The 107134-nt window shown below is 65.1% G+C and carries 96 protein-coding genes, 2 tRNA genes, 1 pseudogene and 1 riboswitch (1 of these 100 cut by a window edge); of the genes and pseudogenes, 59 read left to right on the top strand and 40 right to left on the bottom strand.

Annotation, left to right across the window (positions count from 1 at the left end; genetic code table 11):
* Positions 1 to 272 precede the first annotated feature (272 nt).
* From NG696_RS20685 to NG696_RS20655, 7 genes and pseudogenes are all read left to right on the top strand, one after another.
* Positions 273 to 1198: pseudogene (locus NG696_RS20685) on the top strand (Tn3 family transposase); the annotation flags it as partial.
* Positions 1199 to 1635: 437 nt separating this feature from the next.
* The gene (locus NG696_RS20680; protein WP_305884352.1) at positions 1636 to 2736 is read left to right on the top strand and encodes an ABC transporter ATP-binding protein; all 1101 of its coding nucleotides are present in this window, start codon (positions 1636 to 1638) and stop codon (positions 2734 to 2736) included.
* The gene (locus tag NG696_RS20675; RefSeq protein ID WP_252576588.1) at positions 2736 to 3446 is read left to right on the top strand and encodes an ABC transporter permease; all 711 of its coding nucleotides are present in this window, start codon (positions 2736 to 2738) and stop codon (positions 3444 to 3446) included. Before NG696_RS20680 ends, NG696_RS20675 begins: the two co-directional genes overlap by 1 nt.
* Entirely contained in the window at positions 3443 to 4189 is a 747-nt protein-coding gene (locus tag NG696_RS20670) for an ABC transporter permease (protein ID WP_252567474.1), read from the top strand. Before NG696_RS20675 ends, NG696_RS20670 begins: the two co-directional genes overlap by 4 nt.
* Entirely contained in the window at positions 4186 to 5139 is a 954-nt protein-coding gene (locus tag NG696_RS20665) for an ABC transporter substrate-binding protein (RefSeq protein ID WP_252576587.1), read from the top strand. Before NG696_RS20670 ends, NG696_RS20665 begins: the two co-directional genes overlap by 4 nt.
* Positions 5140 to 5273: 134 nt before the next feature.
* On the top strand, positions 5274 to 6494 hold the full coding sequence (locus NG696_RS20660) for a pyridoxal phosphate-dependent aminotransferase (RefSeq protein ID WP_058931824.1): 1221 nt from the start codon (positions 5274 to 5276) through the stop codon (positions 6492 to 6494).
* A 49-nt stretch (positions 6495 to 6543) separates the two neighbouring features.
* Positions 6544 to 7398, top strand: a complete 855-nt coding sequence (locus NG696_RS20655; RefSeq protein WP_252567470.1) for a polyphosphate kinase 2 family protein — start codon at positions 6544 to 6546, stop codon at positions 7396 to 7398.
* 55 nt (positions 7399 to 7453) lie between these two features.
* On the opposite strand, the gene NG696_RS20650 is transcribed toward NG696_RS20655, so the two are convergent.
* Entirely contained in the window at positions 7454 to 7672 is a 219-nt protein-coding gene (locus NG696_RS20650; protein ID WP_252576586.1) for an exodeoxyribonuclease VII small subunit, read from the bottom strand.
* Complete coding sequence (xseA, locus tag NG696_RS20645) at positions 7653 to 8978, bottom strand: exodeoxyribonuclease VII large subunit (protein ID WP_252576585.1); 1326 nt, start codon at positions 8976 to 8978, stop codon at positions 7653 to 7655. The genes NG696_RS20650 and xseA overlap by 20 nt, the downstream gene beginning before the upstream one ends.
* Before the next feature lie 221 nt (positions 8979 to 9199).
* Between xseA and NG696_RS20640 the strand changes: the two genes are divergently transcribed.
* Both NG696_RS20640 and NG696_RS20635 read left to right on the top strand, forming a co-directional pair.
* Complete coding sequence (locus NG696_RS20640; RefSeq protein ID WP_252567464.1) at positions 9200 to 10063, top strand: folate/biopterin family MFS transporter; 864 nt, start codon at positions 9200 to 9202, stop codon at positions 10061 to 10063.
* On the top strand, positions 10060 to 11139 hold the full coding sequence (locus NG696_RS20635; RefSeq protein WP_252576584.1) for a 4-hydroxy-3-methylbut-2-enyl diphosphate reductase: 1080 nt from the start codon (positions 10060 to 10062) through the stop codon (positions 11137 to 11139). The genes NG696_RS20640 and NG696_RS20635 overlap by 4 nt, the downstream gene beginning before the upstream one ends.
* Before the next feature lie 16 nt (positions 11140 to 11155).
* Here the strand turns inward: NG696_RS20635 and NG696_RS20630 are convergent, their stop codons facing one another.
* A complete protein-coding gene (locus NG696_RS20630; protein ID WP_252576583.1) occupies positions 11156 to 12364 on the bottom strand; it encodes a DNA recombination protein RmuC in 1209 nt (402 codons plus the stop codon).
* 130 nt (positions 12365 to 12494) lie between these two features.
* On the opposite strand from NG696_RS20630, the gene ychF reads away from it, so the two are divergent.
* Positions 12495 to 13580 carry a redox-regulated ATPase YchF gene (ychF, locus tag NG696_RS20625; protein WP_104062221.1) on the top strand — a complete coding sequence of 362 codons (1086 nt, stop codon included), beginning with the start codon at positions 12495 to 12497 and terminating at the stop codon, positions 13578 to 13580.
* Positions 13581 to 13667: 87 nt separating this feature from the next.
* A complete protein-coding gene (locus tag NG696_RS20620; RefSeq protein ID WP_252576582.1) occupies positions 13668 to 14186 on the top strand; it encodes a DUF1877 family protein in 519 nt (172 codons plus the stop codon).
* A 125-nt stretch (positions 14187 to 14311) separates the two neighbouring features.
* Here the strand turns inward: NG696_RS20620 and NG696_RS20615 are convergent, their stop codons facing one another.
* On the bottom strand, positions 14312 to 15352 hold the full coding sequence (locus NG696_RS20615; RefSeq protein ID WP_252576581.1) for an LLM class flavin-dependent oxidoreductase: 1041 nt from the start codon (positions 15350 to 15352) through the stop codon (positions 14312 to 14314).
* A 167-nt stretch (positions 15353 to 15519) separates the two neighbouring features.
* On the opposite strand from NG696_RS20615, the gene NG696_RS20610 reads away from it, so the two are divergent.
* From NG696_RS20610 to NG696_RS20590, 5 genes are all read left to right on the top strand, one after another.
* A complete protein-coding gene (locus NG696_RS20610; protein WP_252567458.1) occupies positions 15520 to 17283 on the top strand; it encodes an ABC transporter family substrate-binding protein in 1764 nt (587 codons plus the stop codon).
* Positions 17284 to 17561: 278 nt separating this feature from the next.
* Positions 17562 to 19247 carry a peptide ABC transporter substrate-binding protein gene (locus tag NG696_RS20605; protein WP_252576580.1) on the top strand — a complete coding sequence of 562 codons (1686 nt, stop codon included), beginning with the start codon at positions 17562 to 17564 and terminating at the stop codon, positions 19245 to 19247.
* Between the two features lie 126 nt (positions 19248 to 19373).
* Positions 19374 to 20303: an ABC transporter permease gene (locus tag NG696_RS20600; protein WP_252576579.1), complete on the top strand. Its 930-nt coding sequence runs from the start codon at positions 19374 to 19376 to the stop codon at positions 20301 to 20303.
* Positions 20293 to 21237 (top strand): ABC transporter permease, encoded by a 945-nt coding sequence (locus NG696_RS20595; RefSeq protein WP_252576578.1) that lies wholly within the window; start codon positions 20293 to 20295, stop codon positions 21235 to 21237. Before NG696_RS20600 ends, NG696_RS20595 begins: the two co-directional genes overlap by 11 nt.
* 11 nt (positions 21238 to 21248) lie before the next feature.
* Positions 21249 to 22955 carry a dipeptide ABC transporter ATP-binding protein gene (locus tag NG696_RS20590; RefSeq protein ID WP_252576577.1) on the top strand — a complete coding sequence of 569 codons (1707 nt, stop codon included), beginning with the start codon at positions 21249 to 21251 and terminating at the stop codon, positions 22953 to 22955.
* Positions 22956 to 23029: 74 nt separating this feature from the next.
* Here NG696_RS20590 and NG696_RS20585 read toward each other — a convergent pair whose 3' ends face one another.
* A complete protein-coding gene (locus NG696_RS20585; RefSeq protein ID WP_252567447.1) occupies positions 23030 to 23884 on the bottom strand; it encodes an SGNH/GDSL hydrolase family protein in 855 nt (284 codons plus the stop codon).
* A 271-nt stretch (positions 23885 to 24155) separates the two neighbouring features.
* On the opposite strand from NG696_RS20585, the gene typA reads away from it, so the two are divergent.
* On the top strand, positions 24156 to 26084 hold the full coding sequence (typA, locus tag NG696_RS20580) for a translational GTPase TypA (protein ID WP_104062125.1): 1929 nt from the start codon (positions 24156 to 24158) through the stop codon (positions 26082 to 26084).
* Positions 26085 to 26171: 87 nt separating this feature from the next.
* On the opposite strand, the gene NG696_RS20575 is transcribed toward typA, so the two are convergent.
* The gene (locus NG696_RS20575; protein ID WP_248759736.1) at positions 26172 to 26417 is read right to left on the bottom strand and encodes a putative acetyltransferase; all 246 of its coding nucleotides are present in this window, start codon (positions 26415 to 26417) and stop codon (positions 26172 to 26174) included.
* Between the two features lie 134 nt (positions 26418 to 26551).
* Here NG696_RS20575 and fdxA point away from each other — a divergent pair, with 134 nt between their 5' ends.
* The 3 genes from fdxA (at position 26552) to NG696_RS20560 (ending at position 29553) form a co-directional block, all read left to right on the top strand.
* Positions 26552 to 26878 (top strand): ferredoxin, encoded by a 327-nt coding sequence (fdxA, locus tag NG696_RS20570; RefSeq protein WP_252567443.1) that lies wholly within the window; start codon positions 26552 to 26554, stop codon positions 26876 to 26878.
* A 13-nt stretch (positions 26879 to 26891) separates the two neighbouring features.
* Positions 26892 to 28040, top strand: a complete 1149-nt coding sequence (gene dapC, locus NG696_RS20565) for a succinyldiaminopimelate transaminase (RefSeq protein ID WP_256472356.1) — start codon at positions 26892 to 26894, stop codon at positions 28038 to 28040.
* A gap of 229 nt (positions 28041 to 28269) precedes the next feature.
* Complete coding sequence (locus NG696_RS20560; RefSeq protein ID WP_252567441.1) at positions 28270 to 29553, top strand: citrate synthase; 1284 nt, start codon at positions 28270 to 28272, stop codon at positions 29551 to 29553.
* Between the two features lie 140 nt (positions 29554 to 29693).
* Here NG696_RS20560 and galE read toward each other — a convergent pair whose 3' ends face one another.
* Complete coding sequence (gene galE / locus NG696_RS20555) at positions 29694 to 30707, bottom strand: UDP-glucose 4-epimerase GalE (RefSeq protein ID WP_252576576.1); 1014 nt, start codon at positions 30705 to 30707, stop codon at positions 29694 to 29696.
* Positions 30708 to 30771: 64 nt separating this feature from the next.
* Here galE and NG696_RS20550 point away from each other — a divergent pair, with 64 nt between their 5' ends.
* A complete protein-coding gene (locus NG696_RS20550; protein WP_252576575.1) occupies positions 30772 to 31383 on the top strand; it encodes a TetR/AcrR family transcriptional regulator in 612 nt (203 codons plus the stop codon).
* Positions 31384 to 31477: 94 nt separating this feature from the next.
* Entirely contained in the window at positions 31478 to 32089 is a 612-nt protein-coding gene (locus NG696_RS20545) for a hypothetical protein (protein ID WP_252576574.1), read from the top strand.
* 37 nt (positions 32090 to 32126) lie between these two features.
* Here NG696_RS20545 and NG696_RS20540 read toward each other — a convergent pair whose 3' ends face one another.
* Together NG696_RS20540 and dapD are read right to left on the bottom strand one after the other, a co-directional pair.
* On the bottom strand, positions 32127 to 32984 hold the full coding sequence (locus tag NG696_RS20540) for a transglycosylase SLT domain-containing protein (protein ID WP_374211269.1): 858 nt from the start codon (positions 32982 to 32984) through the stop codon (positions 32127 to 32129).
* Positions 32985 to 32991: 7 nt separating this feature from the next.
* A complete protein-coding gene (gene dapD, locus NG696_RS20535; RefSeq protein WP_252576572.1) occupies positions 32992 to 34032 on the bottom strand; it encodes a 2,3,4,5-tetrahydropyridine-2,6-dicarboxylate N-succinyltransferase in 1041 nt (346 codons plus the stop codon).
* A gap of 50 nt (positions 34033 to 34082) precedes the next feature.
* Between dapD and dapE the strand changes: the two genes are divergently transcribed.
* On the top strand, positions 34083 to 35219 hold the full coding sequence (gene dapE / locus NG696_RS20530; protein WP_252576571.1) for a succinyl-diaminopimelate desuccinylase: 1137 nt from the start codon (positions 34083 to 34085) through the stop codon (positions 35217 to 35219).
* 95 nt (positions 35220 to 35314) lie between these two features.
* Here dapE and NG696_RS20525 read toward each other — a convergent pair whose 3' ends face one another.
* The 4 genes from NG696_RS20525 to NG696_RS20510 all read right to left on the bottom strand — a co-directional run bounded on the left by NG696_RS20525 (position 35315) and on the right by NG696_RS20510 (position 38631).
* Positions 35315 to 36172: an amino acid ABC transporter permease gene (locus tag NG696_RS20525; protein WP_252567428.1), complete on the bottom strand. Its 858-nt coding sequence runs from the start codon at positions 36170 to 36172 to the stop codon at positions 35315 to 35317.
* Positions 36169 to 36819 (bottom strand): amino acid ABC transporter permease, encoded by a 651-nt coding sequence (locus NG696_RS20520; RefSeq protein WP_056343998.1) that lies wholly within the window; start codon positions 36817 to 36819, stop codon positions 36169 to 36171. Before NG696_RS20520 ends, NG696_RS20525 begins: the two co-directional genes overlap by 4 nt.
* Positions 36820 to 36914: 95 nt before the next feature.
* Positions 36915 to 37802: a glutamate ABC transporter substrate-binding protein gene (locus NG696_RS20515; RefSeq protein ID WP_252567427.1), complete on the bottom strand. Its 888-nt coding sequence runs from the start codon at positions 37800 to 37802 to the stop codon at positions 36915 to 36917.
* A 73-nt stretch (positions 37803 to 37875) separates the two neighbouring features.
* Complete coding sequence (locus tag NG696_RS20510; protein ID WP_104062136.1) at positions 37876 to 38631, bottom strand: amino acid ABC transporter ATP-binding protein; 756 nt, start codon at positions 38629 to 38631, stop codon at positions 37876 to 37878.
* 117 nt (positions 38632 to 38748) lie between these two features.
* Between NG696_RS20510 and NG696_RS20505 the strand changes: the two genes are divergently transcribed.
* The 4 genes from NG696_RS20505 to NG696_RS20490 all read left to right on the top strand — a co-directional run bounded on the left by NG696_RS20505 (position 38749) and on the right by NG696_RS20490 (position 41599).
* The gene (locus NG696_RS20505; RefSeq protein ID WP_252567425.1) at positions 38749 to 39531 is read left to right on the top strand and encodes an LOG family protein; all 783 of its coding nucleotides are present in this window, start codon (positions 38749 to 38751) and stop codon (positions 39529 to 39531) included.
* 23 nt (positions 39532 to 39554) lie between these two features.
* Entirely contained in the window at positions 39555 to 39959 is a 405-nt protein-coding gene (locus NG696_RS20500) for a DivIVA domain-containing protein (RefSeq protein ID WP_252576570.1), read from the top strand.
* 55 nt (positions 39960 to 40014) lie between these two features.
* The gene (locus tag NG696_RS20495) at positions 40015 to 41196 is read left to right on the top strand and encodes a putative hexosyltransferase (protein WP_252567660.1); all 1182 of its coding nucleotides are present in this window, start codon (positions 40015 to 40017) and stop codon (positions 41194 to 41196) included.
* A 235-nt stretch (positions 41197 to 41431) separates the two neighbouring features.
* Positions 41432 to 41599, top strand: a complete 168-nt coding sequence (locus tag NG696_RS20490; RefSeq protein WP_009357720.1) for a DUF3117 domain-containing protein — start codon at positions 41432 to 41434, stop codon at positions 41597 to 41599.
* 83 nt (positions 41600 to 41682) lie between these two features.
* Here NG696_RS20490 and NG696_RS20485 read toward each other — a convergent pair whose 3' ends face one another.
* Positions 41683 to 42315 carry an O-methyltransferase gene (locus tag NG696_RS20485; protein ID WP_056343985.1) on the bottom strand — a complete coding sequence of 211 codons (633 nt, stop codon included), beginning with the start codon at positions 42313 to 42315 and terminating at the stop codon, positions 41683 to 41685.
* Positions 42316 to 42542: 227 nt separating this feature from the next.
* On the opposite strand from NG696_RS20485, the gene sigE reads away from it, so the two are divergent.
* The 3 genes from sigE to NG696_RS20470 all read left to right on the top strand — a co-directional run bounded on the left by sigE (position 42543) and on the right by NG696_RS20470 (position 44542).
* Positions 42543 to 43160: an RNA polymerase sigma factor SigE gene (gene sigE / locus NG696_RS20480; RefSeq protein WP_252576569.1), complete on the top strand. Its 618-nt coding sequence runs from the start codon at positions 42543 to 42545 to the stop codon at positions 43158 to 43160.
* Between the two features lie 8 nt (positions 43161 to 43168).
* Positions 43169 to 44062: an anti-sigma factor gene (locus NG696_RS20475; RefSeq protein ID WP_252576568.1), complete on the top strand. Its 894-nt coding sequence runs from the start codon at positions 43169 to 43171 to the stop codon at positions 44060 to 44062.
* 69 nt (positions 44063 to 44131) lie between these two features.
* On the top strand, positions 44132 to 44542 hold the full coding sequence (locus NG696_RS20470) for a twin-arginine translocase TatA/TatE family subunit (protein WP_252567417.1): 411 nt from the start codon (positions 44132 to 44134) through the stop codon (positions 44540 to 44542).
* Between the two features lie 31 nt (positions 44543 to 44573).
* Here the strand turns inward: NG696_RS20470 and NG696_RS20465 are convergent, their stop codons facing one another.
* The 3 genes from NG696_RS20465 to NG696_RS20455 are packed head-to-tail and all read right to left on the bottom strand — an operon-like array spanning position 44574 to position 47744.
* On the bottom strand, positions 44574 to 45701 hold the full coding sequence (locus NG696_RS20465; protein ID WP_252567415.1) for an Mrp/NBP35 family ATP-binding protein: 1128 nt from the start codon (positions 45699 to 45701) through the stop codon (positions 44574 to 44576).
* A gap of 11 nt (positions 45702 to 45712) precedes the next feature.
* Positions 45713 to 46468, bottom strand: a complete 756-nt coding sequence (locus NG696_RS20460) for a DUF1003 domain-containing protein (RefSeq protein ID WP_252567413.1) — start codon at positions 46466 to 46468, stop codon at positions 45713 to 45715.
* On the bottom strand, positions 46461 to 47744 hold the full coding sequence (locus NG696_RS20455; RefSeq protein WP_056343970.1) for a magnesium transporter MgtE N-terminal domain-containing protein: 1284 nt from the start codon (positions 47742 to 47744) through the stop codon (positions 46461 to 46463). The genes NG696_RS20460 and NG696_RS20455 overlap by 8 nt, the downstream gene beginning before the upstream one ends.
* A 77-nt stretch (positions 47745 to 47821) precedes the next feature.
* Between NG696_RS20455 and NG696_RS20450 the strand changes: the two genes are divergently transcribed.
* Positions 47822 to 48886, top strand: coding sequence for a YflT domain-containing protein (locus NG696_RS20450; protein WP_252576567.1), 1065 nt, complete (start codon positions 47822 to 47824; stop codon positions 48884 to 48886).
* A 137-nt stretch (positions 48887 to 49023) separates the two neighbouring features.
* Here NG696_RS20450 and NG696_RS20445 read toward each other — a convergent pair whose 3' ends face one another.
* The 4 genes from NG696_RS20445 to NG696_RS20430 all read right to left on the bottom strand — a co-directional run bounded on the left by NG696_RS20445 (position 49024) and on the right by NG696_RS20430 (position 54124).
* The gene (locus NG696_RS20445) at positions 49024 to 49857 is read right to left on the bottom strand and encodes a carbohydrate ABC transporter permease (RefSeq protein ID WP_252567658.1); all 834 of its coding nucleotides are present in this window, start codon (positions 49855 to 49857) and stop codon (positions 49024 to 49026) included.
* Between the two features lie 80 nt (positions 49858 to 49937).
* Positions 49938 to 50924: a carbohydrate ABC transporter permease gene (locus NG696_RS20440; RefSeq protein WP_252567409.1), complete on the bottom strand. Its 987-nt coding sequence runs from the start codon at positions 50922 to 50924 to the stop codon at positions 49938 to 49940.
* A gap of 33 nt (positions 50925 to 50957) precedes the next feature.
* Positions 50958 to 52322 (bottom strand): ABC transporter substrate-binding protein, encoded by a 1365-nt coding sequence (locus tag NG696_RS20435; RefSeq protein WP_252567407.1) that lies wholly within the window; start codon positions 52320 to 52322, stop codon positions 50958 to 50960.
* 203 nt (positions 52323 to 52525) lie between these two features.
* Complete coding sequence (locus NG696_RS20430; RefSeq protein ID WP_252576566.1) at positions 52526 to 54124, bottom strand: aminopeptidase P family protein; 1599 nt, start codon at positions 54122 to 54124, stop codon at positions 52526 to 52528.
* A 71-nt stretch (positions 54125 to 54195) separates the two neighbouring features.
* Between NG696_RS20430 and NG696_RS20425 the strand changes: the two genes are divergently transcribed.
* Positions 54196 to 55044 (top strand): PHP domain-containing protein, encoded by an 849-nt coding sequence (locus tag NG696_RS20425; protein WP_252567403.1) that lies wholly within the window; start codon positions 54196 to 54198, stop codon positions 55042 to 55044.
* Here the strand turns inward: NG696_RS20425 and NG696_RS20420 are convergent, their stop codons facing one another.
* The 4 genes from NG696_RS20420 to thiE all read right to left on the bottom strand — a co-directional run bounded on the left by NG696_RS20420 (position 55045) and on the right by thiE (position 60258).
* Positions 55045 to 55917 carry a DNA-methyltransferase gene (locus NG696_RS20420; protein ID WP_252567401.1) on the bottom strand — a complete coding sequence of 291 codons (873 nt, stop codon included), beginning with the start codon at positions 55915 to 55917 and terminating at the stop codon, positions 55045 to 55047.
* Positions 55918 to 55925: 8 nt separating this feature from the next.
* A complete protein-coding gene (locus NG696_RS20415; RefSeq protein ID WP_252567399.1) occupies positions 55926 to 57620 on the bottom strand; it encodes a DEAD/DEAH box helicase in 1695 nt (564 codons plus the stop codon).
* 291 nt (positions 57621 to 57911) lie between these two features.
* On the bottom strand, positions 57912 to 59417 hold the full coding sequence (locus tag NG696_RS20410; RefSeq protein ID WP_252576565.1) for an RNB domain-containing ribonuclease: 1506 nt from the start codon (positions 59415 to 59417) through the stop codon (positions 57912 to 57914).
* A gap of 64 nt (positions 59418 to 59481) precedes the next feature.
* Positions 59482 to 60258, bottom strand: a complete 777-nt coding sequence (thiE, locus tag NG696_RS20405) for a thiamine phosphate synthase (protein WP_252576564.1) — start codon at positions 60256 to 60258, stop codon at positions 59482 to 59484.
* Positions 60259 to 60285: 27 nt separating this feature from the next.
* A riboswitch (TPP riboswitch) is annotated at positions 60286 to 60406 on the top strand.
* Between thiE and thiO the strand changes: the two genes are divergently transcribed.
* The 4 genes from thiO to NG696_RS20385 all read left to right on the top strand — a co-directional run bounded on the left by thiO (position 60397) and on the right by NG696_RS20385 (position 63192).
* On the top strand, positions 60397 to 61740 hold the full coding sequence (gene thiO / locus NG696_RS20400; protein ID WP_252576563.1) for a glycine oxidase ThiO: 1344 nt from the start codon (positions 60397 to 60399) through the stop codon (positions 61738 to 61740). (Overlaps the previous riboswitch by 10 nt.)
* A complete protein-coding gene (gene thiS / locus NG696_RS20395; RefSeq protein WP_252576562.1) occupies positions 61737 to 61973 on the top strand; it encodes a sulfur carrier protein ThiS in 237 nt (78 codons plus the stop codon). Before thiO ends, thiS begins: the two co-directional genes overlap by 4 nt.
* A 4-nt stretch (positions 61974 to 61977) precedes the next feature.
* Entirely contained in the window at positions 61978 to 62793 is an 816-nt protein-coding gene (locus tag NG696_RS20390) for a thiazole synthase (RefSeq protein ID WP_256472354.1), read from the top strand.
* Between the two features lie 72 nt (positions 62794 to 62865).
* Complete coding sequence (locus NG696_RS20385) at positions 62866 to 63192, top strand: 4a-hydroxytetrahydrobiopterin dehydratase (RefSeq protein WP_252567384.1); 327 nt, start codon at positions 62866 to 62868, stop codon at positions 63190 to 63192.
* A gap of 59 nt (positions 63193 to 63251) precedes the next feature.
* Here NG696_RS20385 and NG696_RS20380 read toward each other — a convergent pair whose 3' ends face one another.
* The 3 genes from NG696_RS20380 to NG696_RS20370 are packed head-to-tail and all read right to left on the bottom strand — an operon-like array spanning position 63252 to position 64549.
* A complete protein-coding gene (locus NG696_RS20380) occupies positions 63252 to 63554 on the bottom strand; it encodes a hypothetical protein (protein WP_252567382.1) in 303 nt (100 codons plus the stop codon).
* 54 nt (positions 63555 to 63608) lie between these two features.
* Positions 63609 to 63833 (bottom strand): DUF3107 domain-containing protein, encoded by a 225-nt coding sequence (locus NG696_RS20375; RefSeq protein ID WP_252567380.1) that lies wholly within the window; start codon positions 63831 to 63833, stop codon positions 63609 to 63611.
* A 50-nt stretch (positions 63834 to 63883) separates the two neighbouring features.
* On the bottom strand, positions 63884 to 64549 hold the full coding sequence (locus NG696_RS20370; protein WP_252576561.1) for a TetR/AcrR family transcriptional regulator: 666 nt from the start codon (positions 64547 to 64549) through the stop codon (positions 63884 to 63886).
* 84 nt (positions 64550 to 64633) lie between these two features.
* Here NG696_RS20370 and moeB point away from each other — a divergent pair, with 84 nt between their 5' ends.
* On the top strand, positions 64634 to 65833 hold the full coding sequence (gene moeB / locus NG696_RS20365; protein WP_252576560.1) for a molybdopterin-synthase adenylyltransferase MoeB: 1200 nt from the start codon (positions 64634 to 64636) through the stop codon (positions 65831 to 65833).
* 9 nt (positions 65834 to 65842) lie between these two features.
* Here moeB and NG696_RS20360 read toward each other — a convergent pair whose 3' ends face one another.
* A complete protein-coding gene (locus tag NG696_RS20360; RefSeq protein ID WP_252576559.1) occupies positions 65843 to 67156 on the bottom strand; it encodes a glutamyl-tRNA reductase in 1314 nt (437 codons plus the stop codon).
* Positions 67157 to 67314: 158 nt separating this feature from the next.
* Here NG696_RS20360 and hemE point away from each other — a divergent pair, with 158 nt between their 5' ends.
* From hemE to hemL, 10 genes are all read left to right on the top strand, one after another.
* Entirely contained in the window at positions 67315 to 68421 is a 1107-nt protein-coding gene (gene hemE, locus NG696_RS20355) for a uroporphyrinogen decarboxylase (protein WP_252567375.1), read from the top strand.
* A 4-nt stretch (positions 68422 to 68425) separates the two neighbouring features.
* Positions 68426 to 69865: a protoporphyrinogen oxidase gene (gene hemG, locus NG696_RS20350; RefSeq protein ID WP_252576558.1), complete on the top strand. Its 1440-nt coding sequence runs from the start codon at positions 68426 to 68428 to the stop codon at positions 69863 to 69865.
* 101 nt (positions 69866 to 69966) lie between these two features.
* Positions 69967 to 70716: a hypothetical protein gene (locus NG696_RS20345; RefSeq protein ID WP_252576557.1), complete on the top strand. Its 750-nt coding sequence runs from the start codon at positions 69967 to 69969 to the stop codon at positions 70714 to 70716.
* A 121-nt stretch (positions 70717 to 70837) separates the two neighbouring features.
* On the top strand, positions 70838 to 71539 hold the full coding sequence (gene hemQ / locus NG696_RS20340) for a hydrogen peroxide-dependent heme synthase (RefSeq protein ID WP_252567369.1): 702 nt from the start codon (positions 70838 to 70840) through the stop codon (positions 71537 to 71539).
* Positions 71536 to 72801, top strand: a complete 1266-nt coding sequence (locus NG696_RS20335; RefSeq protein WP_252567367.1) for a ferrochelatase — start codon at positions 71536 to 71538, stop codon at positions 72799 to 72801. Before hemQ ends, NG696_RS20335 begins: the two co-directional genes overlap by 4 nt.
* Complete coding sequence (gene hemC, locus NG696_RS20330; RefSeq protein ID WP_252567365.1) at positions 72798 to 73781, top strand: hydroxymethylbilane synthase; 984 nt, start codon at positions 72798 to 72800, stop codon at positions 73779 to 73781. Before NG696_RS20335 ends, hemC begins: the two co-directional genes overlap by 4 nt.
* Positions 73768 to 74643, top strand: coding sequence for a uroporphyrinogen-III synthase (locus NG696_RS20325; protein ID WP_252567363.1), 876 nt, complete (start codon positions 73768 to 73770; stop codon positions 74641 to 74643). Before hemC ends, NG696_RS20325 begins: the two co-directional genes overlap by 14 nt.
* Positions 74640 to 75620: a porphobilinogen synthase gene (gene hemB / locus NG696_RS20320; protein ID WP_252567361.1), complete on the top strand. Its 981-nt coding sequence runs from the start codon at positions 74640 to 74642 to the stop codon at positions 75618 to 75620. Before NG696_RS20325 ends, hemB begins: the two co-directional genes overlap by 4 nt.
* A gap of 43 nt (positions 75621 to 75663) precedes the next feature.
* Complete coding sequence (locus NG696_RS20315; RefSeq protein ID WP_252576556.1) at positions 75664 to 76782, top strand: LLM class flavin-dependent oxidoreductase; 1119 nt, start codon at positions 75664 to 75666, stop codon at positions 76780 to 76782.
* Between the two features lie 77 nt (positions 76783 to 76859).
* A complete protein-coding gene (gene hemL / locus NG696_RS20310; protein ID WP_252576555.1) occupies positions 76860 to 78179 on the top strand; it encodes a glutamate-1-semialdehyde 2,1-aminomutase in 1320 nt (439 codons plus the stop codon).
* Positions 78180 to 78304: 125 nt separating this feature from the next.
* Here the strand turns inward: hemL and NG696_RS20305 are convergent, their stop codons facing one another.
* The 4 genes from NG696_RS20305 to NG696_RS20290 all read right to left on the bottom strand — a co-directional run bounded on the left by NG696_RS20305 (position 78305) and on the right by NG696_RS20290 (position 81769).
* Positions 78305 to 79042, bottom strand: a complete 738-nt coding sequence (locus tag NG696_RS20305; RefSeq protein WP_252567354.1) for an amino acid ABC transporter ATP-binding protein — start codon at positions 79040 to 79042, stop codon at positions 78305 to 78307.
* On the bottom strand, positions 79039 to 79803 hold the full coding sequence (locus NG696_RS20300; protein ID WP_056343886.1) for an amino acid ABC transporter permease: 765 nt from the start codon (positions 79801 to 79803) through the stop codon (positions 79039 to 79041). The genes NG696_RS20305 and NG696_RS20300 overlap by 4 nt, the downstream gene beginning before the upstream one ends.
* Positions 79804 to 79820: 17 nt before the next feature.
* Positions 79821 to 80756, bottom strand: coding sequence for an ABC transporter substrate-binding protein (locus NG696_RS20295; protein ID WP_252567352.1), 936 nt, complete (start codon positions 80754 to 80756; stop codon positions 79821 to 79823).
* 305 nt (positions 80757 to 81061) lie between these two features.
* Positions 81062 to 81769, bottom strand: coding sequence for a 3'-5' exonuclease (locus tag NG696_RS20290; protein WP_252567350.1), 708 nt, complete (start codon positions 81767 to 81769; stop codon positions 81062 to 81064).
* Positions 81770 to 81832: 63 nt separating this feature from the next.
* Between NG696_RS20290 and NG696_RS20285 the strand changes: the two genes are divergently transcribed.
* The 3 genes from NG696_RS20285 (at position 81833) to NG696_RS20275 (ending at position 89240) form a co-directional block, all read left to right on the top strand.
* On the top strand, positions 81833 to 82249 hold the full coding sequence (locus NG696_RS20285; protein WP_252567348.1) for an MGMT family protein: 417 nt from the start codon (positions 81833 to 81835) through the stop codon (positions 82247 to 82249).
* Positions 82250 to 82338: 89 nt separating this feature from the next.
* Positions 82339 to 85671, top strand: coding sequence for an ATP-dependent helicase (locus tag NG696_RS20280; RefSeq protein WP_252576609.1), 3333 nt, complete (start codon positions 82339 to 82341; stop codon positions 85669 to 85671).
* Positions 85668 to 89240: an ATP-dependent helicase gene (locus tag NG696_RS20275; protein WP_252576554.1), complete on the top strand. Its 3573-nt coding sequence runs from the start codon at positions 85668 to 85670 to the stop codon at positions 89238 to 89240. Before NG696_RS20280 ends, NG696_RS20275 begins: the two co-directional genes overlap by 4 nt.
* Before the next feature lie 68 nt (positions 89241 to 89308).
* On the opposite strand, the gene NG696_RS20270 is transcribed toward NG696_RS20275, so the two are convergent.
* Positions 89309 to 90553: a macrolide 2'-phosphotransferase gene (locus NG696_RS20270; protein WP_252576553.1), complete on the bottom strand. Its 1245-nt coding sequence runs from the start codon at positions 90551 to 90553 to the stop codon at positions 89309 to 89311.
* Positions 90554 to 90721: 168 nt separating this feature from the next.
* Between NG696_RS20270 and nudC the strand changes: the two genes are divergently transcribed.
* The 4 genes from nudC (at position 90722) to NG696_RS20250 (ending at position 95313) form a co-directional block, all read left to right on the top strand.
* Complete coding sequence (gene nudC, locus NG696_RS20265) at positions 90722 to 91744, top strand: NAD(+) diphosphatase (protein WP_252567342.1); 1023 nt, start codon at positions 90722 to 90724, stop codon at positions 91742 to 91744.
* 71 nt (positions 91745 to 91815) lie between these two features.
* On the top strand, positions 91816 to 93951 hold the full coding sequence (locus NG696_RS20260) for an ATP-dependent DNA helicase UvrD2 (RefSeq protein ID WP_252576552.1): 2136 nt from the start codon (positions 91816 to 91818) through the stop codon (positions 93949 to 93951).
* Positions 93948 to 94559, top strand: coding sequence for a M48 metallopeptidase family protein (locus tag NG696_RS20255; RefSeq protein ID WP_252567338.1), 612 nt, complete (start codon positions 93948 to 93950; stop codon positions 94557 to 94559). Before NG696_RS20260 ends, NG696_RS20255 begins: the two co-directional genes overlap by 4 nt.
* A gap of 130 nt (positions 94560 to 94689) precedes the next feature.
* Entirely contained in the window at positions 94690 to 95313 is a 624-nt protein-coding gene (locus tag NG696_RS20250) for a dihydrofolate reductase family protein (RefSeq protein ID WP_252567336.1), read from the top strand.
* Here the strand turns inward: NG696_RS20250 and NG696_RS20245 are convergent.
* The 3 genes from NG696_RS20245 to NG696_RS20235 are packed head-to-tail and all read right to left on the bottom strand — an operon-like array spanning position 95204 to position 97192.
* Entirely contained in the window at positions 95204 to 95521 is a 318-nt protein-coding gene (locus NG696_RS20245) for a dihydrofolate reductase family protein (protein ID WP_252567334.1), read from the bottom strand. The genes NG696_RS20250 and NG696_RS20245 overlap by 110 nt on opposite strands.
* The gene (locus NG696_RS20240) at positions 95436 to 95711 is read right to left on the bottom strand and encodes a dihydrofolate reductase family protein (RefSeq protein WP_252576551.1); all 276 of its coding nucleotides are present in this window, start codon (positions 95709 to 95711) and stop codon (positions 95436 to 95438) included. The genes NG696_RS20245 and NG696_RS20240 overlap by 86 nt, the downstream gene beginning before the upstream one ends.
* Before the next feature lie 59 nt (positions 95712 to 95770).
* A complete protein-coding gene (locus NG696_RS20235) occupies positions 95771 to 97192 on the bottom strand; it encodes a zinc-dependent metalloprotease (protein WP_252567330.1) in 1422 nt (473 codons plus the stop codon).
* Between the two features lie 131 nt (positions 97193 to 97323).
* Here NG696_RS20235 and NG696_RS20230 point away from each other — a divergent pair, with 131 nt between their 5' ends.
* The 5 genes from NG696_RS20230 (at position 97324) to NG696_RS20210 (ending at position 103160) form a co-directional block, all read left to right on the top strand.
* Complete coding sequence (locus tag NG696_RS20230; RefSeq protein WP_374208680.1) at positions 97324 to 98517, top strand: YlbL family protein; 1194 nt, start codon at positions 97324 to 97326, stop codon at positions 98515 to 98517.
* Between the two features lie 136 nt (positions 98518 to 98653).
* Entirely contained in the window at positions 98654 to 101662 is a 3009-nt protein-coding gene (locus tag NG696_RS20225) for a UPF0182 family membrane protein (protein ID WP_252567328.1), read from the top strand.
* 136 nt (positions 101663 to 101798) lie between these two features.
* Positions 101799 to 101872, top strand: a tRNA-Met gene (locus tag NG696_RS20220).
* Positions 101873 to 102020: 148 nt separating this feature from the next.
* Positions 102021 to 102097 (top strand) — tRNA-Met (locus NG696_RS20215).
* 130 nt (positions 102098 to 102227) lie between these two features.
* A complete protein-coding gene (locus tag NG696_RS20210) occupies positions 102228 to 103160 on the top strand; it encodes a cytochrome b/b6 domain-containing protein (RefSeq protein ID WP_252567326.1) in 933 nt (310 codons plus the stop codon).
* Here NG696_RS20210 and NG696_RS20205 read toward each other — a convergent pair.
* The 3 genes from NG696_RS20205 to NG696_RS20195 all read right to left on the bottom strand — a co-directional run.
* Positions 103150 to 104625, bottom strand: coding sequence for a cryptochrome/photolyase family protein (locus NG696_RS20205; protein ID WP_252567324.1), 1476 nt, complete (start codon positions 104623 to 104625; stop codon positions 103150 to 103152). The genes NG696_RS20210 and NG696_RS20205 overlap by 11 nt on opposite strands.
* A 129-nt stretch (positions 104626 to 104754) precedes the next feature.
* Entirely contained in the window at positions 104755 to 105540 is a 786-nt protein-coding gene (locus NG696_RS20200; RefSeq protein ID WP_248759829.1) for a PspA/IM30 family protein, read from the bottom strand.
* Between the two features lie 110 nt (positions 105541 to 105650).
* Positions 105651 to 107134: the 3' portion of a TPM domain-containing protein gene (locus NG696_RS20195; protein ID WP_252567322.1), read on the bottom strand. The gene runs 547 nt beyond the window's last position; the window shows 1484 of its 2031 coding nt (coding positions 548–2031); its start codon lies beyond the right edge, outside the window; its stop codon occupies positions 105651 to 105653.

Genomic DNA, 107134 nt, shown 5'->3' with positions numbered 1-107134 from the left:
CCCCGGATCATTGATGACTGGGGGACTTAATCATGCCGAGACCGACAGGCCAACAACCCCAATTCTTACTCGTTAAGGGGCTACTAAAAAGGTAACGGGCGGGGACCATCCCGCGGAAAACTGGCGCTAAGCCGTACCCTGTCGCCGAACGGTAACGATCGTTTGCAAGACAATTCAAGGCATATTTAAGAGGTGTCATTTTCAGTACCCGTCTGCACAGCGGGCCGCGCGTTTGCGGGATAGTGCAGGCGAGTGTTGGCACTGGTTTTTCCGGGCAGCGTTTCCGGGCCGGCAGCAAAGCCGAATCTACCAGGCATGTGAACCCCAAGCACGGTGTCGAGCCCGGCCGGCTGATCTACCCGCACGTCTCGGACCAGTACTCGCCCTTCCACAGCAAACTCGTCAACGTTGGTGACCGCGACGCGACCTATGTTTTGGACGGGCTGCTCTATCACGAGTCCGACCTGGCGATCCATGAACTACACCGACACGGCCGGATTCACCGACCATCTCTTCGCCCTCATGCACCTGCTCGGCTACCGGTTCGCACCACGGATCCGCAACATCGGCGACACACCCCTCTACACACCTACCAACGATCCGGGACTCCCGACCCTGGCGCCGCTGATCGGCGGAACGATCAACACGACAACGATTGGCCTGCACTGGGACGAGATCCTACGCCTTGCCACGTCCATCAAAACCGGCACCGTGACCGCGTCCCTGATGATGCGCAAGACTCGGCCCCTACCCCCGCCAGAACGGGCTCGCCCTCGCCCTGCGGGAACTGGGCAGAATGGAACGGACCCTCTTCCTGCTGGACTGGCTCCAGGACCCCGGCCTGCGCCGCAAAGTCAGTGCCGGCCTGAACAAGGGCGAGGCCCGGAACACCCTCGCCCGGGCAGCGTTTTTCAACCGGCTCGGCGACATCCGTGACCGTTCCTTCGAGCAGCAGCGCTACCGCGCCAGCGGGCTGAACCTTCTCACCGCGGCCATCGTTCTCTGGAACACGGTCCACCTCGACCGCACCGTCGCTACCCTGACCAGCAACGGCGGTGACATCGACCCGGACCTCCTGCGGTTCCTCTCACCGCTGGGCTGGGAACACATCAACCTCACCGGCGACTACACCTGGCCGCGCGCCAACCGCATCAAACCCGGCAAATACAGGCCGCCACGACGCTCGGCAAAACCTTAGCGTCGGATATTTCACTTTTTCCCAAGCCACCCCAATACAGACGATTGGCATCGCCATTTCACCGCGGAAGGAAGGGGCTCTCCCCGTAACGACACGAGGGAATGGACAAGGGAATCCCAGCACGCCAAGCCACGCCGGTGGCTACTGCTGTTCAAAAACACTTGCAGCCACTGGTCAAAACCACTGCCGCGCGAACTTGAATTCCAGGGGTTGCCGCTTACAGCCGGGGCAGAGTCAGGCGTAAGCGCAGCACGGCCCGCCGTGATCGAGGACCCATCCGCGGGCGGTTGTCCTACGAATGATTACAGTAGGGATTCTCTTGCCCGGATTGCCTGCTGATCCGGTTACGCTGGCAACGGATTGCGTTACCGTAAATATCAGTGAGCTTATGACCCAACACTGTCCGATGCCGTCCAACAGAACAGGTAAGTCCGGGAATGGACCAAGCCATGATTGAGTTCCAGAGCGTCACCAAGCAGTATCAGGGCGGGCAGCCCGCTGTGGACCAGCTCACCATGTCCATCGACAGGGGCTCCATCACCGTTTTTGTAGGGCCGTCCGGCTGCGGCAAGACCACCTCGCTGCGGATGATCAACCGCATGGTGGAACCGACGTCCGGCGTGATCACCGTGGACGGGCGGGACGTGACCTCGGTTCCTGCCGCGGAGCTGAGACGGTCCATGGGCTACGTCATGCAGTCCTCCGGGCTGATGCCGCACCGTTCCGTGCTGGACAACATCGCCACCGTGCCCCGGCTCAACGGCGTTTCCAAGGCTGAGGCCCGCAAGCGCGCCACGGAACTGCTCGACGTCGTCGGGCTGGCTTCCGCGCTCGGGAAACGGTACCCCTCCCAGCTCTCGGGCGGCCAGCAGCAGCGCGTCGGTGTGGCCCGGGCGCTCGCCGCCGATCCGCCCGTCCTGCTGATGGACGAACCGTTCAGCGCCGTTGACCCCGTGGTGCGTGACGAACTGCAGCAGGAACTCCTGAGGCTGCAGAAGGACCTCGCAAAAACCATCGTTTTCGTCACGCACGATATCGACGAGGCAACCGTTCTCGGCGACAAGGTGGCCGTTTTCGCCGTCGGCGGCCGGCTGGCCCAGTACGCCACCCCTGAGGAAATCCTCCGGGCACCGGCCAATGATTTTGTGGCGTCCTTCGTCGGCCGGGACCGTGGTTTCCGCCACCTCGGGTTCACCACGTCCGACGCCGTGTCCATCCACCCGGTGCCCACGCTCGTGATGAGTGCCGGCCAGTTCGCCGGCGATCCCGCTGGGGTGACCGACTGGCAGCTCGTGGTGGATGCGGACCTGCGCCCGCTGGGCTGGGCGAGGCCGGGGACGGACTCAGAGCTCATCCCGGGCGGGTCACTCTTCCGCCCCGGCGAGACGCTGCGGCGGGCGCTGGACTCGGCCCTTTCGTCCCCGTCCGGCCAAGGTGTGGCGGTGGATGGCGACGGCAAGGTCCTGGGAACCATCAGGGCACAGGAAGTCCTCGGCGTCATTGAGGAAGCCCGCCAGGTCAGGCAGGCTGCGCTCTGATGGAGTGGTTCCTGGCAAACAGCGGCATGGTCATGGGACTGGCGGGCCAGCACCTGGTCCTGGCCCTGATCCCGATGGTCCTGGGGCTGGTTATTTCCATTCCGCTGGCGCAGTTGGCACGGACCCACCCGGCGCTGCGGTCGGTGGTGGTGACCGCCAGTTCCTTGCTGTACACCGTCCCGTCGCTGGCGCTGTTCATCATCCTGCCCTCGATTCTCGCAACCCGGATCCTGGACCCGCTCAACGTCATTGTGGCCCTGACCATCTATGCGGTGGCGCTGCTGGTCCGGGCAGCCCTGGATGCTTTTGACTCCGTGGAGGAGGATCTCCGGCAAGCTGCGATTGCCATGGGGTACAAGCCGTGGCTGCGCTTTGTCCAGATCGACCTGCCTCTCTCCCTTCCGGTGATGTTCGCCGGGCTGCGGGTGGTCTCCGTCAGCAACATCTCCCTGGTTAGCGTCGCGGCACTGCTGGGCGTGGGGAACTTGGGCATGCTGTTTACCGATGGACTGCAACGGAACTTCGTCACGGAAGTGGTGGTGGGAATCATCGCCATCCTGGTGCTCGCGCTGCTGATGGATGCTGTACTGGTCGTCCTGGAAAGGCTGCTGACGCCTTGGACCCGCGCCGCTAAAGCCTCGGGCCCCGCGGCGCCTTCCGCCGCCAGCTACCTGGCCGACGCCAACATCCACACAGGGGCCGCGCCATGAGCAACATTTTTGTTGACACCCTCGCCTGGATAGCCGATCCCCTGCACTGGACTGGCAGTTCCGGCATCCCCGTCCGGCTCCTCGAACATCTTCAGTACAGCGGGCTGGTCCTCGTGATTGCCGCTGCCATCGCGGTCCCGGCAGGGCTCTACATCGGGCACACGGGCCGCGGACGCGTGGTGGCTGTAGCGGTGGCAGGTGCGCTGCGGGCTCTGCCCACGCTGGGCCTGCTGGTCCTCTTCGCGCTCCTGGCGGGAAGCAGCCTCATGCCGCCGGTGTGGGCACTGGTCATCCTGACCGTGCCGCCGCTCCTTGCCGGAACATACGCAGGTATTTCGAGTGTGGACAGGACCGTCGTGGATGCTGCCCGGGCCATGGGCATGACCGAGCTGCAGATCCTGTTCCGGGTTGAGCTGCCCAACGGGCTGCAGGTCATGTTCGGCGGTGTCCGAACCGCCGTGCTGCAGGTCATCGCCACGGTGTCGGTGGTTGCCTACCTGCCCTTGGGCGGGCTGGGCCGCTACCTTTTTGACGGCCTGGCGCTGCAGGACTTCCCGCGGATGCTTGCCGGGTCGCTGCTGATTGCAGGGCTGGCCATCGCTGTTGACCTCATCCTGGCCGCGGTGCAAAGAGCCCTTCTTTCGCCCGGCCTCAAGACCGATCTGCACGGTGGCCAAAAGGCCTCCGCTGATCTCCCAGCTGCCGCGCCTGCGCCAGCTGCTCTTCAAGGAGGTACCCCATGAAAGACAACACCAGGATAATCCTTACCCGCCGGGGACTGGCTGGCATGGCTGCCGGCGTCGGCCTGGCCGTCGCGCTGACGGCTTGCGGCGGGAGTGACCCGTTGGCCACCCCCAGCACCAGCGCCGGAGGCGCCGGCGGCGGCTCGTTGGTGGTCGGCTCGGCTGACTTCCCGGAGAGCCAGATCGTCGCTGAGATCTACGCCGGCGCGCTGACTGCTGCAGGGGTCACGGCAACCACCAAGCCCAACATCGGTGCCCGCGAAATCTACTTCAAAGCGGTCCAGGACGGCTCGGTTGACCTTGTCCCGGATTACTCCGGCAACCTGCTCTCGCATGTGGATCCTGAAGCTGCCGAGGTCTCGGCCGACGACATCTACAAGGCGCTGCCGGGCAAGCTCCCCGAGGGTTTGGCAGTCCTGGAGGCATCCAAGGCCGAGTCCAAGGACGCCATGGTGGTCACCAAGGCCACCGCGGAGAAGTACCAGCTGAAGTCCATTGAGGACCTCGCCAAGGTCTGCAAGGACCTGACCATGGCGGCGCCGGCCACGTTCGAGACCCGCGCCTATGGCTTCCCGGGACTCAAAAAGAACTACGGCTGCGAACTCAAGTCACTGAAGCCCTTCAGCGACGGCGGCGGCAACCTGACCCTGCAGGCACTGCTGACCGACGACGTCCAGGTGGCTGACATCTACACCACCACACCGTCCATCGCGGACAACGACCTGGTGGTCCTGGAGGATCCCAAGAACAACTTCAAGGCCCAGCAGGTCCTGCCTCTGTACAACAAGGCAAAAATGACCGACAAGGCCAAGGACGCGCTCAATGCCGTGTCGAAGATCCTCACCACCGACGACCTGGTCAACCTCAACCGCGCAGTCAGCGGCAGCCAGAAGCAAAATGCCAAAGACGCCGCCGCCACGTGGCTCAAGGACAAGGGCATCGTCAAGTAACACCTGACTCCACAACGCAATCACGACGGCGGCTGCCGGACCCACACGGGCCGGCAGCCGCCGTCGTCCGCTCTCCACACGTCTGTGTCTGAGGTCTCAACGGAAGTACATCCGTCCTATGGCATATTTGATGGATGGCAGAATTCAAGCAGTCCACCAAGCTTCACAACGTCCTATACGACATCCGTGGACCGATCCTTCAGGCCGCCCAGCAGATGGAGGCGGAGGGTCACCGGATCCTCAAACTGAACATCGGAAACCCTGCGCCGTTTGGATTTGAAGCCCCGGACGCGATCCTGGTGGACATGATCCGCCATCTGCCCCATGCCCAGGGTTACAGCGACTCCCGGGGCATCTTCTCGGCCCGGACCGCGGTCTCCCAGTACTACCAGACCCGCGGCATCCAGAACATCCATGTGGACGACATCTACCTGGGCAACGGCGTCAGCGAACTGATTACCATGTCGCTCATGGCGCTGCTCAACGACGGCGACGAGGTGCTGATCCCCACACCGGACTACCCGCTGTGGACCGCTTCCGTTGCCCTGGCGAGCGGGAAGCCCGTGCACTACCTCTGCGATGAGGAATCAGGCTGGCAGCCGGACCTTGAGGATCTTGAAGCCAAGATCACGCCCCGCACCAAGGGCATCGTGGTGATCAACCCCAACAACCCCACGGGCGCGGTCTATCCGGAAGAGACCCTGAAGAAGATCGTGGCGCTGGCCGAGAAGCACGGCCTGATCCTTTTCGCCGATGAAATCTACGAAAAGATCCTGTACGAGGACGCCGTGCACATCAACATGGCCGCGCTGACGGGCGACGACGTCCTTTGCCTCACTTTCAGTGGGCTGTCCAAGGCCTACCGCGTCTGCGGCTACCGTGCCGGCTGGATGGCCATCTCGGGCCCGAAGAAGGATGCCTCCGATTATCTGGAGGGCATCAGCCTCCTGGCCAACATGCGCCTCTGTGCCAACGTACCCGCCCAGCACGCCATCCAGACCGCGCTCGGCGGCTACCAGAGCATCAATGACCTCATCCTCCCCGGCGGGCGGCTGCTGGAACAGCGGAACAAGGCATACGACATGCTCAACGCCATCCCCGGTGTGAGCACGCAGCAGGCCCGTGGCGCGCTGTACCTGTTCCCGCGCCTGGATCCGGAGGTCTTCCACATCCGTGATGACGAGAAATTTGTCCTGGACCTGCTGAAGGAGCAGAAGATCCTGGTGTCACACGGGCGGGCGTTCAACTGGGTCCGGCCCGACCACTTCCGCATGGTCACGTTGCCGAACGTCAAGGACATTGAAGAAGCGATCGGACGCATGGGGGACTTCCTTAGCCGGTACCAAGGGAACTAGCCTGTGGTGACGCGCCTTCCGGCGCGTGGAACCTTGGGAAAGGACCCCGATGGCCGACTTGGTTGAGTTCAAGCAGCACCCGTCCCAAACGCTGAAGGTGGGGAAAGGTTTCTCCCTGGCCGACGCCGACCCTGACGCGACGCCCGGTTACAAGGGCAACAAGGCCGATGGCCAGACAATTCTGGCTGAACTGGACGGCGCGTTGGCGGAACTTCAGGAAAAGCTGTTCGCGGAGTCGCGCTTCGGCGGGAGAAAACGGCTTCTGCTGATCCTGCAGGCCATGGACACCGCGGGCAAGGGCGGAATCGTCAAGCATGTCATGGCCACCATGGATCCGCAGGGCGTCCAGTTCAAGGCTTTCAAGGCACCCACCGAGGAGGAAAAGTCCTATGACTTCCTCTGGCGGATCGAGAAGGAGGTGCCCGGAGCGGGCATGGTGGGCATCTTCGACCGCTCCCACTATGAGGATGTCCTGATCCACCGGGTCCATAATTGGGCGACGCCTGACGAACTTAGGCGCCGCTACCGGGCCATCAATGAGTTCGAGGCACGCCAGACCGAGGCCGGAACCAAAATCATTAAGGTGATGCTCAATATCAGCAAGGATGAACAGAAGACCCGGCTCCTTGCCCGGCTGGACAACCCCGCCAAGCACTGGAAATACAGCAGCGGTGACCTCAAGGAACGGGCGTTCTGGGGCGACTACATGGGCGCCTACCAGGCTGCCTTCGAAGAGACCAACACGGAAGCGGCACCCTGGCATGTGGTTCCGGCCAACAAAAAATGGTACGCCAGGATCGCGGTGCAGCAGTTGGTGCTGGGCGCGCTGTCTGACATGAAGCTGGAATGGCCGGAAGCTGAGTTCGATGTCCCCATCGAACGGGAACTAGTTGAACGGTCCTGACCTGGGGGCGGGTTGTTCCGAGGGGTAGGCCCGCGCGGGCTGGTCAGAGGGTCGGTCAGAGTGGCTGGTCGCGGGCGGCAGCGAGCCGCTTGCGGGCGCCCTCCAGCCACTCTTCGCAGCGCTTTGCCAGGGCTTCGCCGCGTTCCCAGAGTGCCAGGGATTCCTCGAGGCTGGCGCCGCCCGCCTCAAGCTTCGCCACCACCTGCACCAGATGTTCGCGGGCTTCCTCATAGCTCAGTGCTTGGATTTCCGGGTCAGGCTTTGTTTCGGGCATGTGCTTCTCCTTGTTGAAGTTCCCCAGTGGAAGTGGCGCCGAACAGGCCATGGGCCACGCGGATGGACAACGCAGTTCCCGACGGCGCCTCCGACGGGTCTCGGACCACAGCGTGGCCAGCAGCTTCAGTGGTACGGGCCGGCCGGCCGTTGGCCAGTTCGACCACGGCATAGCCGCGGTCCAGCGTCTTTTGTGGTGACAGGGCACGGACCTGGGCCTGCAGGTGAACCAGCTGGTCAGCCGCCCGTACTACGGTTGAACTGACAGCGGCCGATGATCTCCGCAGGAGGCGTTCGATTTCCTCCGCGCGTCCGGTGACCATGGCTTCCGGGGTGGCCAGAACAGGCCGGGAATGGAGTGCGGACAACCGGTCCGATTCCCTGTCCACGAGCCTGCCGATGCTCCTGCGCAGGTGCTCCCGTGCCTGCCGCACGCCCGCCAGTTCCTCGGCAACGTCAGGCACGATCCGCTTGGCCGCATCAGTGGGCGTGGACGCGCGCAGGTCCGCCACGTCGTCGAGAAGGGGACGGTCCGCCTCATGTCCGATGGCGCTGACCACCGGTGTGGCCGTGGCCGCGACAGCCCGGATCAGTTCCTCGCTGTTGAAAGGCAGCAGGTCCTCCAAGGCTCCGCCGCCCCGGGCGATGACAATGACGTCCACGTCGGGGCGGCTGTCCAGTTCCTGCAGGGCGCGGATAATTTGCGAGACCGCGGTGTTGCCCTGGACCGCCACTTCCCGGATCTCGAATTCAACTGCGGGCCAGCGCAGTGCGGCGTTTTGGACGACGTCTTTTTTGGCGTCGGAGTTCCGTCCGGTAATCAGGCCGATACGGTGCGGGAGCAGCGGCAGTGGTTTCTTCCGTGAATCGGCAAACAGCCCCTCGGCGGAGAGGGCCTGGCGCAACCGTTCGATCCGCGCCAGCAGATCGCCAAGCCCTACAGGCCTGATGTCCCGAACCTGCATGTTGAGCCGCCCGGTCTTCAGCCAGAACTCCGGCTTGAGCAAGGCCACCACGCGGGAGCCACGCTCCAGGGGCATGTTCTGTCGGTCTAGAACCTTGGTCCAAACCGACGCCGGCAGGGAAACTTCCGCGTCCACGTCCCGGAGGGTGAGATACGCGTTACCGCCGCGGCGGTTCATTTCGATGACCTGGCCTTCGACCCATGCGGACGGGGTGCGATCGATGTGGGCTTTGAGTTTCTGGGACAACAACTGCAGCGGCCATGGATTGTCCGGGCTGGTCTCAGCGGCCGTGGCAGGCAACGTGGTGGCAGCAGTTCCTGGCAGAGCTGCCGGTTCAGACATGTCCGCTGCCCCGGGAAGCTGTGGGTGGCGGCATGGTGGTCCTTTGTTCGGGAGGTAGCGGTTCGTGCTTGAATGGCGGCCGTCAGTCAAAGGAGTGCTGTCAGTGAACTGGCGGTTGCCATTCAACCTTATCCATAAGCTGTATCACCCGAGACTGACATTCTTTGTCCAGACACCAGCCCTATGATGGCTGTGCTGCCGCCAACCCGTGAGGACCTGTTTTGCGCACCTTCGTTTCAGCCATCGCCGTCGTCGTGGGAGTTCTGCTGTCCGCCCTGGCCGTACCCGCCATCTGGCTTGACCGCAACGTGGTTCAGGAGGATGGCTTTGTGGCCCTGGCCGCTCCCCTGGGGCAGGACGCAGAATTCCAGCAGCGGCTCGCCGCGGCCGCTGTGGGCACCATCGATACAGGGGCCATCCCGGACGCCCTGGCAGGTCTGGTCACGCCAGTGCTTGAGGCGGCTGCCGGTTCACTCACAGCCTTGCCCGGCTACCCGGCGGCCTGGGAGGAAACGTTGCGGAAGAGCCACCGGCTCAGCTTCGCCGCACCCGCATCGGTTCCCGCCGAACCTGACTCCCCGTCGTCGCTTACGTTGGACGTGGCACCTCTGGTGGCGCTGGCGACGGAGGAGCTAGCACGCACCACCGGACTCCCGCTGACTGCGCCGGAGCACACGCTGGTCAACGTCGGAGAGCCTGAGCAGCGCCAAATGGTCGAGAGGGTGTCCGCCTACGCGCCGCTCGGCTACTCCCTTGCCATCGGAGCGGGAATCGCCTTTGCGTTGGCCCTGGTTTCCGCCCGCCGACGCTGGTCAGTGGTTTTCGCTGTGGGACTTGCGGCGCTGGTACTGGCCGGTCTGTGGTCTGCCGGCTCGCAACTCGCGAGGGATGCCGTTGTGGGGGCGGCGAGCGGCAATGGGCTTTCGGATATGTTCAAAGATGCGTTTGTGGAGGCCGCTTCCAGCAGCTTCCAATCCTGGGTAGGTGGTGCAGCGATAACCGGCGGTGTGCTGGTTGCGGCGGCCCTTGTGATCCGGATCGCCTCGCCGGGGCGGCGGCCCCAACCCGGTAGCATGGAGGGATGACTCCCTCAGCTGTGTCCCTCTCGATGCCAACTGTCCCGCGCAGGCGGCGCTCGCCTGAGGACGTAGCCGCCGCGGCTCCGGTGACCGGTCCCAAAAAGGTACTCCTGGCTGCGCCCCGCGGCTATTGCGCCGGTGTGGACCGAGCCGTGATCGCCGTCGAGAAGGCCTTGGAACACTACGGTCCGCCGGTTTACGTCCGGAAGCAGATCGTGCACAACGTCCACGTGGTGAGCTCGCTGGAGGCACAGGGAGCCATCTTCGTCGATGAGACGGATGAGGTCCCGGAAGGCGCCCTGGTGATCTTTTCCGCCCACGGCGTATCCCCGGCCGTCGTCCAGTCAGCCGAAGACCGCGGGCTGCGCACCATTGATGCCACCTGCCCGTTGGTGACGAAGGTTCATAAGGAAGCCGTGAGGTTCGCCAAGGACGACTTCGACATCCTGCTGATCGGCCACGACGGTCACGAAGAGGTTGAAGGGACCGCAGGCGAGGCCCCGGAGCACATCCAGATCATTAACGGTCCCCATGAAGTGGACAAGGTAACCGTCAGGGATCCGGAGAAGGTCATCTGGCTGTCCCAGACCACCCTCAGCGTGGACGAGACCATGGAAACAGTCCGCCTGCTGAAGGATCGATTCCCCACCCTGCAGGATCCGCCCAGCGACGACATCTGCTACGCCACCACCAACCGTCAGGTGGCCATCAAGAAGATCTCCCCCCAGGCTGACCTGGTCATTGTGGTGGGATCGGCCAACTCCTCGAACTCGGTCCGCCTGGTGGAAGTCGCGCTGGAGTACGGTGCCAAGGCCTCCTACCGTGTGGACTTCGCCAACGAAGTGGACGAGGCGTGGTTTCAAGGCGTGGCAACCGTCGGAGTCACCTCCGGGGCTTCTGTGCCGGAGATCCTGGTCACGGACGTCCTGCGCCTGCTGGCCGACTACGGCTATGGCTCCGTGGAAGAAGTTGTCACGGCCGAAGAAGACCTCCTTTTCTCGTTGCCTAAGGAACTCCGCGCAACCCTGAAGGAAGCCGGAGACGTCAGCCGTGCGCTCGGCGGACGCCGGTCCCGCAACTGACCAGCCTCCGGCAACGTCAGGCGGCGGCTTCGTCCTGCTGAAACTCCGGGGCCGCCAGCGTACGCGGCGTGACCTCGAGTGCCGGCGGGGTGAGCAGCCCGGATTCATCCATGGCATTGAGCTTCCGTGCGGTGGGCAGGATCCGCGCTTCCAGGGTGCCGATCAGGGCGTTATACCGGTCCACCGAGGACTTCAGGGACGAACCCAGCTTGCCCACGTTTTCGCCGAGCATTCCCATGCGTTCGTACAGCTGGCGGGCGAGGTCGAACAGTTCCCGCGCGCTGTCCGTCAGCACATCCTGGCGCCACGTGAAAGCCACCGATTTGAGCACTGCGAGCAGCGTACTGGGCGAGGCAAGAACCACATTCCTGGAAAGCGCGTGGTCCAACAGCGTCGCATCGGCCGTCAGGGCGGCGGCCAGGATCGATTCGGCTGGCAGGAAGCAGATCACCAGCTCGGGGGAGTTTCCGGGGATGTCCCAGTACTTCTTGTTGCTGAGCGAGTCCACGTGGGCCCGCAGCGCCTTGGCGTGGGCGGTCAGCAGGGATTGCTGGCTGCCGGGACTCCCGGTTGTACCCGAGTCCTGACGCGCACCCAGCTCCTGGGCCTCCAGGTAAGAGGACAACGGAACCTTTGCGTCCACCACCAGCTGCTTCTGGCCCGGCAGCTGGACGACGAGGTCGGGACGAACCGCTGAGTCGGCCCCGGCACTGTGGACCTGCTCCAGGAAATCCACGTGCTTGAGCATGCCCGATGCCTCAACCACGCGGCGCAATTGAACTTCGCCCCACTGTCCACGAGCACTGTTGGAGCGCAACGCTGACTCGAGGGCGTGCGTGGACCGGATCAGCTGGGCATCGGAAAGCCTGGCCTCCTGAAGTTGTTGCGCCAGCTGGCCGTACTGTTCTAGGCGGTCGCGTTCCAGCAGTGCCACCTGCTGCTGCACCGCGGTCAGCTTTTCCGCCACGGGGGCGAGTGCCCGGAGGACGCTCCCGTCCTGGTTGCGGGACTCGCCGAGTTCCCGGTTCTGCATCGAGAGCAGGCGGCGCTCTGCGTCCGCGGCGGCGAACTGGGCGCTGACCTCGGAAAGCCGCGACGAGACGGCGTCGAAGTCCTCCTCCAGGGCACGACTGTGCCGGCGAAGGGAAAAGTAGGTGGCGGCGGCGCCGGCGACGGCACCCACCAGCAGCATCAACAGGGCAAGAATCAGGGCTAAAGCATCCATATCCACACTGTGGCATGACCCTGTGACAATTTACGGAACCGACATATTCGACCAGGCGTTCCAGCATGTGCCGACACTGCGGGGGACCGCCTGGGGCCCATGCGTCCGGCAACCGGTAGAATCAATGCTCGTGGCTCTTACTATTGGCATCGTCGGACTGCCCAACGTCGGCAAATCAACTCTTTTCAACGCACTGACCCGGAACCAGGTGCTGGCTGCGAACTATCCGTTCGCTACCATCGAACCCAATGTCGGCGTCGTGAACTTGCCGGATCCCCGGCTCCAGCAGCTCGCTGACATCTTTGGCTCGCAGCGCCTCCTGCCCGCTCCGGTGTCCTTCGTGGACATCGCCGGCATCGTGAAGGGTGCATCGGAGGGCGAAGGTCTGGGCAACAAGTTCCTTGCCAACATCCGTGAGGCCGAGGCCATTGCCCAGGTGGTCCGGGTGTTTGATGATCCCGACGTCATCCACGTCGACGGCAAAGTGGATCCGCGCTCGGACATGGAAACCATCAACACCGAGCTGATCCTGGCTGACCTTCAGACCATCGAAAATGCCATTCCCCGGATCGAAAAAGAAGTCAAGATCAAGAAGCGGGAAGCTGCCGAACTGGCAGCCATCAAGGCTGCGCAGGCGGTCCTGGAACGCGGGGACACGGTCTTCTCCTCGATCAAGAGCGACAAGCTGGAGATGGAGTACCTCAAGGAGCTCAGCCTCCTGACCGCGAAGCCGTTCATCTACGTCTTCAATTCCGACGAAGGCATCCTGGGCAGCCCGGAGAAGCAGGACGAGCTGCGGGCCATGGTGGCCCCGGCGGACGCCATCTTCCTGGACGCGAAGCTCGAATCCGACCTTGTGGAGCTGGACGAGGAGGAAGCGCGCGAAATGCTGGAAATGAACGGCCAGGACGAGTCCGGCCTCGACCAACTGGCACGCGTCGGCTTCCACACCCTGGGCCTCCAGACGTACCTCACGGCCGGTCCGAAGGAAACACGCGCCTGGACCATCCACCAGGGCGACACCGCGCCGCAGGCAGCAGGCGTCATCCACAGCGACTTCCAGCGTGGCTTCATCAAGGCTGAAGTGGTTTCCTTCCATGACCTCATCGAGGCCGGTTCCATGGCTGAAGCCAAGTCCCGTGGCAAGGTACGCATCGAAGGCAAAGAGTACGTGATGGCTGACGGCGATGTAGTGGAGTTCCGCTTCAACGTCTGACCCCTTTGCTGCCAAGGAACCACAGGGTTATCCACATACCCGAATGTGGCGGTTACGTGCAGCCCGCAGTCCGGCGATGCTTGGCGAATGGGAATCAGATACTACGCTTACGCATTCGACGGCAACCTGACCGACCAAGCGCTTGCCGATCCTCTCAGCTTTCTCTCCGATGATCCGCTCGCCGATGCATGGGGATTCGAACAGGGTGCCACGATCAGCACCCCGACGTTTGAGCAAGCGGTGCCGAACCGGGACATGCTGTACCTCGACAAAGCATGGCGGCATTTGCAGTGCCTCACTGCACCAGCGGAACCAGACCTGATCACCCGTCGTGCCTATCGGATGTTCGAAGGCGCAGTGGTCATGAACGGCATGGGTTGGGAGCCTTGGGTGCGGACACTGACCCCACCGGAGGTGTTGGCTGTCGCAAGGGACCTGGAAGAGGTCTGCGCCGAGGACGTGGAGTTGCGGCTGCGGGAATCGCATTGCTTCAGTCCGGACGTTGCTGGTGAGGTCGACTATGTCCGGAGCTACCTTCGGCAGGCGCGGACCTTTACGGCGAACCTCGCTGACGAGGGACGCGGCATGGTCTACATGATCGGATGATCCCAGCAATGACCACACCAGATCCGCAAGACAAGACAGACACCCCGGCAATGATCAGCTGATCCCGTCCTGTTCGGAGCAGCTCTATGTAGGACCGCGTGATTCCAGCCGGCAGGCTTGAATCCTTAACCTGCTGACGTCCACCCCAGGGCGGGACCCAATGTCGTGGCGATGTCGGTGAGGATCTGGACGTAGTCCTCTTGATCGAAGCTGAAGGGCAGCGCAAATGCCACTTCGTCGACCTCCTGGAACCCGGCGTGTGCGTACAGCTGTTCGGCAATCTGATCGCTGGTGCCGATAAGATCCTGGGCGAACAGCATCCTCTTCGGCCCCTGCGGCGCCCGGGTGCGGGGAGTTCGTTCGTCGACGTACCGCTGGTACTTTTCCCGCTGTTTCGCTGAAGCCGAATCGGTCGGGATCACCACCAGTCCTTGCGAGACCCGGGCTTGTCCGCGCGATTGGGCGGAATTCGCGGCAGCTTCTCGGTAGGCGCGGATCTGTGATTGCTGGATGTCGGCGAATGACGGTTCTTGGTCTGCCTCGGGGAAGATCACACTGCTGGAGAGCAGGTTGAATCCGTTGGCCCCGGCCCAGATGGCCGATTTCTTGCTTGCCGCACCATACCAAAGTCGTTCACGCAGCCCGGAAGAGTGCGGCTCGACACGGTTGGAGAATTCCTCGACGACGCCCTGCTTGCCGGAAAATTCCCGGACCTGTTCCCCTGCGATCAAACGGGCAAGCCGATCCACGCGTGCGTAGCTGAAGTCCTCCAGCTCGGCGGAATCCGGGTAAAGCTCGTGTTTCACCGTGTCGTAGTTCATTGGTTCACCTACGCTGAGACCCGGGTTGATTCGTCCGCCGGCGAGCAGATCCACGGTGGCCAGGTCCTCGGCCAGGCGCAATGGGTTTTCCCAGCCCATCGGGGTCACGGCGGTGCCAAGCTCGATCCGGGATGTGCGCTGGCTGGCCGCGGCCATGATCGCAATGGGGGAGGAGATTCCGAACTGCAGATGGCGGTGGCGGAGCCAGGCGCTGTCGAATCCAAGCCGCTCGCCCAGTTCGATGACCTGCAGCGTCGATTCGTGCCCTGCGGCTGGATTCGCCGGATCGAACAGGCCAATAGTGAGGAATCCGAGCTTGCGTAGAGGAAGTGGGGAGACAGGCATGGGCTTCCTTCAAGGATCGGTGTGCGTCTGATGCTCATGATAGGCGGACATTGGCCGACGCCCTGAACCGCTAGAATTCAAGGAAAAACAAGGACATTCAACGTCATGCGGGCATTATAGGTATGTTCCGCTTCAACGTCTGATTCCCGACAGGCAAAGGAGACGGCATGCCCCTGATGCGTCTGATTCAGGTCATCACCGGGGCCGTCGCTGCGGCGCTGGTTATCTCGGGGTGCTCCGCTTCGGGGGGAGCGCCTCCGGTGGTGGTTGGTGAGACGAACCGCGGCGGCAGCGTAACCGTGGCCGAGGTGAATGCCTTCACGTCCTTCAACCCGTTCAGTGCCGACGGAAACACGGACATCAACACCAAGATCGGCCACATCACCCATTCCGGGTTCTACTACGTGGATGACACCGAGAAGGTGGTCCGGAACGAGAAATTCGGCCGGATCGAGAAGATCTCCGACAAGCCGCTGAAGGTGAAGTACACCGTCAATGAGGGTGTGAAATGGTCCGACGGCGAAGCCATCGACGTCGGCGACCTCCTCCTGTCCTGGGCCGCCGGCTCGGGCTACTTCGACAACGCTGAACCCCAGGCGGGGACCGGGACTACGTATTTTTCGACTGCAGCTGACAAGAGCGGCCTGGCGGCCACCGCACTTCCGGAGACCGGCAGTGACGGGCGTTCCATCACGCTGGAATACGCCTCGCCATACGCTGATTGGGAAGTGGCGTTCGACGTTGGGCTCCCCGCCCATGTTGTCGCCGCCAAAAGCGGCCTCAATGACGAAAACGACCTCGTGGACCTGATCAAGGACTCTCCCCGGGGCGACACCGCCCGGCCCTCGGTCAACGCCCCGCTGAAGCGGGTCAGCGACTTCTGGAACTCAGGTTTCGACACCAAGACGCTTCCGGATGACCCGGCCATGTACCTTTCCAGCGGCCCCTACATCGTCCGGGACATCGTTCCGGACTCCTCGATCCGGCTGGTCCGGAACAGGGACTATGTCTGGGGCCCGGAGCCCTACCTCGATGACGTCACCGTACGGTTCGCCGGTGCCGCCTCTACCGCCATTGCCGCGCTGAGGAACGGCCAGGCGGACATCATTGCGCCGCAGCCCTCTGCCGGCACCGAAAGCCTCTTCGACGGACTGGTGGAGCAGGGCAATACCGTCCAGCGCTTCAGCCAGTCCGGCTACGACCACCTAGATCTCAACTTTTCGGGACCGTTCGCGGACAAGGATGTCCGGGAAGCGTTTCTGAAGACCGTTCCGCGCCAGGAGATCGTGGATGACGTGGTGGGCGGATTTGTCGCCGACGCGAAACCCCTGGATTCACACGTCTTCCTGCCACCCCATCCGAAGTATCCGGACGCCGTGAAGAGCAACGGTTCGGCCGAATACTCCGACGTGGACATACAAGGCGCGAAGTCGAAACTGCGGAATGCTGCCCCGACGGTCCGCATTCTGTACAACCGGGACAACCCCAACCGCGTGCGGGCCTTCTCCCTGATCCGCGACTCCGCCCGCCTCGCCGGATTCACCGTTGAAGATGCGGGCCTCGGCAGCTCGGACTGGGCGAAAGCGCTCGGCGGCGGCAGCTACGACGCCGCCATCCTCGGTTCCATCGGACCCGGGGTCGGCGTCAGCCGCGTCCCGCAGATCTTTAAAACCGGTGGCGGCAGCAACTTCAACGGATTTTCCGACGGCGACGCAGACAAAGCCATGGAGCAACTGTCCGGCACTACGGACCTTGCAAAGCAGGACGAACTGTTGGCTGACATCGACAAACGCGTGTGGGGAAGCGCCTACGGCCTACCGCTTTACCAGACCACTGGAACCGTGGCTTTCAGCAGCCGCGTGACGGGTATCAAGCCCAGCTCAGGCCCTTTGGGCCTTTGGTGGAATGTGTGGGAGTGGCGCCTGAAATAGGCCCTCCTGGGGGCTTGTCGCCGTTGTGGGAGCCCGCCCCCGTCCTTGATTCGCGGCATCCCCTACCAGCGAGTAACATGTGACTTGCGCAACTTCCGGGTACCGGCTAGTTATTAACGATTAACTGGTTACGGTTTGGCAACGGAGTACCAGTATTTGGACTTTGTGCGGTTAGGCTACTCGTATATGTAGGCCACGTCACAGTGAGAACCTGTGACGGGCCTGTCGGGGAGCAAAAGATTTCCCCTGAATATCTCCCACAACTCATAGGAGGCGGAATGCGTTTTACGCGCACTTCCAAAGCACTCGGCATCGTGGCAATCGCCGCGCTTGCCCTGACCGGTTGCGGCGCTGGAGGCGGCAGCAATGACGGTGCCAGCCAGGCCGCCGGTGATCCCAACAAGGTCATCACCGCGTACAGCAACGAACCACAGAACCCCTTGCTGCCGGCCAACACCGGTGAGGTCTACGGCGGCCGCGTCGTCGAGCTGCTCTTTGAGGGGCTCCGGACCTACGGCCCGGACGGCAAGCCAGTCGAAGCTCTGGCAGAATCCATCGAGTCCAGCGACGCCCAGACCTGGACCATCAAGGTCAAGCCGGGCAAGAAGTTCACGAATGGCGAGGCAATCACCGCCAAGACATTCGTAGACTCCTGGAACTTCGCAGCCAACTCCAAAAATGTGCAGCAGAACGGATTCTTCTTCGAGTCCATCGAAGGATATTCAGATGTCTCGGCAGTTACCACCGAGACCTCGGCCGATGGGACGAAGAAGTCCACACCCGCCCCCACTGCCGAAACCATGTCCGGTCTCACGGCAACTGATGATTCAACGATCACGGTCAAGCTCGCCCAGCCGGAAGCAGACTGGTCGCTGCGCCTCGGTTACTCAGCGTTCTTCCCGCTGCCGTCCGCCGCCCTGGCGGACCCGAAGGCCTTCGGTGAAAACCCGATCGGCAATGGCCCGTACAAGATGGAAAAGACCGGCGCTTGGGTACATGACCAGTCGATCTCACTCGTGAAGAACGCTGACTACAGCGGTCCCCGCGAATCGAAGAACGGCGGCGTGACCTTCAAGTTCTACACCGATCCGGGCCCCGCATACACGGACCTTCAGGCCAACAACCTGGACGTGACCGACGTGCTGCCGTCCAATGCGCTGAAGACGTACACCACCGACTTCCAGGACCGCAACGCCACCAAGGCAGTTGCTTCGAACTCCACGCTGAACATCCCAGGCTACAACCCTAATTTCCAGGGTGAGGCCGGCAAGCTGCGCCGCCAGGCCCTTTCCTACGCCATCAACCGTGAGGAAATCGCCAAGGTCATCTTCAACGGAACCCGCACGCCGGCCAAGGCCTACGCGCCGCCGGTGATCGACGGATTCAAGGAAGGCCTCAAGGGCAGCGAAGTCCTCACGTTCGACGCCGCCAAGGCCAAGGATCTGTGGGCGCAGGCTGAGAAGATCCAGCCGTACGACAACTCCAAGCCCTTGCAGATTGCCTCCAATACCGATGGCGGCAACAAGGAATGGATCGATGCCGTGGCCAACGGCTTCAAGAACAACCTTGGTATTCAGGCCGAGATCCAGCCATTCGCCAAGTTCGCTGAAGTCCTGAACCTGCGCAAGTCCGCGACCCTCCCGGGTCTGACCCGCTCAGGATGGCAGGGTGACTATCCGTCGCTCTACAACTTCCTTGGCCCGGTCTGGGCGACAGGCGCGCCCTCCAACTACGAGAAGTACTCGAACCCCGCGTTCGACAAACTCCTCCAGGAAGGCCTCGCGGCCACGACCACGGACGAGGCCAACGCCAAGTTCAATGCGGCACAGGAAATCCTGTTCGAGGACCTTCCGGGTCTGCCCCTGTGGGACCAGACGAAGCCTATTGTGTGGAGCGAAAATGTTGTGAAGGCCGAAACCGGTTGGAACGGCGGAATCCTCTACTACAACATCACGGCCAAGTAGTCTCCAGGATCTAACTTGCCGCCAGGCGTATGGGGGTCCGGCATAAAGCCGGGCCCCCATTGTCCTGCACGGCAGGAAGGCACAAAATGAAACCCCTCTCTTCGCTCCCCGAAGGCCGGTGATCCAGTGGTCCGCTTTATCCTTCGCAGGCTCCTTCAGGCAATCCCCGTCTTCCTTGGCACCACGCTTTTGGTCTACTACATGGTGTTCGCCCTTCCCGGCGACCCGATTGCGGCGCTGTTCGGTGACCGCCAGCCCCCGCAGGCCGTCATCGATACGCTGCGCAGCCAGTACCACCTGGATGAACCGTTCTGGGTCCAGTACGGACTCTTCCTTCAGAATATTTTCACTTTCAACCTCGGCAACGACTTCACGGGCCAGCCGATCGCGGCCTCCCTTGCGCGGGTCTTTCCAGTGACGGCGATGCTGGCCATCGAGGCGCTGGTTATCCAGACTGTATTCGGCGTGGCCTTCGGTGTCTTTGCCGGTCTGCGTCGCGGTGGCTGGTTTGACTCCACAGTGCTGGTGGCCTCGCTCGTGGTCATCGCTGTTCCCACGTTCGTTCTCGGCTTTGTTTTCCAGTTGGTGTTCGGAGTCCGACTGGGCTGGGCGAAACCGACTGTCGGTGCCAACGCCGACTGGGGCAACCTGCTGCTGCCGGCAGTGGTCCTGGGCCTCGTGTCCTTTGCCTACGTACTGCGCCTGACGCGTGCTTCCGTCAGTGAGAGCATGAACGCAGACTATGTGCGGACTGCTACGGCCAAGGGTCTTTCACGGCCCCGCGTTGTGCTGGCACACATCCTGCGCAACTCCCTGATCCCCGTCGTAACGTTCCTGGGTGCAGACCTTGGCGGTCTGATGGGCGGCGCGATTGTCACGGAAGCCATCTTCAATGTTCCAGGCGTGGGCAACAAGCTCTACCAGGCCACTTTGCGGTCTGAGGGCCCCACCATTGTTTCCATAGTCAGCGTGCTGGTTCTGGTGTTTGTGGTTGCCAACCTGCTCGTTGATCTCCTGTACGCCTGGCTGGACCCGAGGATTCGATATGACCAGTAGAGACACTCATTTTGTTGCGCCCATCGACGAGACGCCGCTGCAGGCAACGGATGCCCTGAAATCGGACCAGGCACCGCTGAGTCTGTGGGCTGATGCCTGGCGCAAGCTTCGCCGTCGACCACTGTTCATCATTTCGTCGCTGTTGATTCTGGCTTTGATCACCATCGCGTTGTTCCCCAGCCTCCTGTCGACGGTGCCGCCTAACGATGACTGCCAACTCGGCAATTCGGAGGCCGGTCCAACCGCCGGGCATCCCTTCGGGTTTACGTTTCAGGGGTGCGACATCTATTCGAGGGTTGTCCACGGAACGCAGGCTTCGCTCTCCGTAGGCGTCCTGTCTGTGCTCTGCGTCGTGCTCATCGGAGTGACGATTGGGGCGATCGCGGGCTATTACGGCGGCTGGGTAGATTCGGTCCTGGCTCGACTCGGTGATATTTTCTTCGCTTTGCCTCTGGTTCTTGGGGCTCTCGTTATCACCCAGTTGCCCTTCTTCCGGGACAACAAGAGCGTCTGGACTGTAGTGGTGATCATTGCCTTGCTGGCGTGGCCGCAAATGGCACGCATCGCGCGCGGCGCGGTCATCGAGGTCCGAAATGCTGATTTCGTGACAGCCGCCCGCGCTCTGGGTGTGTCGAAGGTTGGGGCGCTCCTGCGCCATGTCCTGCCGAACGCTCTGGCGCCGATCATCGTCCTGGCAACCTTGAATTTGGGCATCTTCATTGTTCTGGAGGCCACACTGTCGTACCTGGGCATTGGGTTGCCGCAAAGCATCATGTCCTGGGGCAACGATATTGCCGGCGCTCAGTCGTCCATCCGGACGAAACCGGAAATCATGCTTTATCCCGCGGCAGCCCTGTCCGTTACGGTCCTGAGCTTCATCATGTTGGGTGACGCCGTGCGCGACGCCCTCGACCCGAAGAGCCGGCAGCGATGAGAGACGACAAGATGACAATTCCCGACGTTCACATCGACGAGGCAGGCTATTCAGGAACTAAACCCCTCCTGGAAATCCGAGACCTGGCCATCACGTTCCAGTCCAGCACTGGCGAGGTTAAGGCGGTCCGCAACGCCCACCTGACCATCATGCCCGGGGAAACCGTGGCCATCGTGGGGGAGTCCGGCTCAGGCAAATCCACCACGGCTTTAGCCGCGATCGGCCTCCTGCCGAACAACGGCGCGGTGTCCGGTGGGCAAATCCTTCTTGATGGCGAGGATATCGCCCATGCCACCGAGAAGCGGATGATCGAGCTCCGTGGCAACACGATCGGCATGGTTCCGCAGGACCCGATGTCCAACCTTAATCCGGTTTGGAAGATCGGCTATCAGGTCAAGGAGACCCTTCGCGCGAACGGCCAGCCCAGTGGTCCGGACGACATCGCCAAGGTCCTGGCTCAGGCGGGACTTCCAGACGCCCACCGGCGGGCAAACCAGTACCCGCACGAGTTCTCCGGGGGTATGCGCCAACGGGCACTTATCGCCATCGGGTTGTCCTGCCAGCCGCGGCTCCTGATCGCGGACGAGCCAACCTCGGCACTGGACGTCACGGTCCAGCGGCAGATCCTGGATCATCTGGACACCATGACCACGGAACTGGGCACGGCCGTGCTGCTGATCACCCATGACTTGGGGCTGGCGGCCGAGCGTGCGGACAAGGTTGTGGTGATGTACCGGGGGCAGGTGGTAGAGGCTGGACCTTCGCTGGCGTTGCTCCAGAATCCGCAGCATCCTTACACCAAACGGCTGGTTGAGTCTGCGCCTTCACTGGCCAGCCGCCGGATCCAGGTCGCCAAGGAACAGGGCGTGGAAGCGTCTGATCTTATCGCCCCTGATGCGGAGGCGGCCGCGGCGGACCATGTCCTGGAGATCAGGGACTTGCGCAAGGTCTACAAGCTGCGGCAAGGGCTGGGGAAGTCGACGGATTTCGCAGCCGTGGACGGGGTCAGCTTCGACGTCGCCAGGGGAACCACCACTGCGATTGTGGGGGAGTCCGGCTCCGGCAAGTCCACTGTGGCCAAGATGGTGCTGCAGCTGGAAAAGCCTACGGAGGGGAAGATTCTTTTCGACGGCGTCGACACGTCGCTGCTGAAGCCGTCGGAACTTTTCAAGTTCAGACGGCGGGTGCAGCCCATTTTCCAGGATCCTTACGGCTCGTTGGATCCGATGTACAACATCTTCCGTACCATCGAGGAGCCATTGCGCGTCCACAGGATCGGCGACAAAGCGAGCCGGGAGAAGAAAGTCCGCGAGCTGCTCGACCAGGTGGCTCTGCCGCAGTCAAGCATGCAGCGGTTCCCGAACGAGCTCTCCGGCGGCCAGCGGCAGCGCGTCGCCATTGCGCGTGCCCTGGCCCTGGACCCCGAGGTGATCATCTGCGACGAAGCGGTGTCCGCCCTGGATGTGCTGGTCCAGGCGCAGGTGCTGAACCTGCTCGCGGACCTGCAGGCCAACCTCGGGCTGACCTACCTCTTTATCACCCATGACCTGGCTGTGGTGCGGCAGATTGCCGACCACGTCTGTGTGATGGAAAAGGGCAAGCTGGTGGAGACCGGTTCCACGGACGATGTCTTCGAGTCCCCTCAGCAGGAGTACACCAAAGCGCTGCTCAATGCCATTCCCGGTGCGAAGCTGATGCTTCCGCCCGAAGTGGCCTGATCAGACCGCTGTATCCCGGGCTAAGGATGGAGCCGGTGCCTTCAGGGCGCCGGCTCCATCCTTTAAGAGACTGATCAGTCCGCTGGGGTGGGTGCGGAGGCTGCCACCGGGACTGTGACGCCCAGCGGGGGGCTTTCGAGCCCCAGCTGCCTAAGCCTGGCTTCAAGCAGCCCGCCCAGTGACCTGCGGCCTGCGGCATCCATGTGGACGGCATCTGCCAGGTTCTTCGCGAGGTTGTATTTCGACAGCCAGTCGCCCACGCCCACAAAAGGCATGCCGTGCCGGGCCGCCACCGTGCCCAGCAGCGTGTCCACTTGCGTCCTGCGCCCGCCGCCGTAGTTGGCGCCGCGGGCGAGGGTGCCGATCATGGCCATCCTGGCGCCTGGGTAGCGGTCCTTCAGTGCGTCGATCAGCCGGTCGGCGTTGGCCACGATCTGGGCATCGGTAGCGCCGCGCGCGGCGTCGTTGCCGCCGCCCTGGATGACGATCAGCGCGGGCGTCCCGTACGGCAGCTTCCAGTCACCGCGCTGCAAGGCGTCGATGTAGTTGCCCGTCTTGCCGTTGGACGCCACGAATCCCGTTCCGCCGAGACCGCAGAAGTGGACCTTGTACCCAACGGCGGCAAGGCCAAGACGCGGCCAGCCGTCAGGGGGCTCGGATTGGGAATCGCCGATGAGGAGGGCAGTGTGCCGCATGTCCGGCACCACCACCTCGTCACGGCCGCTGGCCGGGTTGCGGTACACAGAACCGGGAGGCAGGCCGATCGGATCGCCACCGCGGGCCTGGTAGGCACCGGCCGCGGCCGCCTGCGCCGGGGATGGCACGCCGGAACCCGGGCTGGCTTGGGGGGTCTGTCCGCAGCCGCCCAAGAGCGCGGCTACCGCGATTCCGGAGGCGACAAAGCGGGTCAGAGCCGAGGCTTTTCGCATCAGTGGTTCTCCGGGCTTGCTGTCGCTTATCACAGCAATGATGGGGCATCAAGTCACAAAAATCCAGTGAGTTTGGTCACTTCTGAAGCTGTGGCGCGCAGGATTTCCATCCCGGCGGGACTGGGCCGGTCCAAGATTTTTAGGCCAACAATAGGCTCAGCGTTTAGAATGAGGGAAGGAGCCCTGTGTTATTGGGCTAATCCGTCGTGCGTTCCGGTTGGAAATGTCGCGATACAACAGCTGACTTCACCACTGAATCGAGCAATCACGCATGTCTGAAACCACCACCAACACCGCGGTAGCCACTGCATCACGCAGTGACCTCCGCAACGTCGCGATCGTGGCCCACGTTGACCACGGCAAGACCACTCTGGTCGACGCCATGCTCAAGCAGACCAACTCCTTTGCCGAACACAACCACCTCGAAGACCGCGTCATGGACTCTGGTGACCTGGAGCGCGAAAAGGGCATCACCATCCTGGCCAAGAACACCACCGTGGCCTACAACGGACCGTCCTCCAACGGTGAAACCATCACCATCAACGTCATCGACACCCCCGGCCACGCCGACTTCGGCGGCGAAGTAGAGCGCGGCCTGTCCATGGTGGACGGCGTTGTACTCCTCGTTGACGCCTCCGAGGGCCCGCTGCCCCAGACCCGCTTCGTGCTGCGCAAGGCCCTGGCCGCGCACCTGCCGGTGATCCTCCTCGTCAACAAGACCGACCGCCCCGACGCCCGCATCGAGGAAGTTGTCCACGAGTCGATGGACCTCCTCCTGGGCCTCGCCTCGGACCTCGCCGACGAAGTTCCGGACCTGGACCTGGACAAGATCCTTGAAGTTCCGGTTGTCTACGCAGCAGCGAGGGTGGGCCGCGCGTCCCTGGACCAGCCCGCCGATGGCTCCGCTCCGGACAACGAGGACCTTGAGCCGCTGTTCAAGACCATCATCGAGCACATCCCGGCCCCGACGTACAACCCGAACGGTGTCCTCCAGGCACACGTGACCAACCTGGACGCCTCCCCGTTCCTGGGCCGCCTCGCGTTGCTGCGCATCTACAACGGCACCCTGCGCAAGGGCCAGACCGTTGCCTGGGCCCGCGCCAACGGAGAGCTCAAGAACGTCAAGATCACCGAACTGCTGGCCACCAAGGCGCTGGACCGTGTTCCCACCGAGTCTGCAGGTCCGGGCGAAATCGTCGCCGTTGCCGGTATCGAGGAAATCACCATTGGTGAGACCCTGACTGATGTTGACAACCCGCAGCCGCTGCCGCTGATCACCGTGGACGATCCCGCGATCTCCATGACCATCGGTATCAACACCTCGCCGCTGGCCGGCCGGGTCAAGGGTGCGAAGGTCACGGCCCGCCAGGTCAAGGACCGCCTGGACAAGGAACTGATCGGTAACGTCTCCATCAAGGTTCTTCCCACCGAGCGTCCCGACGCCTGGGAAGTCCAGGGCCGTGGCGAGCTGGCGCTGGCCATCCTGGTTGAGCAGATGCGACGTGAAGGCTTCGAACTGACTGTCGGCAAGCCGCAGGTTGTCACCAAGACCGTCGACGGCAAGATCCACGAGCCGATGGAACACATGACCATCGACGTGCCGGAAGAGTACCTCGGTGCCGTCACCCAGCTGATGGCAGCCCGCAAGGGCCGCATGACCAACATGGCCAACCACGGCACCGGCTGGTGCCGCATGGAGTTCATCGTTCCGGCCCGTGGCCTGATCGGCTTCCGCACCAAGTTCCTCACCGACACCCGCGGTGCCGGCATTGCTTCCTCCATCGCCGAGGGCTACGAGCCGTGGGCCGGCCCCATCGAGTACCGCACCAACGGTTCGATCGTGGCCGACCGCTCTGGCGTGGTCACCCCGTTCGCGATGATCAAGCTCCAGGAACGCATGTCATTCTTCGTGCAGCCCACCTCCGAGGTTTACGAAGGCATGATCGTTGGCGAGAACTCACGCGCCGATGACATGGACGTGAACATCACCAGGGAAAAGCAGCTCACCAACATGCGTGCGGCGTCCTCGGACACCTTCGAGAACATGACGCCGCCGCGCAACCTGACTCTGGAAGAATCCTTGGAATTCGCCCGCGAAGACGAGTGCGTTGAGGTGACCCCGGAGTCCATCCGGATCCGGAAGCTCATCCTGGACGCCAGCGAACGCGCCAAGTCCACACGGGCACGCGCCAAGGCCTAGTCCTGAATAGCACGTCACTGAAGCTGCCGGTACGGCAGGCGGGAACCCCGCCGTCGTGCCGGCAGTTTCTTTTGTGTCAGGGGAGTGTCAGTTGCGGACGCGGGCTGGGCGGCGCTCGGGCGCCGGCGGCACTTCCTTGGCCGCCACCACGAGGTCCAGGGGGATCACGACGTCGGCCTTCCGCGTGCGGACTGTGCAGCCGCCGTCGTCAGTGGCCACCAGGTGCCCCAGGGCGTCGGTCAGGCCGCCGTCGATCCGGTAACGGACTACAACCCGTGTTCCGGGCGCGGCGGTGGCCAGAAATTCTCGGGGCGTAGGCTGGGCGGGACTCACCAGTTCATACTAAGGCGGCCGGCTAGGTTCGCGTGGACGGGCTGGGAGATAATAGGCTCAGAAGTCAATAGTCCGGCCGGTGCCGGATTCAAGTGCCGGCCACTGCCGGGAAATATCGTGGAGAGGCAAGGGACGTGACGTACGTAATCGCGCAGCCGTGTGTAGATGTCAAGGACAAGGCATGTATCGAGGAATGCCCCGTTGACTGCATCTATGAGGGTGAGCGTTCCTTGTACATCCACCCCGATGAGTGTGTCGACTGTGGTGCCTGCGAGCCGGTATGCCCGGTGGAGGCCATCTACTACGAGGATGACACTCCCGAAGAGTGGGCTGACTACTACAAGGCCAACGTCGAATTCTTCGATGACCTGGGCTCGCCCGGTGGCGCCGCCAAGGTGGGCAACACGGGCAAGGACCACCCGATGATCGCCGCCCTGCCGCTGCAGAACCAAGACCGCTGAGCCGGGCATCGCGTTGACCGCAGCCGTGAACAGCTTTGGCCTGAGCCTGCCCGACTACCCGTGGGAGGCCATGGCACCGTACCTGGCCAAAGCCTCTGAGCACCCTGGCGGGGCCGTGAACCTGTCGATCGGCACGCCCGTCGACCCCACTCCCGCTGTGATCCAGGATGCCCTCAGGGCCGCCGCGGACGCCCCGGGATACCCCACGGTCCACGGCACCGTTCCGTTGCGGGAAGCCATTGTGGCGTGGTTCGAGCGGCGCCGCGGTGTCCCCGGCCTGGACCCTAAGAACGTTATGCCCACCGTGGGCTCCAAGGAACTGGTGGCGTGGCTGCCGCTCCTGCTCGGGCTGAAGCCGGGCGACGTCGTCGTCCGCCCCAAGGTTGCCTACCCCACCTATGACATCGGGGCTACTTTCGCCGGCGTCACCTCTGTCGCTACCGACCACCTCGACGAGTTGGACGATGCCACCCGCGCACGCGTGCGGCTGATCTGGGTAAACTCCCCGGGCAACCCCACGGGAAGCGTCAGGGATGTTGAGTCCCTCAAAGCGATTGTGGCGCAGGCCCGCGAACTGGGCGCCGTGGTGGCCTCGGACGAGTGCTACGCCGAACTCGGGTGGGGCGCGTGGGACGCACAGCGCGGCGGCGAGCCCGTGCCCAGCATCCTGGATCCGCGCGTTTCCGGCGGGTCCCACGAGGGCCTTCTGGCCGTGTACTCGCTGAGCAAGCAGTCCAACGTGGCAGGTTACCGCGCAGCGTTTGTGGCCGGTGACCCGGCCATCATGGCCAACCTCGTCAACAGCCGCAAGCATGCCGGCATGATCGTCCCCTACCCGGTGCAGGAAGCAATGCGGGTTGCGTTGGGCGACGGCACCCACGTCCAGGCCCAGAAGGACCTGTACCGCGGACGCCGGGAGCGCTTGGTGCCGGCTTTGCAGGGCTTTGGGCTGGAGATTAGGGATTCCGACGCCGGACTGTACCTTTGGTCCACCGCCGGAGAGAGCACCTGGGACACCGTGGCCCGGCTTGCTGAGCGAGGCATCGTTGTGGGGCCGGGCGTCTTTTACGGCGAGGCCGGCAACGGGTTTGTGCGTGTCGCATTGACGGGCACGGATGAACGGATTGACGCCGCAGTGGCCAGACTGGCCACGACGCCGTAACAATCATGTGACTCGCACCACAAAGGCGGCATTTTACGGGGGTTTCGCACGCCTCCGATTAGTGACACCCGCAATCGGGCGGTACTTTTTAAGTGACTATCAATGGTGGCTTTCTACAAGAAGGCAGCCCGGGTGTTGGATTCCTGGATGAACAGGGTCACTGCCACGGCTCACCGGATGTTGGATCAAGCTTTCGACAGAGGCCCACGCGCCTCATGAAGGGGACTCCATGACTGAGACCAACAGCGCAACCCTGCACCATGCAGGAGGCGAGCTCAAGCTCCCGCGCATCCAGGTTGTTGAAGGAAACGAAGGCTACGACGTTTCCAAGCTGCTCAAGCAGACGGGCGCAGTCACCTTTGACCCCGGCTTCATGAACACCGCAGCAACCACTTCCGCTATCACCTACATCGACGGTGATGCGGGCATCCTGCGTTACCGCGGGTACCCCATCGAGCAGCTGGCACAGCACTCCAGCTTCCTCGAGGTTTCGTACCTGCTGATCTACGGCAACCTGCCCAGCCCCACCGAGCTGGAAGCCTTCGACCAGCGCATCCGTCACCACACCCTGCTGCACGAGGAGCTCAAGGGCTTCTTCAGCGGCTTCCCGCGTGACGCCCACCCGATGCCCGTGCTGTCCTCGGCCGTGTCGGCGCTGTCCACGTTCTACCAGGACTCGCTGGACCCCTTCAACGCCGAGCAGGTCGAGGTCTCCACGTACCGGCTGCTCGCCAAGATGCCGGTCATCGCCGCCTACGCCCTGAAGAAGAGCATCGGCCAGCCCATGCTGTACCCAGACAACTCCCACAACCTCGTGGAGAACTTCCTGCGCCTGAGCTTCGGCCTTCCCGCCGAGCAGTACGAAGTGGACCCGGTCATCGCCAAGGCGCTGGATCTCCTCCTGATCCTGCACGCCGACCACGAGCAGAACTGTTCCACCTCCACCGTGCGCCTGGTGGGCTCCTCCAACGCCAACCTCTTCGCATCCGTGTCGGCCGGCATCAACGCCCTCTTCGGCCCCGCCCACGGCGGCGCCAACGAGGCAGTGCTGAAGATGCTCCGCCAGATCCAGGCCGACGGCACCAAGCCCGAGGACTACATGGAGAAGGTCAAGAACAAGGAAGACGGCGTCCGCCTCATGGGCTTCGGACACCGCGTCTACAAGAACTACGATCCGCGCGCGAAGATCGTCAAGGCCACGGCCCACGAGATCCTCAGCAAGCTCGGCGGCAACGACGAACTGCTCGAGATCGCCATGCGCCTGGAAGAGAAAGCGCTGAACGATGACTACTTCATCCAGCGCAAGCTCTACCCGAACGTGGACTTCTACACCGGCCTGATTTACAAGGCTATGGGCTTCCCGGAGAAGATGTTCACCGTGCTGTTCGCGATCGGCCGCCTGCCGGGCTGGATCGCCCAGTGGCGTGAAATGATCAGCGACCCGAACACCAAGATCGGCCGACCGCGCCAGCTGTACATCGGCGAGCCCGAGCGCGATTACCCGGTCCGCTAGATCCCCACCGGCTCTCCCTGAATAACGACGGCGGCCGGTCACCTTCTCCGCGAAGGTGACCGGCCGCCGTCGTACTCTCATCGATTGCTCCGTAACGGCCGTTTTGAGCGTCCTAAAGGGCCGTTACGGAGCAATCGATGCTAAGACTTGTAACCCAGGGGGTTGTTCTTCTGCCAGCGCCAGTGGTCCTCGCACATCTGGTCCACCGTCTTGGTGGTGGACCAGCTCAGGTCGGCCAGGGCGGAGGTGGCGTCGGCCCAGAACGCCGGAAGGTCTCCCGCGCGGCGTCCGGTGATCTCGTACGGGATGGGCTGGCCCACGGCCTTCTCGAAGGACCGCAGGACCTCCAGCACGGAGGAGCCCTTCCCGGAGCCAAGGTTCCAGCGGTAGACGCCTGAGCGGTCCGCGACGTGGTTGAGGGCTGCCACGTGGCCTTCGGCGAGGTCGACGACGTGGATGTAGTCCCGCAGGCAGGTGCCGTCAGGGGTTTCGTAGTCCCCGCCGAACACCATGAGCTTGTCGCGGCGTCCCACGGCCACCTGGGCGATGAAGGGCACCAGGTTGTTGGGGATACCCTGTGGGTCCTCGCCGATGCGGCCGGACGGGTGTGCGCCCACCGGGTTGAAGTAGCGCAGCAGGGCAATGTGCCAACGGGTGTCAGCAGCGCCCAGGTCGGCGAGGATGTCCTCGATCTGTTCCTTGGTGCGGCCGTAGGGGTTGTTGGCGCCAATCTCCATCTTTTCCACATAGGGGATGGGATTGTGCTCACCGTACACGGTGGCGGAGGAGCTGAAGACGATGGAGCGGGCGTCGTGGCGGTCCATCACCCGGATCAGGTTCAGCGTGCCCACGAGGTTGTTGTAGTAGTACTTGAGCGGTTCGCGGACCGACTCACCCACGGCCTTGAGCCCGGCAAAGTGGATCACTGCGTCGATCGTGTGGGCGGCAAAGACGCCTTCCACTGCGGCTTCGTCCACCAGGTCCACGTTGTGGAATTCGGCGGTCTTGCCGCTGAGTTCGGATACCCGGCGCAGTGACTCCTCGCTGGAGTTCACCAGGTTATCGATCACCACCACATCGTGGCCGGCTTCCTGCAGGGACAAGACTGTGTGCGAACCGATGTACCCGGTGCCACCTGTGACCAGAATTTTCATGCCCCCACGCTATCCCAATTCCGCGGATGCGTGGATTTAAGCACGGGTGTGCTAAATAATGGGGGTGCCCAAAATTGTTGATGCCGAAGCCCGGCGTGCAGAGATCGTTGAAGCGGTCTTCAGGATCATCGCCGTCGACGGCCTCGAGCGGGCGTCACTGCGGGAGGTGGCGGACGAAGCAGGCCTCGCCGTGGGCTCCGTCCGGCACTACTTCGCCGGCAGTGAAGAACTGCTCAGCCATTCCTTTGCTGCCGTTGTGGACCGGATCACGGGCCGGCTCACCGCGGCGTTGCGGGCTATGGCCGCCAGTAAACCCGGGACCGGCCCGCATCGCGAGGCGGTTTTAACCCTGTTGAGTGAATTTCTGCCGCTAGACGAGGAACGGGCCGTGGACGCCTGTGTGTGGATGGCCTTCAAGAACGCGGCCAGGATCCGCCCCTTCCTCGCGGCCGAGGCCGATCGGAGCCACCGGGAGGTGGCCGCCGTCGTCGGGCAGGTCATCACCGCCCTGGTACCGGACGACGGCGACGGGCAGCAGTCTCTGGCGGTCGAGGCGGAGAGGCTGCTGGCTACGCTGGACGGGCTGTGCATGCACGCCCTCCTGCAGCCCGCCTGGATGACGGCACAGATGTGCCATGACGTCCTGGACCGGCACCTGAAGAGCCTGGCCGCCTGACATTACCGTCCGGTGGCATCGGGAATAGACTGGGAGCCGGGGGAGCGGAACCGGCGGGTCAGGCCGGTACAGGCAGGCCACAGGAGGAGTAGGGATGCATCACACAGGTGGTTCCGGCTGGCAGGTTACTACGGATACGTCCGGGCCTCTGATGATCGCGCTCTTTGTCCGTGATGCGGCAGGACTCGACGGCGCCGGCCACCCCGCGTTGTCGCATGCCGCGCCGAAGATCCGCCATGCCGACCACTCGCATCTCACCTCCGACGTCGGCGGGCTGAGCGCACTCAAGACCGAATGGGAAGCCTGGTGGGAGCAGCTGCTGAAGGCGCACCCTCAGACGTCACCGGAGCTGTCCCCGCCGGATTTTGGGGAATTCGGAAATTCCCCGGCCCTCCAGCGCGTCCTGCAGGCGCATTTCGGGTCCGCCCTGACCTGGGCACGGGAGCGCCGCAGTGAGTACGTCCGGCTGGAAGCAGAACGGGTGGCCAGCGGTTCGGACCAGCTGTTGGGCGACATGGTGGATGACCGCCTGCTGGAGGTCGGCCGGGGGGCACGGGACTTCACCCTGACCATCATCGAACTGCCTCTGAACGAACAGCGGGCGTGGTATTTGGAGCCGGACAAGATCATCATGAGCCATAACCTCATGTCCGCGCCGGAGCTCTTCCGCAGCTACGTCCAGCCCGTGGTGGACATCCTGGTCTGAGCGGCGCGGTCAGCATCCGGGCATCAGTACCGGGCCGTCAGCTGCCGGTGCCGGCCGGTGCCACCGTAATGCGGACCTGGCCAACGGGCGCGTCGGATTCCCGCCAGCCGCCCTGAACCTCCCGGTCCCAGCTCCGGCCGGCCACATCCACGCGCGTCACCGCCATGCCCTTGGCGTTGGCAACTGCCCACTGCGCCACGGACCAGGCCTGGGTGCCGTCAGCTGCCACCACGAGCGATTCATTTTCAGTGGTGATGGCGAGCGGCCCGTACGCCTGGGCTAGCTCGGACTCGACGGCGGCGGGGATGCCCGGTTCCTGCGGGGCACGCAAAGTGCACAGCACGGAGGCGGGCGTCTGGCCGGTCAGGCCGGACGCGAAGGACCGGCCCATATCTTCGTGTTGGGCGTAGGCGAGGGGGTAGGCCGAGCGCTGGACACGCTGGGCGGCGTCAGTGATTTCCAGGGACTCGTAGCCTGGAATTTTTACGAGGGCATCGTAGAAAGCATTGGCAGCGTAGTACGGGTCCATGACCTGGGTCTCGGATCCCCACCCCTGCGTGGGCCGTTGCTGGAAGAGTCCGCGGGAGTCAGGTCCGGCCTGGTCGCCATGGGCGATGTTGCGGAGCTTGGATTCCTGCATGGCGGTGGCAAGGGCGATGCTGGCTGCCCGGGGAGGCAGCCCACGCTGCACCGCCACCGCCGTAATCAGTGAGGCATTAACCGCCTGGTCCGTTGCAAGCTCAGCGCTCTGGGCCCCGACGTCGGCCGTGCAGCGCTCCGAGACCAGGGTTTCGGAGCGCTGCAGGAAGGAGACCGCTGTGTAGATACCGGCGCCCGCCAGCGCCAGGGTAAGCAGCAGCACGGTGGGGCGAACGAAACTGCGTCCACGTGCCACCGACGGGTCAGTTGGCGTGGAGGGCGTCGTTGAGTTCCACCGTCTGGCCCTTGCGCGGCAACACCTCGACGGCGCCGGTGGTGGAGTTGCGCCGGAACAGCAGGTTGGGGACGCCGGACAGCTCGGCTGCCTTCACGATCTTGGCTGTGTCCTCGCCATCCTCGTCCTTGGGCCCGGGAACGAGCACACGGGTTCCAGCGGTGACGTAGAGGCCTGCCTCCACCACGGAGTCATCGCCGACGCTGATGCCGACGCCGGAGTTGGCGCCGAGCAGGACGCGCTCACCGATGACGATCTTTTCCTTGCCGCCCCCGGAGAGGGTGCCCATGATCGACGCGCCGCCTCCCACGTCACTGCCGTCGCCGGCGACGACGCCGGCCGAGATGCGGCCTTCCACCATGGAGGCGCCCAGGGTGCCGGCGTTGAAGTTCACAAAGCCTTCGTGCATCACAGTGGTGCCTTCGGCGAGGTGGGCACCGAGGCGGACGCGGTCGGCGTCGGCGATCCGGACGCCGGCGGGCACCACGTAGTCCGCCATGCGGGGGAACTTGTCCACGCCGTAGACGGTGACGGCACCACGGCGGCGAAGCTTGGCGCGGGTCAGTTCGAAGCCTTCCACCGCGGCGGGGCCGAAGTTGGTCCACACCACGTTGGGGAGCTTGCCGAAGATGCCGTCCAAGTTGATCGTGTTGGGCCGGACCAGCCGGTGGGAGAGCAGGTGCAGCCGGAGGTATGCGTCGGCAGTGTCGGCCGGAGCTTCGTCAAGGTTGATCTGGACGAAGACCACCTTCTGCTCGGTCCCGCGGTCCGCGTCGGTACCGCTGGCGGCGAGCTGGACCAGGGTTTCGTCCGCATTCTCCACAGCGCGAAGGTTCTGTGCCGCAACGCCAAGCGCGGGCGTGGGGAACCAGACGTCCAGGACGGTGGCCTGGGCATTTTCCTTGCCCGTGGCACTGGCGATGGTTGCCAGCCCGAAGCCGTAGGCGGAGCGGGCTTCGGAAGTTGCGTTCTGGTCGTTGGGCGCGGCGGAGGTAGCGGTCTCAGTCATGCCCCCAGTCTAGCGAGAGGCGGGCATCGGGTTCGAACTAGACTGGCAACGTGACTGCCGAGACCGCGCCTGAACCGACCACCGTTCCTTTGGACCTCCGCCAGGACGTGTCCGTGCTGACGGCCGCCCTGATGGACATCAACAGTGTCTCCGGGAATGAGACGGAACTGGCTGACGCCGTCGAAGTGGCGCTGCGGGCCATCCCGGAACTCCAGGTAGTCCGCGACGGTGACGCCATCATCGCGCGCACGGAACTCGGCAGGGCGGAACGCGTTATCCTCGCTGGACATCTGGACACCGTGCCGTTGCCGGTTGCTGAAGGCGCGCGCGGTACCGTACCGTCTACCTGGGATTCAGGCATCCCGGGGGAGGGCGTGCTCTACGGACGAGGAGCCACGGACATGAAGGGCGGCGTCGCCGTGCAGCTCGCGCTGGCGGCCACAATGTTCGACGGCGGCGCGGCGCCCCAGCGGGACGTCACCTTCGTGTTCTACGACCACGAGGAAGTGGAAGCGGTCAAGAGCGGACTGGGCCGCCTGGTCCGCAACCACGGCAGCCTCCTGGGCGGCGATTTTGCCATCCTCCTGGAGCCGACCCATGGCACCGTCGAGGGTGGCTGCAACGGCACGAGCCGCTTTGAGGCCACGACGGTGGGCGAGGCAGCACACTCTGCCCGTGCGTGGATGGGCAGCAACGCCATCCACGCAGCGGCACCCATCCTGGCCCGGCTGGCAGCCTACGAGCCGCGGACCATCAACGTGGACGGCCTCGACTACCGCGAGAGCCTCAACGCCGTGAAGATCAATGGCGGCACGGCCGGCAACGTCATCCCCGACCGCTGCGTCGTCGAAATCAACTACCGCTTCGCCCCCGACAAGACGCCGGACCAGGCGGAGGCGCATGTGCGCGAACTGTTGGCGGGCTTCGCTGTGGTCCGCACGGACGCCGCCGCCGGTGCGCGCCCGGGACTGAACCACCCGGCCGCCGCGTCCTTCGTGGCCGCCGTCGGAGCCGAGCCGAAACCGAAATACGGCTGGACCGACGTCGCGCGTTTCAGCGAACTGGGGATCCCGGCAGTGAACTTCGGCCCCGGCGATCCGCTGCTGGCCCACAAGGACAACGAGCACGTCGACGCCGACGCCATCCGGGAATGCCTGCGGGCACTTAGTAGCTGGCTCGCCACGTAGCCGCGGCGAAAGGTAAAAGAGCCAACAACAGGCTCCACACAAAAGGTCCGGACCCCCTGAAGGGTTCCGGACCTTTTGCGTGTGCGCGCGTGCTGCTATTTGCGTTCCGGCAAGTCCGGCAGTTCCGGTGCGACCACTGCGGTTGGCGCCGGAGCAACTCCACCGGCTGCCTTCTTGGAACCCCGGCGCTCGATCCAGATTGCGAGCCGGGAAACGCAGATGTTGATCACAATGTAGATGGCGGCAGCCACAAAGAAGATGGGGAACAGGAACGCGTTCCCGAGGAAGTCCGCCATGACCTGCACTGCACGCAGAAGTTCGCCGTACGCCACGATGTAGCCCAGGGAGGTGTCCTTCAGGAGCACCACGAGTTGGGCAACCAGCGACGGCATCATACGGCGGACAGCCTGCGGCAGCTCGATGAGCATCCGGGACTGGAAACTGGTCAGGCCGATGGTCAGGCCCGCCTCCCGCTGTCCCTTCGGCAGTGATTGGATGCCCGCCCGGATGATCTCCGCGAAAATAGCGGTGTTGTACAGGACCAGCCCGGCCACCACTGCGACGAAGGAACTCGTCCCGAACACCAGCAGGACGAAGAGCATCATCAGCACAACCGGCATGCCGCGCAGGAACTCCAGGACCACGCGGGCGGGAATCCGGATCCAGGCGACCAGCGAGATGCGCAGCAGGCAGAACATCAGGCCAAGGGGGAACGCGATCACTGCCGCGAGGGCGGCGGCGCTGAGCGTTGCGCCGAGGCCATTGGCGAGCAGCGTCCAGACATCGCCCCGGGTGAAGATCGCCCAGCGGCGACCTTCAAAAATGCCCTGCTGGGCGAGAGTCATGCCAATCCATGCCAGAAGTCCCAGGATCAGCACGGTTCCAACCACGGAACCAATCAGCGAGACCCGGCGCGCTTTGGGGCCGGGAACGTCGTAGAGGACTGAAGTCATCGGGCAATCGCCACCTTTCGTTCCACCGTGCTGGCAAGGATGCCCAGCGGAATGGTGAGGAGCAGATAGAAGAACGCTACGCCGAGCAGTACTGCCATGACCTGGTCACCGTTGGCGTTGGCCATTTGGCGGCCGTAGCCGAACAGTTCCAGGACAAAGAACGCGCCGGCGACGGACGAGTTCTTGACGAGGGCAATCAGGATGTTGATCAGCGGCGGGATCACGGTCCGCAGCGCCTGCGGCAGGATGATGAGATTCAGGACCTGGCCGAAGTTCATGCCGATGCTGCGCGCGGCCTCAGCCTGGCCGAGCGGGACGCTGTTAACGCCTGAGCGGACGGCTTCAGCGATGAAGGCCGCTGTATAGGCGCTGAGGGCGATGATCGCTGCGACCTCGAACTGCTGGAAGGTCACGCCGAGGCGGGGCAGGACGATCGCCGCGAAGAAGAAAGCAATGGTCAGTGGGGTGTTCCGGAGGATTTCCACGTAGACGGTGCTGAATCCCCGGAGGGCCGCAACGGGGGAAACGCGGGCTGCCGCCAGGAGTGTTCCGAGGATAAGGGCGATGATCCCGGAGACGACGGACAGGAAAAGGGTGCGGAGAAGGCCTTCCCAATAAAGGGGGAGGTTTTCAATGATGACTTCCATAGGATCCTTCGGCTCTGGGCGTAGGGGGTCAAAAAGCAGGCTGGCGGCTTCCGGGGAACGCGTTCAACGAATTCCCCGGAAGCCGCCGTTGCTACCTAGTAGCGGTTGATGGCGGGAAGTTCAGGGGCGGTCTTGATGACCGCACCCGCCGTTGCTTCCCAGGCCTTCTTGTAGGACCCGTCCTTGCCAAACGCCTCCAGCTGGTCATTGATCCAGTTGCGGAACTCGGTGTCGTCCTTCTTCAGGCCAATGCCGTACGGCTCTTTGGTGAAGGTTTGATCCGACGCCAGTTTGAAGGCATCCGGTTCCTTGTCCACAAAGCCGGCCAGGATCACGTTGTCCGTGGTGATCGCTTCGACCTGCTTGTTGCGCAGCGGCTCAAGGCAAGCGGAGTAAGTGGCTGCCGGTACGAGCTCGGCCTTGTACTTGTCCACGATCGTCGCGGCAGGGGTGGAACCGGTCACGGAGCAGACCTTCTTGCCTGCGACGTCCTCAGGCTTGGTGATGGACGTGTTGTCCTTGTTCACCATCAGCGCCTGGCCGGCCTCGTAGTACGGGCCCGCGAAGCTGACAACCTGCTTGCGCTTGTCATTGATGGTGTACGTGGCAATAACAAGGTCCACCTTGCCCTGCTCGATGAAGGGTTCGCGGTTGGCTGAGACAGTCTCTGACCATTCGATCTTGTCCGCAGCGATGCCCAGCTTGGCTGCGATCAGCTTGCCCATCTCGACGTCGAAGCCCACCGGCTTGCCGTCCAGGCCCACCTGGCCGAAGAGCGGCTGATCGTACTTGGTGCCGATCTTGATGGTGCCTGCGGCGGACAGCTTGGCCATGGTGGTGCCGGCGGCAAACGTCGGCTTGTCGGCAACAGTGGGATCGCTGGTGGTGCCGGGGGTGGTGCCGCCACATGCGCTCAGGGACAACGCCAGGGCAGCAGTAGCCGCCACGAAGAACGACTTCCGGCGGGTCATAAATGCCTTCATGACATTCCTTTCATTGATCGGCCGTGGGTCACGGCCTGGGTGCGAACTGGAGTGTGTGTTCGTTGATGGAAAATCAGTGGGTGAGCAGCTTGGACAGGAAGTCCTTCGCGCGGTCACTCTTCGGGTTGGTGAAGAATTCTTCCGGCTTGGCATCCTCCACGATCTGGCCATCCGCCATGAAAACCACGCGGTCGGCGGCTTTCCGGGCGAAGCCCATTTCGTGCGTGACCACAACCATGGTCATGCCTTCCTTGGCCAGCTGGATCATGACGTCGAGGACCTCGTTGATCATCTCGGGGTCCAGCGCAGAGGTGGGCTCATCAAAGAGCATGACCTTTGGTTTCATCGCCAGGGCGCGGGCGATGGCCACCCGTTGCTGCTGGCCGCCGGAGAGCTGCGCCGGGAGTTTGGGGGCCTGGTGACCCACGCCCACGCGCTCCAGCAATGCCATGGCTTCCTTGTCGGCCTGGGCCTTGGCAACGCCTTTGACTTTGATGGGACCAAGCGTCACGTTCTCAAGGATGGTCTTGTGCGCGAAGAGGTTGAAGGACTGAAAGACCATCCCGACGTCGGCGCGGAGCTGGGCCAGTTCCTTCCCCTCCTCCGGCAACACCTTTCCATCAATGCTGATGGTGCCACCTTCGATGGTTTCCAGACGGTTGATGGCACGGCACAACGTGGACTTTCCTGAGCCTGACGGGCCAATGACCACCACCACTTCGCCCTTACGGACGTGGAGATTGATGTCCTTCAAAACGTGCAACTGACCGTAATGCTTATTCACACCATTCAGGGAGACGAGCGCATCGCCGGGCACATGAGTAGTCATAAAGAAGAATCTAGCGAACATTGGCTGGTTAGGAGGTGAATCACGCTAAGTTCGCGCGGATCGTGATTCAAGAGATACCTGCCACAGGCACGCTGGCGTTGGCATTAGCCTTGGGGGATGAGCATCAACGCAGATCCGGCCAAAACTTCCCAGCCGCGCCGTAAGGGGCCCCTTGAACTCCGTCGCAAGCAGGCGGCTGTGGAAATGTCCGACCAGCATTTGCTTGATACCAAAGGCGCAGGACAGTTCGTCCATTCAGACCCTTGGCGTGTCCTCCGGATCCAGAGCGAGTTCGTCGAGGGGTTCGGCGCGCTTGCCGATCTGGGGCCCGCCGTCAGTGTTTTCGGCTCGGCGCGCACCAAGCCCGGCAGCCCGTACTACGAAATGGGCATGGAAGTAGGCCGGAAGCTGGCAGCCGCGGGCGTGGCCGTCATCACCGGCGGCGGTCCGGGCTCCATGGAGGCCGCCAACCGCGGCACCGTGGAAGGCAACGGCGTGTCCGTCGGCCTGGGCATCGAATTGCCCTTCGAGCAGGGCCTGAACCAGTGGGTGGACCTCGGCATCAACTTCCGCTACTTCTTCGCCCGGAAGACCATGTTCGTCAAATATGCCCAGGGATTCATCGTTCTTCCCGGCGGCCTCGGGACATTGGATGAACTCTTTGAAGCCATGGTCCTGGTCCAGACCCGGAAGGTGACCTCCTTCCCGATCGTGCTCCTCGGCGTCGACTTCTGGGGGCCGATGATCGAATGGATCAAGGGCACCCTCGTGGCCGAGGGAATGGTCTCCGCAAAGGACCTGGACCTCATCCAGGTGGTGGACGATCCCGCCGAAGCGGTGCAACTGGTGCTGCACGGGACGCCCCCGGTTCCCACCAACGGCGAGCAACGGCCCGAATAGGCTGCCGGCCCATATCTGGCACGATGGGTGCTGTGAGTTTTTTCCTGGTCTACCTCGCCATCGTGCTGATCGCCGCCACCCTGTGGGCAGGCGCCGGTGGCCGCCGCGGCATTCAGCGCAGCCTCCGCCGGGGCAGTGAACCGGCCACGGGCGCCGAGGTCCCGGAGAATCCGATTCTCTACCCGGGGTTCGGGCAGCCGCCCGCCAACCTTCCGCCGGTGCTGCTGCCCGCGGACGCTGCACCTGCCGACGTCGACCGGGTCCGCTTCTCCCTCGGCCTGCGTGGGTACCGGATGGACCAGGTGGACCAGGTCCTCGACGAACTGCGGGACCAGATCGCGGCAAAAGACGAAGAAATGGGCAGGCTCCGGGCACGGCTGCTGGAAACGGAACGGGCGGCGCGCCCGGAGGCCGGCGTTGAGCACTGACACGGGGGACCGGACGGGCCCGACGGCGTTGATCACCGCATTCGGCGCCCGCGCCATGTGGGCGGTCCAACGCTGGCCCTGGTGGCTGCAGGTTGCCGCCCTCTACGCCATTGCCCGGCTGGTCAGCGCCTGCATCTTTATGGCAGCAGCCCTGCACCAAGGGCCCAACCCGTGGTTTCCGGCCGTCCCTGACTACTGGAACTTCATCAATATCTGGGATGCGCGATGGTACGGCCGGATCGTCACCGACGGTTATCCCTCACCGCTTCCAACGGATGCCGCCGGCAACGTGCAGGAAAATGCGTGGGCCTTCTATCCGCTCTTCCCGGCCCTGGGCCGTGCGCTCGCAGGCCTGACCGGAATCAGCCCTGCCGCGGCGCTGACGGTCGTCGCCATGCTGGCGGGGTTGGGTGCGGCGCTGGTTTTGTACTGCCTGTTCAGGCACAAGGCTTCGCACACTGCGGCGCTTTGGGGCGTGGCATTCTTCGCGACCTTTCCGGTGTCCGCCATTCTCCAGGTCCCGTACGCGGAGCCGCTGACCGTTTTCCTGCTGGCCACCGCCCTGCTGCTCGTCATCAGGCGTCATTATTTCGTTGCCATGCCGGTGGTCCTGCTGCTGTGCCTCTCCCGACCCGTGGGCGTTCCCTTTGCCGCCATGGTGGGGCTTCTCTTCCTCTGGCGACTGGTCGAACGGGGGCGCGAGGAGCGGCCGGGCACCCACAGCCTCGGGGAGCTGGCCTCCCTGGCGGGCCTAACCGTGGTGTGCGGGGCCTCGGCACTGCTGTGGCCGGCAGCGGCCTGGGCCGCCACCGGAGATATTGAGGCGTATACCAAAACCGAAACAGTGTGGCGCGGCCGTGACCTGGTGCCCTTCAAGCCCTGGTTCGACGCCGGCGTCGACCTCTTTGGCCCCGTCCTGGGGATCGTGGCGCCATTCGTCTTTGCGGGCCTCTTTGCGCTCCTGCTGTTCTCCCCGCCGGTGGTCCGGCTTGGTGTGGAAATGCGCCTGTGGTGCGCCTGCTACATGGGCTACCTCCTGGTGTTCCTCCACCCCCAGACCAGTACTTTCCGGATGCTGCTCCCGCTGTTCCCGTTGGCCCTGGCTGCCGCGCTCTTGTCCCGGTCGAAGGCATACCGCGGCACGGTCCTGACAATGTTTGTCCTGCTCCAGATCGTGTGGATCGTCTGGCTGTGGGCTTGGGCGCAGCTTCCGGGAGGCGGCGATTATCCGCCGTGATCGCGGGCGGCGCCTGGCCGGTGGATTGGGGAATCCGACGCGGCCGTAAATGTCCATCGATTAGCTACGTGCGGGTCATTACGGGATAATAGTAAGTAAGCAGGGACAAAAAGCATTCAGAAATGTTCAGCCATGGCGGCATCAGTACGGGCCGCCATAGCGGCTTGATTTGACCATGCGGACACAGCCCATCCGGGCTGATATGTCCTGGGACTAAATGGAGGGGAAATTCCTCATGGCGGCTATGAAACCACGCACCGGCGACGGCCCTATGGAAGTCACCAAAGAGGGCCGCAGCCTGATAATGCGCGTACCGCTCGAAGGCGGCGGACGGCTTGTGGTGGAACTGAACGCTGCGGAGGCGGCCAACCTCAAGGAATGCCTCGTCGGCGTGACTGAATAATCCTGTTCGGCGTTGCCGAATAATCCCGCAGGGCCAGGGTCCGCAGCCAACCGGCTGCGGACCCTGGCTTATTTCCTGTGGATCTACTTCTTAACCGCGACCAGCAGGCCGTCGCCCGTGGGAAGCATCGCGGACGCCAGGCGGTCGTCGTCGCGGATTGCCTTGCCCACCTGGCGGAGCACCACCGTATTGGACTCCCGGACGGCCGGGTTGGCCACGCGGTCCTTGTCCAGTGCGTCATTGATGATGAGCAGCCCGCCGGCCTTCAGGAGCCGGACGGCCTGTTCCACGTAGCCGGGCAGGCCGGGCTTGTCGGCGTCGACAAACACCAGGTCATAAGCGGAGTCGGTCAGGCGCGGCAGGACATCCCCGGCGCGGCCGGAAATAGTACGGGTGCGGTTGGCCGGACTGCCGGCCTCCGAAAAGGCTTCACGTGCCGCCTTCAGATGTTCGACGTCCACGTCGATGGTGGTCAGCACGGCCTGCGGTCCGAGCCCCCGCAGGATGCAAACCCCCGAGACACCTGCGCCTGTGCCGATTTCGACGGCGGTCTGAGCCTTCGAACCCGCAGCCAACACCGTCAGGACCGCACCAACACCTGCGCCGATGGGCGTCACGCCCAGTTCGAAGGAGCGCTCCCTGGCACGAAGCATAACCTCATCCTCTGCGGGCAGATCTTCTGCATAGGACCAGCTCGTGGATTTGTCGGCGCTCATGTGATTCGCTTTCTGGGCGGCAGGGGAGTGTTTAGTACAGCCTACTGTGTGCGGGGGTGCCAGCCGCGGAAGGGAATCGTTGTGCCTCTGGCTGAAGAACCGCCCCGGTCAGGAAATTCCCAGCCAACTTTGAAATGATGGATATCCGGTCATCCATGAGGTGATCGGCGCCGAACCAGAGATGTCAACAGTATCCGGGCGATAGCAATCCACGACGGGAGTGGACGATGTCAGCATCAGGTATGGCACCTGTCCCTGCGGCGCAAGATTCCGCCGCTGTATGGATCAGGCCCACCTGGGAGGAAGTGGTGGCCAACCACTCCGCCAAGGTCTACCGGCTGGCGTACCGCCTGACGGGGAACAAGTTCGACGCCGAGGACCTCACCCAGGAGGTGTTCGTCCGCGTCTTCCGGTCACTGGAGAATTTCAAGCCGGGGACACTCGATGGCTGGCTGCACCGCATTACCACCAACCTGTTCCTGGACCAGGCGCGCCGGAAAACCCGCATTCGGTTTGACGCGCTGGCCGATGACGCCGAATCCCGGATCCCCGGGCGGGAGCCCGGACCGGAACAGAGCTTTGAACTGAACAACCTGGACCTCGATGTGCAGGCTGCCTTGGAAGAGCTGCCCCCGGACTTCCGCGCCGCCGTCGTGCTTTGCGACCTGGAAGGCCTGTCCTACGACGAAGTGGCCGCTGCCCTCGGCGTCAAACTGGGCACCGTCCGTTCCCGTATCCACCGGGGCCGGACCATGCTGCGCGAAAAGCTGGCCCACCGCGATCCCAGGCCTCAGCAAGGACGCAAGCCGAAGCTTTCGCTGCCGCGCATCGCCAGCATCCTCTGATCGGCACCATGACGCCCCAGAACCCATTCGGCCGCCGGCATCACCGCGGTGCCGACCATGTGCAGACCTGCGCAGAATGTGCAGCGGCGCTGAAGCGTGAACGCCAGTACATCGAGCGGCTCCGTGACGCGGCCGTGCCGCCTGCCAGCGAGGACCTGACGGCCCGGCTGCTGGTCAGGACGCAGCTGCTGGCGGCAGCGGCCGAGCCAGCCCCGAGCCAGTACCGGGCTGCGAGGGTCCTGGCACTCGCAGCCGGCGGGACAGCCGCAGCCGCTGGAATTCTTGCCGTCAGCGCGTTTGCGCTGGCGGGGGACAGCCTGCCTGTCGCCCAAACGGCCATCAGCGGGAGCCTGGTGCAGCATACGGCCCAGCTACCGGCCGACGGCAGGGAGATCAGTGCTCCGCAATTGTTGGCCCTACGCTCTGAAGGCTGGGTCTGTCCGGAACTGGCGTCACTCGGCTTCCACGTCCGGAGCGCCAATGCCATAACGCTGAATGGGCGGCCGGCGGTGGAAATGCACCTGACCGATGGGCAACACTATGCAACCATCGTGGAACAGCATCCCGCGGACGCCGAGAAGCAGTCGGGTCAGGACGCCCAGCAGAACTCCGAACAGATCGCCGGTCAGAACAAGGGGAAGCTGCTGGTCAGCAGGCAGGCGCCCTGGACGGCTACCGTAGAGACCTCGGCAGGCATTTTCACGGTTGAGTCCGACCTCCCGGCGGAGCAGGCTGATGACGCCGTTCCAGTGCTGCAGCGGCTCAGCGTCCTCGCCGTAGAAGGAATCAACGCTGGTGTCAGCACGGCGCCTGCCGACTCCCCGACGACCGCAGCGGACGACTCTCCCGGGGCCCGGTTGGAGCGGGGAATCCGCAAACTCGGGGAGATGCTGGCTCCCTGATGCAGGCACTTTGCGACGCTGGCGGGCAGGAATCGTCAGCGGGGCTCCTGAGAGGGTAATCTTCCTAAAGTGTTTGGAATCAACGGCCCGGAGTTCTTCCTCCTGCTGATCATCGGCATTCTGGTGATCGGTCCGCAGCGCCTGCCCGAATACACCCAGAAACTTGCGAATCTCGTGAAGGAAGTCCGCCGGATGGCCTCCGGTGCCCGGGAGCAGATCAAGGAAGAAGTCGGCATCGACATCGACGATGTCGACTGGAAGAAATACGATCCCCGCCAGTACGATCCGCGGCGCATCATCAAGGAAGCCCTCCTCGACGACGACACCAAGTCCGTCAGTGCTGGAGCGCCAGCAGCGGTGGCTGCGGTTGCCGGTGCAGGGGCGGTTGCCACAGGAGGGACGGCTCCCTCCCGTCCGGAACGTGTAGTCCAGTCGCTGCCTCCGGGCGAACCCGCCCCGTTCGATACCGAAGCCACCTAGGCCCCCGTCGCCTCTGGTGGGCAACGCTGCGTTAACGCGGCTGCAGGCCCAGTTTTATCCCTGTCAGGCCCCTGGGCCTGGCAGCAAGTTTTCCGGCGATTTCGGTCAAAGCAATGGCCGCCGGAGTTTCTGGCCGGCCAAGCACGATGGGCGTGCCGGCGTCGCCGCCTTCCCGCAGCAGGATGTCCAGCGGAATCTGTCCCAGGAGCGGCACATCGGTGCCCACCGTCGTCGTGAGCCGTTCGGCGAGGACCGCCCCACCGCCGCTGCCGAACAGCTCCATCCTCTCGCCGTCGGGCATTTCCAGGTATGACATGTTCTCGATAACGCCGGCCACCGTCTGACCTGTCTGGGTGGCGATGGCACCGGCGCGCTCGGCGACGTCGGCAGCTGCGGCCTGGGGCGTGGTGACCACCAGGATCTCAGCCTTCGGCAGCAACTGGGCCACCGAAATCGCGATGTCACCGGTGCCGGGAGGCAGGTCGAGGAACAGGGCGTCGAGGTCGCCGAAGTAGACGTCCGTCAGGAACTGTTCCAGGGCCCGGTGGAGCATCGGCCCACGCCAGGCAACCGGCTGGTTTCCGGCGACGAACATGCCGATGGAAATCACTTTTACGCCGTAGGCCACCGGCGGCAGGATCATGTCGTCCACCCGGGTGGGCGCCTGCGTGATGCCCATCAGGGCCGGAACCGAGAAGCCATGGACGTCGGCGTCCACAATGCCCACACGGAGGCCTTGGGCGGCCAGGGCGCAGGCAAGGTTGACGGTCAGCGATGACTTGCCCACACCACCCTTGCCGCTTGCCACCGCGAACACCTTGGTCAGGGACCCCGGCTCGTTGAACGGAATCCCGCGCTGCCCGGAGGCGCCGCGGAGCTGTTCCTTCAGGGCGTCCCGCTGGGCCTGGTTCATCACTTTCAGTTCAACCTCGACGGCGGTCACGCCCGGAACTGCGGACAGCGCCTTCTCGGAGTCTGCGGTAATGGTCCCGCGCAGGGGGCAGCCCGCGATGGTCAGCAGGACAGCCAGCCTGACCCGGCCGTCCGCAGCGACATCCACAGACTCCACCATGCCCAGTTCCGTGATGGGACGGCGGAGCTCAGGATCGATCACGGTGGCCAGCGCAGCGTGGACTGCCTGCTCCAGGGAGGCGCTCATGCGGGCGGGGCTCAGCTTTCGGTGGTGGGGATGTGCTTGGGGACGGCCGGGTCCTGGATTGCGGGGTCGGTAGCGGCCGTGTCCTTGGCGACGGTGTCGTAGGCGACATGGCTGGGTTTGACCTTGGGAATCTGCTGCGTGCGGGGGTTCCGCTGTTTGTCGCGCTTTTCCTTCAGCTTTTCCTTGACCTTCTCACGCGGGGACTCATGGCTGCCGGATCCGGCGGGATCGTGGGACCGCAGTTCCTCCTGCGCTTCCAGCATGTCCTCGAGGAGTGTCCGTAGTTCGGCCCGGACGTAGTCCCGGGTGGCAACCTCGCGCAGCGCGATCCTCAGCGACGCCAGCTCCCGGGTGAGATACTCGGTGTCGGCCAGGTTGCGTGCCGCCTGTTGGCGATCCTGCTGGAGGGAGACCCGGTCGCGGTCGTCCTGCCGGTTCTGGGCCAGCAGCAGCAGCGGGGCCGCGTAGGAGGCCTGCAGGGAAAGCATGAGTGTCAGGAGGGTGTAGCCCAGGAGGCGCGAATCGAACTGCCACTCCGCCGGTGCCCACGTGTTCCAGACCAGCCAGATGACGACGAAGACCGTCATATAGACCAGGAACTGCGGCGTGCCCATAAACCGGGCGAAGCCTTCCGTCGCATGGCCGAATGCATCCGGGTCGGGTGAGAACTTCGGCAGGATGCGCTGGCGGCCACTTAGGGGTGTGTCGAGTCCGCCCTTGGCAGCCGCCTTCTTATTGGGATTCTTGGGGGCGCCGGTGTCAGCCAATGCGGCCTCCCAGTTTTCTTATCGGGGCTTCGCCATCATAGGCGCGCCAGTCATCCGGCAACAGATGATCCAAAACGTCATCAACAGTCACCGCCCCCACGAGCCGGCCTGCGTCATTGACCACGGGAAGACAGTTCAGGTTGTAGGTGGCGAGGGTGCGCGCCACCTCGCTGATGTGGGCCTGGTCGGAGACCGGCTCAAGGTTCTTGTCCACGAGGTTGCCCAGGGGTTCCGGCGGCGGGTAGCGGAGCAGTTGCTGGATGTGCACAACGCCCAGGAACCGTCCCGTGGGGGTTTCCAACGGGGGCCGGGTGATGAAGATGGACGAGGCGAGGGCGGGGGAGAGTTCCTCACGGCGGACGTGGGCCAGTGCCTCGGCGACGGTTGCCTCCGGGGGGAGGATCACCGGAACAGGCGTCATCAGGCCACCGGCGGTGTCCTCGTCGTATTCGAGGAGCCGCCTGACGTCCTCGGCGCCTTCGGGTTCCATGAGGCGGAGAAGCTCCTCCGCCTGTGCAGAAGGGAGTTCGGCGAGGAGGTCGGCGGCGTCGTCGGGGTCCATTTCCTCCAGGACGTCCGCCGCGCGTTCGACGTCGAGGGCGGAGAGGATCTCCACCTGGTCGTCTTCGGGCATTTCCTGCAGCACGTCGGCCAGGCGTTCGTCCTGGAGTTCGCTGGCCACTTCGAAGCGGCGTTTGTCGCTCATTTCCTGCAGAGCCTCGGCGAAGTCTGCGGGTTTGAGGTCCTCGTGGTTGGCCACGAACTGGGTGGCTGCCTGGGGTTCGGTGCGGGCACCTTGGAGGGCGTCGGCCCAGTCGATGATCATGGTCTCGTTCCGGCGCAGCCGGCTGAGCGGGGACAAGGAGTGGCCCCGGCGGACGAACAGCTTGCTCACGAACCAGTCGCGGGACCGGTGCTGGTCCATGGCGATGTCCTCGATGGTGGCGTCGCCGCTGCCGTCCCGGAGAGTGACGCGGCGGTCGAACATTTCCGCGACCACCAGCGTCTCGGCGCCGCGCTGCTCAAAGCGCCGAAGGTTGACCAGGCCCGTACAGATGATCTGTGTCTGGTCGATGGAGGTAATACGTGTCATCGGCACAAAGACGCGCTTTTTGCCGGGAACTTCGACGACGATGCCCACCACGTGCGGGGCGCCGCGGCTGCCACGCGAGAGCACCACCACATCGCGCAACCTGCCCAGGCGGTCGCCCAAAGGGTCGAAGACGTCAAGACCCAGCAGGCGGGCCACGAAGACGCGCGAAAGATTTGTGCTCACGTCTACAGGCTACCGAGTCTGCTCTCTTTTAGCTGAATTTACAGGCGGCATACATGCTGATGGGCAAGAATGGGTGTATGTCAAACATTTTTGGTGCTCCCAAGGCCGGTGGCCCCAGTGGGCCCGACGACGCCCGCACGGTGCCCACCGGTGACACCGTAGGCTCGTACACCTCTTACTTGGATGCCCAGAAGGCGGTGGACTACCTCGCCGACCAGCAGTTCCCGGTCCAGATGGTTTCCATCGTGGGCAACGAACTTAAGATGGTTGAGCGGGTGACCGGCCGCCTCAGCTACCCTCGGGTGGCTCTCTCCGGGGCGCTCAGCGGTATGTGGTTCGGCCTCTTCGTGGGCGTCATGCTTTCCTTCTTCGCACCATCGCCCGGCTATTTCTCCATCCTGGCGTCTGTGCTGATGGGGGCTGCCTTCTTTATGCTGTTCGGCATCGTCACCTATGCCATGCAGCGCGGAAAGCGGGATTTCACCTCCACCAGCCAGGTGGTGGCCACCAGCTACGACGTTGTGGTATCGGTGGAAGCTGCCCATGATGCGCGCCGGCTGCTCCAGCAACTGCCCATGACCCGCTCGGACGCAGCAGCCGCCCCATACAATCCCCAGGGCTACCAGAACCAGCAGTACGGCCAGACGGGTCAGACGGGCCAGACGGGTCAGACGGGCCAGACGGGTCAGCAGCCCGGCCAGCCGGGCCAGCCGGGCCAGACGGGTCAGCAGCCCGGCCAGCCGGGCCAGACGGGCCAGCAGCCCGGCCAGCCGGGCAATCAGCCTGGTCAGGGACCCGCACGCCCTGCCAGTTGGAATGACCCCTACGGACAGCAGGGTGCCGGTAGGTCGGGCCAAGGGACAGCCCAAGGCGTGGGCCAGGCTGCCGGCCCGGACCAGGGCACGCAGCCGGAGGCAGCGGCCCAGCCGGCGAAGGCTCCCGCTGCCGCCGTCCGCTACCCGGACCTCCCTGACGGCCGGCCGCAGTACGGCGTCCGTGTCTCAGACCAGGCCACCACAGGCCAGCCCGGCACCGAACAGCCCGGCACAGAACAGACCGGCTCAGAGCAGCCCGCCGCAGATCGGTCCCGGGCGCACTCCCAGCCTGACTCCTCCAAGGACTCCGGCGAATCCACACCCTAAGCGGCGCCGCCGGAGGCCAGATTGACCCACGGCCAGATTGACCCACGGCCCGAGGGACAAGGCCCGCAATAAACAAACAACTCCGACCGGAACAGCAATGCTGTATCGGGCGGAGTTGTCTGTTATTCGAAGCTGTCTTACTTGACGCTGCCGGCTGTCAAGCCGCCAACGAGGTATTTCTGGAACATGAAGTACAGCACCACCACAGGGACGGCACAAACCAGCGAAGCTGCCATCAACTGCGAGTACACGGGGATTGCTCCGCCCTCGACCGCGGACGCGAACACCTGCAGCGCAACTGCGGCTGTGTGCGTGTCCGGGCGGGTGAATACCGACGCGAACAGCACGTCATTCCAGCCCAGCAGGAAGGCGAAAATCGCGGAAACGATGATTCCGGGCCAGCTGAGCGGAATGATGATCCGGAACAGGATCCCGAGGTTTGAGGCGCCGTCAATGCGCGCCGCTTCCTCCAGTTCCCGCGGCAGACCGCGGAGGTAGGTGACCATCACCCAGGTTGAGAACGGCAGCGCGAACGTCAGGTAGGCGATAAACAGGCCCCAGAGCGTGCCGATGACGGTCACGCCCAAATAGGTGCCGGCGGAGGAGAAGAGCACAAAGACCGGCAGGAGCATCAGGGTTCCCGGGACGGACTGGAGACCCAGCAGCCCTCGCAGCACCGTCAGGCGCCCGCGGAACTCAAACCGGACCAGCACGTAGGCCGTGCCGATAGCCATAATGGCCGAGACGACTGCCGTGGCCCCGGAAACTATCAGGCTGTTGCCGATGGCTTTCGCCAGCCCCACGGAATCCCAGATCTTGGTGTAGCTGTCCAAAGAGAAGCTGCTCGGCCAGAACTCGCCGCTGGCGACTCCCACATCCGTGTTCAGCGAGGCCAGGAAGATATACACGATCGGGATGAGGACCAAGGCGCAGAGCAGGACAGTCAGGGTGGCCAGCAGTGGCCTCGGCATAAGGCGTGTGACCTCCAGGGCCGCGTCACGCCGGATGGGCTGCTTCTTCTGCTGCTCGATCGGGTTTGCCGCGTCGATGGTCATTTCTTTCCTCCTTCGTGCACATCAAGCCGGACTGCGCGCAGGTAGATGAAGAGCGGAATGGCGATCAGGATCAGCGAAACGACCGCCATGGCGGCGCTGAGGCCAAACCGGAAGCTCTGGAAGCTGGTGACGTAAACCAGGATCGGCAGCACATTCACATCCGATGGTGCCGGCGCACCAAACAGGACATAGGGCAGAGTGAAGTTGTTGATGTGGTTCAAGGTAGCAAGCAGGAAGGCGAGCGAAACCGGTCCCTTCAGGTAAGGGAAGATCACGTACCGCAGCTTGTTCCACCACAGTGCCCCGTCCAGGGCCGACGCCTCGTGGACCTCGTGGTCCACTGCCTGCAGGCCGGATAGCGCCAGCAGGTAGATGAACGGCCAGGCCGCCCAGATTTCCACCCACACCAGGGTCCAGTACGCGTTCGGACCGTTAAGCCATAATCCGCCATCCATTCCCATGTTGGTCAGCGTCACATTCACGATTCCATCCGGCTGCAGCATGGTCCGCCACACGCTGGCAACCACAAACGACGGCAGGACGTAGGGGATCAGGAAGACGGACCGCACCACGGCACGGCCGCGGTAGGCGTTCTGGGTGACGACGGCGGCGGCCACGCCCAGGGGTATGGTCACCACCGTGGAAATCACCGCGAAGGAAACAGAAAGCCAGATGGAGCGAAGCAATTCGCTGCTGACCGCCGCTTCAATGAAATTCTGGATGCCAATGAATTCGGCACTGACCCATTGGCGAAGGGTGTACTGATCCAGATCGATCAGTGACATCCAGATGCCCATGGCCAGGGGGACGAGGATGACAATCGTCATCAGCAGTCCGCCGGGAATCAGGAGCCAAAGAGGCCGGTTCCTCTCGCTGAGCCCCTTTCGTCGCTTCCCAGGGGGTGTGGTTTCGCCGGGTCCGGCGGCCGCCCCGGCCACCGGACTGCTGTCCGACGGCCGGGGCTCGGTAACGCTGCTAGCCATTTTCCGTAACCTTCCGCAGTTGGTGGGCCGGTCTTACTTCTTGGCCCGGTCCAGTGCGGTCTGCGATTTGGCCTGTTCGTCCTTGAGCCGCTGGGACAGGTTGGATTCGCTGACTGCTCCGGAGGAAAGATCCGGAATGGACTGGACAACTACGTTGGTCAGCGACAGCTGGACATCGCCCCACGCACCGCTGAAGGGCGTCGCTACGGACTTGGCTCCCGACTCAAGGGCCGGCGCAATCACTTCATTGGTGGCGAGTTCCTTCGCGGCTTCCTGGTTGGCGGGAAGCTGGCCGAAGACCTTGAAGTAATTGAGCTGGACGTCCTTGTTGGTGATCATCTTGATGAACGCGAAGGCCAGGTCCTTCTGCTTCGAGTAGTCAGCTACCACGAGGTTGTCGCCGGACAGAATACTGGCGGCCGGCTTACCGTCCGAAGGGTTGGAGGTCTCGCCCGGGGGAACGGTGGGCATCAGGGCGTACTTGTACTTGCCCTTGACCGCGGAGGCATCCAGCGCGGGGATGGACAGCGGTGAGGTCATGGGGAAGTAGGCTGCCTTGCCGGCGGCGAAGGCGGCCAGGGCCTGCGGGTTGGCCCAGCCAACGGCGGAGGGGTCAACTACCTTGTCCTTGGTCACCCAACCGAAGTAGGTCTCGTAGGCCTTCTTGGTGATGGGGTCATCGAGACGGACCTTGCTTCCGTCGATGATGGGATTGCCGGCCTGGATGGACATGCCCCAGATGTACTTCCAGGGATCGAAGTTGTCCTTGTAGGCCACCGCAACACCGTACTGGTCGCCCTTCGTGAGCTTCTTTGCCTGCTCGGTGAACTCGTCCCAGGTGGTGGCAGGCTTTTCAATGCCGGCAGCAGCCAGCAGCTCGGTGTTGTAGGCCATCACGAACGGCCGGCTCACGAACGGGATACCGATCTGGTTGCCCTGATCCGGACCGGAAATGCCGAGCGCCGCGGGAACGAACTTGTCCTTGCCGCCGAGCTGGTTCCACTCGTTGTCACCGAGTTTCACAAAGGCCCCGGTGGAGTACGCCGTGGGGGTGAAGGTGGTGCCGAGTCCGTAGACGTCAGGTCCCTGCCCCGAGACGACTGATGTCTGGATCCGGGTCATCTCGTCATTGGCGGTGGCGAACGTCTCCCACTGGATGTCTGCCCCGGTTTCCGTCTTGAACTTGGCGCTCATTTCCTTGAACCAGGCCTGCTGTTCCTGGGGGTACTGCGCGGTGACGTTCATCAGGACGTTGAGGGTTTTTCCTGTGCCGTCCACCTTGCCGCCCGAGGCGCCGGAGGTCGCACCGCCCGAGCCGCCAGAGCCGCCGCACGCGGCAAGCATAAGAACGGAAATGGCCGCTGCGGCGATAGTGCCGATGCGACGCGGTTTAGACATACCCATGAGGCTTCTCCTTTGAAGACGTACATTGCGGCAGAGATCCGAGACTAAAATTCAGTCTACGATTTTCTTTCTCTGCGGCTAGCGTATTCATCAACGCCAACTCTTGGCAAGCGATTGCCAAGAACTGTTATGAGAGCTTCATCAAGGGGTATGGCGTCCAGCGCATCCCTGCGGAGATGCGCTGGACGCAACGACCTCTAGCGGATGTGGCCGCTTGCCAAGCCGCCCTCCAGCTCTTGGTAGATGCCTGCCATCCAGGACTCGACGTCGTCGGCCTTGCGGGGCAGCGCGGCGCTGAGGTTCACGGGACCATCGGCCGTCATCAGGATGTCGTCCTCGATCCGCACTCCAATGCCGCGGTACTCAGCCGGGATGGCCAGGTCCTCGTTCTTGAAATACAGGCCGGGTTCGATGGTGAAGACCATGCCCTCCGTGAGGATGCCGTCGAGGTACAGTTCGCGCTTTGCCTGGGCACAGTCGTGGACATCCAGGCCAAGGTGGTGACTGGTGCCGTGCGGCATCCAGCGGCGGTGCTGCTGGCCTTCCGGGCTGACGGCTTCCTCGACACTCACCGGGAGCAGCCCCCACTCGGCGAGGCGTTCCGCCAACACGGTGGTCGCGGCGGTGTGGATGTCCCGGAACCTGGCACCTGGCTGGGCAGCGGCGAATCCGGCGTCGGCAGCATCCAGGACTGCCTCGTAAACCTTGCGCTGGACTGCGGTGAATGCGCCGTTGACCGGCAGTGTGCGGGTGACGTCTGCGGTGTAGAGCGAGTCCGCTTCAACGCCGGCGTCCAGCAGCAGCAGTTCGCCGGCGTTGATCCTGCCGGTGTTCCGCGTCCAGTGCAGGACTGTGGCGTTGTTGCCGGCGGCGGCGATGGTGTCGTAGCCCAGTTCGTTGCCTACCTCGCGGGCACGGGCAAAGAACGCGCCTTCCACCACGCGCTCGCCGCGGGCATGGGTCAGGGCGCGGGGCAGGGCCTTGACTACCTCCACGAAGCCCTCGACAGTCGCAGCTACTGCAGTCATCATCTGTTCGATTTCCCACTCATCCTTCAGGAGGCGGAGTTCAGACAGCGCTTCGGAAAGCTTTTCATCCAGTGCATCCAGGACAGCCAGGTCCAGGTTGTCCGGGTCCTTGGCAGTGTTGTACCGGGCAGTATCCACCAGGGCGTCGATGTTCTCGTCTACCTTGCGCACCAGTCGGATCGAGATGCCGCCGATCTCCGGGGCACCCACGTTCTTGGTGATCGCGGATTCAAGTCCATCGATGTGGGCGGTGGCCAGGCCCAGGCGCGCTTTGAACTCGGCCAGGGTGGGCCGTGCACCGATCCAGAACTCGCCGGAACGGGAGTCAGCGTAGAACTGTTCTGTATCCCGGTCGGCCAGCGGACGGAAGTACAGCGTGGCACGGTGGTGACTGCCGCCGTCGCCCTTTCCTTCACCGGCCGGTTCCAGAATGAGCACGGCGTCCGGCTCATGGTCCAGGCCCAGCCCGGTGAGATGCGCGAAGCCGGAATGCGGACGGAACCGGTAGTCGCAGTCGTTGGAGCGGACCTTCAGCGGACCGGCGGGGATGACCAGGCGTTCGCCTTTGAACTTCTCTGAGATGGCCTTGCGCCGGGCCGCGGCGTAGTTGGCCACGGCGTCGAGCGCCGGCAGGTGCTGCCCGGACGGCGCCCAGTTACTGGCCATAAAGGCCTTGAAGGCAGCGGAACTGGGCCGCTGAGAGCGGTTGTTGACGCGCTCGTCGAGGGGCTGGGAGGCAGAGGTCGGGGTGTTTTCGGCATCGTTCACGGCACCATCGTCTCACCGGCACCGAGCCGGGGGCCAATACCGGCGCGGACGCGGTCAACTAGGCTGGGCAAGTGAGGATTGACCTGCATGCCCACTCGAACGTTTCGGACGGCACCGAAACCCCCGCCGACGTGATGGCTTCGGCTGCCCGGGCGGGCCTGGACGTGGTGGCACTAACCGATCACGACTCCACGGACGGCTGGGCTGAAGCGTCCCTCGCGGCGTTGGAAAACGGGGTGGCACTGGTCCCAGGCATGGAGGTCTCCTGCCGGACCGGGCAGGGCATCAGCGTGCATCTGCTGAGCTACCTGCACGATCCTGACCACCCGGGGCTGCTTGAAGAGATCACCAAGGCCAAGGACGCGCGCCTCACCCGGGCCGAACGGATGGTGACCCTGCTCGCCGAGGACTACCCGCTGACGTGGGACGACGTCATCCACCATGTGGCTCCCGGGGCTACGCTGGGCCGGCCGCACATCGCTGATGCTTTGGTGGCGGCCGGCGTGGTGGCAGACCGCTCGGAGGCGTTCACGTCCATCCTGACGTCCCATTCGCGCTACTTTGTCCAGCACTACGCACCCGACCCGGCCACCGCCGTCGAACTGGTCCGTGCCGCTGGTGGCGTTCCCGTGTTCGCCCACCCCGTGGCGTCGGGCCGCGGTCGGATCGTGGGGGAGCGAACCTATCGGGACATGATCGATGCAGGCTTGGCAGGGCTGGAGATCGACCATCGGGACAATCCGGAGGAAGGGCGGGAATTCCTGCGTGGGCTCGCCGCCAAGCACGGACTGCTGATCACGGGTTCTTCGGATTACCACGGCACAGGAAAACCGAACCTGCTCGGAGAAAACCTCACCACCGCGGACGTGCTGGCACGGATTGAGGAGCTGGGCACGGGAACCGCAGTCGTCCGTCCCTGATCAGTTGGGCGGGAACGACGTAAAGGTTGCCTTGGCACCCAACCGCTTGGCCATCACGTCGATGGCCGGCTGGTTCTGGTCCACACACACGAACTTCCGGTCCAGTTTGGCCGCCACGGCGCCCAGGGTTCCGGAACCGGCGAAGAAGTCCAGGCACCAGTCACCGGGCCGGCTTGACGCCGTCACCACACGGCGGATGAGGCCCTCGGGCTTCTGCGTGGGGTAGCCGGTCTTTTCCTTGCCTGTGGGGGAGACGATGGTGTGCCACCAGACGTCGGTGGGCAGCTTCCCGAGTTCCCGCTTCGCCGGTGTCACCAGGCCCGGTGCCATGTACGGCTCGCGGTCCACCTCGGCGTTGTCGAAGTGGTATTTCGCCGGGTTCTTGACGTACACGAGGATGTTGTCGTGCTTGGTGGGCCAGCGGTACTTGGCCCGGGCACCGTAGTCGTACGCCCAGATGATCTCGTTGAGGAAGCACTCACGGCCGAAGATCGCGTCAAGCATCACCTTGGCGTAATGGACTTCCCGGTAGTCCAGGTGGAGGTACAGCGTGCCGTCGTCAGCCAGCAGCCGCCAGGCCTCCACGAGCCGGGGTTCCAGGAATGACCAGTAGTCACTGAAGGCGTCATCGTACCGGTGCAGGGCGCCCTTGATGGTGTCGTAGGAACGCCCCTTGAAGCCCACGCGGTCGCCGTCACCGTCTGTGTTCAGCACCATCCGCGTTTCCTGGCGCTTCTGGACCCTGCCGGTGTTGAACGGCGGGTCAACGTATATCAAGGTGAAGGCGCCGTCCGGCAGCGAGGGGAGGAACTCCGCGTTGTCCGCGTGAACCACCAGGTTGCTGCCGTCCGGCGCCCAGACGGTGTCAGTCATCGAGGCGGTTATGCCTCGGTGCTGCGCTGCTGCGGGCCGTTGTCGGCACCGGCCACCACTTCGCCGTTGCGGCGGCGGGTGCGGGTCCGGCTGCGGCGGGCACGGGGGTCCACTTCGCCTTCGGCCGGAGCCGCAGCAGCCGGTTCGGGGGCGGGGCTGGTGCCGGCGGTCGCCGCATCAGAGGTACGACGACGGCGGTCACCGGAGCGTCCGCCGGGCTCGCCGGTGCGGCGGCTGCTGCTGTCGCGAGCACCGGAGCGGCCGGCGTCGCGGTTGCCGTCGCGCCCGCTGTCACGGCCACCGCTGGGACGGGTGTTCTTTTTGCCGGTCTCGCCCAGGTCCTCGAGGACCTCGGCGTCGACGCCGGCCAGCACACGCTTGTTGCGGGGCAGGCGGCCCTTGGTGCCTTCCGGAATATCCAGCTCTTCGTAAAGGTGCGGGGAGGAGGAGTACGTTTCCACGGGCTCCGGGACGCTGAGCCCCAAGGCCTTGTTGATCAGGCCCCAGCGCGGCATATCGTCCCAGTCAACGAAGGTCACTGCTGTGCCCTTGTTGCCCGCGCGGCCGGTACGGCCCACACGGTGCAGGTAGATCTTTTCGTCCTCAACGCACTGGTAGTTGATGACGTGCGTGACGTCGTCGACGTCGATGCCGCGGGCGGCGACGTCAGTGGCCACCAGGACGTCCACCTTGTTGTTGCGGAAGGCACGGAGCGCCTGCTCGCGGGCGCCCTGGCCAAGGTCACCGTGGATGGCAGCGGCGGCGAAGCCACGGTCCACAAGCTCCTCGGCAACCTTCGCGGCGGTGCGCTTGGTTTTGGTGAAGATGATGGTCCGGCCGCGTCCGCGTGCCTGCAGGATGCGGGCCACAACTTCGATCTTGTCCATGCTGTGGGCACGGTAGATGAGCTGGCGGATGTCGCGCTTGGTGAGGCCCTCGTCGTCCGGATCAGCGGCCCGGATATGGGTGGGCTGCGTCATGTAGCGGCGGGCCATGGCGATGACCGGGCCCGGCATCGTGGCGGAGAACAGCAGGGTCTGGCGGACTGCAGGGGTACCGGCGATGAGGGTTTCCACGTCCGGCAGGAATCCGAGGTCCAGCATTTCATCGGCCTCGTCAAGGATGACCATCTTGACGTTCTTGAGGACGAGGTGCTTCTGCTTGTAGAGGTCGATGAGGCGGCCGGGGGTTCCGACGACCACCTCGACGCCGTTCTGCAGGGCTTCCACCTGGGGCTCGTAGGCACGGCCGCCGTAGATGGTGGTGATGCGGGCGTTCCGCCTGCGGGATGCGTTCTGGAGATCATTGGCCACCTGGACGGCCAGCTCGCGCGTCGGCACGATGACCAGGGCTTGAGGTGCACCCGGAACGGCGAGCTTGTCGTAGCCGGCGTCGTCCGGACCCACCACGCGCTGCAGCGCGGGAATGCCGAAGCCGAGGGTTTTGCCGGTGCCGGTCTTGGCCTGCCCGATGATGTCGTGGCCCGAAAGCGCCACCGGCAGGGTCATGGCCTGGATGGGGAAGGGGTGGGTGATCCCGGCGTCGGCGAGGGACTCCACGATGTCGGCGCGGACGTTGTAGTCAGCGAAGGATTTCTCCTCGATCTCGTGCGGCTTCTCGTCCGAGATGATGGTTTCTTCGGGTTCGATCGTCTCGATGCCGGAGTCGTCAGTCAGGATCTGGTGGGTATGCAATTCACTCACAGGGGAGTTTCCTTATTCATTTGGGCATTGGCGCTGCCTGCTCAACGGGCCGGCCAACGTGGCCGTTCCGGAGCACGCTCTGGCGCGCAAGCAAATCCAGTGGAAGCCGATCGCGGGCTATCAAAATGCTGGCACTGGTGACCAACGGGTGCATCTCAAGATCGCGTAGGGGCGGGCTTGTTGAATTCAAATCAAGGAAATCAACGACCGGGCATCCATATCTACTTCTTCAGTCTAGCCGCACGGACCCTGAATCCCGGCTTTGGGCCGATCAGGCAGCGCGGAAATCATTCAGGCCAGCAACTCAAAGTGGACCTCGCGGGCGGCGATATCGGAGGAGATCAGGCGGACCCGCACCTTGGTGCCGGATTCCAGGTCGCCGCCGCACCGGGCCGTCACGGCGGGTTTGGCGATCTGGATGATCCCCGAGGGGCCATTCCCGTTTTTTGCGGCACCGTTCTTGGTGCCGTTGCCGTTTTTCCCGTTGCCGTTGCCGTTGTCCTTCTGCGGCTTGGAGCCGGAGATCACGATCGCATCGAATTCCTGGCCCACATGGTTGACCAGGAGCGCGGCCTCCACAGTGTCCAGCGCCATGCGTTCCATCCGCGATGCCAGCTGGTCGGATCCGGCCATGATCTCCGGCAGGGACGGCAGGGCTTCCCGCGCCCAGTCCGGTACTGGCTTGCCGTTGCTCAGGGCTTCGCAGATCACCAGGACAAAGCGGTCGATAAGGCGTCGGAGTGGTGCTGTGGTGTGGGCATAGGCGGCGCCGATGGCGGACTGGATGGCGTCTTCCGGGACTGTGCCGTCGAACGCCGTGTAGCTGGCGCCGCGGAACAGCATACCGGCGGAGTGCAGGATGGCCAGTTGCCGGGGCTCTGTCGGATCAAGGCTGCGGAGGTATTCGCCGTAGCTGATCTTGCCGTCCCACGGCTTGCCCAAGGCCTCGGTCTGGAGGCGGAAGTGACGCAGGGAGCGCTCATCCGGCGCGGGCATGGTCCGCAGGATGCCCACTTTTCCCGCCAACATCAGGTTTGCCGCCGCCATCCCCGTCATCAGGGAGATCTGGGCGTTCCAGTCCTCCACCGGCAGCTGCGGTGCAGCGGCAATCCGGTAGCCGCCGTCGGGCAGTTGCACGATTTCCTGCTCCGGCATGTTCAGGCTGGCGCCGCCGCGCTGTCGCTCCAGTTCAACGCGCTTGAGCCCCACTTCCTTCAGGAGCTGCAGGACAGGACCGGCCGTCCCGGCGTCGAATTCGGCCTGGACCCCCTTGTAGCTCAGCTTGGCACGGCTGCGGATGGTTGCCCTCTGGACGCTCACAGTGGAGACCTGCGCGGCGTCGTCCAGCCCGAACTCCCACACGTAGGCGGAACACAGCTGCCCGGCCAAGAGGCTGCCGGCACCTTCGCTGATGACTTCCGGGTGCAGCGGGATACGGCCGTCAGGGGCGTAGAACGTCTGGCCGCGGCGCCGGGTCTCCGCGTCCAGTCCGCCGCCGGGGCGCACAAAGGACGGCACGTCAGCGATGGCGTAAAGCACCCGGTAGCCCGTGCTCGCACGCTCGATGAACAACGCCTGGTCCAGGTCAGTGGACGACGCCGGATCGATGGTGAGGAAGTCCACGTCCGTCAGGTCAGCGCCCGGCAATTCGTGTGCGGCCACTGCCGCTTCCGCGTCCCGGACCGCCTCCGCCGGGTATGGCCCCGGCAGTTCCAGCTCGGTACGCAGGGCGCTCAGCGCCGCCGCGAGGTCGTTGGTTTGCTCGTGGACATTGGGGGCCAACCTATGATGTGACACGAAAGTCAGGTTAGCTCGATTTCCACGGATCGTGCACGCCGGCCGTCCGCCACGCGGAGGATTGTCAGGACGCGCCCGCGTCCAGGGCGGCCAGGAGTGCCGCGGCCGCCGCTGCGGGGTCGGAGGCTTCGGTGATGGCACGCACCACAACAACCCTGCCGGCGCCGGCCTCCACCACCTGCTCCACGTTGCCGAGATCGATGCCTCCGATGGCAAACCAGGGCAGCGTGGCCTGGGTTCCACCGGCAGCGCGGACTGCTTCGGCCGCGTACCGCACCAGGTCGAGGCCGACGGCGGCCCGGCCCGGTTTCGTCGGAGTGGCCCAGACCGGTCCTACGCAGAAGTAGTCCAGGCCGCTTTGGTCAGTCAGCCCACCGGACAGCCGGATGGCGCCTTCGATCTGCTCGGCGGTGTGGGTGGAAAGGCCGATCGCTGCGGGTGGGCCGAGGAGCGTGCGGGCGGAAGCGACCGGCAGGTCTTTCTGCCCGATGTGGAAGACGGGGGCGCCGGACAGTAGCGCGATATCGGCACGGTCGTTGACGGACCACAGCTTTCCGTGGCGTTCGGCCGCGGCCTGAAGCACGGCCAGCAGCTCCAGCTCCTCCGCCGCCTCGATCGCCTTGTCCCGGAGCTGGATGATGTCCACGCCGCCGGCAAACGCCGCGTCCACAAACTCGCCAAAGTCCCCGCGGTCCCGGCGCGCGTCGGTGCACAGGTACAGCCTGGCGCTGTGCGGGAGGCCGGTGTTTATGCCGCCGGCGGGGTCTGTTCCGGTCAAGGATTCGGGAGCGGCGGAGGGGGCGGAGGGCCTGCCTGCAGCGGCGAAGGATTGCGCGTTCATGGAAACCAGCCTAAGTCCCCTAAACTGGGCGGGTACTGCGGGAGCCCGTTGCAGCCGTCACAAAGCGGCCGGGCTGAGAGGGCGTCAGAGCCGACCGCTTGACCTGATCCGGCTAGTACCGGCGTAGGGAAGGAACATATGCCCCCCGCAATAAGCAGCCCACCCGAGACCGCATCAGCCAGCCCGGCCGTCCTGCACGCCGACGTGGCCGTCATCGGCGGCGGAGTCATCGGCCACGCCATAGCCTGGGAGGCCCGGCGATCCGGCCGTTCCGTCGTGCTGATCGATGACGCGCCCGGGAACGGCGCCAGCTGGGCAGCCGCCGGCATGCTGGCCCCTGTGAGCGAACTGCACTACCAGGAGGAAGACCTCCTTGAGCTGATGCTGGCATCCTCCGGCCTGTGGCCTGCCTTTGCGGCGGACCTCGCCCTGGCCGGGGCTGGCGATACCGGATATCTGACGACGCCGACGCTCGCCATCGGCGCGGACGCTGCGGACCGCCGCGCGCTGATGGACCGCCGGGCCGTGCAGCAGGCCAGCGGCCTGGTGGTGGAACCCCTGACTGTCCGTGAGGCCAGGACGAGGGAATCCCTACTTAGCCCGGCCATATCCTGCGCCCTGGACATCCCCGCCGACCACCAGGTGGATCCACGGAAACTGGTGGCGTGCCTCCAGGAAGTCCTGGCCGTCCACGAACCGGGAGCAGGAACGGCCGTGGCAGGTGCCCGCGGGGGATTCGCCGTTGACCAACGGGCTGCTTCCCTTCTTTGGGAGGACGGCCGCGTCACTGGGGTGAGGCTCGCCCACGGCGGAAGTGTCCGGGCCGGGGAGACCATCGTGGCCAACGGATTGCAGGCGGGGTCGCTGGATGGCCTCCCGGTTGGACTGCACCTGCCCCTGCGGCCCGTCTACGGTGACATCCTGCGCCTTGCTGTTCCGGAGCACCTGCGTCCGCTCCTCACCTCGACGGTCCGTGGAATGGTCCATGGCGTGCCGGTCTACATCGTTCCCCGGCAGGACGGCACGGTGGTGATCGGGGCAACGCAGCGAGAAGATGCGCTCGCCGGGACGGGCGACGCTGCTGTCTCGGCCGGCGGCGTGTACCAGTTGCTGCGTGACGCCCAGGTCCTGGTGCCGGCCGTCTCGGAGCTGGAACTCCTGGAATGCACGGCACGGGCAAGGCCGGCGACCCCGGACAACGCCCCTCTCCTCGGCCGCGTACGGGCTTCCGCACCAAGGACGGGGAACACAGCGAACATTGCCGGGCTGATTGTTGCCACCGGATTTTTCCGCCACGGAGTGCTGCTTGCTCCGGCGGCGGCGGCCATCTGCCGGGACCTGCTGGACGGCCGGTCGGACCCCCGATGGGGGGCCCTCAGCCCGGCCCGCTTTTCAGGAAAGCACCACGTAGCCGGAACACAGTCGCCGCGTAAGGACATCAGCAGCACGAAGGACCTCGACACACAGAAGGAATCAGCATGAACATCACCCTCAACGGCTCGCGCCATTCCGTGGCGGACGACGCGTCCATCACCACCCTCATCAGCCAGATCACTGGCCGTCCCCTCGCGGCCAACGGCCAGGCGACAGACGGGCAGAAACTCGGCGTCGCCGTCGCCCATAACTCCGAAGTAGTACCCCGCAGCCAGTGGTTCGTCACGACGCTCGCCGAAGGTGACGACGTCGAACTGGTCACAGCAGTCCAGGGAGGCTGACGCCATGACAGTAACCAGCACCATCAGCACACAGAACCGGCCCGAGGACACTGACCGGCTGGTCATCGACGGCGTCGAGCTCGGCTCCCGCCTCATCATGGGCACCGGTGGCGCCCCCAGCCTCTACGGGCTGGGCGCAGCCCTGCTGGCGTCCGGAACCGAACTGACCACGGTGGCCATGCGGCGCTATTCGCTGGCTGAATCGGGGTCCCTTTTCCAGCTCCTGGTGGACCACGGGATCCGGATCCTGCCCAACACCGCCGGCTGCTTCACCGCCCGGGACGCGGTCATGACGGCGGAACTGGCCCGCGAAGCGCTGGAAACGAACTGGATCAAGCTGGAAGTCATCGCCGACGAACAGACCCTGCTGCCGGACGCCGTGGAATTGGTGGATGCTACGGAACAGCTTGTTAACCGGGGCTTCAAAGTGTTCGCCTACACCAACGATGACCCGGTCCTGGCCCTGCGGCTGGAAAACCTGGGTGCCACCGCGGTCATGCCGCTCGGAGCGCCCATCGGCACCGGCCTGGGAATCCTGAATCCACACAACATCGAACTGATCGTCTCGCGCGCCTCGGTGCCCGTGGTGCTGGACGCCGGCATCGGCACGGCATCCGACGCCGCACTGGCCATGGAGCTTGGCTGTGATGCCGTGCTGCTGGCCACTGCAGTCACGCGTGCGCAGAACCCGGCACTCATGGGGGAGGCCTTCAAACACGCCGTCATCGCCGGTAGGCTGGCGAAAGCGGCCGGCAGGATTCCGCGCCGCGAGCACGCCCTGGCGTCATCGGCCATGGAAGGCCGGGCAGAGTTTCTGTAGGCCGTTTTCTCCAGGCCTGGCGCCCTCGACCGAACGCCGGGGCGGCTCACCGGACGAGCCAAGGAGGCCGCTGTGGCCGGCAAGGAACACAAACTCACCAGGGAGCGGATCGACGCCGTCCTCGAGGCGCTGCCCGACTGGCGGTACCGGCTGGGCGGGCTGGTCACTGTCTATAAGACGCCGACGGCGGCCGCCGCACTGGAGCTGATTGCCGCCGTCGGACGCCTCGCGGAACAGCAGAACCACCATCCGGACCTTGAGTGGCGCTACAACAAGGTCCATCTCCGCTACACGTCCCACGACGCCGGCGGCGAGGTCACTGAGCGGGATGCCGCTGCTGCAGCGGCAGTGAGTGCGGCTGCGGCACGGCTCGGAGCCACCGCCCAACCGGTTAGTTAAAAGACGGTGACCACCACCCTGCTGGGTGGTGGTCACCGGTACTCAAGGCATCGTCCTTGCTACATCTTGAGCGCCTGAGTCAGCCGCTGCGTATCGTGGCTTGCCCGGGTCCGACCCAGGTAGATGACCGTCCCGACGGCAGCGACGGTGCCGAGCGCCATGGGCAGGATCCAGGGAATCCACGTCAGGCCCGGCTGGTAGCCAAAACCTGCCGCGATGAAGATGATCCAGCTCACCGCGCCCACCACAACGGCAACCCCTGCGGGCAACCCTGTGCCGTACCGGGTGTGGCGCTTGTCATTGGCCCAGACAATAAAGCCTGCGGCTGCTGTGACCAGGACAACGATGGTCAGTGAAAGCATGGGATCTCCTCGGAAAGCAGCGGCCAACCGCCAGGGCGGTTGGCCGCGGACGTGCTAGAACTGGCCGAAACCGACCTTGCGGGCCTCTTCGGCGCCGATTTCCACGTAGCCCAGGGCGCTGCCGGGAACGATGATGATGCGTCCCTTGTCGTCCTTGAGGCGGAGTTCGGTGCCCTTGGTGATGGCTTCTTCAACGACCGTGGCTACAGTGTCAGCGTCCTGAGCTGATTCCAGGATGATTTCGCGGCCAATGTTCTGAATGCCGATCTTAATTTCCAAAAGGGGGCCTCCCAGCCAATCAAAGTTTCTTGGGTTCTCTTATTTGTAGTCTAGGACTCTTTGGGGAAGCGCGAGATTCCGCGCCAAGCTAAACGGTAAATGAGGTCGCTGGCCACATCGAGGTCCAGGTTGCCGTCCGTTTCCAGCCAGTAACGCGCGCTGACCTGGGCCATTCCGGCCAGGCCGCGTCCCAGAAGCTGCGCCTCCAGGGGGGGGAGTTTGGTGTCTTCGGCAATCACGCGTGCCACGGCGTCCGCGAAGGTCTTGTTGAATGTCTCGAGACGTGAACTGACGTCGGGGTCGTTGATGAGGTCCGATTCGAAGACCAGGCGGTGGGCCTGGTCGTCGCTGGCGATGAAGCGGTAGTAAGCACGCATCACGGCCTGGACACGTTCGTCGTTGTCGGTAGTGGAGCTCAGGGCACCGAGCATCAGGTCCGTCAGCGACGCGAGATGGCTGTCCAGCAGGGCAAGATACAGCTCGCGCTTGGACGGGAAGTGCTGGTACAGCACCGGTTTGCTGACATGGGCCGTTTCGGCGATTTCATCCATGGCGGCGCCATGGTAGCCGTTGGCGACAAATACCTCCTGCGCCGCCGCGAGGAGCTGCGCCCGGCGCTCATCCCGGGGAAGCCGGGCGGACCTCTGGCCCGCGGTCCGTTGAGGTGCGGCCGGTTCGCCGCCGGACGCCCGGTCAGCCCGTGCTTCATGGACCACAGTTGCCCTACTTTCCCTTGCCGTTACCTACACAATACTGCGCGGTAATATGACCGTGCGGCATCTCGGGGCATACATTGAAGTATGGCTTCGACTTTGACCGCAAATGATTCCTCTGTATCGCTTAAGCCGCTGGTGGAGCCCGCCGGTGAACTGACGCCGGCCGAGGTGGAACGCTACTCGCGGCACCTCATCATTCCCGAAATCGGAGCGGTGGGGCAGCGGCGGCTGAAGAACGCCAAGGTGCTGGTCATCGGGGCCGGGGGACTGGGTTCGCCCGCACTGCTCTACCTGGCAGCAGCAGGCGTGGGGACCCTGGGAATCATCGACGACGACGCCGTTGACCTCAGCAACCTGCAGCGCCAGGTGATACACGGCGTCGCCGACGTAGGACGGCCCAAGATCGAATCCGCGCAGGACGCCATCGCGGCCCTGAACCCGCTCGTGGAGGTCCGGCTGCACAACGTCAGGCTGGATGCCACCAACGCGCTGGAGCTGTTCGCGGGCTACGACCTGATCCTGGACGGGGCGGACAACTTCGCCACCCGCTACCTGGTCAACGATGCCGCTGCCGTCCTCGGCAAGCCCTATGTGTGGGGATCGATCTTCCGCTTCGACGGCCAAGTGAGCGTGTTCTGGGAAAAGTACGGACCCACTTACCGGGACCTTTATCCCGAGGCCCCGCCGGCCGGATCCGTGCCCTCCTGCGGCGAGGGCGGCGTCTTCGGCATGCTCTGTGCTGCTGTGGGGTCACTCATGGTGACCGAGGCAGTCAAGCTGATCACCGGCGTCGGGCGTTCACTCCTGGGCCGGGTGGCACTGTTTGATGCCCTGGGCGGCAGCTGGCGCGAGATCCGCGTGTCCAAGGACCCGGCGGCGGAACCCATTACGGAACTGACGGACTACGAAGCTTTCTGCGGCATAACACCTGCCGCCTCTGCAGACACGGAGCACACGGTGACGGCAACCCAGCTGGCCACCATGCTGGCTTCCCGGAAGGCAGGCCTGAAGGACTTCGAGCTGGTGGACGTCAGGGAAACAGGCGAACACGACATCGTGAGCATCGACGGCTCGGTACTGATCCCGCAGGGCAGGATCCTCGCGGGGGAGGCCTGGGCGGAACTCCCGCAGGACAAGGACATTGTGTTCCACTGCAAGGCGGGCACTCGGTCAGCCAACGTGCTGGAGGCTGCGCGGAAGGCAGGCTACCAGCGGGTCAGCCATCTCGACGGCGGAATCCTGGCCTGGGTGCGCGACGTGGAACCGCAGAAGCCGGTCTATTAGACGGGTAGGTCAGGCGGTTTCGAGGCCCCGGTGGTCCACGGGGCACTCCGCCTGCGCTGCTGTGGCCGGCTGCTCCACGGTGATGCCGTAGAGGGTTTCGAGCGCCGACACGTAGTCGTCCTGCTGGCCGTTGGCTGCGAGCTCACGGGCACGGACGGTGGGCACGTGCAGCAGCTGCTTGACCATCCGGCGGAGGGCGAACTCCACTTCCTCGGCGGCGGCCGTGCAGCCGTGGCGGGCACGGACGCGCTCCATCTCCGCGTCCAGGACGTTCATGGTGTGCCGGCGGAGCGCCACGATGGCGGAATCCACCGAGCGGGCTTCCCGTTCCTGTTCGAAGGCCTGGGCCGCGCCGGACACAATGCCGCTGGCCTGGGTGAGGGACTCGGCCTGTTCCTGGGGTGCCGCCAAACGCACGGATTCGAGCGTGAGCAGCTCAACGCCGTCGAGCTGGCCGACTTCGGGGTCAAAGTCATGGGTGAGGGCGAGGTCGATCGCGATCAGCGGCTGGGGAGAGCCCGCGCGGATCGCGGCAAGTTCGCCGGCCTCGACCCGGGTGTCGGAGCCGCTGCAGCCGATCATGACGTCGGAGGCAGCTACGGCTACCGGCAGGGATTCGCTGTCCAGCGCTGTTCCGCCGCGGGTGGCGACGAACGCTTCGGCGCGTCCCGACGAGGAGAACACGGAGATGTCGGTGCAGCCCCGTTCACGGAGCAGCGCCATCGTGGCGCCGGCATAGGCGCCGGTGCCGAACACCACCGCCTTCTTCGTTGACCAGTCGGGGCTTTCGGAAAGATCGGTGGCCAGATCCAGTGCCACTGAAACGATGGAAAGGCCTCGGGAACCGAGGGCGGTCTGTGCTCCGACATCCTTGGCCGTCTTGGAGGCGGCCTGGAAGAGGCGGACCAGGCCGGAGCTGGCCGTGCCCTCGTGCTGGGCAGTGATGAGTGCGCGGCGGACCTGGCCGGCGATTTCACGTTCACCCACGACGGCGGAGTCCAGTCCGGCGCTGACGGCAAAAAGGTGCTGGCTGACTTCGGGGCCGGTGCGTGTGCTGAAGGAGCGGGACACGAGCTGTTCGTTGAGTCCGCTGAGGCCGCTGATCTCGGACACGAGGGCCGCCCGGGCAGCCTCAACATCGTCAGCGTGGGGCGCTTCACCGTAGATTTCGTACCGGTTGCAGGTGGCAAGCACCACCGCACCCGTCACTGCCGGCGATCCGGAGAGTGCGGATGTGGCGATACCGGAAGCACCGTTGCTCAGTTGAGCAACGGTCTCAAGGTCGATGTCGGCGTGTGTAGCCACCAATGAAAAAAGAACCACAGCAGATCAATCATAGCTTTTTCGTTGCCCGGTAGAACAACCCGCCAAACGGCAACAGGCGGTGGAGGGCCGTGATTCCTGCCCCGGTGCGGCCGGTGCGGCTTCAGGTGACAGGCTGTCGTTATCTTTTAGGGCCGATTTTGGGCACAATCAAAGGCATGACTTCCAGCTCCGCCGTGTCCAATGCCGTGTCTGCTGCCGGTGCCCTTGCTGCCGGCCATCCGCTGATGGACGGCCGCACCGCAGATTCGCCGCTCATCACCGCCTACCGTGGCGGCAAGCCGTCGCGGCGGCCGGTGTGGTTCATGCGCCAGGCCGGGCGCTCGCTGCCGGAATACCTGAAGGTGCGCGAAGGCGTGGCCATGCTGGATTCCTGCCTGCGGCCGGAGCTCGCGGCCGAAATCACGCTGCAGCCCGTCCGGCGCCATGACGTGGACGCTGCCATATTCTTCTCCGACATCGTCATTCCGCTGAAGCTCGCCGGCGTCGGCGTGGACATTGTGCCGGGTGTGGGCCCCGTGCTGGACAAGCCGGTGCGCACGGCTGAAGACGTTGCCGCCCTGCCGCAGCTGACCTGGGAAGCCCTGGAACCGATCCGCGAAGCCGTGCGGCTGACCGTCGCCGAGCTGGGTAAGACCCCGCTGATCGGCTTCGCCGGTGCGCCGTTCACTCTCGCCGCGTACATGGTGGAGGGCAAGCCGTCCCGTGACCACCTGGGCCCGCGCACCATGATGCACGCGGACCCGGAAACCTGGACAGCACTGGCAAACTGGGCCGCCGACGCCTCGGGAATGTTCCTCCGCGCCCAGCTGGAGGCCGGCGCCTCCGCCGGACAGCTGTTTGACTCCTGGGCAGGATCACTGGGCCTGGCCGACTACACCAAGTTCGTCGCACCGGCCTCGGCCCGCGCGCTGGACCACGTCCGCCACCTCGGCGCACCGCTGATCCATTTTGGTACCGGAACCTCCGAGCTCCTCGTTGCGATGCGCGACGTGGGCGTGGACGTGGTGGGCGTGGACTACCGCCTTCCGCTGGATGAGGCCAACCGGCGCCTGGGCGGAACTGTGCCGCTGCAGGGAAACATCGACCCCGCGCTGCTGTCGGCGCCGTGGGACGTGCTCGAAGCCCACGTGCGTGCGGTCATTGCGGCTGGAGCCTCCGCGCCCGGCCACGTGCTCAACCTCGGCCACGGCGTACCGCCCGAAACGGACCCCACGGTCCTGACCCGGGTTGTAGAACTCATCCACTCCATTTCCCCGGAGTAGGACCATGGGCAGCTCCTTGATGCCGAACCAGGCCGCCCTCGTCCTGGGCGGCGGCATCTCCGGCCTGCTGGCCGCGCGGGAGTTGGCGGCTGCCGGACTTACAGTGACCGTCCTGGAGGCCACCGCATCCTGGGGCGGCTGCGTGGGCAGCCACGTGGTGGCCGGCCTCACCCTGGACAGCGGAGCAGAGTCCTTCGCTACGCGCTCCTCAGCCGTGGCTGAGCTTGCTGATGAACTTGGACTCGGCGGCAACGTTGTGGCGCCCCGCCCGGGCGGTGCCTGGGTGCAGCTTCCGGACGGCCCGCGCGAACTGCCCAAGACCGGAGTCCTGGGGATTCCCGCCAACCCCTGGGACCCGGAGGTCAGACGGTCGTTGGGATTTGTGGGCTCGCTCCGGGCGTCCTTGGACAAGTACCTGCCGGCTTCGATCGGCGCGACAGCGGAGGTCACCAGCGTGTCGGCGTTGGTTCGGGCCCGGATGGGCCGCCGGGTGTTGGACCGCCTTGTGGCCCCGGTGGTGGGCGGCGTGCACTCCGCGGACCCCGGCCTCCTGGACGTGGACACGGTGACCCCAGGCCTCCGTGCCGGAATCCGCGAGCACGGTTCCCTCGCCGCCGCAGTGGCCGCCCAGCGGCGCGGTTCGCCCCAGCCATCCACCGCGAAGGCGGGTTCCGCCGTCGCCGGCCTGGAGGGCGGGATGCACACCCTGGTGGTGGCCCTGGTCAGTGATCTCCGCAGCCGTGGGGTCAGCCTGATGAGTGGAACAGCCGCGGACGCCGTCGAAAGGACGCCGGACGGATGGCGTGTCACCGCCGGTGACACAACGTACGACGGCGGCGTGCTGGTGGTGGCGCTTCCCGGCCCGGCAGCCGTGGGGCTACTTCAGGAAGCCCTGCCCGCACTCGCCGGCTGGAGCCCGGAAAGCGGTCCCGACGTCCGGCTCGTCACCCTGGTAGTGGACCTGCCCGAACTGGACCGCAGGCCGCGGGGCACCGGGGTCCTGGTAGCTCCCCAGACGCCCGGTATCCAGGCAAAAGCCCTCACGCACGCAACCGCGAAGTGGGACTGGCTGGCCGCTGCGGCAGGTCCCGGAACACACGTGCTGCGGCTCTCCTACGGTCGCCTGGAAGCCTTGGAAAACTCGACCGGGACCCGCAACGCCGCCCCAGCCCTCGACGCGGAGCTCCTGGCTGCCGCCCTGCATGACGCTTCGGCCCTGCTGGGCGTCCCGGTGCAGGGGACCGACGTTGTCGGCTGGGATGTTGTCAGGTGGCAAGGGGCCCTGCCGTTTGCTGCCGTCGGACACAAAGCCCGGGTGGCCGAGGTCAGGAAGCTCTGCGCGGCAGAGTCCGGCCTCGGCATTGTGGGCGGATGGGTGGCCGGCAACGGACTCGCCGCCGTGGTGGCCGATACGCGGAAAGAAATTCACAGCCTGGTCAGCTGACCATCGCCCCTGTTCAGTGGAATATGGGCCTGGACGGGACCACTCCGGGGTGCGGTTTCCGGTTTTCAATCCACCCCCTGATGTGGCTAGGGTCGATAACTATGGTTATCTACAGGTCCGAATTTTCCCGTTCCCGGACCAGTATCCATGGGCGACTCCGGCGTGGCGCTGCAGCGGCTGCCGTCGGAGCGGTACTGGTCCTGTCCGCCGGCGTACCGGCATCCCAGGCAGCCGATGGCAGTGCTGATCCCACCGGTGCCGCCGACGTTACTGTCGACGCAGACGCCGACGGGGTTAACGGTCTTCTGAACGGCCTCTTGGGCCGATCCGGTGGACGTTCCACAGCCGCACCCGCACCGACTCCCTCAACCTCTTCCACTCCGACGTCCACGGCGACTCCTTCTCCAGCCCCGACGTCCGCGCCGACGACGTCCGCCAGCCCTACACCCGAGGGCACAGCACCACAGAGCACGGCTCCCCAAGGTGCCGTCCCGCCGTCGAGCGCTCCTGCGCCGCTCAGCACGTCCCCGGATGCCTCCGGTTCACCGGCAGGCACGCAGCCGAACGGCCAGTCCGGTGCCCCCGCCGGCGGGACGCTGGAGGACGGCCAGGATGCAGGCCAGGACGGCGATCCTGCTGCGGACCAGCCCACGCAGGGTTCCCACAGCACCAACGCCACCCCTGTTTCGGGACCGGGGCGCCGCGGAAACGCGCCCGCCAGCCGGGACAACATGGCGTCGGCCACGGCAGCAGCTGCGGCGGCCGAACCTGCGAAGGTCTGGCTTGGCGTGGGACTGGTGGGGTCTGCCGGAGCTGCCGGACTCCTCTTTGCCCGGATCCGCCGGATCTGACCTCAGTGCCGAATCGACTCAAGACCCACAGTGGACCGAACCTGTGACCTTCAGCACTTCTACGTCTTGTAGAAGTCGCCCGGTTTCGACTTGGCGGTAGGGAAGGGGCAAACTGGTAACCATGAGCCACACTTCTGCCGAATCTGTCACTAAAACCGAAGAATCAGCCGAGCAGTTCTTCACTCTCTGGACTGTGTTCAAGCGGTCTGAGGAACTCGTGCGCAGCGCTGACGCTGCTGCCGATTTCGATGCCCTGCTGGTCCGCCTGGCCGAAGCCGGCGTGACGCACCGCGGCAGCTACGACGTCTCCGCTATGCGCGCCGACGCCGATGTTATGGTGTGGCTCCACGGCCCGAAGCCCGAAGCGCTGCAGCAGGCCATCCGCGACATCCGCCGCAGCACCCTTTTCGCCGGCACCGAGATTGTCTGGTCCGCGATGGGCGTCCACCGGGAAGCCGAGTTCGCCAAGAACCACACCCCCGCCTATTCACGCGGTGTGGCCCCGGCCGAGTGGCTCTGCGTCTACCCGTTTGTACGCTCCTATGAGTGGTACATCCTGCCCGACGAGGAACGCGGCAAGATGTTGCGTGACCACGGCCTGCTGGGCCGGGAGTTCCCGCAGGTCATCTCCAACACGGTGTCCTCCTTCGCCCTGGGTGACTGGGAGTGGATCCTGGGACTGGAAGCCCCCGAACTGGTGGACCTCGTGGACCTGATGCGCCACCTTCGCGCCACCGAAGCACGCAACCACGTACGGGAGGAAATCCCGTTCTACACCGGCCGCCGCATCACCGCTGCAGCGGTCGCCGAGGTCCTCGCATGACCCAGCCCGAGCCCGCGGCGGGCGCCGTGCCCACTGGAATCAACCCGGTCACCGAAGCCGGCCGGATGGCGCCCAAAAACTATGACGGCGTCCTGCTGGCCTCCTTTGGCGGGCCCGAGGGCCAGGACGACGTTATCCCGTTCCTGCGCAATGTCACCCGCGGCCGAGGCATCCCGGACGAGCGGCTCGAAGAGGTTTCCCACCACTATCGGGCCAACGGCGGCATCAGCCCCATCAACCAGCAAAACCGCGAGCTCAAGGCTGCCCTCGAAGCGGAGCTCTCGGCCCGCGGCATAGAGCTTCCGGTGCTGTGGGGCAACCGCAACTGGGACCCCTACATTCCGCAGACACTGCAGGCCGCGTACGACGCCGGCCACCGCAAACTGCTGATGGTCACCACGAGTGCCTACTCCTGTTACTCCAGCTGCCGCCAGTACCGCGAAGACATCGGCATCGCCCTGACGGAGTCGGGGCTGGACGGCCGGCTTGAGGTGGACAAGGTCCGGCAGTACTTCGACCACCCGGGCTTTGCGGAGCCCTTCATTGAAGGAACCGCAGCCGGGCTGGCGGATGTGCGGGCGCAGCTCGCTGCCGCGGGAACACCGGACGCCCCCGTGCACATCCTTTTTGCCACCCACTCCATCCCTACCCGGGATGCCGAGGCCGCCGGACGGTCCGGGGACGAGCCGCGCGAGTTCGAGGAAGGTTCCGCCTACGTGGCCCAGCACCTGGCCACCGGCGCAGCCGTCATTAGCCGCGTGCAGGCCGAATCAGGCCTGACCGCCCCCTGGTCCCTCGTTTACCAGTCCCGCTCGGGCGCGCCTCACGTCCCGTGGCTCGAACCTGACATTAATGACGCCATCGCCGACCTGGCTGGCCAGGGCATCAAAGGCATCGTCATCGTCCCGCTGGGCTTCGTCAGCGACCACATGGAAGTTGTCTGGGACCTGGACACCGAAGCCCTGGAGACCTGCCGCAACCTCGGCCTGGCTGCCACGCGCGTGCCTACGCCGGGCACGCACCGGAAGTTTGTGCACGGCATCGTGGACCTCATCTCGGAACGGACGCTCGCCAACAACATCGGCGACCGGCCCGCCGTGACCGGCCTGGGCCCCTGGTACGACGTCTGCCGGCCGGGCTGCTGCGCGAATTTCCGCGGCGAGAAGCCCACCATCGCCGGAGCTGATACCACCGTCGGCACCGGACATGACGCATATCCGGCCGCGTCTGCGGGCGCTGCCGGGGGAGTAGGAACGCAGTGACCGTACGGATCGGAACCAGGGCCAGCAAGCTCGCCCTGACGCAGACGCAGCAGACGGCGGACCAGCTGGCCGCCGTCGGAGGCTTCCCGGTGGAGCTGGTGCACATCACCACTGAAGGCGACGTCAAGACAGGATCGCTGTCCCAGATGGGCGGCACCGGGGTGTTTGTCGCCGCGTTGCGAGATGCCCTGCTGCAGGACACCTGCGATGTCGCTGTGCACTCGCTCAAGGACCTCCCGACGGGCGCCGCCTTGGGCCTCACGATCGCCGCAACGCCCAAGCGTGCCGATGCGCGGGATGTCCTGTGCGCACGCGACGGCCTCAAGCTGGCTGACCTGCCGCAGGGCGCCACGGTGGGCACCGGCTCGCCGCGCCGCGCTGCCCAGCTGCGGGCCGCACGCCCTGACCTGGACGTGCAGGACATCCGCGGCAACGTTGATACCCGCCTGGGCCGCGTGCCCGGCCTGCCCGGAAACGCGGCCGGCGCGCCAGGGGACCTCGACGCCGTCGTGCTGGCCGCCGCTGGGCTGGAACGCATCGGCCGCCTGGACGTCGTCAGCGAATTCTTCGAGATGGACGTGATGCTGCCGGCGCCGGGGCAGGGTTCGCTGGCCATCGAATGCCGGAGCGCCGACGCCCCCCGCAAGGCAGGCTCCACCGAAGCGTCGCAAGGCGTTTTGGCGCAGGCACTGGCAGCACTCAACGATGAGGACACCCGCCTCGCCGTGACTGCGGAGCGTGCCGTGCTGGCCCGCCTCGAGGCCGGCTGCGCCGCCCCCGTGGGTGCCTTCGCCTACCGCAAGGGCAGCATGCTGTACCTCGAGGCGGCTGTATGCGCCGTGGACGGCACCAAGACGGTGCGCGAAAAGAAGGCAACGGACGGTCTCACTGAAGTCGGTGCCACGCTGCTCGGCATCGAGGTGGCCGAGCTCCTGCTCGCTGCCGGCGCCGCGGAGATCGCGGACCTTGCCGCATCCTGATCCACCGGCAGGCAGCCTCGGCGGCCGGCGCGTCCTGATCACCCGGAGCGCCGACCGTGCCGGCCCTCTGGCCGCGCTGCTCGGCAGCCTGGGGGCCGAACCGCTGGTCCTGCCGCTCATCGACTTTGAACGGGCCACGGACCAGCCGGCTCTCGATTCCGCCCTGGATACCCTGGCCGCCGGTGGCTTCGACTGGCTGGTGGTCAGCAGCATCACCACGGTGCGGATGCTCGTGGAAAAGGCGGCCGAGCGCGGGACCACGCCGGCTGCCCTGGTGCCGGCGGGAACGCACGTGGCCACGATCGGGCCGTCCTCCCGGCGGATCCTCGAGGCCGCCGGCATCCCCGTGGCCCTCGCCCCGGTGGACATCCAGTCCGCCGAAGGGCTTGTGGACCTCTGGAGCGCCGCCCCGGCGCGCGTGCTGTTGCCACAGGCGGACATCGCTGCGGTTGCCCTGCGCGATGGTCTGGCAGCCAAGGGGGCCGACGTCACTGCTGTTGTGGCCTACCGCACCGTGGATTACCCGGCCCGGCCGGAACTCCGCCTGGAGGCGGAACTGCCGTCCGCCGTCGGGGTCTCCCACCCTGGCGCTCCCCGCGAGCTCAGTCAGTCGCAGACCCGCAGGGAGCTCGACGCCGGGACGCTCGACGCCGTCGTAGCAGCCTCGCCGAGCGCCGCGCGGCGCATTGCCGCGACCCTCCTGCCGCTGGGCCGATGCCGTTTCGTCGCCATCGGACGGCCGACGGCGGCGGAGGCTGCCGCCCTCGGCATCCCGGTGGCAGCCACCGCCCAAGTCCCCACCCCGGACGGCATAGTGGTCGCACTGGGCACCGTATTTGCCAACGAAGGGAACACCCGATGAGCTTTCCGAACCACCGCCCGCGCCGCCTCCGCACCACGCCCGCCATGCGCCGGCTCACGGCCGAATACCGCCTGGCTCCGGCGGACCTGATCCTGCCCGCGTTCATCCGCGAAGGCCTCAGCGAACCGTTGCCCATTTCCTCCATGCCCGGGGTTGTGCAGCACACCACCGATTCGCTCAAGCGTGCCGCAGCGGAAGCCGTGGAACTTGGTGTGGGCGGCATCATGCTGTTCGGCGTTCCCGCAGTGCGTGATGCCCGCGGCACCGCGTCCCTGGATCCGGACGGCGTGCTCAACAAGGCCATCCGTGACGTCCGCGCCGAGGTGGGCGATGACCTGGTCATCATGGGCGACGTCTGCCTGGACGAATTCACGGACCACGGCCACTGCGGCGTCCTGGATGCCGACGGTTATGTGGACAACGATGCCACGCTGGAAATCTACGGCCAGATGGCCGTGGCCCAGGCCGACGCCGGTGCCCACGTCCTGGGGCCTTCCGGCATGATGGATGGCCAGATCGCCGTCATCCGCCAGGCCCTTGAGGAATCCGGCCACAAAAACACCGTCATCCTGGCCTACGCGGCCAAGTACGCCTCCGCCTTCTACGGCCCGTTCCGGGAAGCCGTGGATTCGCAGCTCAAGGGCGACCGCCGCACCTACCAGATGGACGCCGCCAACCGCCGCGAAGCCCTCCTCGAGGTGGAACTGGACCTCGAGGAAGGCGCAGACATGGTCATGGTGAAGCCAGCCATGAGCTACCTGGATATCCTGGCCGACGTCGCCGCCATGAGCCCCGTGCCGGTCTCGGCCTACCAGATCTCGGGTGAATACGCGATGATCGAGGCCGCCGCCGCCAACGGCTGGATCGACCGGCGGGGTGCCATCACGGAATCCATCCTCGGCATCAAACGGGCCGGCGCCAACACCGTGCTGACCTACTGGGCCTCCGAAGTCGCCGGCTGGCTTCGCGAATCCTGAGACGGCAGGGAATGTTTCCGGATGCTCCGTGGTTTGTATGCGTATGCATGAAAATAACGAGCCTTCCGTAACCGCTCCGTCAACCCCGGGAAATCCCACCGCCCCCGTCCCCGCGGACACCATCCTGCTGGGCGTCAGTACCTTCGGCGACGTCGACCTGGCTGCCGACGGCGCACCCAAGCACCACGCGGAGGTGCTGCGCCAGGTGGTGGAACAGGCCAAGGTGGCCGACGCCGTCGGACTGCACTCCTTCGGCGTGGGGGAGCACCACCGCAGGGACTTCGCCGTCAGCGCGCCGGACGTGGTGCTCGCAGCCATCGCCACGGCCACGGAAAACATCCGGCTCGGCAGTGCGGTCACGGTCCTGAGCTCGGACGATCCCATCCGCGTCTTCCAGCGCTTCGCCACCCTCGACGCCGTCTCCAACGGCCGCGCCGAAGTGATCCTGGGCAGGGGTTCGTTCACCGAATCCTTCCCGCTCTTTGGCTACGACCTAGGCGACTACGACGCCCTCTTCGAGGAGAAGCTGGACATCTACGACCGGGTGAGGTCCCAGAACCCGGTGAACTGGGACGGCCGGACCCGGGCATCGCTTCGGGGCCAGATGGTCTATCCGCACGTGGAAGGCCGACTGCTTCCCACGTGGATCGGCGTGGGCGGATCACCCCAGTCCGTGGTCCGCACGGCAACCTACGGCTACCCGATGGTCCTGGCCATCATCGGCGGCGAGCCCGAGCGCTTCCGTCCCTACGCCGACCTCTACCGCCGCACCCTGGCCGAAGCCGGTAAGGAACCGCAGGCACTCTCCGTGCATTCGCCCGGCTATGTGGCCGAGACTGACGAGCAGGCCCTCGAGGAGTACTACCCGCACTGGCTCGCCACCCGGAACAAGATCGGCGCGGAGCGCGGCTGGGGACCGGCCGGGCGCGGCGAGTACGAAGCCGCGGCGGACGAGGACGGTGCCCTGTTCGTTGGTTCCCCGGAGACCGTGGCGGCGAAGGTGGCCCGGCTCAAGGGCACCCTCGGTGCGGACCGCTTCGAGATGAAGTACAGCAGCGGCACGCTGCCCCACGAGCAGATGATGCGCTCCATCGAACTGTTCGGTTCCAAGGTGGCGCCACTCGTCGCAGACAAGCTTGCGGACATGCACGCGAACCGCTGAGCCAGGCGGCCACGGTATCCGGCGCCCGCGGGTGGCGTGGCGCCGGATGCCACCGCACAGGATGGAAGAATAGGGGCATGACTCGTTCCGAAGCCCTCTTCGCCCGTGCCCAGACCCTGATGCCCGGCGGCGTCAACTCACCCGTCCGTGCCTTCGGCTCGGTGGGTGGAACCCCGCGGTTCATGGTTTCGGCCCAGGGTCCTTACCTGACCGACGCCGACGGCAAAGAATACGTCGACTTGGTCTGCTCCTGGGGCCCGGCGCTGCTGGGGCACGCCCACCCGGCCGTCCTGGCGGCCGTCCACGCAGCGGTTGACCGCGGCCTCTCGTTCGGAGCCTCCACGCCGGACGAGGCCAACCTGGCAGCCATCGTCCGGGAGCGTGTGCCGGCCGCCGAACGCGTCCGTATGGTCTCCACCGGCACCGAGGCCACCATGACGGCAGTCCGACTGGCCCGAGGCTTCACCGGCCGGAACCTCATCATCAAGTTCGCCGGCTGCTACCACGGCCACCTGGACGGGCTTCTCGCCGCTGCAGGGTCGGGTGTTGCCACCCTGGCGCTGCCGGGCTCGGCCGGCGTCACCGAAGCCACTGCCGCCGAAACGCTGGTCCTGCCCTACAACGACCTCGCCGCCGTCGAAGCCGCCTTTGCCGCGCACGGGCCCAACATCGCGGCCGTCATCACCGAAGCCGCCCCCGCCAACATGGGCGTAGTGACACCGGGGGAGGGCTTCAACCTGGGACTGTCCCGCATCACCCGCGAGCACGGCGCCCTGCTGATTCTGGACGAAGTGCTCACCGGCTTCCGTACCGGCTACTCCGGCTACTGGGGGCTCACCGGCGGCGCTGCTGACGCAATGGACCCGTGGACCCCTGACCTGCTCACCTTCGGAAAAGTCATCGGCGGCGGAATGCCGACGGCGGCCCTCGGCGGGCGTGCCGACGTTATGGACTACCTCGCGCCCCTCGGCCCGGTGTACCAGGCCGGAACGCTGTCCGGGAACCCCGTGGCCATGGCAGCCGGCGTAGCCACCCTGACGCACGCCACCCGCGACGTCTACTCATTTGTGGACGCCCGCTCGCTGGAGCTCTCCTCGGCACTGTCCGCGGCCCTGGGCAGTGCCGGGGTGGACCATTCCGTCCAGTTCGCCGGGAACCTCTTCTCCGTGGCGTTCGGCACGTCCGCGAACGGCGTCCACAACTATGCTGACGCCCAGGCCCAGGAAACCTTCCGGTACGCGCCGTTCTTCCACTCCATGCTGGAATCCGGCGTTTACCTGCCGCCGTCGGTCTTTGAGGCCTGGTTCCTCTCGGCCGCCCACGACGACGCCGCGATGAACCGGATCTTTGACGCCCTCCCGGCCGCCGCGAAGGCTGCAGCTGCCGCGACAGCCTAGCGCCGCCGTCGGCCGTTGACGGGCGCCCGCAACGGCTGAAGCAAGAAAATCCCCGCCTCCCGGACAAATCCCCGCACCATGCGTGGGGGAAAAGTCCGGGAGACGGGGATTTTCTGTTGGTGCGCCTACAGCACGTCCGAAAGGAAGCCCTTCAGGCGGTCCGTTGCGGGCGCCGTGAAGATCTGCTCCGGCGGACCCGATTCGACCACGACGCCGGCATCCATAAACGTGACGGTGTCTGAGACGTTGCGGGAGAAGCCCATTTCGTGGGTCACCACCACCATGGTCATGCCGCCCTTGGCGAGGTCGGTCATCAGCGCCAGGACGCCCTTCACGAGCTCGGGGTCGAGCGCTGAGGTGGCCTCGTCAAAGAACATCACCTCAGGCTTCATGGCCAACGCACGGGCGATTGCAACGCGCTGCTGCTGGCCGCCGGAGAGGTTGGCCGGGCGGGCATCAGCTTTGTGCTTGAGGCCCACCAGGTCCAGCTGCTCCAGGGCTTCGGCGCGCGCCTGCTCGTTGGAGAGCTTCCGGAGCTTCCGCAGCGCGAGCGAGACGTTGTCCAGCACGGTCTTGTGCGGGAACAGGTTGAACTGCTGGAACACCATGCCGATCCGCTGGCGCAGCTCGTCCGGGTTGTCTTTCAGGACCGACCGGCCATCCAGCAGGATGTCGCCCTGGTCCGGTTCGATCAGCCGGTTCATGACCCGCAGGAGCGTCGACTTGCCGGAGCCGGACGGGCCGATGACCGAAGCCGTAGTGCCCTTCTCCACGTGGAGGTCGATGCCGCGGAGCACATGGTTATGCCCGAACGAAAGGTGCAGGTTCTTGCCGGTCAGGGTGCCGGAAGTAAATTCCGTCATGCCTGTGCCCCCTTGCCGATAGGTGCCGCCAGCTCGTCCGGTTCCTTCTTCTCCGGCCGGCCGGTACGGAGCCGGTTGTCGATGAAGTTCACGAAGTGTGTCAGCGGCACGGTCAGGATCAGATACAGAACGCCGGCGGCCACCAGCGGCGAAAGGTTCCCCGTGTTGGCCATGGCATCGTTACCGATCCGGAAAATCTCGCGGTCGGAGGCTGCCAGGCCCAGCACAAACACCAGGGAGGAATCCTTCAGCAGCGAGATGAACTGGTTCACCAAGGCAGGCAGCACGCGGCGGATGCCCTGTGGCACCACCACCAGGCGCATGGACTTGCCGTAGCTGAACCCCAAAGCGCGCGAGGCCTCCAACTGGCCCTTCTCCACGCTCTGGATACCGGAACGGAAGATCTCGCCGATGTAGGCGCCGGCGATCAACGTCAGAGCCAGGATCCCGAGCGGATAGGGGTTCCGGTTACCGGTGAGTTCCCGGGCAATGGGGCTCAGCCCAATACCGATCACCAGAATGACCAGAATGGCGGGCAAGCCGCGGAACAGGTCGGTGTAGATCCGAGCTGCCCAGCGGGCCACGGGATTCCGGGAAATGCCCATGAGCGCGAGCAGTAGCCCCAACAAGGAGCCGAGGATGCCCGAGGCCAACGCAAGGATCAGGGTGTTGGGCAAGCCCACCGTGAGAAGGGAGGGAACGACTTTCGCCATTTCCTCCCAGTTGAGAAACGTTTCACCCAGCTGGTCCAGGAGATCCATAAGCGGTTAAGCCCAGATCAGCTCTGGGGAGCCGGAGCAGCTTTGCTTCCCGGCTTCCAGTCGGCGGGGGCCTCGCGGTCCGGGTACCATTCCTTGGTCAGCTTGGACCAGGTGCCGTCAGCAATTACGGCATCAAGGCCGGAGTTCAAAGCGTCGATCAGAGCCTTGTTGTCTTTGTTCACGGCGTAAGCGGTGAAGTTCTGGGTGTTCACAACAGACTCGGCGATGACAGTTCCGTCGCCGTCCTTCACCTGGCCGGTGGCCTGCTGCGAGGGTGCCACCCAGGCATCGATCTGGCCGTTGCGCACGTTGGCGTACACGGTGGCGTAGTCCGGGAAACGGACCGGCTCGAGCTTCAGGGTGTTGGTGACGTAGTCGTCCTGGACAGTGCCCTGGACAACGCCGATGCGGACATTGGCATCCAGGTCTGCGAAGCCCTTGACGTCGCTGTCGGTCTTGGCAACGACAGCCATAAAGCCGAAGTCGTAGCCGTTGGTGAAGCCCACGTTGGCGCGGCGGGCGTCTGTTGTGGAGATCGAGGACGATCCCACATCGAACTGCTTCGTCTGCACCTGGGAGAGCAGCGCCGAGAAATCGGTGGCTACGAATTCAACCTCGAGGCCAAGCTTTCCGGCAACGGCGCGCAGCAGCTCGTTGTCGTAGCCGGTGAACTTGCCGGCCGGGTCGATGAAGATATTCGGCGGCGCGTCGGAGAGTGTGCCAACTTCCAGCTTGCCTTCGGTGTTGAGGCCCAGCTTGGTCTTGTCGATCTGGTCCAACGGCGTGACGTCGGCGGTGGTGTACTTGTCCAGCGTCTGCTGGTCGCTGCCGGCGAGGGCATCTGTGGGCGTGCCGCTCGGCTGGGCCGTTCCGCTACCGCAGGCGGCCAGCGAGACAGCAAGGGCAACCGCGACGGGAACGCTGGTCAGCCACTTCATGGCTTTGGTCTTCATGAGGAAGTCACTTTCATCAGAGTCATAAGTTCAACCGGGCCTAAGGCTGCGCGTGTGGCGTCTGGCGCCTTGCTCCCAACTGCCGGCCGGCCGGGCGGGATTACCGCTGAACTTAATCTTCTCATTTCCGGCTTTCAGTGCTTCCAGACGAATAAAGTCATGTTCCAAGGCGCGGTTAGCCGAATAAAGGAACGAATGAAACTATTCCTGAACATCTGATGAATGAATGCTGCCCTTGCGGCCGAATCTGAGGGTTCCGACGGCGGCAGTCCGCGGTTCCGCCCTAATTGTGAGTTAGCTCTCAGCTAGAAGTCGCCGCTGGCGTCTTCCGGGGGGAGGACGGGCCATTCGCCTTCGATCACGGCGGCGGGCTTAGTCTTGCGCAGGTAGTTCTGGAAGTCCGCCGCTTGGCTGACAGCCCAGTCCTTTTGCAGTTCGTGAAGCTGGCTGGCCGGCATCTTGAGCTTAGGGAACTTGATGGCCATGGCATCCAGCATCCGGAGCGTGGCCAAAGCGTCCGCGGCCGACGTGTGGGCATTGTCCAGCGTAATGCCGTATTCCTCACACAAAGCGGTCAATGTGCGCTTACCCTTGCGGTAACGGTCCACCTGCTTGTTCATGATGAACGGGTCCAGGACGGGGAAGCGGCTCAACTGCCGGACGCCGTAGCGGGCGGACTCGGCGGCCAGGACGGTGAAGTCGTAGCTGGCGTTGAAGGCAATGACCGGAATCCCGGCGTCGAACAGGTCCTGCAGGACAGTTGCGAGCTCTCCGGTGACTTCATGGGCCGGCCGTCCTTCACGCCGGGCCTGCTCCGTGGTGATGCCGTGGATATCGCTGGCGTCGGTAGGGATTTCGACACCGGGATCGGCCAGCCATTCGTGTTCGGTGATGACGTCCCCCTTGTGGTCCACCACGGTGACCGACGCCGTGACGATCCGCGCGGCACGCGAATTCCGTCCGGTGGTTTCGAGATCGAAGGCTGCGCGGGGGAGGGTGTTCCAGGAGGTCATGCTTCAACGCTACCGGCCAGCACCGACAGGATCCGCCAACGCCACTGCCGGTAACCTTGAGGTATGCGGACTGAGTACATTGAGGCGGTGCTCGCGCTGGTCGAGCTGGTTCCACCCGGCACCGCACTGGCCTACGGTGATGTGGCCGAGCTGCTGGGGTCCGGCGGTCCACGGCAGGTGGGCCACGCCATGAGCCACTACGGCAGCCAGGTCGCGTGGTGGCGCATCCTCAAAGCAAGCGGCCAGGGTCCGGAAGGGCACGAGGCCGAAGCCCTCCGCCACTACCTGCAGGAGGGGACGCCCCTGCTCGGCAACCACGATGCTTTCCGGCGCACCGGCGAAGGCAAATGGCGGGTGGACCTGATGGCAGCACGCTGGGCACCGGGCGAGGAAGACTTCGACCGGATCGACGCCATTGCGGAGCAGCTGGAGCGGCGGCTGCATAGATTGTCGGTGGCTGATGATGAAATGTCTGTGTGACCGTAACAATCCCCGATGTTGATACCGCCGAGTCCGCACCCACGTCAGCCAGGCCCGCGTCCGCAGCCGGACGATCCGGCGAAACGGGCCTGCGGCTTCTCCCGCCGCGGCAACTGCACGCCGATGTCCCGGCGTTGTCTGCGGACCAGCGCGACGCCGTCGACGTGCCCCACGGCTCAGGGCCCGTCCTGGTTCCCGGCGCACCGGGAACCGGAAAGTCAACGATCCTGATCGAAGCCGCCGTCCGTAGGGCCCTGCAGGACGGCGTGGACCCGGAGCGGATCCTCATCCTGGCACCCGGACGCCTCGCCGCCGACTCACTCCGCGACCGCTTCACCGCACGGCTGGACCGCAGTCTGAGCACCACACCGGCCCGGACCTGGGCAGCCTATGCGTTTGACCTGATCCGCCGGGCCAAGGCTGAGGGAATCCTTCCGCTTCCGCGCGCGCCGCGCCTCCTGTCCGGCCCGGAACAGGACCTCATCATCCGCGAACTCCTGGAGGGCCACCGGTTGCCCGGACTGGAACTTCCGTGGCCTGCGGACCTGGAAGCGGCACTGGAGACGCGCGGCTTCCGCCACGAGGTACGCCAACTCTTCGACCGGATTATCGAATCCGGCCGGACCGCCGGTGACCTGGAGGAGCTGGGCCACCAGTGCGGCCGGCCCGACTGGATCGCCGCGGCGGCGCTATACGCCGAGTACCGGGACGTCCTGGACCTGCGCATGCCGGAGGCCTTCGACCCCGCCGGCATCATCACCACGGCACGGCAGATCTTCCAGGACGAGCCTGACTTCCTGGCCTCGGAACGGGATCGTCTTCAGCTCGTGTTGGTGGACGATGTGCAGGAGGCGAACCCTGCCGTGTTCGAACTGCTCGCCGATATCGCCGCCGGCAAGGACTGCTATGTCGCCTACTCTCCGGACACCGTTGTGCAGGGCTTCCGTGGGGCCCGACCCGACCTCGTCGCTGAGCTGCCGCGCCTGCTTTCTGCGACAGCCGGCGTCATCGAGCGGCCGCTGTGGCACACCCATCGGCACGCCCCGGCCATTGCCGAGGCCTGGCTCGGCGTCGCGGGCCGGATCTCGCAGCGTGGGGGCGGCCAGCTGGCCAGGCGGCTCAAGCAGCCCGAACCCCTGGCCGGAACCGCGCACGGGCCCACCGCCGTCGTCGAACCCCAGCCGCAGTCCGCCGGCACGGTGGAAGCACACTTGGTACCGTCCCCGGTCCACGAACTCCGGTACGTTGCCCAGCGCATCCTGGACCAGCACGTCAACCATGGCCGCGACCTGGCCGAGATCGCCGTGATTGTACGTAACGGCGGCCAACTCGGTGAGCTGCAGCGCTACCTCGCGGGCCAGGGGATCCCGGTCCGTGTCCCGGTAGCCGAGTCCGCGGTCCGCGATGAAGTGGCCGTGCGCCCGCTGTTGGACGCCTACGCCATAGCCCTGGATCCCGAGTTGTTGACTCCGGAAGCCGCCGTTGCGCTGCTGACGTCGCGCATCGGGGGTGCCACGTCCATTGAATTGCGCCGGCTCCGCCAGTCGCTGAGGCGGGAAGAGCTGCTGGGCGGCGGCGGACGGACCAGCGACGCGCTGCTGGTTGAAGCATTGCTGGAGCCCGGCGCCCTGGGGACGCTGGGCCTGGAAGGCCGTTCCGCGCGCCGGACCGCCCGCATGATCCAGGCAGGGCGGAGCGCAGCCGCCGAGCCCGGCGCCAATGCCGAGACCGTGCTCTGGGCCCTGTGGCACTCCACCGGACTGGCCAACGCATGGACCGAATCTGCCCTCACCGGCGGTTCCCATGGAGCCCGAGCCGACCGGGACCTTGATGCCATGATGGCGCTCTTCCATACAGCCGAGCGCTACGTGGACCAGATGCCGGGCGCCGGGCCGGAGCAGTTCCTTGAGTACCTCCTGAACCAGGAGTTGCCGATGGATACCCTGGCCGCGCGGGCCCAGGTGGACGACGCCGTCGAGCTGATGACCCCGGCCAGTGCTGCCGGGCGGCAGTGGCCGGTGGTCATTGTGGCGGGGCTGCAGGAAGGCGTCTGGCCCAATACCCGGCTACGCGGTGAGCTGCTGGGCAGCAGCCTGTACGCTGACGCCGTCGAGCATGGGGTCAGCTATGCATTGCAGCTGGACCCGCTGAGCCGGCTGCGGGAAATCCGCTACGACGAACTCCGGAGCTTCTCCACGGCCGTTTCCAGGGCCTGCGAGATGCTGATCTGCACCGCTGTTTCGTCCGAGGACGACCAGCCGTCGTCCTTCCTCGACTATGTGGCGCCGCTTGAGCCGGGCGTCGAGGGCAGGGGCTTCACGCCGGTGGAACGGCCCATGACGCTGCGTGCCCTGGTGGCCGAACTGCGGCAATACGCGCAGCTGGATGGAAAGTATGAGCCCGAAGCCGCCGAGGCCGCCAGGGTCCTGGCCGGACTTGCCGCCGCGGAACCGGCGGTCCCGGGAGCGCATCCGGACAGCTGGTGGGGCCTGCCTCCTTTGACGACGTCGGAACCGGTTGTCCCGCCCGGAGGGACGGTTTACGTCTCGCCGTCGAAGGTGGAATCCGTGCAGAAATCACCGCTCGACTGGTTTGTGCAGGCGGCCGGCGGAGAGGCCGCCACCGACTTCGCCCGGAGCCTGGGCACCCTGGTGCACGCCATCGCGCAGGACCTGCCGGAAGCCTCCGGGGGCGAGTACGTCGCCGAACTCATCCGCCGGTGGCCAACCCTGGGGATGAAGGACAACTGGGAAGGCAAACTCGACTTCCAGCGTGCCGAAACAATGGTGCGCAAGCTCGCCCAGTACGTCCTGGTGATGCGGAGCGAGGGCCGGAGCCTGCTGGGCGTCGAGCAGGACTTTGAGGTCCGGCTGTCCGATGTTCCGCCGGCGGACACCGGGACGGACGATGCCGAGTCCGTCGGAGATTTGGCCGGCGGGACCGACCTTCCCCGCGCCGCCGTGCTCCGCGGCCAGGTTGACCGGCTGGAGATCGACGCCGAAGGAAGGCTCGTCATTGTGGACCTCAAGACGGGCAAAAGGCAGCCTGGCAAGGCAGAGCTGTCCCGCCATCCCCAGCTGGGTGCCTACCAGGCGGCGGTCCTGGCGGGCGGTTTCGCCGATGTACACGGAATGCCCGGCTCAGCAGGGCCCAACACGGTAGTACCGGGCTCACCTTTGCCGGGCGGCGCCGTGCTGGCGCAGCTCGGTACGACAACCAAAAGCCCTGGCGTCCAGCAACAGGATCCCCTGGAGGCCCAGGACAACTGGGCGCTGGACATGGTCACCGATGCGGCCGCGGTAATGTCCGGCAACAGCTTCGAAGCCAGGCATGACCCGGCAAAGAGCAGCCACGGGGGGCACGGCTGCAGGCTCCCTGAAGTCTGTCCGCTCTGTGTCCGCGGAAAGCAGGTCACCGAATGAGCCAGCCCCACGTTCCAGGGCCCCTGTTCAGCCCTGAGCAGCTGTCCAGGCTGTTGGGTGAAAAGAACACGCCGACGCCCGAACAGTCCGCCATCATTTCCTCACCCCTGGCTCCCCGGCTGGTGATCGCGGGGGCGGGCTCCGGCAAGACCGCCACCATGGCCGACCGAGTCGTCTGGCTCGTTGCCAACGGCTGGGTCAGGCCTGAGGAAGTCCTGGGCGTTACGTTCACCAGGAAGGCAGCAGGCGAGCTGGCCACGCGGATCCGGGCCAAGCTGGCGGCACTGCAGCGGGTCGCTGCCCAGGACACACGGCACGAAGTGTTCCCCGAGGGGCTGCTCAGCAGCGACGCCCTGGAGCCCAAGGTGTCCACCTACCACTCATTTGCTAGCGGCATTGTTTCTGACTACGGGCTGCGGCTGGGCGTGGAACGCGACGTTGTGCTGCTCGGCGGGGCCCAGGCCTGGCAGCTCGCCAGCGAAGTGGTGGAAGCGTTCGACGGCGAGTACAGCCACTTCAAGGCAGCCAAGTCCACGCTGGTCAAGGCAGTCATTCAGCTGGCGGGGGAGTGCGCAGAGCACCTGCAGGAACCGGCCGACGTCGAGGCCTGGCTTCTGGCGCGACTCGCTGAGTTTGAAGAACGTCCCTACGTGGCCGGGGCGAACAAAAACGCCCCCCAGGCAGCCGGTGAACTGGCCGCGATGCTGCGCACCAGGGCAAGCGTGGCTGACATGGTGGGCCGCTACGCCGCCGCCAAGAAGTCACGGGGGGCATTGGACTTCGGCGACCTGGTGGCACTTGCGGCCCGTGTGGCCCGGGAAATCCCCCTTGCTGCGGACATGGAACGCCAGCGCTACAAAGTGGTGCTCCTGGACGAGTTCCAGGACACGTCGTATGCCCAGTTGGTCCTGTTTTCGCGGCTTTTCGGCGAGGGCCACGCGGTCACCGCCGTGGGGGACCCCAATCAGTCGATATACGGCTTCCGGGGTGCTTCGGCAGGTCAGCTCTTCCACTTTGTCCGTGAATTCCCTGTCCGCGTGGACGGGGACGACGGGTCGGGACGCTTCACGCTGGCCCCTACGTCGTACCTCACGACGGCGTGGCGCAACGGCCGGGCCATCCTGTCCGCCGCCAACATCATGTCAGAGGCCTTAGGGCGCGCCGAGGCGCAGAAGGCCCCTGCCGGCAGCGCTGGTGTGGGCGCCGCCGCGGAAAGCATCACCCAAGCGGGCACCGCCGCGGCAGGTGCAATGCCCGCGGGCACGGCTACCGCGGCGGCGACTGTGCCGCCGCTGCAGCCCAGTCCCTTCGCAGTGGATGGACTCGTGGTACTGGGCCGCTTCGGCACAGACCTCGACGAAGCCGCCGCCCTTGCCGAGGACGTCATGAGGTACCGGGTAACGGACTTTGAACGTGAGGCCGACGGCACACCGGTGCCGCCGGCACTGGCTGTCCTGTGCCGGCGGCGCGCCCAGATGGAAACCATCCGGCGGGAGTTCGAGGCGCGGGGGATTGCCTACGAAATCGTGGGGCTCGGCGGACTGCTCGACACTCCCGAGATCGTTGATCTGGTGGCCACGCTCCGGGTGCTTGCCGATCCCGGACGCTCGGACTCCCTGATGCGCCTCCTGGCCGGCGCACGCTGGCGGATCGGGCCAGCAGACCTGATGGCCTTCCGAGACTGGTCCAGCCACCTCGCACGCCGTCGCGGCCGCCCCGCCGGCACGGCCACGCCGGAGGACGGGGCCGCCGACGCGTCCGACGAGGCCGTCATCGAAAGCGACCTGACGGACGGTGCCAGCCTGGTTGAAGCGCTGGACTGGCTGCCACGCGAAGATTGGACCTCTTCCAACGGTCGGTCGCTGACCGAAGTGGCCCGCGACCGCCTCGGCAGGCTCTCGACGGAACTCAGGCAGCTGCGCGGCTACCTCGGGGACGACCTCACCACCCTGCTCGGCGTAGTGGAACGCGCCATGTTGCTCGACATCGAAGTGGCAGCACGCCCGGGAACCAGCATCCACCAGGCCCGCCGAAACCTGGACGCCTTCCAGGACGCGGCGGCCGGCTTCCTGCGGACCTCGCACCGGGTGGACATCCTCGCCTTCCTTGCCTGGCTGGAAGCTGCCGCGGCCGAGGAAAACGGCCTCGAAGCTCCGCCGTCGGATATCAACCGCGAGGCTGTACAGCTGCTGACCGTCCATGCGTCCAAGGGCCTGGAATGGGACGTCGTCTTTGTTCCGGGCCTCAACGCCGGCGCCTTCCCCAGCAACAAGGATTCGCGCTGGAGCAGTGGCGCGGCGGCCCTGCCGTGGCCGCTGCGGGGGGACCGTTCGGATCTGCCCCAATGGGATACTGACCAGCCGGACCAGAAAGGCTGGCTGGATGCCGAGAGGGACTTCAAATCAGCCGTCCAGGTCCATGGTGAGGGCGAGGAACGCCGTCTGGCATACGTGGCCTACACCAGGGCAAAGCACGTCCTCTGGGTCGCCAGCGCAGCATGGGTGGGCTCCAGGGCAGGCCGTGCCGAGATGTCACCGTTCCTCGCTGAACTGGAACAGCTTGTCGGCTCCGGCCCCAACACGGCCCCGGCGGACGCCGCGGAAATCTGTGCCGCCATGGTGCACCCGGCGTCAGTGGACGAAGCCTCCCTGCCTGAAAAGAGCCCGTTGACTAGCGAAACGGAGGTGGCCAGATGGCCCTATGACCCCCTCGAAGGTCCAGTTGATGCGCGGACCGGGGAACGCCTGCGGGTTGTTCCCGGCAGGCGACTGGCCATGGAGAGCGCCGCGGCACGCGTCCGGGCAGCCTTGGAGTCCTTGATTCCTGAGGACCCTGCGCCGATTCTTGAACCTGCATCCGCCAATGAGTCCGGGCCAAGGCTCCGGGCCAATGCGGCGGGCTGGGCCAGAGAAGCTGCCTTGCTGCTGGAACGGCGGTCCAGGCGCGCCTCCGGGCAGAACGTTCATCTGCCCGGCCACATCTCTGCGTCCACGCTGGTGGATCTTGGCGAGGACCCGGCGGGGGTAGTGGGCCGGCTGCGAAGGCCTGTACCGCGTGAGCCCGGCATGTCGGCGAGAAAGGGAACGGCATTCCACGCCTGGGTTGAAGAGTACTTCGGCGCAGCCGGCATGCTGGATCTCGGCGAGGCCCCCGGCTCCGACGACCATATTGACGCCGCCTACGACCTCGACACCATGGTGGCCACCTTCAAAGCCTCGGAATGGGCCGACAGGTCACCGGCATTTGTCGAAGTGCCGGTGGAAACGCGCGTGGGAGACGTGGTGGTCCGCGGGCGCATCGACGCCGTCTTCCAGGACGCGGACGGGAGGTGGGACCTCGTGGACTGGAAAACCGGCCGCCGGCCCTCCGCTGCGCAGCTGCGGGCCAAGTCGGTGCAGCTCGCCGCGTACCGGCTGGCGTGGGCCCGGCTCAAGGGCGTGGCGGTGGAAGACGTCAGGGCCGCCTTCTTCTATGTTGCGGACAACCAAGTGGTGCGGCCGCACGACCTGGGCTCCGCTGAGGAGCTCGAACAGATCGTGGCCGCCGCCCTCGATGTCACTGCTCCGTGATGTCACTGCTCCCTGAGGTCAGTGCTCGCTGGGGTCGGCGCCCTGACGTCTGGAAGCGCTCCCTGGTGTCAGTGCTTCCTGACTTCGACGATGCTGATGGCCGCGGTGGACGTGTCCTCGGCGGAGGGGCGTACTGACGGCTTGGCTGCCGGTGCTTCGTCTGCAGAGTCTTCGTCCGCCGGTGCTTCGTCGGACGGGAGGGGCTCGGCCGGGATAGGGCTGACTTCCACTGCGGGCACCACAGGAACCGGCTCCACCGACGGGACGGGCACGGGGACGACGGTCACCGCCGGAGCAGCGGCCACACCCACCGATTGGGAATGGGCTGCCGGGGACTGGGCGGCGTCGTCGGCCGGGGCAGCCGGGGCGGGCAGCGGCTCAACACTGATGGCCTGGCCGCCGTGCTCTTCGACGTCGGCCGCGAGGGTTTCCAGCATGCCTTCGGCTTCGGCAACCATACCCGCGTCGCCGGCAGCGATGCCCTTGACCAGGTATTGCGCCAACGCGAACTCGGCAGACAGGGCAGCCCGCCGTAGCAGGTGCTGGTCCGGGGCGTCGCGGCGGCTGCCGGTGTAACCGGCAAGAACTGCATCCACGAAATCCTGTTCGTTCGAGGCAACCAGCCAGGCGAAGTCGTCGGCGGGATCCCCGATCCGCAGGTCCGTCCAGCCCGTAACGGCCGTGACGCGGCCGCTTTCCACGAGCAGGTTGTCCTCATGGAGGTCCCCGTGGACAACGCACGGGTTGAACCGCCACAGCGAGACGTCTTCAAGGGCATGTTCCCAGCGGAGCAGCAGCGACGCCGGGATTTTTCCGGTGGTGGCCGCCTGGTCGAGCTCGTTGAGCCGGCGCTGGCGGAATTCGTTGGGCGTGTAGCTGGGCAGGTCGGCATTGCTGACCAGGGAGTGCGGAAGATCATGGATGGCCGCCAGCGCTGTCCCGATTTCCCGGGCGAGCGCGGCCGGACCCGCGGTGAGTTCTTCCACACTTTGCGTGCTCCCGGCCAGATGGGAGTACACAAAGGTGCTGAGGTTGCCAAGCCGGACGCTACCGGCCACAGTGGGCATAAGGAAGGGCAGCTCGGCCCGGATGGCCGGTGCGAATGCCCGGAGGACGAGGAACTCCGTCTCGAGCCTGGCGCTGGCTTCCGCATGCCGCGGGGACCTGACCCGCCACTGTTTGTCTTCCGAATCCAGCAGCAGCGCGGAGTCGAAATCCGCGGGATCGTCCGCAGCGGAGCTAACGGCGGTTGGGGTCAGCCCGGGGACTGCCGCGGTTGCCACGGCTGCCAGTTCGATCGGTTTTCTTCTCACCGTTCCACGGTAGATTGAGTGGCGTCCAAGACAACGATGTGCGGCGGCGAGTCTCCAGATATGCTGCAAAAGTTGGCTTCCGCACCCTGTCCGGACGCCCACGCCAGATGTCCCGCCGAATGTCCCGGCCGAATGTAAATTGTCAGTCCGAGTCAGTACGGTGGAAACATGAGTCATGCGGAGTCCGCTATACCGGCCTACCAGCCGCAGGCAGCCCAGCTGCCGGCCAACCACCTGTTCGATACCGTACTGCCGGTTCTCCCGGCTGCCGTGGACCGCGGCTCCGCTGACCGTGTCAGGCCAGGCATGGTTGAGGAATTGCTGGACAGCGAGCACACGCGGGCAGTGGTCCTTGCCGGGCGGCAGGCCCTGGTGCAGGGTAACCAGCTCCTGCTGCCCGCAGCCGCCCAGCTGCTGGCTGACGTGCGGGACGGTGGCTCAGCCCCGGAGCAGGTCATCTATCTTGGCGCCGCGCTGGACGGCTCGGACCTTACCGCCGGCACCGAAATGGTCCTTGTTGTCCTTCCCGAACCTGCCGAGCCAGGCACTGCCGGAATCCCGGGCAATTCGGAGTGGGCCGGCTTCCGTGACATCGCCGCCGTCCTGAACCCCACTGACACGGCGTTGTTCGTCGAGGCCAGCGCCATCGCCAACTGGCACGCTGGCCATACGCACTGCCCCCGCTGCGGGGCCCGAACTGCCGTGGAGGCCGGCGGCTGGGTCCGCCGCTGCCCCCAGGACAGCTCGGAACACTACCCCCGGACGGATCCGGCCATCATCGTCACGGTGGTGGGGCCGGACGGACGGCTGCTGCTCGGTGGAGGCGGACCGGTTGACGCGAAGAATTACTCCACGCTGGCCGGATTCGTCGAACCAGGCGAATCCCTGGAACAGGCCGTCGTCAGGGAAATCCACGAAGAAGTGGGCGTCCGGGTCACAGGATGCCAGTACTTGGGCTCGCAGTCATGGCCGTTCCCGGCCTCCCTTATGCTTGGATTTACCGCCATCACCGAAGACGCCGTGGCAAAGCCCGACGGCGTGGAGGTAACCCGTGCGCGCTGGTTCAGCCGGGAGGAACTCCAGGACGCCGTGCTTACCGGTGAAATCACCATCTCCAGCAGGCTGTCCATCGCACGCTCGCTGATTGAGCACTGGTATGGCGGCCGGATCATGGACCGCACGGACACCTGACTCCCGGAACAGGCATCACCATTGGCCAGACGCCAGCACGTGGCAGTCGCGACAACAACAGAGCAGCAGAAGTGACCACAGAGAATTTTGACAGTGCCGAGTCCCTTGAGGAACGAATCCTTGGGGGACTTGACGCTGAACAGCGCGAGGTCGCCAGCACGCTGAATGGGCCGCTGTGCGTCCTTGCCGGTGCCGGCACCGGCAAGACCCGGGCCATTACGCACCGGATTGCCTATGGCGTGCACTCAGGGGTGTACAGTTCCCAGCGGCTCCTCGCCGTGACGTTCACCGCCCGGGCCGCCGCGGAAATGCGCAGCAGGCTGCGGGACCTTGGCGTGGGCAATGTCCAGGCGCGCACCTTCCACGCCGCCGCCTTGCGGCAGCTGCAGTTTTTCTGGCCGCAGGCGGTCGGCGGCACGCTGCCCAACCTGCTGGACCACAAGGCCCAGATGATCGCCGAAGCGTCCCGCCGCCTGCGGCTCAGCACTGACCGCGCGTCCATCCGGGACCTCGCCTCCGAAATCGAATGGGCCAAGGTCTCCATGCTGACCCCTGCCAACTACCTGGAGAACGCGCAGGGCAGGGGAACCCCGGGCGGGTTCGACCTCACCGCCGTCGCCCGGGTCTTCCAGTCCTATGAGGACGTCAAGACCGACCGCAACGTCATTGATTTTGAGGACGTACTCCTGATCACGGTGGGGATCCTGCAGGAGGACCAGAAAGTCGCGGCCACCGTCCGCGAGCAGTACCGGCATTTTGTGGTGGATGAGTACCAGGACGTTTCGCCGCTGCAGCAGCGCCTCCTGGAGCTGTGGCTGGGCGGGCGGGACGAGCTGTGCGTTGTGGGCGATGCGAGCCAGACGATCTACTCGTTTACCGGCGCTTCGCCCAAACACCTGCTGGGATTCAAGGCCCAGTACCCCGAGGCCAATGTGGTGAAACTGATCCGGGATTACCGTTCCACGCCGCAGGTGGTCAAGCTGGCCAACGATCTCCTGGCCGCACGGCGTGGCGGCGGGCCGGTGGCCGATGCCGCCTGGGCGGCTCCGCTGCAGCTGGTGGCCCAGCGGCCGGCGGGGCCCGTCCCGCAGTTCACCGAGTGCTCCGACGATGAAGCCGAAGCCGCCACGGTCGCCATCAAGATCCAGGAACTGCTCGACGCCGGCACTCCGGCGAGCCAGATCGCTGTCCTTTTCCGCACAAACGGGCAGTCCCAGGCTTACGAACAGGCGCTCGCTGCGGCCGGGATCAGTTACCAGCTCCGTGGCGGTGAACGGTTCTTCGCCCGCAAGGAAGTGCGCGACGCCATCCTTCAGCTGCGCGCGGCGACCCGGGCCGTTGCTGAAACCGCGACGCCGGAACCGCTCGGCCAGCTGGTCCGCGATATCGTGGCCTCGCTGGGCTACACGGACGCCCCGCCCCATAACGGCGGCGCGCTGCGCGAACGCTGGGAGTCCCTGGCAGCGCTGGTGGCGCTCGCGGACGAACTGGTCCACGTCCGCGGCGAGCAGTTCAGTCTGGGTGACTTCGTTAATGAACTCCAGGAGCGGTCCCTCGCGCAGCATGCTCCCACTGTCCAGGGCGTGACACTGGCTTCGCTTCACGCCGCGAAGGGTCTCGAATGGGACGCTGTGTTCCTGGTGGGCCTCTGCGAAGGCCTGATGCCCATCTCCTTTGCGGACACACCCGAAGCCGTGGATGAGGAGCGCCGCCTGCTTTACGTGGGCATCACGCGTGCCCGCGAGCACCTGTCGCTTTCCTGGTCCACGGCACGCACGCCCGGCGGCCGGGCCAACCGCAAACCCTCCCGCTTCCTCGACGGGCTCCGGCCCAACTCGGTGGCCAGCTCCAGCGCCCGCGGAAAAGGGCTGGCGCCGCGCCGGAAATCGGCGGCCCCCGCCACCTGCAGGGTCTGCGGGAGCATGCTGGCCAGCGGCGCCGAACGGAAGGTGGGCCGCTGCAACGGCTGTCCTCCCAGTTACGAAGAACAGACGTTCGATGCCCTTCGGCAGTGGCGGAAGGAAATTGCACTGGCGGCCGAGGTGCCGGCGTTTGTGGTCTTCACCGATGCCACGCTGACGGCCATCGCAGAGGCCAAACCGTCCACACTGGAGGAACTGGCGGCGCTGGCCGGCGTGGGTCCGTCCAAACTGGAACGCTACGGCGAAGACGTGCTGCGGGTGCTCGTCGAAAGTACCACCCTGTGACCCGCCGGCCGGCAGGACAGGACACCCTCCCCGTCACCACGGCGGACGGCTCACCGGTTGAAGTGCGGCGGTCGGCCCGCCGGACCAGGACCGTGGCTGCCTTCTGGGAGAACGGGACGGCCGTGGTGGCCATTCCGGCCCGGTTTACCGCCGCGCAGGAGTCTGAATGGGTGCACCGCATGCTGGAGAAGCTGCACCGCCAGGGGGAGCGGCGCTCCCGCAAAGGAAGTAAACAGCCAGCCACTGATACTGCCCTGGCTGCCCACGCCGCAGCCCTTTCGGCCCGGTACTTCGGCGGCAGGGCAGTCCCGACGTCGGTCCGCTGGGTCAGCAACCAGAACTCGCGCTGGGGCTCCGCAACGCCGTCGGAAGGATCCATCCGGCTCTCCGACAAGCTCCGGCCCATGCCGCAGTGGGTCATCGACTACGTCCTGCTGCATGAGCTCGCGCACCTGCTGGTGGCCGGGCACAACGCCGCGTTCTGGAAGCTGTTGGAGGCCTACCCCGACACGATGCGGGCCAAGGCCTTCCTGGAAGGCGTCTCGTTCGCCACCTCCCGGGGCCTGACCGCGGGCAGCAATGATTCAAACCCGGGCGACGCCGATTAGGCGTGTCTCCTAACCTTCGCCTAATGCTCGGGTCGAGCCGGGGAAAATGGTTGCTTCGCAGGGGGATCAAATGTCAGCCTCGAAGTGATCCCGTCGCCGGGGCGACGGGCAACAGGGAAAAGAGCACGGCATGGGACTCATCCATATCGACCTGTTCACCACGCTCGACGGCGTCGCGCAGGCGCCCGGCGGGCCGGACGAGGACGCTGACGGCGGCTTCGCGTTTGGCGGCTGGCAGGCGCCCCTCCTAGACGAAATCGTCGGCGAGCAGGTCGACTCCGGGATGGCGGGGATGGACGCGCTGCTGCTTGGGCGACGGACCTACGACATCTTCGCCGCATACTGGCCGGACGCGGACGGGGGAATTGCGCGGCTGTTCAACCGCCTCCCGAAATACGTGGCCTCGCGCCAATTGTCGGCCCTCGAGTGGGCCGACTCCACACTGCTGGGTCCTGATGTCGTCGCTGCCGTGCGCGAACTGCGCGACCGTCACGCGAACATCCACGTCGTTGGCAGTCTCGACTTCGTGCAGACCCTGTTCGCCGAGCGGCTCTTTGACCGGCTCACGCTGTGGGTGTATCCGATCCTCCTCGGCGGTGGAAAGAAGGTCTTCGCCGACGGGGTGGTTCCGACGAACCTCAGACTCATCGAGCCGGTCGTCGCCTCACCGAAGGGTGCGGTCCTGCAGCGCTACGCGCTCGCCGGTGGCACGCCTGGCGTCGGCGATATGTCGGCCAGCGACCAGGCAGGCTAGGTTGAAGCTGCGTTCCACGACGTAGGGCGCAACACCCTAGGCGCCGTCGCGCGAGTAGTTTGAGCGGTACCACGCCGTTGCCGAACGTCCGTGTCCCCTCGAGCCTGAGGTCCATCCGGACATCAGGGGCCTCGAACAGGGGCCGGCCCTGCCCCAGAACCACGGGATGGACGAGAATTCGGAGTTCGTCGATCAGGCCGTGCCGCATCGGCAGTGGGCCAGTAACCGGTCATCAGCTCATGGGTGACGCGCCCGAACATGAAGACCCCCATCGACCGGAACTGCCCGTTCAAGTAGCGGAGGAGTTCGTCATCCACCAGGTGCCAGCTGATGTCCCGATCGATCGTCTCGATGAATCCGTCCAAAGACACCGACATCATCAGGATGATCTTGCGCATTCGAACACCTCCAGTGGCGACGACAGGCGGCGCGGCCGCCGTCGTACCGTGCGGTCCGGCTAACCCTTGGGCTGCTCACCGTCGCCGGTGGGCTGGTCGCCGTCGTCACGGCCGTCGGAATCATCCTGCGGCGCGTTGTCGAAGCCGCCGCTCAGCAGCTTCTGCAGGGCGTCGTCCACTTCGCTGTCGCTGGCCTCGGCCAGCTGGCGGCGGCCACTGAACCCCTGCGGGTCATCGAGGTCCTCGGCGGTGGGGAGGAGGTCCGGGTGCTGCCAGATGGCATCGCGTCCGGCAATGCCCCGTTCGTCCTTCAGCGTGGCCCACAGCGTGGCAGCCTCGCGCAGGCGGCGGGGGCGCAGTTCGAGTCCCACCAGGGAAGAGAAAGCGTGTTCCGCCGGACCGCCGGTGGCACGGCGTCGCCGGACTGTTTCCCGGAGCGCACCGGCGGACGGCAGCAGCTTCTCTGTGGCCGAAGCGGTGAGCTCGTCCACCCAGCCTTCAACGAGGGCCAGGGCCGTCTCAAGTTTTTCAAGCGCCTGCTCCTGAGCAGGGGTCCGCTGCGGCATAAAGACACCCTGGGACAGCGCCTCCTGGATGCCTTCAGGGTTGCTGGGGTCCAGGTCGCGGGCCAGCTCTTCAATCCTGGAAGTGTCGATATGGATGCCGCGGGCGTAGGCCTCGATGGCGCCGAGCAAGTGGCCGCGCAGCCAGGGAACCTGGACAAACAGCCGCGCATGGGCTGCCTCGCGGACGGCCAGGAACAGCCGGATGTCGTTCTCCGGCAGGCTCAGGCCTTCCCCGAACTTGGTCACATTGGCCGGCAAGAGGGCCATTTCCAGGTCGGCCAGGGGAACACCGATGTCAGTGGAGCTGACTACCTCGGCGGACAGGGCGCCGATCGCCTGCCCCAGCTGCATCCCAAAGATCGCGCCGCCCATGTTCTGCAGCATGGACGAAGCCCCGCCCATCATGGACTTCATCTCTTCGGGCATCTGTTCGGTCATGGCGCTGGAGAGCGCGTTGGCGATGCTGTTGGCTACGGGCTCGGTCAGCCGCTTCCACGTTCCAAGGGTGGCTTCCACCCACTCGGCACGCGACCACGCACGGCCGATCAGGCCGGTGGCAGGCAGGTCGGTCACGGGATCGAGCCACAGTTCGGCCAGCCGCAGGGCCTCGTCGACTTCGCGGGTCTGCAGGGACGTGACGGACGGGTCGGCGCTGCTGGCGGCAACCCGGCGGGCGTTCTCGTGCGCGAGCTGCCAGTTGACGGGCCCTTCGGAAGGGGCGCTCATCATGGCCTGGACCTGGGAGAACATCTGGGCCAAAAGATTGGGGTCGTTCGGCAGGCCGGCTGCCTTTGCGAGTTCGGCGGGGTCGAAGTTTTCCATGCCCTTGCCGCCCATCAGGTTCTGCAGCATCTCGGTCAACGGATCCTTTGGCGTATCGTCGCCGTTGGACGGATTGAGTGGGTTGGAGGTCATGATCCCGCCGATCGTCGGTGTGACTGTTCACTTCACGGTACCCCGGGCAGGGGCGGCTGTCTGCCGGACAGGCGTCACGTTCGCTGTAGGCAAAGAGCTGGCCGGGGGCGGCACCGCGTAGTGTTGATTCAGTGACTACAACCCGCGGCGATCATCCGCAAGAGGACCACGCTCCAGAGCTCGACGCCGGCACCACAGCGAGTGCCGCAGCGCCCGGAACAGGTGTAGCCGGCCCCCCGCCAACAGGGCAGAATGCCCCCCGCAGCTCCCCGCCGGGGGACCGGCGGGTGTCCGTGATGATGCTTTCCGGCGTCCTGGCGCTGGGTCTGGGGATCGCGGCCGTCACCGTCCCGGTGCCTTATGTTGTGGAATCCCCCGGACCCACCTTCAACACAATCGGCCAGAGCCAGGGCAGCCCTGTCATCAGCGTGACGGGCCACGAAACCTATCCCGCCAAGGGAAATCTGGACCTGACCACCGTTTATGTCGATGGCGGCCCCAACGGCCCGGTGAGCGTCCTGGGTGCCTTCACCGCCTGGCTGGACGGGTCCAAGTCCGTTCACCCGGTGGAGCTGCTTTACCCCAGTGGCACCACAAAGGAGGAGGCCGACGAGCAGAGCTCCGTGGCCATGACGTCGTCGCAGGAGAATGCGGTGGCATCAGCACTCAAGGAGCTCGACATTCCCTTCGGCCAGCAGCTCCAGGCCGCGGGGCTGCCCGGTGGTTCGCCGTCCGCCGGCAAGGTTGAAAACGGCGACATCTTCGAATCGATCAACGGCAAACCCATCACATCGCTCGCCGTGGTGCAGGAGGAACTGGCCGCCGGCCAGGGAGCACCGGCCACCCTGGTGGTGCAGCGCGCAGGGGAATCCGTCACACAGACCATCACCCCCATGAACAACGGTGCGGGCCGCTACATTCTCGGAGTCATGCTCAAGTACCTGTTCACGTTTCCGTTCGACGTGAAGATTTCACTGGACAAGGTTGGCGGACCCAGTGCCGGGCTGATGTTTTCGCTTGGCATCATCGACACCGTGACGCCGGGGGACCTGACAGGCGGCAAACATGTCGCCGGAACGGGGACCATCACCCCCGACGGCACCGTAGGTCCCATCGGCGGCATCCGGCAGAAGATGCTGGGCGCGCGTGCCGGGGGAGCCACCGTATTCCTCGCCCCGGCAGAAAACTGCGACGAAGTTGTGGGCCATGTGCCGGAGGGACTGCAGGTGCTCAAAGTGGAGAACATCGCAGAGGCGCGTCACGCCGTCGAACTCGCCGGATCCGGGCAGGACCCGGGCGCTTTGCCGGTCTGCGCCAGCAACTAGACTGAGGCCAGGAACTAAGCTTTACCGCCACTCGTGGCAGATATGACGGACGTTGCCACACGCTTGACCGGTGCCGGACGTCAACCGCACGCACGCTTCTCATGTAAACCTGACGACCAGCTATGAGGTACCGAGTTTGTCCCGTCCTACCAGCCCCATCCCGCCCGGAAGACCCCCCTCGCGACGCGGGGCCCTAACGCCCACGCTGATTGTTGTTGCCATCGCAGTGGTGGGCTTCATCTTCTTCGCCAACGTATGGACTGACGTCCTCTGGTACCGGCAGCTCGGCTACTTCGAAGTGTTTGTGACAGAAAACCTCTCGCGGATCGGGATCTTCCTCGCCGGCTTCGCGCTTATGTTCCTGGCCGTCTTTTTTGCCATCCGGGTTGCCTACCACGCACGGCCCGTGTACGCGCCGGACTCCGAGATGCGCGACAACCTGAATCGCTACCAGGCCCAGCTTGAACCGGTCCGCCGCGTCGTTATGGTGGGCCTGCCCATCCTGTTCGGACTGTTCGCGGGCAGCGCCGCGGCCAGCCAATGGCAGAAAGTGCTGTTGTTCTTCAACCAGGAACCGTTCGGCCAGAGCGATCCTGAGTTCGGCCTGGACATCAGCTTCTACCTCATGACCCTTCCGTTCCTGGGATTCGTCACAGGCTTCCTGATCAGCGTGGTTGTGGTGGCCGGCATCGCCGGAATCCTCACGCACTACCTCTACGGCAGCATCCGGCTGATGGAACGCGGCGTGTTCACCAGCCGCGCGGCACAGATCCACCTCGCGGTAACCGGCGCAGCCTTCCTGATCCTGCTCGGCGCAAACTTCTGGCTGGACCGCTACGCCGCCCTGCAGGGTAACGGCGGGCGCTGGGCCGGTGCACTGTATACGGACGTGAACGCCGTGATCCCCACCAAGGCGATCCTCGCCGTGGCGGCAGGCTTGGTGGCCATCCTCTTCATCGTTGCGGCGGTCATCGGCCGCTGGCGCCTGCCGGTCATCGGCACGGCCATGCTGATCATCACCTCGATCCTGGCCGGCGGCGTGTACCCGTGGGTTATCCAGCAGTTCCAGGTGCGGCCTTCCGAGCAGACGTTGGAGAAGGACTATATCCAGCGCAACATCGAAATGACTCGGGCGGCATACGGCCTGGACCAGATTCAGGTGGACCGCTATGACGCGACGAACACTGCCAGCACCGGGGCGCTGGCCCCGGACGCCCAGACCACGGCCAACATCCGGCTCCTGGACCCCAACCTGATCTCCGATGCGTTCTCCCAGCTGGAGCAGTACCGCCCGTACTACCAGTTCCCGGAGGCACTGAACGTCGACCGCTACGAGGTTGACGGCAAGATCCAGGACACGGTCATCGCCGTGCGCGAGCTGAACCCGGCGAACGTTGCCACCAACCAGCAGGGCTGGCTCAACCAGCACGTCGTCTACACCCACGGCTACGGCGTGGTGGCGGCCAAGGGCAACAAGTTCACCGTCGACGGCAAGCCGGAGTTCCTCCAGTCGGGTATCCCGTCCACCGGTGTACTTGGCGATGACTCCACCTACGAGCCGCGGATCTACTTCGGCGAAGACTCCCCGGAGTACTCCATTGTCGGGGCGCCTGCGGGATCACCGCACCGCGAACAGGACAGGCCTTCCGGCAAGGAAGGGGACGGGGAAACCCAGTACACCTTCACCGGCAACGGCGGGCCCAACGTGGGCAGCTTCTTCAACAAGGTCCTGTACTCCATCAAGTTCCAGTCCTCGGACCTCCTCCTCTCCGACGGAGTTAACGCAGAATCCCAGATCCTGTACGACCGCAGTCCGCGTGACCGCGTGGAGAAGGTTGCCCCGTACCTCACCGTTGACGGCAACTCCTATCCGGCCGTTGTTGACGGCCGCGTCAAGTGGATCGTGGACGGGTACACTACCAGCCAGTACTACCCGTACTCGCAGCAGGAGCAGCTCTCGGCTGCCACCGCGGACTCCCAGACCACTTCAGGCCGGACGGTTGCCCTGCCGAACAGCTCGGTGAACTACATCAGGAACTCGGTCAAGGCCACGGTCGACGCCTATGACGGCTCGGTGACCCTCTATGCATGGGACGATCAGGATCCCGTCCTGAAGGCCTGGCAGAAAGTTTTCCCCGCGTCCGTGAAGCCGTACTCGGAGATGTCCGGCGATGTCATGAGCCACGTCCGTTACCCGGAAGACCTGTTCAAGGTGCAGCGGGAGCTCCTGGGCCGCTACCACGTCACGGAACCAGTGAGCTTCTACAAGAGTGACGAAGTATGGAGCGTGCCGAACGATCCCACCGTGGATACGGAAGTCAAGCAGCCGCCGTTCTATATGTCACTGCAGATGCCTGACCAGGAAAAGCCGGCCTTCCAGCTCACCTCATCCTTCATCCCGCAGATCGTTAACGGCACTGCCCGGAACGTCCTCTATGGCTTCCTGGCCGCCGACTCTGACGCCGGAAACGAGAAGGGCGTCAAAGCTGAAAGCTACGGCAAGCTGAGGCTGCTGCAGATTCCGCCGGAAACACAGGTTCCCGGGCCAGGCCAGGCCCAGAACAAGTTCAACTCCGATCCTACGGTGTCCCAGGCCTTGAACCTTCTGCGGCAGGGTGCCTCCGAAGTGCTCAACGGCAACCTGCTGACACTGCCTGTGGGCGGCGGCATCCTGTATGTCCAGCCGGTTTACCTCAAGTCGACCGGTGAGACGTCCTACCCCACCCTGCAGCGTGTGCTGGTGGCCTTCGGCGACAAGGTCGGCTTTGCGCCGACCCTCGACGGAGCCCTGAAGCAACTCTTCGGCGGCGACTCCGGCGCTGCCGCGGGCGACTCCGGCAACACCGGCCAGACCCCGCCTGTTCCTGGCACAACACCGCCGGTGAGTGCAGGTGCCCAAGCTGACCTGAAGGCCGCGCTGGATGAGGCCAACGCCGCCATCAAGGCGGGCCAGGCAGCCCTGGCGGCTGGCGACTTTGCAGCCTACGGGGAAGAGCAGAAGAAGCTCGCGGCGGCCCTGCAGAAGGCTATTGACGCCGAGGGCAAGATCCCGGCGCCGGCCCCTGAGGCGACGCCATCGCCCGAGGCGACACCGTCGCCGGAAGCCACGCCGACGGCGACGCCCTCGCCGGCGGCCAGCAACTAAGGCGTTTGACCCAGCGAGACGCACATCACGCCACCAGGATTTGGCCTCCCGTTCACNGCGTTTGACCCAGCGAGACGCACATCACGCCACCAGGATTTGGCCTCCCGTTCACCGGACGGTAGAGTTGATCTTGCGACGCGGGGTGGAGCAGTTCGGTAGCTCGCTGGGCTCATAACCCAGAGGTCACAGGTTCAAATCCTGTCCCCGCAACTGGCGAAAAAGTCCGGATTCTGGAAACAGAATCCGGACTTTTTGGTTTAAGCGGACCCGTCCCAGGCACCCAACCTCGGCGTCGTGGGGACCCTCAATCACGATTGGTTTTTACCTACTCCAAAGTACGGTAGTCTTGATCTTGCGACGCGGGGTGGAGCAGTTCGGTAGCTCGCTGGGCTCATAACCCAGAGGTCACAGGTTCAAATCCTGTCCCCGCAACCATGTAGAAGACCCCGACCGGCATTACGCCGGTCGGGGTCTTCTTTTGCCCGATTACTCCTGGTTCCTAGTATTCTCGTTCGCAAAGCCCTTTGAGCACCTGGTCAGTCATTCTCGAGAGGAATGTTGTTCGATGTCCACACCCACGAAGAAGCCCGGCTCCTCGACGGGCAAGAGATCCAGACTCTACTGGGGTGTTCCTGCCGCTCTCGTAGTGCTGGTGCTCGTGGTGCTGCTGGCCAAGTGGATGACCGGCCTTCCGGCGGTGGCCTCGTTCCTGGCTGATTATCCGGGCCATTCGGAACTTCCTGAGGGTGCGCCCGTCGGATTCCCGGCGTGGCTGGCCTGGCAGCACTTCCTGAACGGCTTCTTCCTGCTGCTCATCATCCGGACCGGCTGGCAGGTGCGGACCACCACGCGGCCCAGCGGCCACTGGACCCGCAACAACAAAGGGCTGATCAAGACCAGGAACGCGCCCACCAAGATCACGTTGGAGCTTTGGCTGCATCTGACGCTGGATGCGCTGTGGGTCCTCAACGGCCTGGTGTTCGCCATTCTGCTGTTCGCCACCGGCCAATGGATGCGGATCGTGCCCACCAGCTGGGACGTTATCCCCAATGCCCTCTCCGCAGCGCTTCAGTACGCCTCGTTGAACTGGCCCACCGACAACGGCTGGGTCAACTACAACGCGCTGCAGCTGCTGACGTATTTCGCCACGGTCTTCATCGCCGCACCGCTTGCCTTCATCTCCGGTATCCGGACGTCCTCCGCCTGGCCCAAGAAGGCCACCGCCCTCAATAAGGCCTACCCCATTGAGCTGGCGCGGGCCATCCACTTCCCGGTCATGATCTATTTCGTGGCGTTCATCGTGGTGCATGTCTTCCTGGTGCTTGCCACCGGTGCACTGCGGAACCTGAACCACATGTACGGCGGCAGCGACGACGCCGGCTGGGTCGGCTTCTGGGTCTTCGTCGCCTCGGTGGCAGCCATGGTGGCAGCCTGGTTCCTGGCCCGTCCCCTCTTCCTTCGCCCCATCGCCTCCCTGATGGGCAAAGTCAGCCGCTGATTTCCGGGCCGGTGACGTTGTCCGGGCCTTGCCGGTCCTCCCGAAGCTTCTGGTAGGTGGCCAGCGCACGCTCCCTGGACTCCGGGAGTCCCACCACGGGCGCGGGGTAGCCCTGGACATCGGGCTGCCTCCACGGTTCGTGGATGGCCTTGCGGTCCATGTGGGCGAGTTCCGGAATGAACTCGCGAAGGTACCGGCCGTCGGCGTCGAACTTCTTGCTCTGCGTGACGGGATTAAAGATCCGGAAGTACGGGGACGCGTCGGCGCCCGAGCCTGCAACCCATTGCCAGTTGGCGGGGTTGCTGGCTGCATCGGCATCCACCAGGGTGTCCCAGAACCACGCCTCGCCCAGACGCCAGTCGGCTAGGAGATTCTTGACGAGGAATGACGCCGCCGCCATCCGGACGCGGTTATGCATCCAACCGGTCTGCCACAGCTGCCGCATCCCCGCATCCACCAGCGGATAGCCGGTCCGGCCCTGTTCCCACGCCGCCAGTTCCGCCGCGGTGGGCTGCTGCCATTCGAAGCGGTCGAAGTCGGGCCGGTAGTTTCGCGTAGCCAGCTGGGGATTGGCGTAAAGCAGTTGCCAGCAGAACTCCCGCCAGCCCAGCTCGGACCGGAAGATCCCGACGTCGGGCGTCGCCTCGCGGGGGAAGCGGCGGCGGAGCTCGTGCCAGACCCGGAACGGGCTGATTTCACCAAAACGGAGGTGCGGAGAGAGTCTGGAAGTGCCTTCCACACCGGGAATGTCCCGCCCAGTGCCGTAGTCCTGTGCGGGCCCGTCCAGGAAGTCCTCAAGCCTGCTGTGTGCTCCGGCCTCCCCGGGTTCCCAGGTCTCAGCGAGTCCGCCGCTCCAGTCCGGGGACGCGGGCAGCAGCGACCACCCTGTCAGCGCGTCGCTGCCCGCCTTGTTCTTCGACCAGGCAACGGCGGGGGAGGGCAGGCCGGCTGGCGCATCCAGTGGCTCGCGGGGCTCGCCGGACGCCGTGCAGGCCCGCCAGTAGGGCGTGAACACCTTGTAGGGGCCGCCGCTGCCGGTGGTGATGGTCCACGGCTCGAAAAGCAGGTTGGCCTGGAAGCTGGCGGCTTCGATGCCGTTCTCCGCCGCCCAGGCTTTGATGTCCGCGTCCAGGGACCGCTCGGGACCGCCGTAGCGGCGGTTCCACAGCACGTGCTGCGCGCCGGTTTCGGCAGCAAGGTCCCGGATCACGTGGCTGGCAGGTCCACGCCTGAGGGTGAGTATGGAACCGGCTTCAGCAAGCGCCGCCGCCAGGGACGTCAGTGAATGGTGCAGCCACCAGCGGGCCGCGCCTCCCAGGGGACGGATTCCGGGGGATTCCTCGTCGAGAATGTAGACCACCGTAAGCGGCAGGCCGAGTTCGACGGCGTGGGACAGGGCCGGGTTATCGTCCAGGCGAAGGTCATCTCGGAGCCAGACGATGGAGGATGCGACGGGGGAGACCATGGCCTCCACGCTACACATCCGCGACAGCAGCCGCACGGCCGGTTGCGGGTTCTGTCCGGGCATGGCAAGGGCCGGGGTTCCTGATGAACCCCGGCCCCGGCTGGCCCGCTCAGCGGCGGACGTGGCTGGCTACAGCTTGTCGAAGTCGGCTTCGTCGACTGTGGACTCGGACCTCGCGCCGGAAGCGCCGATGGCCGGCTTGGCCCCGCCGGACTTCAGGGCTGCCAGGCGTGCTTCGATTTCCACCTGCTCGCCGAGGTCTTCCAGCTGGTTGAACTGGGCGTCCAGGCTCGACGCGGCAAGCTCCTGCTGGCCGCGGACCTTGGCCTCTTCGCGGCGGATTTTCTCTTCGAAGCGGCCAACTTCGCTGGTGGGATCCATGAAGTCGATGCTCTTAATGGCATCATGCACCTGGGACTGTGCCGCGGCCGTCTTGGAGCGCGCAACCAGCTCGTTGCGCTTGCTGGTGAGCTCGTTGAGCTTGCCCTTCATCTGGTCCAGGCCCGACTTGAGCTTGTCCACTACCTCGGTCTGCGAGGCGATGCTCGGCTCAGCACCCTTGGCTTCGCTTTCCGCGGACATCTGGCGCTGCAGCGCTACCTTCGCGAGGTTGTCGAACTTCTCGGCGTCTACGCTGTCGCCGGCGCTGCGGTATTCGTCAGCCTTGCGAGATGCGGCGAGGGCCTTGTTGCCCCAGTCCTGGGCATTCTTGATGTCCTCGCGGTAGTCATCCTGGAGCATACGCAGGTTGCCGATGGTCTGGGCCACTGCGGATTCGGCCTCCGCAATGTTGTTTGTGTAGTCCCGGACCATCTGGTCCAGCATCTTCTGCGGATCCTCAGCGTTGTCCAGCAAAGTGTTGATGTTTGCCTTTGCCAGCTGTGCGATCCGGCCGAAAATGGACTGCTTAACCATGGTGTTACCTTTCGTCCTGCTCAATGGTGGCCACTGAGATCAGTGAACAGTTGTTTACCGCTTCTTTTCGCCGGCAGGTTCGTTCCTGCCGACGCCTAGCCTTTGATGGGTCAGAAACTTCCCGAATCTCCGCCGCCGAAGTCCCCTCCGCCGGAGTCCCCGCCCCAGCCGCCGCCGTCGCTGTGGCCACCGCCCCAGCCGCCGCCGCTGCCGCCGTTGAGGATGGAGTTGATGAGGATACCGCCAAGGATGGCGCCCCCGAGGCCGCCACCGCCTCCGCCGCGACCGCCGAACATGCCCCCGCCGCCGAAGCCCTGGTTGGCGTAGCCACCAAAGTTGTCGACGTCGGCCTGGGCCAGCTGCGCTGCCTGTGCCGCGAGGGCGTGGGCCTGCTGGGCGTATGTGAGGGCGGTGACGGGATCGTTGCGGGAGATGGACAGCGCATAATCGAGGTTGCGCTGGGACTCTGCGAGCCGCGTGCGCGCCTCGGTGCCGACGCCGCCTCGGCGGGCCGTGATGTAGTCCGAGGTGGCGCTGATCTGCGCCTGCGCCGACATAATGGTCTGCTGCAGCGACGCCTGGGCGCGGCGGGCCTGGTCCTGCTGGTTCCGGATGCCGGTGAGGGACTGGTCCAGCGCCTGGTGCGCAGTTTCAACGCGCTGCAGGGTGGCGATGGGATCGATCTTCCCGCCCTGGATTTCGGCCTTGACCTGGCCCAGGGCGGCCTCAACGCCGGCGACCGGGCCGGCCAGTTCAGGGTGTTCTCCGGATTGGATCATGGCCTTCGCCTGGGCGAGGTCCTGGGAGGTTTCGACGACGGCCGCCTCCAGGCCGTTGCGGGCCTCGTCCAGGCTGGCGGACACCTTGGCGATGGCGTCCAGCAGAACGTTGGTCTGGTGCAGGCTCTCTTCAGACGCCCGCACGGCGACCGCGGCGAGGCTGCCTTCACCGGCCGTGAGCTTCTCCTGGGCAGTGGCAGTGGCATTCTGCACAAAGTCCAGGCGTTCCTTGGCCTGGGTAATGTTGTCAGCGACCTGAACCAATGCGCTGTCCGCGTACTTGGCTCGCAAAGCCGTCAGTGACTGTTCGGCGCTGGCGATTTTGGCATCGGCTTCATGGGCTCCGGCGCTGATGGCTGCCAGTGCCTGCGGGGCGTTCTTCTCGAGCTCGCGGAGCGAGTCGAAGTCGGCCTTCTGCTCCTGGAGCGAGCCGAGCGCTGCCTCTGAACGGCGGATGATCTCGCCGAGCCAGCTGCGTTGCTGTTCTTCCGTGTCCGGGATGTGGTCGTCAAGCTGCTGCTGGAGCTTGAAGGATTCGGACATGTGGGCTTTGGCTTCGGCCAGGGCCTTGGTGAAGTTTCCCACCGCGGCATCGCCGTACTGGGCCTCTGCGAAGCCGAGTTCCTGCTCGCTGGATTTGATGGCGTCGTCAGCCTCGATGATCAGCGAACCGCTCTTGCGGCGGAGTTCGTCGATGCTGAGCGAAGCCAGCGGATCGAGCTCGGCGCCCTGGGGGCCGTAGCTGGCGCTGGATGCCAAAGCAGCTTTCTTGCGCTTGTTGCGGAAGTAAAGGTACGCGCCGGCCCCACCGGCGA

This window comes from Pseudarthrobacter cellobiosi (genome assembly GCF_023913755.1).
Taxonomy (GTDB): domain Bacteria; phylum Actinomycetota; class Actinomycetes; order Actinomycetales; family Micrococcaceae; genus Arthrobacter; species Arthrobacter cellobiosi.
The sequence above is the reverse complement of the archived record's forward strand: the minus strand, read 5'-3'. Positions and strand labels throughout refer to the sequence as shown.

What these genes read in the sequence shown, in the direction of transcription:
- hemG (WP_252576558.1), top strand. Translation starts at nt 68,426, where the DNA reads ATGGGCAGCTCCTTGATGCCGAACCAGGCCGCCCTCGTCCTGGGCGGC.
- NG696_RS20315 (WP_252576556.1), top strand. Translation starts at nt 75,664, where the DNA reads ATGCATGAAAATAACGAGCCTTCCGTAACCGCTCCGTCAACCCCGGGA.
- NG696_RS20495 (WP_252567660.1), top strand. Translation starts at nt 40,015, where the DNA reads ATGTGGGCGGTCCAACGCTGGCCCTGGTGGCTGCAGGTTGCCGCCCTC.
- NG696_RS20620 (WP_252576582.1), top strand. Translation starts at nt 13,668, where the DNA reads ATGGGAATCAGATACTACGCTTACGCATTCGACGGCAACCTGACCGAC.
- NG696_RS20545 (WP_252576574.1), top strand. Translation starts at nt 31,478, where the DNA reads ATGCATCACACAGGTGGTTCCGGCTGGCAGGTTACTACGGATACGTCC.
- NG696_RS20300 (WP_056343886.1), bottom strand. Translation starts at nt 79,803, where the DNA reads ATGGATCTCCTGGACCAGCTGGGTGAAACGTTTCTCAACTGGGAGGAA.
- NG696_RS20615 (WP_252576581.1), bottom strand. Translation starts at nt 15,352, where the DNA reads ATGCCTGTCTCCCCACTTCCTCTACGCAAGCTCGGATTCCTCACTATT.
- NG696_RS20525 (WP_252567428.1), bottom strand. Translation starts at nt 36,172, where the DNA reads ATGACTTCAGTCCTCTACGACGTTCCCGGCCCCAAAGCGCGCCGGGTC.
- NG696_RS20500 (WP_252576570.1), top strand. Translation starts at nt 39,555, where the DNA reads ATGGGTGCTGTGAGTTTTTTCCTGGTCTACCTCGCCATCGTGCTGATC.
- NG696_RS20605 (WP_252576580.1), top strand. Translation starts at nt 17,562, where the DNA reads ATGCGTTTTACGCGCACTTCCAAAGCACTCGGCATCGTGGCAATCGCC.
- NG696_RS20290 (WP_252567350.1), bottom strand. Translation starts at nt 81,769, where the DNA reads ATGACCTCCTGGAACACCCTCCCCCGCGCAGCCTTCGATCTCGAAACC.
- NG696_RS20515 (WP_252567427.1), bottom strand. Translation starts at nt 37,802, where the DNA reads ATGAAGGCATTTATGACCCGCCGGAAGTCGTTCTTCGTGGCGGCTACT.
- NG696_RS20210 (WP_252567326.1), top strand. Translation starts at nt 102,228, where the DNA reads ATGTCCACACCCACGAAGAAGCCCGGCTCCTCGACGGGCAAGAGATCC.
- hemQ (WP_252567369.1), top strand. Translation starts at nt 70,838, where the DNA reads ATGAGCCACACTTCTGCCGAATCTGTCACTAAAACCGAAGAATCAGCC.
- NG696_RS20390 (WP_256472354.1), top strand. Translation starts at nt 61,978, where the DNA reads ATGACAGTAACCAGCACCATCAGCACACAGAACCGGCCCGAGGACACT.
- NG696_RS20295 (WP_252567352.1), bottom strand. Translation starts at nt 80,756, where the DNA reads ATGAAGACCAAAGCCATGAAGTGGCTGACCAGCGTTCCCGTCGCGGTT.
- NG696_RS20665 (WP_252576587.1), top strand. Translation starts at nt 4,186, where the DNA reads ATGAAAGACAACACCAGGATAATCCTTACCCGCCGGGGACTGGCTGGC.
- sigE (WP_252576569.1), top strand. Translation starts at nt 42,543, where the DNA reads ATGTCAGCATCAGGTATGGCACCTGTCCCTGCGGCGCAAGATTCCGCC.
- NG696_RS20595 (WP_252576578.1), top strand. Translation starts at nt 20,293, where the DNA reads ATGACCAGTAGAGACACTCATTTTGTTGCGCCCATCGACGAGACGCCG.
- NG696_RS20520 (WP_056343998.1), bottom strand. Translation starts at nt 36,819, where the DNA reads ATGGAAGTCATCATTGAAAACCTCCCCCTTTATTGGGAAGGCCTTCTC.
- NG696_RS20380 (WP_252567382.1), bottom strand. Translation starts at nt 63,554, where the DNA reads ATGCTTTCACTGACCATCGTTGTCCTGGTCACAGCAGCCGCAGGCTTT.
- NG696_RS20335 (WP_252567367.1), top strand. Translation starts at nt 71,536, where the DNA reads ATGACCCAGCCCGAGCCCGCGGCGGGCGCCGTGCCCACTGGAATCAAC.
- NG696_RS20435 (WP_252567407.1), bottom strand. Translation starts at nt 52,322, where the DNA reads ATGTCTAAACCGCGTCGCATCGGCACTATCGCCGCAGCGGCCATTTCC.
- NG696_RS20560 (WP_252567441.1), top strand. Translation starts at nt 28,270, where the DNA reads ATGACTGAGACCAACAGCGCAACCCTGCACCATGCAGGAGGCGAGCTC.
- NG696_RS20635 (WP_252576584.1), top strand. Translation starts at nt 10,060, where the DNA reads ATGACTCCCTCAGCTGTGTCCCTCTCGATGCCAACTGTCCCGCGCAGG.
- NG696_RS20240 (WP_252576551.1), bottom strand. Translation starts at nt 95,711, where the DNA reads ATGCGCAAGATCATCCTGATGATGTCGGTGTCTTTGGACGGATTCATC.
- NG696_RS20420 (WP_252567401.1), bottom strand. Translation starts at nt 55,917, where the DNA reads ATGACTGACACCGTCTGGGCGCCGGACGGCAGCAACCTGGTGGTTCAC.
- thiO (WP_252576563.1), top strand. Translation starts at nt 60,397, where the DNA reads ATGCCCCCCGCAATAAGCAGCCCACCCGAGACCGCATCAGCCAGCCCG.
- NG696_RS20650 (WP_252576586.1), bottom strand. Translation starts at nt 7,672, where the DNA reads ATGCCCGAAACAAAGCCTGACCCGGAAATCCAAGCACTGAGCTATGAG.
- NG696_RS20630 (WP_252576583.1), bottom strand. Translation starts at nt 12,364, where the DNA reads ATGGATGCTTTAGCCCTGATTCTTGCCCTGTTGATGCTGCTGGTGGGT.
- NG696_RS20660 (WP_058931824.1), top strand. Translation starts at nt 5,274, where the DNA reads ATGGCAGAATTCAAGCAGTCCACCAAGCTTCACAACGTCCTATACGAC.
- NG696_RS20235 (WP_252567330.1), bottom strand. Translation starts at nt 97,192, where the DNA reads ATGACCTCCAACCCACTCAATCCGTCCAACGGCGACGATACGCCAAAG.
- NG696_RS20275 (WP_252576554.1), top strand. Translation starts at nt 85,668, where the DNA reads ATGAGCCAGCCCCACGTTCCAGGGCCCCTGTTCAGCCCTGAGCAGCTG.
- NG696_RS20440 (WP_252567409.1), bottom strand. Translation starts at nt 50,924, where the DNA reads ATGGCTAGCAGCGTTACCGAGCCCCGGCCGTCGGACAGCAGTCCGGTG.
- hemL (WP_252576555.1), top strand. Translation starts at nt 76,860, where the DNA reads ATGACTCGTTCCGAAGCCCTCTTCGCCCGTGCCCAGACCCTGATGCCC.
- NG696_RS20450 (WP_252576567.1), top strand. Translation starts at nt 47,822, where the DNA reads ATGTCAAACATTTTTGGTGCTCCCAAGGCCGGTGGCCCCAGTGGGCCC.
- NG696_RS20680 (WP_305884352.1), top strand. Translation starts at nt 1,636, where the DNA reads ATGGACCAAGCCATGATTGAGTTCCAGAGCGTCACCAAGCAGTATCAG.
- NG696_RS20445 (WP_252567658.1), bottom strand. Translation starts at nt 49,857, where the DNA reads ATGCCGAGGCCACTGCTGGCCACCCTGACTGTCCTGCTCTGCGCCTTG.
- NG696_RS20200 (WP_248759829.1), bottom strand. Translation starts at nt 105,540, where the DNA reads ATGGTTAAGCAGTCCATTTTCGGCCGGATCGCACAGCTGGCAAAGGCA.
- NG696_RS20505 (WP_252567425.1), top strand. Translation starts at nt 38,749, where the DNA reads ATGAGCATCAACGCAGATCCGGCCAAAACTTCCCAGCCGCGCCGTAAG.
- NG696_RS20585 (WP_252567447.1), bottom strand. Translation starts at nt 23,884, where the DNA reads ATGCGAAAAGCCTCGGCTCTGACCCGCTTTGTCGCCTCCGGAATCGCG.
- NG696_RS20485 (WP_056343985.1), bottom strand. Translation starts at nt 42,315, where the DNA reads ATGAGCGCCGACAAATCCACGAGCTGGTCCTATGCAGAAGATCTGCCC.
- moeB (WP_252576560.1), top strand. Translation starts at nt 64,634, where the DNA reads ATGGCTTCGACTTTGACCGCAAATGATTCCTCTGTATCGCTTAAGCCG.
- NG696_RS20475 (WP_252576568.1), top strand. Translation starts at nt 43,169, where the DNA reads ATGACGCCCCAGAACCCATTCGGCCGCCGGCATCACCGCGGTGCCGAC.
- NG696_RS20345 (WP_252576557.1), top strand. Translation starts at nt 69,967, where the DNA reads ATGGTTATCTACAGGTCCGAATTTTCCCGTTCCCGGACCAGTATCCAT.
- NG696_RS20250 (WP_252567336.1), top strand. Translation starts at nt 94,690, where the DNA reads ATGGGACTCATCCATATCGACCTGTTCACCACGCTCGACGGCGTCGCG.
- thiE (WP_252576564.1), bottom strand. Translation starts at nt 60,258, where the DNA reads ATGAACGCGCAATCCTTCGCCGCTGCAGGCAGGCCCTCCGCCCCCTCC.
- thiS (WP_252576562.1), top strand. Translation starts at nt 61,737, where the DNA reads ATGAACATCACCCTCAACGGCTCGCGCCATTCCGTGGCGGACGACGCG.
- NG696_RS20305 (WP_252567354.1), bottom strand. Translation starts at nt 79,042, where the DNA reads ATGACGGAATTTACTTCCGGCACCCTGACCGGCAAGAACCTGCACCTT.
- NG696_RS20610 (WP_252567458.1), top strand. Translation starts at nt 15,520, where the DNA reads ATGCCCCTGATGCGTCTGATTCAGGTCATCACCGGGGCCGTCGCTGCG.
- xseA (WP_252576585.1), bottom strand. Translation starts at nt 8,978, where the DNA reads ATGTCTGAACCGGCAGCTCTGCCAGGAACTGCTGCCACCACGTTGCCT.
- typA (WP_104062125.1), top strand. Translation starts at nt 24,156, where the DNA reads ATGTCTGAAACCACCACCAACACCGCGGTAGCCACTGCATCACGCAGT.
- NG696_RS20245 (WP_252567334.1), bottom strand. Translation starts at nt 95,521, where the DNA reads ATGCGGCACGGCCTGATCGACGAACTCCGAATTCTCGTCCATCCCGTG.
- hemE (WP_252567375.1), top strand. Translation starts at nt 67,315, where the DNA reads ATGACTTCCAGCTCCGCCGTGTCCAATGCCGTGTCTGCTGCCGGTGCC.
- nudC (WP_252567342.1), top strand. Translation starts at nt 90,722, where the DNA reads ATGAGTCATGCGGAGTCCGCTATACCGGCCTACCAGCCGCAGGCAGCC.
- galE (WP_252576576.1), bottom strand. Translation starts at nt 30,707, where the DNA reads ATGAAAATTCTGGTCACAGGTGGCACCGGGTACATCGGTTCGCACACA.
- dapD (WP_252576572.1), bottom strand. Translation starts at nt 34,032, where the DNA reads ATGACTGAGACCGCTACCTCCGCCGCGCCCAACGACCAGAACGCAACT.
- NG696_RS20590 (WP_252576577.1), top strand. Translation starts at nt 21,249, where the DNA reads ATGACAATTCCCGACGTTCACATCGACGAGGCAGGCTATTCAGGAACT.
- NG696_RS20670 (WP_252567474.1), top strand. Translation starts at nt 3,443, where the DNA reads ATGAGCAACATTTTTGTTGACACCCTCGCCTGGATAGCCGATCCCCTG.
- NG696_RS20675 (WP_252576588.1), top strand. Translation starts at nt 2,736, where the DNA reads ATGGAGTGGTTCCTGGCAAACAGCGGCATGGTCATGGGACTGGCGGGC.
- NG696_RS20510 (WP_104062136.1), bottom strand. Translation starts at nt 38,631, where the DNA reads ATGACTACTCATGTGCCCGGCGATGCGCTCGTCTCCCTGAATGGTGTG.
- NG696_RS20655 (WP_252567470.1), top strand. Translation starts at nt 6,544, where the DNA reads ATGGCCGACTTGGTTGAGTTCAAGCAGCACCCGTCCCAAACGCTGAAG.
- NG696_RS20465 (WP_252567415.1), bottom strand. Translation starts at nt 45,701, where the DNA reads ATGAGCGCCTCCCTGGAGCAGGCAGTCCACGCTGCGCTGGCCACCGTG.
- NG696_RS20490 (WP_009357720.1), top strand. Translation starts at nt 41,432, where the DNA reads ATGGCGGCTATGAAACCACGCACCGGCGACGGCCCTATGGAAGTCACC.
- hemB (WP_252567361.1), top strand. Translation starts at nt 74,640, where the DNA reads ATGAGCTTTCCGAACCACCGCCCGCGCCGCCTCCGCACCACGCCCGCC.
- NG696_RS20285 (WP_252567348.1), top strand. Translation starts at nt 81,833, where the DNA reads ATGCGGACTGAGTACATTGAGGCGGTGCTCGCGCTGGTCGAGCTGGTT.
- NG696_RS20205 (WP_252567324.1), bottom strand. Translation starts at nt 104,625, where the DNA reads ATGGTCTCCCCCGTCGCATCCTCCATCGTCTGGCTCCGAGATGACCTT.